A 115,343-nucleotide genomic window follows, 5' to 3' on the forward strand; every position below is an offset into this window, starting at 1 on the left:
GCAGGCGCGCCGTGGCCGGGCGGTCTCGTCGATGATGGCCGGCCTGACCATCGCGTGCGCCATCGGCGTGCCGCTCACCGCGATCGTCGGGCACGCCGCCGGGTGGCGGTGGTCGTTCGTCGGCGTGGGTGTCATCGGGCTCGCGACCCTGCTGGCGCTGCGCGCCTGGACGCCGCCGCTCTCCCCGCACGAGGGCGCCACCGTACGCACCGAGCTGGCGGCACTGCGCAACCGCCGCCTGTGGATCGCGTTCGGCGCGGGCGCGATCGGGTTCGGCGGGATGTTCGCCGTCTACTCCTACGTCAAGCCGCTGCTCACCGACGCGGCCGGCGTCGACGTCGCCGTGGTCCCCGTCGTCCTGGCGCTGTACGGGCTTGGCATGACGGCGGGCACGCTCATCGGCGGCCGGCTCGCCGACCGGTCCGTCTACCGCACCGTCATCGTCGGCATGGTGTCGACCATCGCCGTGCTCGTCGCGATCGGCGTCGTGGGCCACCAACCGGTGGCCGTCGTCGTCGCGCTCGTGCTGCTGGGCGTGACCTCGCAGATCCTGGGTCTGTCCCTGCAGACGCGGCTCATGGACGTCTCGCCCGCGGCGCCGTCACTCGGCGCCGCGCTGTGCCACTCCGCCCTCAACCTGGGCAACGCGACGGGTGCGTTCCTGGGCGGGCTGGTGATCGAGGCAGGCCTGGGCTACCTCGCGCCCGCGTGGGTCGGGGCGGGGCTGACCGCGCTGGGGCTGCTGGCCATGCTCACGGTGGGCCGCGCCGGGCCCGAGCCGGTCGCCCCCGCCGCCGTCCCGGAGCACGTCGACGACGTGCCCGACCGTCCTGGCGACCTCACGGCGGCCGGTAAACTCGGCAGGTGACTTCGCAGGACACCCCCGCCCCCGCCCACGCCGGACCCCCGACGGCCTCGGACGACGTGCCGTTCCGGTACACGGCCGCGCTCGCGCAGGACATCGAGCTGCGCTGGCAGGACGCGTGGCAGGAGCGCGGCACGTTCTACGCCGCCAACCCGACGGGTGCGCTCACGGACGGCGACGGGCGGCACGCGCAGCCGTCGGCCAAGCCCTTCTTCGTGATGGACATGTTCCCGTACCCGTCGGGCGCGGGTCTGCACATCGGTCACCCGCTCGGGTACATCGCCACCGACGTGGTCGCGCGCTTCCGCCGCATGCAGGGCGACAACGTGCTGCACGCGCTCGGGTTCGACGCGTTCGGCCTGCCCGCCGAGCAGTACGCCGTGCAGACGGGGCAGCACCCGCGCACCACCACCGAGGCCAACATCGCGATCATGCAGCGCCAGCTGCGTCGCCTGGGGCTGGCGCACGACCCGCGCCGGTCGTTCGCGACGATCGACCCCGAGTACGTGCGCTGGACGCAGTGGATCTTCCTGCAGATCTTCGACTCCTGGTACGACGAGGACGCGGTGCGGGCCGACGGCGGCCGTGGTGCCGCACGCCCCGTCGCGGAGCTCGAGGCCGCCTACGCCGCGGGCCGCGCGCTGCCGGAGGTCGACGGGATCGCAGCCGGGTCCGCGTGGGCGGACCTGGACGCCGTCCAGCGTCGCCGCGTCGTCGACTCCCAGCGCCTCGCCTACGTCTCCGAGACGCCCGTGAACTGGTGCCCGGGCCTGGGCACGGTGCTGGCCAACGAGGAGGTCACGTCGGAAGGGCGCTCCGAGCGTGGCAACTTCCCGGTCTTCCAGCGCAGCCTGCGCCAGTGGAACATGCGGATCACGGCCTACGCGGACCGGCTGACCGACGACCTGGAGCACATCGACTGGCCCGAGAAGGTCAAGTCGATGCAGCGGCACTGGATCGGCCGCTCGTCAGGCGCCCGCGTGCGCTTCGCGGTGGTGGGCGGCGACGCCGTCGAGGTCTTCACCACCCGTCCGGACACGCTGTTCGGCGCCACGTTCATGGTGGTCGCCCCCGAGCACCCGCTGCTCGACGAGGTGCCCGCGGCCTGGCCCGACGGCACGCGCGACGCCTGGACCGGTGGCCACGCAACCCCGTCCGAGGCGGTCGCCGCGTACCGGGCCGAGGCCGGCGCCAAGACCGCCGTCGAGCGTCAGGCCGACGCGGGCCGCAAGACCGGCGTCTTCACCGGCCACCTGGCCGCCAACCCCGTCAACGGCGACCTGCTGCCCGTGTTCACCGCGGACTACGTCCTCATGGGCTACGGCACGGGCGCCATCATGGCCGTCCCCGGCGGCGACGAGCGCGACTTCGCGTTCGCGCAGGCCTACGAGCTGCCCGTGGTCTACACGGTCGACGCGCCGGACGGCGCGCCCGAGGGTGCCCGCACGGGAGCCGGTCCTGTCATCAACTCGTCGAACGACGCCCTGAGCCTGGACGGGCTGGCCGTGCCGGAGGCGAAGACCGCGATGATCGCGTGGCTGGCCGAGCGTGGCGTGGGCGAGGAGACCATCACCTACCGCCTGCGCGACTGGCTGTTCAGCCGGCAGCGCTACTGGGGCGAGCCGTTCCCGATCGTCTACGACGAGAACGACCTGCCCATCGCGCTGCCCGCGGACGCGCTGCCTGTCAACCTGCCCGACGTGCCGGACTACTCGCCGCGCACGTTCGACCCGCAGGACGCCCACTCGTCGCCCGAGCCGCCGCTGGGCCGCAACGAGGACTGGGTCAACGTCACCCTGGACCTGGGCGAAGGCCCGAAGGTCTACCGGCGCGACACCAACACCATGCCCAACTGGGCCGGGTCGTGCTGGTACTACCTGCGCTACCTCGACCCGACCAGCGACGTCACCCTCGTCGACCCGGCACTCGAGCAGTACTGGATGGGCCCGGGCCACGGCTCGCAGCCCGAGGGCTCGATCGGCGGCGTCGACCTGTACGTGGGCGGCGTCGAGCACGCCGTGCTGCACCTGCTGTACGCGCGCTTCTGGCACAAGGTGCTGTTCGACCTGGGCCACGTGTCCTCCGGCGAGCCCTTCCACAAGCTCTTCAACCAGGGCTACATCCAGGCGTACGCCTACACGGACGCCCGCGGTGTGCACGTGCCGGCGGCCGAGGTGGTCGAGGACGAGTCGTCGGCGACCGGGTTCAGCTGGAACGGCGAGGCCGTCAACCGTGAGTACGGCAAGATGGGCAAGTCGCTGAAGAACATGGTGACCCCCGACGAGATGTACGCGGAGTACGGCGCGGACACCCTGCGCGTGTACGAGATGTCGATGGGCCCGCTGGACCTGTCGCGTCCGTGGGAGACGCGGGCCGTGGTCGGGTCGCAGCGCTTCCTGCAGCGGCTGTGGCGCAACGTCGTCTCCGAGACCGACGGCTCGCTGGTCGTCACGGACGACGCGCCCGACGACGCGACGCTGCGCGTGCTGCACCGCACCATCGCCGACGTGGGTGTCGACATGGCCGCGATGCGCGTCAACACCGCGATCGCCAAGCTCATCGTGCTGAACAACCACCTGACGACGTTGCCGGCGGCGCCGCGCTCGGCCGTCGAGGCGCTGGTCCTGATGACGTCTCCCGTCGCGCCGCACGTCGCCGAGGAGCTGTGGTCGCGGCTGGGCCACGAGCGTTCGCTCGCGCACGAGCCGTTCCCGGTGGCCGACGAGGCGTACCTCGTCGAGGAGACCGTGACCTGCGTGCTCCAGGTGCAGGGCAAGGTGCGCGGCCGCGTCGAGGTCGCGCCCGACGTCAGCGACGATGCGCTGCGTGAGCTCGCGCTCGCCGACGCCGGTGTGCAGCGCGCCCTGGACGGCCGGGACGTGCGGACCGTGATCGTGCGCGCGCCCAAGCTCGTCAACGTGGTGCCGGCCTGAGCCGCGACCGCGGGTCCGCGGCCGCCTCGCCGGCGGTCGCGATCGTCACCGACTCGACGGCGTCCTTCCCTCCCGGCGTCGCCGAGCGCTGGGGGATCGGCGTGGTGCCGCTCGACGTCGTGGTGGACGGCGAGCGGTTCGCCGAGGGCGTCGACCTGTCTCCCGAGGGGCTGCTCGACGCGCTCACGGGCAACGCGGACGTGAGCACGTCCCAGCCGTCGCCCGCCGCGTTCGACGCCGCCTACGCGCGCGCCGCCGCGAGCGGGGCGACCGCCGTCGTCTCCGTGCACCTGTCCGGCCAGATGTCGGGGACGGTGCAGGCCGCGCGGCTCGCCGCGACCACCGCGCCCGTGCCGGTGCACGTGGTGGACTCCGGCACGGTCGGCATGGCGCTCGGCTTCGCGGTTCTCGAGGCCGCGCGCGTCGCGTCCGGCGGTCTCCCGGTGCCCGCGACGCTCGTCGCCCCGGTCCCGCCCGCCCCGCCCGCGGAGGGCAGGCGGTGGTTCCGACGCCGCGTCGAGGCGGCCCCGCTGCCACCGGTCGACGACGTCGTCGCGGCCGCCGACCGTGGCGCGGCCGCGTCGCGCGCGTGGTTCCTCGTCGACTCGCTCGACCACCTGCGCCGCGGTGGCCGGCTCAGTGCGCCGGCCGCGGCGCTCGGGATCGTCCTGGGGCTGCGCCCGCTGCTGACGATCGCGGACGGGTCCGTGGTCGTCGCCGAGAAGGTGCGCACCCGTCGGGCCGCTCGTGACCGCCTGCAGGCCGTGGTGCTGGACGACATCAAGGCACGCCCCGCCGCGCGGGCCGCGGTCCACCACCTGGGCCAGCCCGACCTCGCCCGCACGATGGCCGACCAGCTGGCCGCCTGGGCGGGGGAGCGACTCGTCGAGGTCGTGGTCTGCGAGTCGAGCGCCGTGCTCGCCGCGCACGCCGGACCGGGGCTCCTGGCCGTCGTCGTCACCGACGCCTGACGGAGGCGTCGCCGCAGGCGGGCCGAGCCGACCACAGGCACGTGCCGCGGACGGGCGGTCCACAGTCCCGTGCCCCGGCGCGACGGGCTCCGGGAGGACGCACCTAACGTCGCGGGGTGCCCCGTCGACCTGTCCCGCCGACCAGCGACAGTGCACGGCTCGACGCGCTGCTCGCGCAGCGGACCGGGCCCGCCGCGCCCCCTCGGTCGCAGTCGGCGAGATCCTGGGTTCCTGCGCCGCCCGAGCCGAGCGTCCCGCCCGGTCCCGACGAGCCCCCCGACGACGACTGGCGCGTCCCCGACTGGATCCGGCAGGCCGGCGCCGCGCGTACAGCGCCTCCCGCAGCGCCTCCGGCTGCGTTGCCTGCCGTGCCGCCTGCTGCGTCGCCCGTGGTGTCGACGGCGCGCCCACCCTCCGCTGGACCACCCGCCCCCGAGCCTCCGGTGGTGCCGAGCAGCACGGGCCCTCGGGATGGTCGCGTCGCGACCGCCGACGCCATGGGGACCGTGCGCGACGGCTACGTGGCGGTGCACGGCGACCCGCTGGCGCGGAGCGCGGCGCCGCGGCGTCGTGTGCGATGGAGGGTCTCGTGGCGAGCCGCGGCGGCCGGGGCGCTCGCGTTGGCGCTGGTGGGCGGCGCGGTGGCGGTCCGCGCGGCGTCCGTGCGGGCCGGGGAGGCCGTCACCCTGCCCGTCCCGGCACCCGAGGGCACACCGGCGTCCATGTCCACCGTGGCGCCGGTCGTCGATGCGACCGCGGGCGCGAGCGCCGGACCGGCTGGCGGTGCGACCCCCGTCCCGCGGACCGCCGCCGGGCAACCGCCCGTGGTCGTCCACGTGGTCGGCGCCGTCCGTCACGAAGGGCTCCAGCGGATGCCGCCCGGGAGCCGCGTCGCCGACGCGATCGACGCCGCCGGAGGTGCGACGTCGTCGGCGGACCTCGACGCGGTGAACCTCGCCCGGGTCCTGGTCGACGGCGAGCAGGTGGTGGTCCCACGCAAGGGCGAGAGCGAGCAGGGTGCTGGGTCCGACGAGCAGGGGGCGGCGCCGAGCACCCCAGGGGCACCCCCCGGGACCACCGCCGGCTCGGGTGCTGGAACGGCCGCCGTGGTGGACCTCAACACCGCGGACGCTGCGACCCTGGACGGGTTGCCGGGTGTCGGACCGGTCCTGGCGGGCCGCATCGTCGACTACCGCCGCGAGCACCCGTTCGCGAGCATCGACCAGCTCGAGGACGTCCCGGGGATCGGTCCCGCGACGATGACCAGGCTGCGCGACCTGGTGCGGGTGTGAACCTCCCGGGGGTGCGCGGCGCGGGGGAGAGCGACCTGTCATCGCCGCCCGAGCGAGGACTCGAGGTGCTCGACCTGCGCCTGGCACCGTCTGCGGCCGTCGCCTGGCTCGCAGCGATGCTCGTGGTGCGCGTCCCGGCGCCGTGCGGGCTGGTCGCGGCGCTCGTGTGTGCGTCGACGGCGGGCGTGGTGCTGGGGGTCAGAGCCCGCACGTCGACGATCACGCCCACGGTGGCGCTCGCGCTGCTGGTCGCGGCGATCACCGCCGGCACCGGTGCGGCGCAGGTCGCCTCGCGCGAGTCCGGTCGCTGGGCGGACCGGGTCGGCGCCGAGGTGGCGGTCACGGGCGTCGTCAGCGGTGACCCGACGGCCCTGCCTGCCGCCTGGCCCGGCGCGCCCGCGCGTGCGTCGTGGCTGCTCACGGTGGAGTCGGTGGCGCCGGTCCAGGACACGGCCGCAGCGCAGCGGGCCCACGCTCCGGTGCGGGTCCTGGGACCGGCGGGCGGCGGCGCGTTCCTCGGCGCCCGGGTCGCGCTGGTCGGGGTGCTGCGTGACACCCCGCGAGGAGAACGGGCGGTCGCCCTGCTGATCGCGGACCGCCCGGTGCGCGTCCTGGCCCGCGCCGGACCCTGGTGGCGGGCCGGTGAGCCGATCCGCACGGCCGAGCAGCGCCTGGCGCAGTCGCTGACGGGCGACGCACGCGCGCTGCTCCCCGGCGTGACCGTGGGCGACACGTCGAGCGTGCCGCCGGACCTGACGGACGCCTTGCGGGTCGCCGGGCTCACCCACCTGACCGCGGTGTCCGGCGCCCACTTCTCCCTCGTGGCGATGCTCGCGCTCGCCGGTGCGGGCCTGGCGCGGGTGCCACGCCGCGCCCGGGCACCGGTCGTCCTCGCCGCGATGGTGGCCATGGTGCTCGTCGTGCACCCGTCGCCCAGCGTGCTCCGCGCGGCCGTGATGGGCCTCGTCGGTGTGTGGGCGCTGCTGCTCGACCGGCCCGCGCGGGCTCCTGCCGCGCTGGCAGCGTCGGTCGTCGTGCTGCTGGTGATCGACCCGTGGCTGGCGGGGGAGGTGGGGTTCGCGCTGTCGGTGCTGGCCACGGCCGGGATCGTCGTCGTCGCGCAACCGCTCGCGGTCCGCTGGTCGCGCTGGGGCCGGCGGACGGCCACGGTCCTGGCGGTCCCCGTCGCCGCGCAGCTCCTGTGCGCGCCGGTGATCGTGCTGCTGAACCCGACGCTGTCGCTCTACGCGGTCCCCGCGAACCTCGTCGCGGGGCCCGCCGTCGCACCGGCGACCGTCCTCGGCCTCGGCGCGGGTGTCGTGGAGCCCTGGTGCCACCCGCTCGCTCAGGCGCTGGCCTGGGCTGCGGGTGGGGCGTGCTGGTGGATCGGTGCGGTCGCCCGGTGCGCTGCGGCGCTGCCCGGCGCCAGGACGGCGTGGCTGCCCGGCGTGGTGGGTGCGGCGGTCCTCGCGATCGCCGGGGTCTGCGTCGCTCGCCTGCTGCTGCGGCCGCGTCGATGATCGCGGCACGGCCCACGGGCCCGGGCGGTCGATGGTGTCGGTGGCGTCGGGCAGACTGTGCGGGTGCCTCCCGCTCCTCGCCGCTCATCCGCCCGCTCCGGCCGCAGCGTGGGCACGGAGGGGGTCTCGTGGGAGCAGGCCGAGCTCGAGCCGGTCGTGCTCGTGCGCGGAGCTGAAGGTCTGCTCGCGGACCGGGCGGTCGAGCGCCTCGTCGGGCTCGCGCGTCAGGGCGACCCGGCCGTCGAGGTGACCCGCCTGGACGCGGCCGAGTACACCGCGGGGGAGCTCGGGGTCCTGACCAGCCCGTCGCTGTTCGCCGAGGACAAGGTCGTGGTCGTCGACGGCGTCGAACGCGGCACGGAGGAGCTGATGGCCGACGCGATCGCCTACGTGGCGTCGCCGGCCGACGGCGTCGTCGTGATCCTGCGCCACGCCTCGGGCCAGCGTGGCAAGAAGCTGCTCGACACGCTCAAGGCCGCCAAGGTGCCCACGGTGGCGTGCGACCCCGTGACGTCGGACTCGGACAAGACGTCGTTCGCGAGCGCTGAGCTGCGGCGGGCGGGCCGTCGTGCGGACGCCGCGGCGATCCGCGCGCTGGTCGACGCGGTGGGGAGCGACCTGCGCGAGCTGGCATCCGCCTGCGCGCAGCTCGTCGCCGACACGACCGGCGTGATCGGCCCGGACGTCGTCGAGCGGTACTACGGCGGTCGCATCGAGGCCACCGGCTTCCGGGTGGCCGACGCCGCCGTGGCCGGCCAGGCAGGGCAGGCCGTCGCGCTCCTGCGGCACGCCATGGCGACGGGGGTCGATCCCGTGCCCGTCGTCGCAGCGCTCGCGATGAAGCTGCGCACTCTGGCCAAGGTGGGCGCGGTCCGCAGCCGTGGTCAGGGCGCGCTGCGCGAGCTGGGCCTGGCGCCGTGGCAGGTGGACCGTGCGATGTCCGAGCTGCGGCGCTGGACGCCGGAGGGGCTCGCGACGGCCATCAACGCCGTCGCTCAGGCGGACGCGGAGGTCAAGGGCGAGAGCCGCGACGCGCAGTTCGCGGTGGAGCGTGCCGTGCTGCGGGTGGCGCAGGCCTCGGGCGTCTGACGGGGGCTATCGATCGGTCGGTTGGAGCGTCGTCGCCGGTCCCAGGGCGTCGCCCTGCAGCAGGTCGAAGCCCAGGTCGAGGCAGGTCTCGACGAGACGGGCGTCGCTGACCCGCTCCGCCACCAGCAGCGCGTCGTGCTGCCGGGCCATGTCGATGAGCGCGGACCCGTGCCGCACGAGCTCGCGGCAGTCGATCTTGACGAAGTCGGCGTAGGGGAGCATCGCGACCTGGTGGGCCTCGGCCGCGAAGTCGTCGACCGCCAGCTGATAGCCCTGGGCCCGGAGCGCGTGCAGCCCCGACAGCACGCCCGCGTCGGCCGGCACGCTCTCGACGACCTCGAGCACCAGGTCGTCGCCCGGCTCCGGCAACGGCAGGTCGTGGACGACGAAGGCACGGGTCACGTTGACGAACGCGCGCCCCTCCCGCAGGTACGGGGCGCCGTCGGCCAGTGCGCGCAGGACCGAGGCCGTCGCGCGGTCCTGCCGATCCTCGTGCCAGAGGTCGACCCCGACGGCGCTGCCGTCGTGGGCGCGGTACAGGAGCTCGTGCGCGAACAACTCACCGTCGCGGGTCCAGATCGGCTGGCGCGCGACCGGTGGCGGCGCGGAGAGCCGGTGCCGGCTGGTGGAGGAGCTCACGATGACTGAGAGCGTCGCCCGGCGTGGGCATGACGCCACTTCCCTCAACCAGTCACCGGGCGGGAGCTCGCGCGATCCAGGACGCTCGCCGGCTCCAGCAGGTTGCCCTGGAAGAGACGGAACCCGAGCTCGCGCGCGTGCGCGTTGAGATCGGCCGACTCGACGTACTCGGCGACCAGCGTCGCCCCGTAGGAACGGGCCATCGTGACGACCGGGTGCCCCTCGACGTCGAGGTCGCGCACGTCGATCTTCACGAAGTTGGCGTGCGGCAGCAGCATGCGCTGGTGGGCGGTGCTGACGAAGGAGGGGACGGCGATCCGGAACCCGGCGTCGCGCAGACGACGTACTCCGGTGACGATCTCCCGGTCGACGTCCACCCAGTGCGGCACCTCGATGACCAGCCGGTCCGGGCGTGCCGGGACCGAGAGGTCGCCGACCAGGTACGGGCGCGTGCACCGGACGAAGAGGGGCCGTCCCTGGGCGACGAGATCCAGGTCGGTGCGCCCGAAGGTTGCCGCCAGGACGTGCGCGGTGGCCTCGTCGTGCTGCTTGAGGCTCCAGGAGGACGGGGCCGGCGCCATCTCGTCGCCCGTGCGGTAGGAGAACTGGTACGCCGTCGTCTCGCCCGCCGCGTTGAAGATGCCCTGACGCGCCACGAGCACCGCGTCCGTCGTGGAACGGCGCTCCCACTCACGACGCAGCGCGTCGGGGATGGCGTCCTCGACGGCCGCGGCCAGGCGTCGCAGGCGCCCGTCGGCATCGTCCGGGTTCATACGTTCAATGACACCACACGTCGGGCCCGGTCAGCCACGGGGTGCGGAGGATTTCTCCGCAACCGCTTCGACCTCCCAGGGAATCGCTCTCCGCGCGGGCGGAAACTTCACCCGTGGGCGCGGGGCCGAGAACGGCGAAGGCGCCGCTCCCGACGGGGAGCGGCGCCTTCGAGATCCGCGAAGCGGTGCCGACTCAGAGAGCGGCGACCGACTTGGCGAGCGCCGACTTCTTGTTGGCGGCCTGGTTCGAGTGGATGACACCCTTCGAGACAGCCTTGTCGAGCTTCTTCGAGGCGACGACCAGCGCGGACTGCGCGGCGTCCTTGTCGCCACCGGCGACGGCCTCACGGACGCGACGGACGTGCGTCTTCAGCTCCGACTTGACGGCCTTGTTACGCAGGCGCGCCTTCTCGTTCGTGGTGATGCGCTTGATCTGGGACTTGATGTTTGCCACGTGTGGACTCTCTTGTGCGTTCGCCGAGACGGCGATCTGACAGGTCGTAGAGGGCGCGCGCAGATCCGGGACTGGGGCGTGGGGACACCCTCGGAGAGGATCTGGGCGAGTGCCCGCCGACCTGGGCGGACACGCAAGGGTCAAGCTTACCAGGTGTGACGGGTGGGAGAAATCGCCTTGAGTGCCTGGGCGACGGTGTCGAACAGGGCCCGGTCGACGACGCAGCCTTCGCGACGGATGGCGTGCGGGTCGATCTGCAGGACGCGGTCCAGGCGCACCTCGGACGGTCGTCGGCGCGGGTCCCACGGCCCGGTGCCGATGTCGAGCCAGTCGCCGTGCCGCGTGTGCACGTCGCCGCCCTGCACGTGGTCCTTGCTGGTGAGCATGAGCGCGAGCACGGCGTCGCCCGCGCGGCCGATGACGAGCACGGGCCGGTCCTTGCCCCGGGAGGGGTCCTCCTCGAACGGGACCCAGGTCCACACGATCTCGCCGGGGTCCGCGACGGGTGCCCCGCGCCCGTCCGGGTGGGGCGCGTACTCCATCACGGGCACGCCGCGGTAGTCGGGCAGCCCGCGGCGGGCCGGTGGCGCGGGAACGGGTCGCGACGGCGCCGTCGGCGTCGGGCCCGGCGCGCGACGCCCGAGCCCGATCGCGGCCGCCATCCTGCGCAGCGTGCCGCGCAGTCCTGTGCTCGACCCTGTGCTCGACATGGCGCCGACGGTACCGGTCGGGACGTCGCGCGCGACGAGGTCGTCCGTGTTTCTTCGTCCGCACTCTCGTCACGCGCCGGCAACACGACGGGCTTAGGGTCCGAGCATGGCTGACCTGTTCGACGAGTACCCACCGGGCCAGGCGTGGGACGAGATGCTCGATCCGCGGACCGGGCCGCGCAGCGCGTACCGGCAGGTGCACGCGGCGCTCGCCGAGATGACGGCCGGAGAGGTGCAGGCTCGTGCCGACGCGCTGGCGCGGACCTATCTGACCCAGGGCGTCACCTTCGACTTCGCGGGCGAGGAGCGGCCCTTCCCGCTGGACGTCGTGCCGCGTGTCATCGCGAGCGACGAGTGGGACCAGGTGGCCCCCGGCGTCGCGCAGCGCGTCAAGGCTCTCGAGGCGTTCCTCGCCGACGTGTACGGACAGCAGCGGGCCGTCGCGGACGGCGTCATCCCGCGCTCGGTCATCGTCTCCTCGACGCACTTCCATCGCGCGGCCCGCGGCATCCAGCCGCCCAACGGCGTGCGGGTCCATGTCTCGGGCATCGACCTGGTCCGTGACGCGCTGGACGGCTGGCGCGTGCTCGAGGACAACGTCCGTGTCCCCAGCGGCGTCTCCTACGTGCTGTCCAACCGCCGGGCGATGGCGCAGACGTTCCCCGAGCTGTTCGCGGCGCTGCGCATCCGGCCCGTGGCGGACTACCCGCGCCGGCTGTTCGCGGCACTCGTCGCCGCGGCGCCGCAGGGCGTCGACGACCCGACGGTCGTCGTGCTGACACCAGGCGTCTTCAACTCCGCCTACTTCGAGCACTCGCTGCTCGCCCGGACGATGGGCGTCGAGCTCGTCGAGGGCCGCGACCTGTTCTGCGCGGGCGGTCGCGTGTGGATGCGCACCACGCAGGGCCGGCGTCGTGTCGACGTGATCTACCGCCGGGTCGACGACGACTTCCTGGACCCGGTCGCGTTCCGGTCCGACTCCCTGCTGGGCAGCCCCGGTCTCATGACCTGCGCTCGCAACGGCACCGTCACGATCGCCAACGCGGTGGGCAACGGCGTGGCCGACGACAAGCTCGTCTACACCTATGTGCCGGACATGATCCGCTACTACCTGGGTGAGGAGCCGATCCTCAAGAATGTCGACACCTGGCGCCTGGAGGACCCGGGCGCGCTCGAGGAGGTGCTCGACCGGCTCGACGAGCTCGTCGTGAAGCCCGTCGACGGATCGGGTGGCAAGGGCCTCGTCGTCGGGCCGAAGGCCTCCAAGGCCGAGCTCGACGCGCTGCGCACGCGGCTGCAGGACGACCCGCGCGGGTGGATCGCCCAGCCCGTCGTGCAGCTCTCGACGATCCCGACGCTCATCGACGACCGCCTGCGGCCCCGGCACACGGACCTGCGGCCGTTCGCGGTGAACAACGGCGACGACGTCTACGTGCTGCCTGGCGGCCTGACGCGTGTGGCCCTGCCCGAGGGGCAGCTCGTCGTGAACTCCTCCCAGGGCGGCGGCTCCAAGGACACGTGGGTGCTGGGCGGCAGCCGCAGCTTCCCGGTGCAGAGGCCCACCGAGCGGCCGCAGTCGGTGCCCGTGGACAGCGCGGTCCCGATCGACGCGAACCCCAACGACATGCGTGCCCAGGTCATGCAGCAGCAGCAGCAGACGGGGGTGGCGACGTGCTGAGCCGGATCGCGGAGTCGCTGTTCTGGATCGGCCGCTACGTGGAGCGGGCCGACGACACGGCGCGCCTGCTCGACGTGCACGTGCAGATCCTGCTCGAGGACCCGTGGGCCGAGGAGGACCTGGCCTGCCGGTCGCTGCTGTCGGTCATGGACCGGCCGGCACCGCCGGGGGACGTGGAGATCGGCCGGGCCCAGGTGCTCGACACGCTCGCGTACGACCGGTTCTCGCCGTCGTCGATCGCGGGTTCGCTGGTCTCGGCGCGCGAGAACGCGCGGCGTGCCCGCGAGATCATCTCCACCGAGCTGTGGGAGTGCCTCAACACGACGTGGAACCAGCTCCCGTCCCACATGCGCCCGGCACGGCCGCACGACTACTTCACGTGGGTGCGGGAGCGCGCGGCGATCGTCGCCGGGATCATGGACTCGGCGACGTCCCGCGACGACACCTACACGTTCATGATGCTCGGCCGCTCCATCGAGCGCGCCGACATGACCGCCCGCCTGCTGGCCACGCGCGCTCTCGCGGGCTCTGCCGGCCCGGGCTGGACCACGCTGCTGCGCTCGTGCGGTGCGCACGAGGCATTCCTGCGCACCTACCGCGGCGGGGCGTCCGACGAGCGTGCTGCCGGCTTCCTCCTCCTGGACCGACTCTTCCCGCGGTCCATCGTCTTCGCGCTCAACCAGGCCGAGGCGTCGCTGGCTGCCCTGGAACCTGTCGTCGACCGTGCGACGGTCGACGACGCCCGCCGCCACATCGGCCACGTCCGCACGAGCCTGGAGTATCGGCCGCTCGCCGAGGTGCTCGCCGACCTGCCGCACGAGATGGAGCGCGTGCAGCGCGCCTGCTCGGCGGCGTCCGACGCGATCCGCGGCCGGTACTTCCCGTCCGTGGCCGAGACGAACTGGGTGGGCGAGGCGCTGTGACCCGTTCCGTACCTGTGGAGGAGACCCGATGAGCCGCCTGCGGGTGACCCACACCTCGACGTTCCGCTACTCCGGCCCGGTCCAGGCCTCCTACAACGAGGCGCGCATGACGCCGCTGTCCCAGGCCGGCCAGACGGTCGTCGACTCGCGCCTGAGCATCGAGCCGCACACCTGGACCAACGACTACCGCGACTACTGGGGCACGGCCGTGACGGCCTTCGAGGTCCTCACCCCGCACGACTCGCTGGTCATCACCGCCGAGCACGTCGTCGAGGTCAGCGACCGCGCCCCGGTCCGCACGCCCGCGACCTGGGAGACGCTCGCGTCGCCCGACGTCCGCGACCGCCTCGCGGAGTTCCTCTCGGACACCCCCACGACGGCGGCGCCCGACGACGTCGTCGCGCTGGCCGCCGCCGCGGCGCAGGGCCTCGAGCCGGAGGCCGCCGCCGAGGCCGTGTGCCTCGCCCTGCGCGACCAGGTCGAGTACATCCCCGGCGTCACGAGCGTGCACACGCCCGCCACCGAGGCGTGGCAGGCCCGCGCCGGCGTCTGCCAGGACCTCGCCCACCTCGCGGTCGGCGCGCTGCGCTCCCTCGGCATCCCCGCCCGCTACGTCTCCGGCTACCTGCACCCGGCCCGCGACGGCGAGATCGGCGAGACCGTCAGCGGCGAGTCTCACGCCTGGGTCGAGTGGTGGGTGGGGGACTGGGTCGCGTTCGACCCGACCAACCGCGTCCCCGCCGGCTCCCACCACGTGGTGCTGGCACGCGGCCGCTGCTACGACGACGTCCCCCCGCTGCGCGGCATCTACGCCGGCCGCGGCACCCAGGAGCTCGACGTCCGTGTGGAGATCACGCGCGAGGGGTAGGGCGACGCCGTTCGCATGGCTTCACGCCTCGGACGCAGCCCGTGCCGCCTCCACGACGTCGAGCAGCGTCTGGGTGCCGAATACTCGAACCGTCTCCCCGAGCAGCTCGGGGTGACGTGCGCGCGCGGCTGCGGCGACCCCACCCATCCGTTCGGCCCGGTGGGCCCGAGGGACGTCAGGACCGTGCAGGTTGATGGCTCGCTCGACGTGCAGCCGCAGGCGGCGGGTCGTGTCCACGAGGACCGCGTTCCCGCACCGCTCGAGGAAGAGGTCGGACACGCTCAGGACGAAGCGGTGGTCCTGTGGCGTCGGGCCGCGGAGCGCCTGCTCGCTGAGCTCTCGTTCGGCGGCCGCAAGCCACGTGAGGTCGCCCTCATCGAGCGACGGGGCCGCCAAGCGTGCGGCTGCCCCGCTGAGCTCGCAGTACACGACCGCGGTCTCCTCGAGCCGCTCGAGGTCCAAGGGAGCCGCTCGGTAGCCCCGGTTGGTCTCGATCTGGACCAGTCCCACCTCTCCGAGCCGGCGCAGGCCCTCGCGCACCGGGGTGCGCGAGACGCCCAGCCGCTCGGCGACATCGGCCTCGCGCAGGAGCTCACCCGGCCGGACTTGGCCCAGCACGATGTCGTCGGCGAGCAGCTCGTAGACGCGGTCGCCCAGTCCCACGCTCGCGCCGCGCATCATCCCCGGCGTCGCGACGATCGGCGGTGCCATGCCAGCTCCTTGTCGTGGGGTGCATCCAGCCTAGGGTCACGGCGGGCGCCCATCCGGGACCTCAGGACGTCACCTCGACGGCCGCCCGCGTGCCCCACGCGACGTTGCCGAACGTCGCGGTGGCGTACCAGCGCAGCGCCCGCAGGAACGTGAGCTGCCAGATCGCGAGAAGCGGTGCGCACGCGGCGACCGCGAGGCGGCCCCCGAGGCTCTGGTCGCTGCGCCGGAGCGTGAGGTAGGGCAGGCTGACGACCAGCTGGACCGCGCCGACGATCAGCAGGCACATGAGCAGGGCGGCGGGGTGGAACATCGCACCGGACGCGGCCAGGACGAGCACCGCCGAGGTGGCGACCGCGTACTGCAGCCACTTGAGCAGGTGGTACCAGAAGGCGAACCGTGCCGGTGACAGCTCACGGAAGCGCGTCCCCGAGCGCATGATCGAGCCGCGCATCCATCTCAGCTGCTGGCGGCGGTGTCCGTCGAACGTCGTGGGCATGTGCGTGAAGGCGAAGGCGCTCGACTGGTGGACGGTGCGGCCCTTCTGCTGGGCGTAGAGCGTGAGAAGGCTGTCGTCCGACGAGTGCACCGGGCGGCCGAAGAGCGTCTCGCCCAGGTAGTCGTCGACGTTGTCCCAGAGCACGTCCGGGCGGTAGGTGGCGAGCGCCCCGGAGTTGACCAGGACGGCGCCGAAGCGCGACAGCGCGGCCCGGTCGACCTTCTGCATGGAGTGGAACCACAGCTCCTGCACCCGCGTCAGGAGGTTGGTGTCGTAGTTCGTCAGCAGGATCGTGCCCGCGACCGACTGGACCTGGGGATCCGCGAACGGCTGCATGCTCTCCTCGATGGCACGGGCGTCCAGCTGCGTGTCGCTGTCGACGGTCACGTAGAAGTCGACATCGCGGCACGTCCGGGCGGCAGCTACCTGCGCGCTGCGCTTGCCACCGTTGGCCTGCCGCTCCCAGCGCACCGCCACCCCGGCAGACTCGGCGGCGACGACGAACCAGTCGTGCACGACGGCGTAGTCGCCGGTGGTGGAACCGTCGTCCACCACGCTGACGACCGCGGGCAGGTGAGTCTGGCGCAGGAGCGAGGCGAGGTTCGCCCGCAGGATGTCGTCCGCCTCGTTGTATACCGGGACCAGTACGGCGACGCGAGCCGCGGCAAGGGCCGCGGCGTGCTGGCGTGAGGCCTGGACCGGTCGGTCGAAGGCCGCGCTCGCGAGCTGCCACACCAGCAGCGCGATACCGCAGAGGTACACCCCGAGCACGGGGTGTCCTCCGGACGTGATGGTGAGGAGGCGGTAGGTCGCCCAGGCAACCACGGCCCCCACCCCACCCACGGCGAGCCAGGGGAAGCGACTCGTGACATGGTGGGCGCTCAACGGCGTCTCGTTCTGCTCTGACATGACGAATGCTCCTTGCTCGACGGGGTGGGACGGATGGCCGGTCAGTCGCTGACGGCTCCCCTCTGGCGCCGCCGCACGCGGAGCAGAAGCACTCCGACGAGGACCGCCGCGCCCGCTATCGCGACACCCCATGCCGCACCCGTCGCGCCTGTCGAGGCCAGGACCGCAGCTACCGGGCCGCTCATGAGAACGCCACCGGCGGATCCACCTTCACTCATTCCGATCTCCTCCTTCGGTATACCGACATGGACAACTATCCGCCCACCGTTGCGCTCGAAGTCAGGACGAAAGGCCCAATGTGCATACCGGTATACAACCTAGATTCGAGTTGTAGCCACAGGAGAGGACACAGATCATGAACACGACATCCACCACCGCCCCGGCCCTCGAGCAGTTCGCGCTGCCCGTCCGCTACCCGCAGGCACCTGTCGCGTGGCCGCGGTTCGACGTCGCCGTCGTCGGCCTCGGCTACGTCGGGGTCCCGCTCGCTCAGGAGGCCTGCTCGGCCGGCCTGGCGGTCGCAGGCTTCGACCTGAGCTCTCGCGTCGTCGAGGGTCTGCGTGGCGGCACGTCGCACATCGACGACCTCAGCGACGCGGACGTGCGGGCGATGACCGCGGCGGGATTCACGCCGAGCACGGACGCCTCGCTCCTGTCCCGGGCGGACACGATCGTGATCTGCGTGCCCACGCCGCTGTCGGCATCGGGCGGCCCCGACCTGGGCGCCGTGCGCGGCGCCGTGCGGACCGTCGGCGAGCGGCTGAGTCCCGGATCGCTGGTCGTGCTGGAGTCGACCACGTTCCCCGGCACCACCGAGGAGATCGTGGCCCCCATGCTCGAGGAGTTCTCGGGCTTGCGTGCCGGCCGTGACTTCGCGCTGGCGTTCTCGCCCGAGCGGGTCGACCCCGGCAACGGGCGGTTCGGCATCCGCAACACCCCGAAGGTCGTGGGCGGGCTGACGCCGTCGTGCACCGAGCGAGCCGTCGCCTTCTACTCCCAGGTGGTGGACCACGTCGTCCCCGTGCGCAGCACGCGTGAGGCCGAGACCGCGAAGCTGCTCGAGAACACCTACCGGCAGGTCAACATCGCGCTCGTCAACGAGCTGGCGCAGGCGTTCCACGAGCTCGACATCGACATCTGGGACGTCATCGGCGCCGCATCGACCAAGCCGTTCGGCTTCCAGGCGTTCCGGCCCGGCGTCGGTGTCGGCGGGCACTGCATCCCCATCGACCCGATGTACCTCGACCACCACGTCGTCGAGCGCCTCGGCCGGCCGCTGCGCTTCGTGGAGCTCGCGCAGGAGATCAACACGTCGATGCCCGCCTATGTCGTGCAGCGGGTGCGAGAGACGCTGGCCGCCGGCGGTCGCGACCTGGCGGGGGCGCGGGTCCTGCTGCTCGGCGTCACCTACAAGCCCGACATCGCCGACGACCGCGAGTCACCGGCTGTGCCTCTGGCCGAGCAGCTCGTCGCACTCGGCGCCGATGTCGCGTTCCACGACCCGCTGGTCCGCGAGTGGCCCGTCGTGGGCACGAAGCGGATCGCCGACGGAGCGCTCCTCACGGAGGTCGGTGACGCCGACATCGTCGTGCTCCTCCAGGCGCACCGCAGCTACGACGCCGACCGCCTCGGGGCTGTCGCTCAGTCGTTCCTGGACACGACTGGCCACGCCACCGACCGCGCGCAGCGCTTCTGACACCGTCGGGACGGCGCCGCTACGGCGTCAGACCCGCGCCCAACGCGTCGTCGAGGACATCCCTGGCTCCCGTCACGTGCAGGTCTGACAGGTCGGCACCCGTGCGGCGCCACAGGAGGAGCGCCACGGATCGGGAGGTTCCAGCGACGGTGACGAGCGGCGTGCCTGGGCCGAGCAGCCACGTGGCAGCTCGGTCGGCCGCGTCGATCCGGAGCGCGCGGTGCAGCGGAGCCATCCGGCCGAGACGCTCTTGGCGGGGCTGCATGACCGTGACGACCTCGTCGACGGCATCGGCCCAGATGGCGGGGGCGACGTCGAGGGGGAGGCCGGCCGCCGTGCGCAGGTCCCACAGGTGGATGAGGGTCTCGTGGAGCTGGCGGCGGCGCCAGAACGCGGTGACGTTGCTGTCGTCGAGGGTCCAGGCGGGCGCGTCGGGGGACAGGGCCGCGAGGGTCGAGCGGAGCTCGGCTGCCGCGTCGGCGTAGCGGGCCGTCAGCGACGACGCCGGCGCCAGCGGCTCCACCTCCTCGCGGCGGGCTTGGGCGGCGGCCCAGTGGTGGATCTCCGCGACGTGCTCGACGAGGTCGCGGACTGTCCAGTCGCCGCACGAGGGGACCGGCGTCGCCGGGTCGACGAGGTCGATCGTCGCCAGGAACTGGTCCTGGAGCACGGTGAGCTCGGCCAGGTGGTCGAGCGGCGCGGCTGCGGGAGAGGCGGCGGTGGCGTCGTCGGGGACCGTGGCAGCGTCCGGGGCGCTCGTCATGGGACCATGGTGGGGTCGGCCGAGGACCCCCGACAGGTCCGGGCCGGTCACGAACCGTCGATCGAGCGCCATCGGGCGCACCAGTACCCACCAGCCGGGAGTTGTCCGCGCGTGTCCCCGATCCCCAGTGCCGCCGCATCGTCGCGCATCCACCCTGCCGCGACGTCGCCCGACCTGCTGCGCAACTTCTGTATCATCGCGCACATCGACCACGGCAAGTCGACGCTGGCGGACCGGATGCTGCAGCTCACGGGCGTGGTGGACGCGCGGGCCATGCGGGCGCAGTACCTGGACCGGATGGACATCGAGCGCGAGCGCGGCATCACCATCAAGTCGCAGGCCGTACGCATGCCGTGGGGTGTCGACGACCAGGCGTACGCGCTGAACATGATCGACACACCCGGGCACGTCGACTTCACGTACGAGGTGTCGCGGTCGCTGGCCGCGTGCGAGGGCGCCGTGCTGCTGGTCGACGCCGCGCAGGGCATCGAGGCGCAGACGCTGGCCAACCTGTACCTGGCTCTCGAGAACGACCTGACGATCATCCCGGTCCTCAACAAGATCGACCTGCCGGCGGCGCAGCCGGAGAAGTACGCGGAGGAGCTCGCCAAGCTCATCGGCGGCGAGCCCGAGGACTGCCTCAAGGTGTCCGGCAAGACCGGCGTCGGCGTCGAGGCGCTGCTCGACCGCATCGTCGAGCTGGTCCCGCCGCCCACGGGCGACGCGGACGCGCCCGCCCGTGCCATGATCTTCGACTCCGTCTACGACACCTACCGCGGCGTCGTCACGTACGTCCGCGTGGTCGACGGCAACCTCAACCCGCGCGAGCGGATCTCGATGATGTCGACGAAGGCGACGCACGAGCTGCTCGAGATCGGCGTCATCTCCCCGGAGCCCGTGCCGACCAAGGGCCTGGGCGTCGGCGAGGTCGGCTACCTCATCACCGGCGTGAAGGACGTGCGCCAGTCCAAGGTCGGCGACACCGTCACCAACGCCGGCAAGCCCGCCGCCGAGGCTCTGGGCGGGTACTCCGATCCCAAGCCCATGGTCTTCTCGGGTCTGTACCCGATCGACGGCACCGACTACCCGGTGCTGCGCGACGCCCTGGACAAGCTCAAGCTCAACGACGCCGCGCTCAACTACGAGCCCGAGACGTCGGTCGCCCTGGGCTTCGGGTTCCGCGTCGGCTTCCTGGGCCTGCTGCACCTGGAGATCATCCGCGAGCGGCTCGAGCGCGAGTTCGACCTCGACCTCATCTCGACCGCCCCGAACGTCGTCTACGAGGTCTCGCTCGAGGACAAGAGCGTCGTGACGGTCACCAACCCGAGCGAGTTCCCCAGCGGCAAGATCGGCGAGGTCCGCGAGCCGATCGTGAAGGCGACGATCTTGGCGCCGAGCGAGTTCATCGGCGCGATCATGGAGCTCAGCCAGTCCAAGCGCGGCGAGCTGCAGGGCATGGACTACCTGTCCGAGGACCGCGTCGAGCTGCGCTACGTGCTGCCGATGGCGGAGATCGTCTTCGACTTCTTCGACCAGCTCAAGTCCCGCACGCGCGGCTACGCGAGCCTCGACTACGAGCCCATCGGCGACCAGACCGCCGACCTGGTCAAGGTCGACATCCTGCTGCAGGGCGAGACGGTCGACGCGTTCAGCGCCATCGTGCACAAGGACAAGGCGTACGCCTACGGCGTGATGATGACCGGCAAGCTGCGCGAGCTCATCCCGCGCCAGCAGTTCGAGGTGCCCATCCAGGCCGCCATCGGCGCCCGCGTGATCGCGCGCGAGACCATCCGCGCCATCCGCAAGGACGTCCTGGCCAAGTGCTACGGCGGTGACATCACCCGGAAGCGCAAGCTGCTGGAGAAGCAGAAGGAGGGCAAGAAGCGCATGAAGACCATCGGACGGGTCGACGTGCCGCAGGAAGCCTTCATCGCCGCGCTCTCGTCGGACGCTGCCGGGTCGTCGGGCGGCAAGGACGCCAAGGACGCGAAGAAGAAGTGAGCCCGGCTCTCCCCGACGGGGACGACGCGCCCGACGACGGCGCGTTGCCGGCCTCCGTCGTCGCCGGGGCCGACGAGCGCGCGTTCGGCGTCTACCTGCACGTCCCGTTCTGCACCGTGCGCTGCGGGTACTGCGACTTCAACACCTACACCGCCACCGAGCTGGGCGGCGGCGCGAGCCAGGCGTCCTACGCGGACACGGCCCTGCAGGAGGTCACGCTCGCGCAGCGCGTGCTGGCGGAGTCTGGCCTGCCGCGCCGGGAGGTCTCGACGGTCTTCGTCGGCGGCGGCACGCCCACGGTCCTGGCGGCCGACGACCTGGTCCGCATGCTCGGTGGCATCCGCGACGCGTGGGGCCTGGCCGACGACGCCGAGGTGACCACCGAGGCGAACCCGGACTCAGTGACACCGCAGTCGCTCGCCGCGCTCGCCGCCGGCGGGTTCACGCGCGTCTCGTTCGGCATGCAGTCCGCGGTCCCGCACGTGCTCGCCACCCTGGAGCGCACCCACGACCCGCGCCGCATCCCCGACGTGGTGCGCTGGGCGCGCGACGCGGGCCTCGACGTCTCGGTCGACCTCATCTACGGCACGCCGGGGGAGTCGCTCGACGACTGGCGCGCCTCGCTCGAGTCCGCGCTCGCCACCGGCGTCGACCACGTGTCCGCGTACGCGCTGGTGGTGGAGCAGGGCACCAAGATGGCGGTCCAGGTCCGACGAGGCGAGCTGACGCTGCCCGACGGCGACGACCAGGCCGCCAAGTACGAGCTGGCCGACGAGCTGCTCACCGCCGCGGGCCTGCACTGGTACGAGGTGTCGAACTGGTCGCGCACCCCGCAGACGGTGTGCCGGCACAACCTCGCGTACTGGCGCGGCGACGACTGGTGGGGGATCGGTCCGGGCGCGCACAGCCACGTCGGCGGCGTGCGTTGGTGGAACGTCAAGCATCCCCGCGCCTACGCGTCGCGGCTCGAGGCGGGGCTGAGCCCGGCGGCGGGCCGGGAGGTCGTGGACGCCGAGGCGGCGACGCTCGAGCGCCTCATGCTCCACGTCCGCCTGTCCGGCGGCATGCCCGTCGACGAGGTCCCGGCCGAGAACCGCACGGCGCTCGCCGGTCTGGTCGCCGACGGGCTCGTCGACGGCCGCGCCCTGCTGGTCGACCGCCGCGTCCTGCTCACGCTGCGCGGCCGGCTCCTCGCGGATCTCGTGGTGCGCACCCTGGCCGGCTTCGGCGACTGAGCCGAGTCAGCGCACGAGCTCGAGCGAGAACGGGTAGCGGTAGCTCGCGCCGCGGGAGACCGTGATCGCGGCCAGGATGGACAGCACCAGGCCGATGATCCCGACGGCGAGCATGAGGATCCAGCCGATGATGTCGATCACGGGCAGCGAGTTGATGATCTTGCCGACGACCATCGCGATCAGCAGCGTGAGCTGGAAGTTCAGCGCGACGCGCGCCTCCTCGCGGGCGCCGTGCGGGCGGTCGCGCTCGACGAGGAGGACGACGAGCGAGGCCACCCAGCCGGCGAAGAAGTAGGTGAGGATCCCGCCCAGGTGGGCGACCATCGCCAGGTTGTTGCCGCTGCCGCCCGTGCGGGGCTGGTCGCCGTAGGGCTGGTGCTCGTGCGGCGAGGGGTACTGCTGGGACATCGCGTCCTCCTGATGGGCGTGAAGATGCGCTGCGGGCGGAGGTCGCGTCAGCGGACGAAGCGGATGTTGAACGGGTAGCGGTACCACTCGTACCGGCTGGCGGCGATCGCCGCGATGATGCCGAAGACCAGGCTCGCGATGCTCACCGCGATCAGCACGAAGATGCCGACGACGATGATCAGGGTCACCACGCCGACGACCACGCCGATCAGGAGCGTGAGCTGGAAGTTCAGCGCCTCCTTGGCCTGGTCCTCCAGGTACGGGCCGCGGCCGCGGAAGCAGAGCCAGATGACGAGCGGCGCCAGGAAGCCGAGACCGACGAGCGGGAGCGCGTGCGCCAGCACGGCCCAGGTCCGCTCCTCGTCGGGACGCAGCGGCACCGGGCCGCCCCACGCGGGCTGAGGCGGCACACCTGCGGCCGGCGGGGCGTACTGCTGCCCGGGCTCGGGCTTGCGGAGGAACTCCGGGTCGGGACCCTGTGCGCTCATCGTCTGCATCCTCGGCTCGTCGAGCACGGGCGGATCCCGTGCGTCCTGCCGGCGCCAGGGTACCGGCCACGGTCGTCTCGCGGGACGGTCGACGAGGGCGGATCCTTGACACCACCTGCACGTCTTCGGTTCGCTGGCGACTGGGCGACGACAGCCCGGGGACCTGGAGGATTCGGACATGAGCGAGAACCCTGGCGGGACCCCGCCGCGCGACGACAAGCAGCCCGCAGGCACGTCCGGCGCCCCGGGTGAGCCTTCGACGCCGGACGTGCCCACGGTGCCCGACGAGCCGACGACGCCGGACATCCCGGCGGTGCCCGACGAGTCCAGCGTCCCCGACGCCCCAGAGGCGCCCGACGCACCTCCGTCGCTCGCCAAGGCCGAGTCCGCGGCGCCCGAGCCGCCCGCCCCGACGTACCAGCCGCCGGCGGCCCCGTCGTACGCCCCGCCGCCCGCGGCCGCGTACCCGCCGCCCGCCGCGGCTGCGACCCCGCCACCGGCCGCGGGCGGGTACCCGCCGCCTCCGCCCGGTGGCTACGCGCCACCGCAGGCGGGCGGATACCCGAGCGCTCCGCCTCCCGGAGGTGGCTACCCCGCCCCGCAGCCGTCGCCGCTGGGCGAGGCGTTCTCCTACGGCTGGAACGCGTTCACGCGCAGCGGCGGGGTGTTCATCGCCGCGACGCTGATCTGGTTGATCGCCGGGGGCGTCGTGCTCTTCCTCGTCACGCTGATCTTCGGCGGCTTCGCGAGCCTGTTCGAGAACGACGACAACACGCCGCGGATCGGACTGTCCATCGGCTTCCTGGTCGTCGCGGCCGTGTTCTACCTGATCCTCTTCCTGGTGCAGGCCGCCTTCGTGCGGGCCTCGCTCAAGGTGACGGAGGGTCGACGTCCCGAGCTCGCCGACTTCTTCCGCTTCGAGAACTCGACCAACCTCGTTCTGACGGCGCTGCTGCTCACGGCCGTCAACATCGTGGTGAGCCTGGTCTCGTGGATCCCGCTCCTCGGTCAGCTGGTCGCGTTCGCCGTGAACCTTTTCCTGCTGTTCACGCTCTGGTTCGTCGTGGACAAGCAGCTGAGCCCGGTCGACGCGTTGAGGTCGAGCTTCGAGCTGGTGCGCGCGAACCTCGCGAACACGTTGCTGTTCTACCTGCTGGGCGTCGTCATCCTGATCGCCGGCGCCCTCCTGTGCGGCATCGGCCTGCTGGTCGCCGCGCCGGTCGTGCTGGTCGCGACGTCGTACTTCTACAAGCGGCTGCTGGGTGAGCCCATCGCACCCGTGGCGTGAGGATCAGTCCAGCGTGACGAAGTCGATGAGCTCCTCGACGCGACCGAGCAGGCTCGGTTCGAGGTCGGCGTAGCTGCGCACCGAGCGCAGGATCCGCTGCCACGCTCGGGCCACGTCGGCCTGCTCGTCCGCCGGCCAGCCCAGCTCGCGCAGGATGCCGTGCTTCCACTCGGTGCCGCGCTCGATCGTCGGCCAGGCCCGCAGGCCGACGCGCTCGGGCTTGATCGCCTGCCAGACGTCCACGTACGGGTGGCCCAGAACCAGCACGGAGCCGGCGGGGACGCCGCGGGTGGCCTCGGCCACGATGCGCGTCTCCTTCGAGCCCGGGACCAGGTGGTCGACGAGCACCCCGACGCGGCGCTGCGGCCCGGGCCGGAAGTCGCGCAGGGCGTCGGCCAGGTTGTCGACGCCGTCGAGCAGCTCGACCACGATCCCCTCGACGCGCAGGTCGTCGCCCCAGACCTTCTCGACGAGCTCGGCGTCGTGCTTGCCCTCGACCCAGATGCGACTGGCGCGGGCCACCCGCGCGGGTGCGTTCGCGACGGCACGGGAGCCCGACGCGGTCCGCGTGGGGGCTGCGGGCGCGGACGCGCGCACCGGCGGCGTCAGGACCACGGGTTCCCCGTCGACCCAGAACCCGGGTCCGAGCGCGAACGTCCGCGTGCGGCCCGCCCGGTCCTCGAGCACGACGACGTGCTGGCCGCCCGACTTCTCCACGCGGACCACGGCCCCGACCCAGCCCGTGCTGACGTCCTCCACGACGAGCCCGCGCTCGGCGGGCTGCGGGCGGGACGTGCGCGGGGCGCGGTGGTGGGTGGTGGGCGTACCGCCCAGGACGTCGGAGCCGTAGCGGTCGTGGGTCACCCCGGCACCTTAGGTGGGGGAACGGTGTCGGCCCGGGTACGTGTCGGCGTGGCGGCGTAGGCTTGGCACTCGAACCCCGAGAGTGCTACCCAGAGCGCTGCGGGCACGACGACGACGGAGGGAGGCCGGATGAGCGAGGACCGCAGGCTCGACGTGCTGCGCGCCATCGTCGAGGACTACGTCGCCACGCGCGAGCCCGTCGGCTCCCGGGCACTCGTCGAGCGTCACACCCTCGGCGTCTCGCCGGCCACCATCCGCAACGACATGGCCGCGCTCGAGGACGCCGGGTACATCGCCCAGCCGCACACCTCGGCGGGGCGCGTCCCGACGGACAAGGGCTACCGCGTCTTCGTCGACCGCCTTTCCACCGTCAAGCCGCTGTCCGCGCCCGAGCGGCGTGCGATCGGCTCGTTCCTCGAGGACGCGGTGGACCTGGACGACGTCGTCGACCGCTCCGTGCGGCTCATCGCCCAGCTCACGCAGCAGGTCGCCGTCGTGCAGTACCCGTCGCTGCGGCGCTCCGCCCTGCGGCACATCGAGCTCGTCCCCGTGGGCCCGCGGCACCTGCTCGTCGTGCTCATCACGGACACGGGCCGCGTGGAGCAGCGGACGCTGGACGCGGGCCTGGACCTGGACGAGCTCCTCGTCGCGCGCCTGCGCGCACAGCTCAACGTGTGCGTCGCGGGACGACGACTGCCGGAGCTGACCACCGCGCTGCGGGACCTGGGCGCGGCTTTCGAGCCGGAGCACGCGCCGCTCGTCGCGAGCGTCGTCGCCATCATCGAGGAGACGCTGGCGCAGGAGAGCGAGGAGCGCGTGGTCCTGGCGGGCACGGCGAACCTCGCGCGCGGCGGCGCCGACTTCAACAACACGCTCGGGCCCGTGCTGGAGGCGCTCGAGGAGCAGGTGGTGCTGCTGCGCCTGCTCTCGGAGATGGCCGAGGACGAGGCCGCCGTGTCGGTCCGGATCGGCTCCGAGACCCAGCACGTCGGCCTGCTCGAGACGAGCTTCGTGACCACCGCGTACGGCGACGAGCACGGCGCCATCGCGCGTGTCGGCTCGATCGGCCCCACACGCATGAACTACCCGGGCACCATGGCCGCCGTGCGCGCCGTCGCGCGGTACCTGACCCGGATCCTCGCGGGTTCCTGAGCCCAGACGACCATCGGAAGAGAGCGCACCTTTCTGTGACGGACTACTACGAGATCCTCGGCGTGCCGCGCGACGCGAGCCCCGAGCAGATCAAGAAGGCCTACCGCAAGCTCGCCCGGGCCAACCACCCGGACGTCGCGGGTGACGACCCGGCCGCCGAGGAGCGGTTCAAGGACGTCTCGCGCGCCTACGACGTGCTCGGCAACGCCGACAAGCGCCGCTCGTACGACATGGGCGGCGACCCGGCGTCGGCCGGCGGCGGCGCGGGCGGCGGCTTCGGGTTCCAGGACATCTTCGAGACGTTCTTCGGCGCGGCCGGCGCCCAGGCGCAGCGCGGCCCGGTGCCGCGCGCACGCCGCGGCCAGGACGCCCTCGTCCGCCTGGACCTCGACCTGGCCGACGTCACGTTCGGCGTGCACCGCGAGGTCCCGGTGGACACCGCGGTCGTCTGCCCGACGTGCTCCGGCACGTGCTGCCGACCGGGCACCTCGCCGCGCACCTGCGACGTGTGCCACGGCCGCGGCACCGTCCAGCGGGTCGCGCGCTCGTTCCTGGGCCAGGTCATGACGACCCAGCCGTGCGCCGCGTGCCACGGATTCGGCACCGTCATCCCCGAGCCGTGCACCGAGTGCTCCGGCGAGGGCCGCGTGCGCTCGCGCCGCACTCTGTCCGTCGACGTCCCCGCCGGCGTCGACACCGGCACGCGCATCAAGCTCACGGGCCAGGGTGAGGTCGGTCCTGCCGGCGGCCCCGCGGGCGACGTCTACCTCGAGGTGCGCGAGCGCAAGCACGACACCTTCGTGCGCCGCGGTGACGACCTGCACGCGACGCTCGAGGTCCCGATGACCGCCGCCGCGCTCGGCACCGTCCTCACGCTCGACACCCTGGACGGCGAGCAGGAGGTCGACCTGCGCCCCGGCACGCAGCCGTCGCAGGTCGTCACGCTCAAGGGGCTCGGTGTGGGGCACCTGCACGTGGGCGGCCGCGGCGACCTGCACGTGCACGTCGAGGTCAGCGTGCCGACGTCCATCGACGAGCAGCAGGCCGACCTGCTGCGCCAGCTCGCCGCACTGCGCGGCGAGGAGCGACCCGAGGCGCGGCTGGCGGCGAGCCACTCCGGCGTGTTCGGCAAGCTCCGCGACAAGCTCTCGGGGCGTTGAGCGCGCCCGTCTTCCTGGGCGATCCGGCCCGGGTCGGTGCCGCGACGGTCGGCGCCACGGTGCTGCTCGACGGTGCGGAAGGCCGGCACGCGGGCGTCGTGCAGCGCAAGGCGATCGGTGAGCGGGTCGACGTCGTGGACGGCGCCGGCACGCGGCTCGTCGGCCGGATCGTGGCGGTCGCCGGCGCGGAGGTCCACGTCGAGGTCGACGAGCGGGTGGTCGAGCCCGCGCCCGACGTGACGCTCGTGCTGGTCCAGGCGCTGGCCAAGGGCGACCGCGACGAGCACGCGATCGAGGCGGCCACCGAGGTGGGCGTCGACCGTGTGCTGCCGTGGCAGGCCGAGCGGTCCGTCGTCGTCTGGCGGGGCGAGCGGGCCGCCAAGAGCCGGGCGAAGTGGCAGGCCACGGTCCTCGCGGCGGCCAAGCAGTCGCGGCGCGCGTGGGTGCCGGAGGTCGACGTCGCACTCGACACCAAGGCGCTCGCGGCCCGCGTCGCGGCCACCGTCGACGCCGGGGGAGCGGTGCTCGTCCTGCACGAGGAGTCGTCCCGGCCCATCGCGGAGGTCGCGCTGCCGACGAGCGGTGAGCTGCTCGTCGTCGTCGGCCCCGAGGGGGGCATCGGGGAGGCCGAGCTGGCCCGCCTCACCGACGCCGGCGCGCTCGTCGCGCGGCTCGGCCCGCACGTGCTGCGCACGTCCACCGCGGGACCGGTCGCCCTCGCGCTGCTCGCCCAGCGCCTCGGACGCTGGGGCTGACTAGACTCGTGGCGACAGGATCCGTCCCTCGAAGGAGCGCAGCGGCGTACGCCGAGCACATGGCTGAGTCCACCCCCGCACCCCGGCACGACGCCCCCGCACGCGTCGTGCACCGCATCTCGGTCCCCGCGGATGTGTCGATGGTCGAGCTCCTGGGTCTGCGCGACGAGGTCCTGCGCTCGATCGAGGAGGGCTTCACCGGCGTCGACGTGCACGTCCGCGGCAACGAGGTCACGCTGTCCGGTCCCGCCGGCGACGTGGCACTGGTCGCCCGGCTCGTGGACGAGCTCGTGGAGATGACCGCCGCCGGCACCCCGCTGACCCCCGACGTCGTGAGCCGCACGGTCGCGATGCTCACGGCCAGCGCCCACGCCCGGCCCGCCGACGTCCTTTCGTTCAACATCGTCTCCAGCCGGGGTCGCACCATCCGGCCCAAGACCGAGGGGCAGAAGGACTACGTCGACGCGATCGACCGCAACACGGTGACGTTCGGCATCGGGCCCGCGGGCACGGGCAAGACGTACCTCGCGATGGCGAAGGCCGTGCAGGCGCTGCAGGAGCGACGCGTGCACCGCATCGTGCTGACGCGGCCCGCGGTGGAGGCGGGCGAGCGGCTCGGCTTCCTGCCCGGGTCGCTGTCCGACAAGATCGACCCGTACCTGCGGCCGCTGTACGACGCGCTGCACGACATGGTCGACCCCGACCAGATCCCGCGGCTCATGGAGGCGGGCACCATCGAGGTGGCGCCGCTCGCGTACATGCGCGGGCGCACCCTCAACGACGCGTTCATCATCCTCGACGAGGCGCAGAACACGACCGTCGAGCAGATGAAGATGTTCCTGACCCGCCTGGGGTTCGGCTCGACCGTCGTCGTGACGGGTGACGTCACGCAGGTGGACCTGCCCTCGGGGCAGCCGTCGGGCCTGCGGGTCGTGGAGCAGATCCTGGGCGACGTCGACGACGTCGCGTTCTGCCGGCTGTCGTCGTCGGACGTGGTGCGCCACCAGCTGGTGGGCAAGATCATCGACGCGTACGCGCGCTGGGACAGGAGCTGACGGCCACATGAGCATCGAGGTCAACAACGAGTCCGGGTGGGCGGTCGACGAGGCGGAGTTCGCCGCCCTAGCGCGCTACGTGCTCGACGAGATGCACCTGCACCCGCAGACGGACCTGTCGATCATGCTGGTGGGCACGGACGTCATGACGGACCTGCACGTCAAGTGGATGGACGAGCCCGGCCCCACCGACGTGCTGTCGTTCCCGATGGACGAGCTGCGTCCCGGCCGCGAGGGCGACACGACGCCGGCCGGCCTGCTGGGCGACGTCGTGCTGTGCCCCGAGGTCGCCGCGCAGCAGGCCGTGACCGCGGGCCACTCCGCGGCCGAGGAGATGCTGCTGCTCACCACCCACGGGATCCTGCACCTGCTGGGCTACGACCACGTCGAGCCCGAGGAGGAGAAGGAGATGTTCGCGCTCCAGCGCCGGCTGCTCCTGACCTTCCTCGCGAGCCGCTGACCGAGCCCGCATGACTGACGTCCCCGTCGCGCTGCTGGTCGCCGTCGCGGTCCTCGGCGTCCTCGCGGCGGCGCTGCTGTCCGCCGGGGAGATCGCCGTCGGGCGGGTATCCCGGGCCGCGGTGACCGAGCTCGTGGCCGAGCGGCACCCCGCCTCGAACCGCGTGCAGCGCCTCGTGGAGCACCCGGCCCAGGTGGCGGCCGCCGCAGCGTTCGTGCGGCTCGTCGCGGAGATGGTCGCGACCGTCTGCATCACGCTCGTGGTCGCGTCGGGCACCCTGCCCTGGTGGGCCGTGCTGCTGATCGCCGTGGCCATCTGCGCCGTGGTCGCCTACCTGCTGGTCCGCGTCAGCCCGCGCACCATCGGCCGCCGCAACCCGCTGCGGACGGTGACGCTGCTGTCCGGACCGCTCACCGCGGTGACGGCTCTGACCGCCGTCGTCTCGCGTGGCCTTCCGTCCGCGCGCGGTACGAACGGCGACGACGAGGACGAGCTGCGCGACATGGTGCAGCGCGTCAGCGAGTCCGAGGCGATGGAGGCCGACGACCGTGAGCTCTTCCGCTCCGTGCTGGGGCTCGGCGACACGCTCACGCGCGAGGTCATGGTCCCGCGCACCGACATGGTGACAGCCCACGCCGACACCCCGGTCCACAAGGTGCTCTCCTTGCTGCTGCGCTCCGGGTTCTCCCGCGTGCCGATCACCGGCGACTCCGTCGACGACCTGCGCGGCGTGCTCTACCTCAAGGACGTCGTCCGGCGCCTGCCGGTGGCGCCCGGTGCGCGCGAGTCCGACGACGTCCTCGACGCGCCTGCAGGCTCGCTCGTGCGCCCGGCGATCTTCGTGCCGGAGTCCAAGCCGGTCGACGACCTGCTGCGCGAGCTGCAGGCGGGCGCCTCGCACATCGCGATGGTGGTCGACGAGTACGGCGGCATCGCTGGCCTCGTCACGATCGAGGATGCGCTCGAGGAGATCGTCGGCGAGCTCACCGACGAGCACGACCCGAGCGCGCTCGCGGTCGAGGACCTGGGCGACGGCGTCTACCGTGTGCCGGCCCGGCTGGGCCGCGACGAGCTCGGCGAGCTGTTCGGCCTGGACGTCGACGACGACGACGTCGACAGTGCCGGCGGTCTGTTGGCCAAGGCACTCGGTAAAGTACCCCTGCCGGGTTCCGCCGGCGAGATCCACGGCCTGCACCTGGTCGCGGAGCGTGTGGAGGGACGACGACGCCGCCTGGCGACCGTCCTCGTGCGCATGGTCGAGCCCGACGACCCCGACGCCGAGCCCGACCACGAGCCGGACCGGGCGCACGCACGCAGCCACCCCGACGAGCACCACGGAGCACGCACATGACCTTCCACTCGGGCTTCGCCTGCTTCGTCGGCCGCCCCAACGCGGGCAAGTCGACGCTCACCAACGCGCTCGTCGGGCAGAAGGTCGCCATCACGTCGGGCCGCCCGCAGACCACGCGGCACACCGTGCGCGGGATCGTCCACCGCGACGACGCCCAGCTGGTCCTGGTCGACACCCCCGGGCTGCACCGGCCGCGCACGCTGCTGGGCGAGCGCCTGAACGCGCTGGTCAAGGACACGCTGACCGAGGTCGACGTCGTGGGCTTCTGCCTGCCGGCCGACCAGAAGGTGGGCCCGGGAGACCGGTTCATCGCCGAGCAGCTCGACCAGCTCGCGCGCGACGGGCGCGGGACACCCGTCGTCGCGGTCGTCACCAAGTCCGACCTGGTGCCCAAGGGGCGGCTGGCCGAGCACCTGCTCGCCGTGCAGCGACTGGGGGAGTGGGCCGACATCGTGCCCGTCTCCGCCGTGGGCGGCTACCAGGTGGACACGCTCGCCGACGTCCTCATCTCCCACCTGCCCGAGGGGCCCGCGCTCTACCCGGACGGGGAGCTCACCGACGAGCCCGAGATCGTGATGGTCGCCGAGCTCGTGCGCGAGGCCGCGCTGGAGGGCGTGCACGACGAGCTGCCCCACTCGCTGGCCGTCGTCGTCGACGAGATCGTGCCGCGTGACCAGACCGGCGACGGACCGCCCATGCTCGACGTGCGCGTCCACCTGTTCGTCGAACGTGACAGCCAGAAGGCCATCATCATCGGCAAGGGCGGGGCGCGGCTGCGTGATGTCGGCAGCCAGGCACGGCGCGGCATCGAGGCGCTGCTGGGTTCGCGGGTATACCTGGACCTGCACGTCAAGGTGGCGAAGGACTGGCAACGTGACCCCAAGCAGCTCGGCAGGCTCGGATTCTGAGGTGCTGATCGCGGACACCGAGGACGACTCCCGGGTCGTGGCTCGTCGCCGGGGCGTGCGCGCTTTCGTCGACCGGCGGCTGACGGGCCCGTACCGGCTCGTGGCGAGCACCGCGCTGGGCGTCGTCGTGCTGGCGATCCTCGGAGCCGTGATGGGACCCCAGTGGGACCCGATCCCGCTGGCCGACCCGCTGGACGTCCAGTCGACGTCCACGGCCATCACGAACGCTCCCGCCCTGCAGACCTATCCCGTCACCACGAACATGACGACGGTGCAGCTGGACGGCGTGACCGTGCAGGCCAAGGTCAGCGCACCCGTGGGTGCTCCCGGGCTGCGGCCGGGCGTGGTGTTCCTGCACGGCGCGGGCACCGGCAAGGGTGCGACGGCCTTCAGCGAGCAGACCGCCGCGATGGCGGCCGCCGGCATCGTCACGATGGTGCCCGACAAGCGGCTCGACACGTACACGACGCGGCACCGTGACTACGTGGCGATGGCCGCCGACTACGCCCGCTCGGTCGAGGTGCTGCGCCACTGGACCGGGGTCGATCCTGCGAAGGTTGGCATCTACGCCGAGAGCGAGGGTGCCTGGATCGCCCCGGTGATGGCCGCCGACGACCCCTCGCTCGCGTTCGTCATCCTGACGTCCGACCCCGTGGTCCCCCCGCGCGAGCAGGCGGCCTTCGCGGCGGACAACTACCTGCGCAACACGAACGTCCCGCACGGGGTCTTCCGGGCCATCCCGCGCGCCGTCGGCATGGCGCTGCCCGGTGGCGGGTTCGAGTATGCGGACTTCGACGTCACGCCCTACCAGCGGCGCATGACCCAACCCGTGCTGGTCAACTACGGCACGGGCGACGCGTCGATGCCGATCGTGCAGGGCGCTGAGCAGATCCTGCGCGACACGGCGATCGCGGGCAACGGCGACGTGACGGTCCGCTACTACGCGGGTGCCAACCACGGTCTGAAGGTCGACGACGTCATGGCGCCCGACTTCCTGACGAACCTCAGCGGCTGGGTGCTGGGCCTGCCGCAGACCGCAGGGGCTCAACCGACCGTCGCGGGCGACCAGCCGACCCAGGAGTTCGTGGCCGCGCCCGTGCCCGAGCCACGCTGGCTGCGCGACGGCGACGTGGTGGTCGGCACGGTGCTCGCGGCATTCGGGCTGCTCCTCCTGGCGCCCGTCCTGGTGGCCGGCGCGCGCGTCGTCGATTCGTGGCGCAGCCGCCGCGGACGCATCGGGCGGGCGGTGCACCGCCTTCCCGCCGGGGTGCCGCTGCGCATGCTCCTCGCGGGGCTCGCCGCCACGCTGACCGTGCTCGCGCTCGTCTGGTACATCGTCTCGATCGCGCGGCTCGCGCTCGACTACGAGCACAACGACTGGGTGGTCAAGGGCGGCTGGGTCGCGGTGCGCCTGTTCGGCATCGCGGCGGTGGCGGCGCTCGTCGTCCTGCTGCAGCGCGAGCGGCGGGAGGTCGAGCGCACCGGGTGGGGCGCCGTCGGCGTGCTGCGCACCGTGGCGCTCTGGTCGGTCGTCGTGGGGTCTGCCGTGCTGCTCGTCGTGCTCGCATACTGGGGTGTGTTCCAGCTCGGCATCTGACGGCGCAGTCCGATCTCCGCACGGCACTCGCGACGCGCGCTGACCGATCTGCGGCCAGATGTGCCTTTGCGGGCTCGCGTGAGGCACGATGTGCGCCGACGCATCGTCCGGGCCCGGACGAGAGATACGAGGGAGTGGCATGCGCACGTCGTGGGGATCGGCCACCGACCGCGGGCTCGTGCGCGAGGTCAACGAGGACGCGCTGCTCGCGTACCCGCCCGTGTTCCTCGTCGCCGACGGGATGGGTGGCCATGACGCGGGCGACCTCGCCAGCCGGATCGCGGTCGAGGAGTTCGCCCAGCTCGCGGGCCAGCCGTCGGCGACGGCCGACGACGTGCACGCGTGCTTCTCGCGCACTGCGAGCCGGATCCGCGGCGAGTTCACGGGAGGTCGCCAGGGCGGCACGACGGTGGCCGGCGTGGCCGTCACCGAGCACGAGGGCGGCGCCTACTGGCTCGTCTTCAACGTCGGCGACTCGCGCGTGTACCGCTGGGCCGACGACGATCTCGACCAGGTCTCCGTCGACCACTCGGTGGTCCAGGAGCTGGTCGACATGGGGCGCATCGACGTCGCCGACGTCGCCTCCCATCCCGAGCGGCACGTCCTGACCCGCGCCCTGGGCACGAGCGGCGAGCCCGAGCCCGACTACTGGCTGCTTCCCGCCGGCCCGCACGACCGCCTGCTCATCTGCACGGACGGTCTGACGCGCGAGCTCGGCCCCACCGAGCTCGCCGCCGTCCTCGCCGCGGTCCCGGACGCCCAGGAGGCGGCCGCGACCCTCGTCGGCCGGGCCCTCGAGCACGGCGCACGCGACAACGTGAGCGCGGTCGTCGTCGACGTCGCCACGTCGGCCGGAGCCATGGACGACGTCCACATCACCGTCCCGCGCATGGGCGCGGAGCTCGGGGTCCACCAGTGGGACGAGATGCTGCACGGGGCAACGGTCCCGCGCATCAGCAGCGCCCCCACCGCATCCGTCCAGCAGGAGGTCCAGCGATGAGCGTGCCCGCATACGTCCCCGGAACGTGGACGGCCGTGGCGTGCCCCGGGTTCGTCGCCCTGCTCGACCCGAGCGTGCCGGCCGCGACCGTCCGCGCCGTCTGGGAGCGCGGTGCCGAGGGGGTGCTGGGCGCGCTCGCCGTCCTGGCGCGCGAGGGGTTCGAGGGCCTGCCGTCGTTCGCGCTCGTCGCGGTGCGGGGCCAGCGCGTGCACATCGTCCAGCGCGGCACCGTGGAGGTCGTCGTCTCGTCGGCCGTCGGTGCGCGCACCCTGACGGCCGACGGCGTCACGACGTGGACCGAGCAGGTGCTCGAGCCCGCGACCGCCGTGTCGCTGCGGGTCGTCGACGACGCCGACGCCGACGCCACGGCCTGGCCGCTCGGCGACGGCGCGGCCGCCGCCACGTCCGTCGAGGTCACGCTCGTCGACGTGGCTCAGATCGACGAGACCGACGCCCCTGACGAGACCGACGCCGCCGAGGCTTCCGTGCCGACCAGCGCGCTGCCCGCCGTCGCGGCCGTGCCGACGGTCGTGGCCGACGAGACAGCGCCCGCTGACGACACGGTTCCTGCCGACGGGACCGTCCCTGCCGACGACACCGAGCCCGTAGACGAGCCCGCAGACGAGCCCGCCGACGCGCCCGGCGACGAGTCCGCGGACGAGACCGTGGAGACCACGCAGGCGTACTCGCCGGAGGACCGGCCCGACGCTGACCTCCAGACGGACGCCGACGACGACGAGCCGGTGCCCGCACTCGTGCCGCTCGAGTCGACGTCGCCGTCCGGTGGTGCCGTCGCGCAACGGACACCCGCGCCGCGCACCGAGCCCGTGCCGATGATCTCGCCGCTCGCCGCGGTGCCCGACTCGGTCCCGACGCCCGTCGTCGCGCCGTCGCCCGTCTCCGCGCCGACACCGGTCACGCCGTCGGCACCGGCGGTCACGACGACGACCACGGGCACGTCGCCGACCTCGCTGCCGGCTCTGGTCGCGGTGGGCGCGGCGTCGGCCGACGACCACGACGGACTGACGATCCTGTCCACCGACCTCGCGGCCATCCGCGAGCGGCTGCCCTCCTGGGCGGCGGACTGGACGGGTGCCGAGGCTGTCCCCGGACCGTTCGGCGCCCCCGCATCGTCGCAGGTCCCCCAGTTGGTGCTGTCCACCGGGCTCGTGGTCCCGCTGGACCGGGCGGTGCTGCTGGGGCGTGCCCCGCAGGTGACGCGGGTCGCGAACAGCGAGCTGCCGCACCTGGTGACGGTCCCGAGCCCGCAGCAGGACATCTCCCGCACGCACGCGGAGGTCCGGTACGAGAACGGCAAGGTGACGGTCACCGATCTCGCGTCGACGAACGGCGTGCACCTGACGCGCAAGGGGGAGGGCGCACGCCGTCTGCACCCCGGCGAGGCGACCGTGGTGGAGCCGGGGCACGTCGTCGACCTGGGTGACGGCGTCACCTTCACGGTGGAGCACGGGTCGTGACCGCACGCCGGGAGCCATCGGCACCGCCGACGCTTCCCGGCTACCGGTACGTGCGGTTGCTGGGGCTGGGCGGGTTCGCGGACGTGTTCCTGTACCGCCAGGACCTGCCCGTCCGCGACGTCGCGGTCAAGGTGCTGCTCGCGGGCAGCCTCGACGACGACGTGCGCGAGCGGTTCCACGCCGAGGCCAACCTCATGGCCCAGCTGTCGCACCACCCGTCCATCGTCACGATCCACCAGGCGGCGATCGCCGCCGACGGTCGGCCGTACCTGGTCATGGAGTACTGCTCCCGGCCCGGCCTGGCCCAGCGGTACCGGACCGAGCACATCTCCGTGCACGAGGCGCTGCGCATCGGCATCCGGCTCGCGTCGGCGGTCGAGGCCGCGCACCGGGTGGGCATCCTGCACCGCGACATCAAGCCGGCGAACGTCCTGACGACCGACTTCGGCTGGCCGGCCCTGACGGACTTCGGCATCGCCGCCACGGTGGGGCAGGGTGGCGGGGCGACGGTCGGCATGTCGATCCCGTGGTCGCCGCCCGAGCTGCTGGCCGAGCACCCGACGGGCGACGAGCGCTCCGACGTCTACTCGCTCGCCGCGACCATCTACTCGTTGCTGGCCGGCCGGACGCCCTTCGAGGTGCCGGGTGGCACGAACAGCGCGCAGGACCTGGTCACACGCATCGAGCGCACGCCGCTTCCGGCGATCGGCCGCCGCGACGTGCCGCCCGCGCTGTTCGCGGTGCTCGAGCGAGCGATGGCCAAGCACCCCTCGCGCCGGTACGCGAGCGCGCAGGCCGTGGCTCGCGCGCTGCAGCAGGTGGAGGCGGACCTCAACCTGCCGGTGACGCCGCTGGACCTGCCCGACCTGCCGGCGCACGAACCCGAGCCGGGGCGCGAGCCCGCTCAGAGCGACGACGCGACGCGGCTGCGCCCCGTCGTGTCGGTGGCGCCCACGGCCCCCGCCGCGCCGACGTGGGCCGCGGTCCCGACCTCGACGATCGCGCCGCCGCCATCCGCGGACGCGGCGGAGGCCGAGCGGGACGTCGTCGTGCTGGGGCAGACCGAGGACGAGGACGAACCCGCGGGCGGACGGGGCCGCGTGGTGACCGCGATCGTGTCCGGCCTCGTGGTCGTGGCCGCCGTCGTCGCGATCGCCGCCGTGACGCTCGGCGACGGTTCCGACCCCGCGCCCACCAGCACCCCCGAGTACACCCCGCCCGACGGTGCGGTGGTGCAGGCGCAGGTGCCGTCGCCGACGAACCTCGCGGGCGAGCGCCGGGCCGACGGCTCGGTCGTGTTCACGTGGACGAACCCCCAGCCGCTCGACGGGGACAGCTACGCGTGGGGGCTGCTGCAGGCGACGGGCGAGCCCGAGCTCGCGATCGTCGACCAGCCGACCGTCGTCGTCCCGGACCCCGGCAAGGACGAGGTCTGCATCGAGGTCTCGCTGGTCCGCGCCGGCGGCCGCGCGTCCGAGCAGCCCACGCAGGGGTGCGCGTCGTGAGGTGGCCTCGGGTGCGCCAGCGGGCGACGACGGCGGCCGCGGTCGTGACGGTCCCCGTGCTCGTCGCCGTGCTGGCGTTCATCAACCAGGGCTTCCCGCTGGCCAAGCTCGACCTCAACGACGGTGCCGTCTGGGTCACGGCGACGAGCCAGCTCAAGCTGGGCCGGTACAACGTGCCCGTCCAGGAGCTCAACGCTGGTCTGGTCGCGCAGGGAAGCTCGTTCGACGTGCTGCAGGACGCCCAGGACGTGGTCCTCAAGCAGCCCGACGGGTTCGCCGTCGTGGATCCCACCGGGGTCACCGCCGGCCCCACCGTCCCCGCGCCGGGCGCCGACGTGTCGATGGCGGCCGGCATCGTGTCCGTCGTCGGCGCGCAGGGTGGTCTGTACGTACGCCCCATCGGCAGCGTCGAGGGGCTGCGCGTGGGCACGGACGCACCTGACGCCGACCTGTCGGCCGACGGTCTGGCCGTCGTCGCGCAGGACGGCACGGTGCTGGCCGTCGACGACGACGGGAGCGTGACGAAGGTGGCGCCCGGTGCGGGCCCGACGGACAGCGGCTCGCTCGGGTCGGGCCCCGCCGACGCGCTCACAGCGGTCGGTGACGTGCCCGTGGTCCTGCGGGGGAACACCGTGACGACCCCGCACGGTGACGTCCGGATCGACGACACGGGCCTCGTGCTCCAGCAGCCCGGCCCGTCGTCGTCCCGCGTGCTCGTCTCCAGCACGTCCGCGCTGTACGAGGTCCCGCTCGACGGCGGTGACGTGGTCAAGCACCCCACCACCGGCAACGGCAAGCCCGCCGCGCCGGTCCAGGTGGGCTCGTGCGCGCACGCCGCGTGGGCGACGGCCACGGGCTCGTACCTGCAGCTGTGCGACGGCAAGAAGGCGCAGGTCGAGAACCTGCAGGACACGTCCGCGCAGGACGAGCTGACGTTCCGCGTGAACCGGTCGATGGTGCTGCTCAACGACACGCTGCGCGGCCGGCTGTGGAGCCCGCTCGAGGACACCAACCTGCGCACGCCCAACTGGGACGACATCAAGTCGCCCGACGATCCGCAGAAGAACGAGGACGACACCGACAGCACCGACACCGTCCAGGACCTGGTGACCGAGTGCTCCGCGAAGTCGTCGGCGCCCACCGCGGTCGACGACGAGTTCGGCGTGCGCCCTGGGCGCGCCACGATCCTGCCCGTGATCGACAACGACTCGTCGGGGGACTGCGGCGTGCTCGTGATCTCCGAGGTGGATCCGCTGCCCAAGGACTTCGGCACGGTGAGCCTCGTCTACGACGGGCGAGCGCTGCAGGTCGACGTCGCGGACACCGCGACGGGCTCGGCGTCGTTCACGTACACGATCAGCGACGGCCGGGGGAGCAGCGCACCGTCGACCGCGACCGTGCACCTCACCGCACACGACAGCTCCCGCAACGACGAACCCGTGCAGCTGCGCACCGGGTCGATGAAGGTGGAGCAGGGGGGAAGCTCGACCTACCAGGCCCTCGCCGACTTCCGTGACCCCGACGGCGACGACCTCGTCCTGGTCGGCGCGGCCGCGGACGCTGGGGCCGGGACGGTCACCTTCAAGCAGGACGGTTCCGTGACCTTCTCCGCCGACGGACCCAAGCTGGGGCGCGTCAAGGTGACGCTCCAGGTCTCCGACGGCACGTCGACGATCGAGGGACGGCTGGACGTGGACATCCGGTCCGCCGGGTCCGTGCCGCCGCAGATCGACCCGGTCTTCGCGGTCGCCTACGTCGGTCAGACCATCACCGTCAAGCCGCTCGACGCCGTGAAGTCCGGCTCGGACGAGCCCGTGCGGCTGTCGACCGTGGGGGACGTGCCGGGCGCCGTCATCACCCCCGACCTGGTGGCGGGGACGTTCACCTTCCAGGCCACCCGTGCGGCCACGTATTACGTGTCGTTCGGCGTCACGGCCTCGCCGCAGAGCGCGTCGGGCCTGGCCCGGATCGACGTGCGCGAGTTCCCCACGAAGGCGGTGCCGCCCGTCGCCGTCCGGGACCAGGCGTTCCTCCCGGCCGGCGGCGAGGTCACGATCGACCCGCTCGCCAACGACTCGGATCCCGCGGGCGGCGTCCTGGTGCTCCAGGGCGTCACCGTGCCGGACGACAACATCCACGTGGCCGTGCTCGACCATCACCTGGCGCAGATCCACGCCGACACCACGCTGACGTCCGCTCAGGTGCTGACGTACACGGTCTCCAACGGCACCGCGACGGCGGTCGGCCAGATCGTGGTCCAACCCGTCCCCCCCAAGGCGGAGCAGCCGCCGGTCGTCGCCGCCGTCGAGGTGAACGTCCGCACCGGCGGCGTCGTGACGATCCCTGTGCTCGACACCGCCTACGACCCCGACGGTGACCAGCTCACGTTGAAGCCCGACCTCGCCGAGACGGTGAAGGCCGGCCAGGGCCTCATGTTCGTCTCCGGCGACGTGCTGCGCTACCAGGCGCCGTCGAGCGCGACGACGGCCCATGCCGTGTTCACGGTGTCCGACGGCACGTACGAGGCTTCGGCGGCGGTGACCGTGCACGTGCACGCGTCGTCGGCGGAGACCAAGAAGCCGCCGCGACCCAAGGACCTGACCGCGCGCGTGTTCGCGGGCTCGACGGTGCGCATCCCCATCACCCTGATCGGGATCGACGACGACGGCGACGGCGTGACGTTGCTCGGTCCCGCCACGGCCCCCAAGCTCGGCAGCATCAAGAACGTCGGCGCCGACTACATCGAGTACACCGCGCCGAACGGTGCCGCGGGGACCGACGAGTTCACCTACGCCGTCGAGGACTGGGTCGGCCAGCGCGCGACTGCGACGATCCGGGTGGGGATCAGCCCACCACCGCAGGGAGCCGCCACGGTCGTGGCCCGCGACGACGCGGTCGAGATCCGGCCAGGCCAGTCGGTCGAGGTGCGCGTCCTGGCCAACGACGTGGACTCGTCCGGAGGCGAGCTGACCCTGTCGCCGGACCTGGACGTCCAGAAGGGCATCACGGCCACGACGGCCGAGCGCCGGATCGCCGTCGTCGCTCCGAAGAAGAACGGCACCTGGCAGATCGGCTACACGGTCACCAACGTCCGCGGCGGCCGGGACACCGGCAACCTCGTCGTGACGGTCAACGACAAGGCACCGGTGCTGCCGCCGCTCGCGCGCGACGTGGTGGTGCCGCCCAAGGACACCTTGGGGTTGACCGAGGTCTCGGTGAAGGTGCTCGAGGTGGCCCAGAACCCCAGCGGACCGGTGTCCGACCTGGTGGTGTCCGTCCCGTCGTCGGTGGCTGACGTGGCCCGTGTCGACGCGGCGGGGAACGTCATCGTCACGCTGGTCAAGGACGCCCAGACCGTGCCGTTCCTCATCACCAACAAGACGTCGCCCGCCGCGCGCTCGTACGCCTTCATCACGGTCCCCGCGCTCGGTTTCTTCCCGCCGACGCTGCGCCCGAACGCTCCCGAGCTGCGGGTCGCGTCGGGGATGCCGTTGACGATCTCGCTCGACGAGTACGTCAAGGTCGCCCCCGGGCGAACGGCGTCGATCAGCGACACGCTGGGGGTGACGGCGTCGAACGCCAACGGCGACGACCTGGTGACCGGCCCGGCCGAGGTGACGTACACGTCCGCGAAGAGCTTCGCCGGGACCGCGTCGATCACGATCCCGGTGACGGACGGCGTGCGCACGGCGTACATCACGCTCGAGATCGAGGTCTACGCGCCCGAGGACCACCCGCCGACGTTCCAGCCGTTGACGCTCGACGTCGCACCGGGCGAACCTGCCCAACCCGTCTCGCTGCCGGCCATCACCCTGACGCCGGAAGGTGCGGTCGCCTCCCCGCGGCAGTACTCGTACACCATCACCTCGGCGGTCCCGGCGGGCTTCTCCGCGACGATCGACAAGAACAACAACCTGCTCGTCACGGCCGACAAGACCGCCCCGAAGGGCAAGACCGGGACGCTGGACCTGCAGATCGGCTACGGCAAGGCGGGCAAGCTGCAGACGTCGCTCGCCCTGCGGGTCATCGCCAGCACGCGCGCCAAGGCGCAGGTGCTCGACCAGAGGGTGGAGGACGGGGCCGAGGGCAAGCAGGTGACCCTGAACGTGCTCGAGGGAGCGAGGAACCCGTTCCCGGAGTCCCCGCTGTCCGTGGTCGACGCCGTCGTGGAGACGCCCGACGCCGGCACGGTCGGCTGGACCGCGTCGACCGTCAGCGTCCGCCCGGCTGTGGGTTTCATCGGCACGATGACGACGCGATTCAGGGTCCGCGACGTCACGGGCGACCCCGACCGCTACGTCGAGGGGCGCATCACGGTCGTCGTCCGCGGCAAGCCCGCGACCCCGACCGCCCCCCGGATTGGCGAGGTCCGCGACCGGACCGTGGCGCTGAGCTGGACCGCGCCCGACAGCCGCGGCACACCCATCACGGGCTACCGCGTGACGGCGTCGCCCGGCGGGAAGACGACGTCGTGCCCCGCGACCTCCTGCACGATCAGCGACCTGACGAACGACGTCGAGTACACGTTCAAGGTGGAGGCGCAGAACGCGGTGGGCTGGTCCGACCCGAGCCCGGCGTCCCTGCCGGCCCGACCGGACGCCGTCCCGGACGCGCCCGCTGCGCCGACCGTCGACTTCGGCGACGGCCGCCTCGACGTCTCGTGGACGGCGCCGAACAGCACGGGGTCGCCCATCACGTCCTACACCGTCGAGCTCACGGGCGGCGGGCGCGTGGTCACGGCCACCGAGCCGACCACGCGGCACACGTTCACCGGCCTCACGAACGGTGTGCAGTACACCGTCCGCCTGCGCGCCAACAACGACGCGAAGGACCCGAGCGGCTGGAGCCCGTCGACGTCCCAGACGCCGGCGGGTGTCCCGGACGCGCCCGACGACGTCGCGGCCGCGCCCACCGACACCAAGGCCGGCAGCGTCCTGGACATCACGTGGTCGCAGCCCAAGCTCAACGGCGATCCGATCAAGAAGTACGAGATCACGATCGACGGCCCCAACGGCCTGACGGCGACCATCGACGCGACGTCCAAGCCACACTTCACGTTCACGAACGCGAAGACGAAGGTCGCCTACACGGTGTCGGTGCGGGCCTCCAACAAGGCCGGCTGGGGCGCCAAGGGCTCGACGAAGGCCTCGACCTTCGGGCTCCCGAGCGCGCCCACGGGTGTGACCGCCGCCGCGCCGTCGGGCAAGGGCACCGTCGAGCTGAGCTGGAACGCGGCCGACGACAACGGCTCGAAGATCACCAGCTACGTCGTCGCGCTCCCCGACGGGACCGAGAAGGTGGTCGGCGGGTCGACGCTGGCGACGACGTTCGACGGTCTCAAGGGGGGTGACGCCGTGACCTACAAGGTGCGCGCCGTCAACGAGGCCGGGTCGAGCGGGTGGAGCGACACCGCGTCCGCGACGCCGACGACCCCGCCGGGGACGCCGACGAGCCTCACGCTCGACGTCCAGACGTCCGGCAGCTTCGGCAGGCCGTCGTCCGTGAACCTGTCGTGGGACAAGGTCGCCAGCGGTGGTGCCGACGTGACCTACCACTGGGTGCTGAGGTCGTCGCGCGGCGACTCCGCCAACGGCGATACGAGCGACCGTACGGCGAGCACGGGCATCGACGGCTGGAACATCCCGTTCGGGCAGGACACCACGCTGACGCTGACGGTGACGGCCCGCACGAGCATCGGGTCGAGCGACGACGCGAGCAAGCCCGTCACCGTGACATGGGGCAGGGCTCCAGGATCGGTCGAGAACCTCGATCTCGCCCCCAACGGGGACGCGGGCTCGTTCAAGGCGACCTGGTCCCAGCCGACGTCGACGGGTGGTGGCGACATCACGTACGAGGTGTGCTGGTCCGTCGCGGGCCGCCAGGTGGGTCGGTGCACGACGACCGAGGACGTCACGGCCACAAGCGGGAGCCTGAACGCGGGTTATTCGACCGAGGTCAAGGTCACCGTCACGCCGTCCAACAAGCGAGGCTCGGGCGACCCGCGTGAGAAGGCGTACACGACGGACCCAGACCCGAACCCGACACCCCCGGCAGACTCAGGCGGGGGCACGCCGTGACCGATACGACCCAGACAGCACCGAGGAGAGACACACAGATGACGCCCGAGCAGAGCGCCTGGTTCGCCGAGACGTTCGACGCCCTCGTCGACAACGTGGGGCTGGCCCTGCTGGGCAAGGAGCAGACCATCCGCCTGGCCCTGACGGCCATGGTCGCGGAGGGGCACATCCTGCTCGAGGACGCGCCCGGCACGGGCAAGACGAGCCTGGCCAAGGCGCTGTCGGCGACGGTGCAGGGGACGCACCACCGCATCCAGTTCACGCCGGACCTGCTGCCCTCGGACGTCACGGGCGTCACGATCTACGACCAGGGCACGCAGCGGTTCGAGTTCCACCCAGGCCCCGTGTTCGCGTCGGTCGTCCTGGCCGACGAGATCAACCGCGCCTCGCCGAAGACGCAGGCGGCGCTGCTCGAGGTCATGGAGGAGGGCAACGTCACGGTCGACGGCGTGACGCACCCGGTGGGTCGCCCGTTCATGGTCATCGCCACGCAGAACCCGATCGAGCAGGCCGGCACCTACCGGCTTCCCGAGGCACAGCTCGACCGGTTCCTGCTCAAGACGTCGTTGGGCTACCCCGACCGGGCGTCGTCGATCGAGATCCTCGCCGGTGCGCGGGACCGTACGGCGTCGCTGACCGCGCGGATCACCACCCAGGCCGTCGGGACGATGGCGGACCTGGCCCAGACCGTGCACATCGAGGAAGCGGTCCTCGACTACATCGCGCGCCTCATCGAGGGCACGCGCGAGGACGGCCGCGCCGCGCTGGGTGCGAGCGTGCGCGGCGGGCTGGCGCTCGTGCGCTGCGCCAAGGTGTGGGCGGCGTCCTGCGGCCGTGAGTTCGTCATCCCCGACGACATCAAGGAGCTGGCCCAGCCCGTGCTGGCGCACCGCATCATCCTCGACTCGGAGGCCGAGTTCGCCGGCGTGACGCAGGCCGAGGTCGTCGCGCGCGTCCTGGAGACGGTGGCCCCGCCGACGGTGCGGGCGGCCTGACCGTGCGCGTCTCACCTCTCGGCTGGGGGGTCGCGGTCGTCGCGGCCGCCGGTCTCGTGGTGGGCCGCTGGCTCGGCTGGCTGGAGCTCGCGGCCGTCGGGGTCGGCCTCGCGGCCGTCCTCGTCGTCGCGCTGCTCATGACCCTGGGGCGTGCGCGCTACCGGGTGGACCTGGACATGGCGGACCGCCGCGTGCAGATCGGCGAGCGGGCGGTCGGGCGCATCGAGGTGACCAACCGGGCGCGTCGGCGGTCCCTGCCGTCCCGCATCGAGCTGCCGGTCGGATCCAACGTGGCCGAGCTGGGCGTCCCGAGCCTGGCGCCCGGAGGGACGCACGACGAGCTGTTCGCGATCCCCACCGACCGCCGCGCGGTCGTCGTCGTCGGGCCGGTGCGGTCGGTGCGCGGCGACCCGCTGGGCCTGGTCCGCCGGTCCGTGCTGTGGACCACGCCCGAGGACCTGTTCGTCCACCCGCGCGTGGTTCCGCTCGCCGGTGCGAGCGCCGGGCTGCTGCGTGACCTGGAGGGCCAGTCGACGCGCGAGATCACCGACGCGGACCTGTCGTTCCACGCGTTGCGTGACTACGTCGCGGGCGACGACCGGCGCTACATCCACTGGCGCACGACGGCCCGCCGCGGCCAGCTCATGGTCAAGCAGTTCGAGGACACGCGCCGCACCCAGACCGTCCTGGCGCTCGCCACCGACCCGGCCGACTACGCGCACGAGGACGAGTTCGAGCTGGCCGTGTCCACGGCCGCGTCCATCGGCGTCCAGGTGATCCGCGAGGAGCGCGGCCTGGCGGTGCTCGCCGGTCCGGGGAGCCTGCGCGTGAGCACGCCGCCGCGCCTGCTCGACGACTGCTCCGGCGTCGGGACGTCCGCGACCGGGGCGGGCGCCACGCTGCTGGGCCGCCGCGTCACACGCGAGGCGCCCGACGCGACAGTCGCGATCCTGCTCACGGGCTCCGTCCCCGACGACTCCGACCTGCGCCTGGGTGCGCGGTACGTCCCGCACGGCACCCGGACGCTCGTGGTGCGCTGCACGCGCGGCGAGGAGCTGGGCGTGCGGACCCAGGGAGCGCTCACGCTCGCGACGATCGGCGACCTGGCCGACCTGCCCCGGCTGCTGCGGCGGGCGCTGGCATGAGGAAGCGCACCGTCCGCACCCCGGTCCAGACGCTCATCGATGTCGTGGTGCTCGTCGGCGCACTCGCCGTCGCGCTCGTGCCGCTCGTCGCGGTCTACGGCGGGCGCACGGCGGTCCCGGCCATCGCCGGTGGGCTCGTCCTCGGCGCCGGCCTCGCGGTGCTCGGCGCGGCGCGCCGGTGGTCGGCGATCACCGTGGTCGCGGGGGTCGTGGTCGTGTACTTCCTCGCCGGGGGAGCGTTGGCCGCGCCGACGACGACGGTCGCGCGCGTCGTCCCCACCGCCGAGACCTTGCAGGTCCTGGCACGCGGGCTCGGCACCTCGTGGCAGGAGATGCTCACGCTGCAGCCGCCGGTCGGCTCGATCGGCGGCGTCCTGATCCCGGCGTTCGTCCTGGCGCTGGTCGGCTCCGCCGCCGCCGTCGGCATCGCGCTGCGGGTGCGCAGCGGAGCGGGTGCCGCGTGTGCCGCGCTCGTGCCGGTGCTCGTCGCCGTCGCGGTCGTCGTGCTGGGGGTGCGCCACCCGAGCCTGCCGCCGATCGCGACCGGCGTGGTCCTGCTCGTCGTGCTGCTGCCGTGGGCGGCCTGGCGCGCGGGCACGCTGCGCGCGCGGAGGTTCGTGTCGCTCGCGCTGATCGCGGCCGTCGGGGTCGGCGCGTCGGTCCTGGCGGCGCCGGCGGTCGTCGGGCAGACCCCGCGCCTGGTGGTGCGCGACGAGATCGTGCCGCCGTTCGACCCGCGCGCCTACCCGAGCCCGCTGTCCGCCTTCCGCGAGTTCGTCAAGCAGCGCAAGGACACGACGCTGTTCACCGTCGCGGGACTGCCCGCCGGCGCCCGCATCCGGCTCGCGACGATGGACCGCTACGACGGCGTCGTGTGGAACGTCGCGGGCGACGGCACCGCCGACAGCTCGGGCGAGTTCCGCCGGGTGGGCTCGACGATCCCCGCGACCGACCGCGGGACGCGGGCGAAGGTCTCGATCGACGTCGAGGGACTGACGGGCGTGTGGCTGCCGACGGTCGGCGAGCCGACCAGCATCGACGTCCACGACTCCGACGCGGCCGACGGGCTGCGCTTCAACGAGGCGACCGAGGCGGCGGTGCTCACCGGCGGCGTGCGCAAGGGGCTGGACTACACGATGGACGTCGTCGTCCCGCGTGAACCCACCGATGCCCAGATCGGTGGCTCGCTCGCCTCGGACGTGACGCTGCCCGACGACTCGGGCGTCCCCGAGGAGGTGGGCGCCACGGCCGGCGACGTCGCGCGTGACGCCGGGACGCCGGTGCAGGTGGCTCGCTCCCTCACGCAGTTCTTGAACGAGAAGGGCTACTTCAGCAACGGGCTGACGGACGCGGGCCAGGCGAGGTCGCTGTCCGGTCACGGCGCCGACCGCATGTCGTCCTTGCTCGGCGGCGACCAGATGATCGGCGACGGCGAGCAGTACGCGTCCGCGATGGCGCTGATGGCACGCGACGTGGGCCTGCCGGCGCGCGTCGTGCTGGGCTTCGAGCCGTCGGCCACCCAGGAGGACGGCAAGCCGTTGGCCGTGACCGGCGACGACATCTCGGCGTGGGTGGAGATCGCGTTCGACGGCCACGGATGGGTGCCGTTCGAGCCCACGCCGCCCCGCGAGCAGACACCGCAGGAGAGCGAGGAGCCGACGCCGTCGGACCCGCAGCCGCAGGTCGTGCAACCACCGCCTGCGGCCCCGGACGCCGTCAAGCCGCCCGACGACGACACCGAGCAGCCGGCCCCGAAGGCTCCGCCCAGCGCGGACGACAGCGTGCCGCTGTGGCGCACCGTGGCGCTGATCGGTGGGGCTGTCGCGGTCCCGCTGTTCCTGCTGGCGTTGCCGTTCCTCGTGATCGGCGTGCTCAAGGCGCGTCGCCGGCGGCGTCGTCGGCGCACGCGGGACACGTCGCAGCGCATGGCCGGCGGATGGGACGAGGTCCTCGACGCGGCCGTCGACCTGCGTCAGCCCGTGCTCGCGCACGCGACCCGTACGGAGTCGGCGCGGGCGCTGGGGGACGCGTTCACGGCGACGTCCGCCAAGACCGCCGTCGGAGCCACGGTGACCCAGCTCGCCCGCCAGGCGGACCGTGCGACGTTCGCGGCCAAGCCACCGACGGCAGCAGAGGCGAAGGCGTACTGGGCCGACGTCGACAGCGCCGTCAAGGCGATGCACGGCGGGGTGACGCGGCGGCGACGCCTGCGTGCCCTCCTGTCGCTCAGCTCGTTGCGCGGGCGCCACCGCCCGCGCCCGCAGGCACCGTCGTCGGCGCGCCGCGGCACCCGAACCCGGAGAAGCTCATGAGTCCCGCTCCCGCCCCGCTCGCCGCCGCGCCCGCGCGCGTCTCGTCGCTCGGTCGACGCTTCCTGGGTTGGCTCGTCGACGGGGTGGTTGCGGCCCTCGCCGCGACACCGCTCGCTCTGGCTGCCGTCGCGCGCGGCGGAGGTGACGGTGCGCCGTCCGCCCTCGCCGCCTGCGGCCTGGTGCTCGTCGTGGTCGTCGCGGTCGGCCAGTGGGTGGCGCACGGGCTGCTCGGCTGGACGGTCGGGCGCCTCGTGCTCGGGATGAGGACGGTCGACGTCGACACGCTGCGACCCATCGGGATGCTGCGTGTGCTGCTGCGAGGGCTCGTGGTCGCCGCCGGAACCCTGGTGCTCGGCATCGGGCAGCTCGTCGTGCTCGCCTCGCCGGCCTTCGACCGCACCGGTCGCAACCGCGGATGGCACGACCGTGCCGCCCGCGACGAGGTCGTCGACCTCGTCGGCACCGACGCAGATGCGCCCGTGTCGTGGTCCGGGGACGCGCCCGGCGACGTCCGGCTCGAGCGCCACGGTTCACGCGGGAGCGCCGCCGAACCCTCGCCGTGGGCGCCGGCACCTCCACCTGTCCAGGTCCCGGACTGGGTCTCGGCCCACGACGCGTCCGGGGCGCCCGCCGTCACGGGCAGCACGCCGCTGGTGCTGGCGCCGCTCGCGCCGCGCGAGCACGGTCCTGACGTCGACACGCGGGTGATCCCGACGGTCGGCACGGTCCGGGCGCGAGCGTCGGCCACGACACCGGCCGGCGGCCCGGCAGCGGTTGCCGTCGCTCTCCCGGCGGCGGCCGTCGCCGGGACAGCGACGGTCCTGGAGGTCGGTGCCCTCGACGCGAGGCAGGTCGCGATCCCCGAGCTCGACCCCGAGGTCGAGATGACGCGCCGCGTGGCGCCGCGACAGGACGTCGCCCCGGAGCCGGTCGTCGCGGTCGCGACGCCGCCCGACACCGCCGAGGTCGCGCTGAGCGACGGGCGGCGCGTCGTGATCGACGGGGTGGCGCTCGTCGGCCGGAACCCCGCGGCGGCCGTGGACGTCCAGCTGGTCCGCGTCGTCGACCCCACGCGGTCCGTGTCCAAGACGCACCTGCAGGTCGCGGTCACGCCGCACGGTGTGTGGGTCGCCGACCGCGGGTCCACCAACGGGACCGTCGTGACGCTGCCCGACGGCGCCCAGGTGGTGTGCCCGGTCGACCAGCCGGTCCGGCTGCGGGCCGGGGCCAGCGTGGCGTTTGGCGACTCCTCGTTCGTCCTGGTGAGAGGGCCGCGCGCGCGCGACTGAGGGGCAGGCCCGCTCCCCGGTCGCCGCCCGGTCGTCGTGCGGCCGGGACGGACGTACGGTGCGGGGATGGGGCCGCAGCGTCGGGGCCAGGAGCTGCTGCTCGTCCAGGTCGACGAGGACGAGCGACGGCCACCCGCGCGCCTCGCCGACGGCACCCACGCGCTCGTCTCCTGGAGCGCGCGGCACCGTGCGTCCGCGGCCGGGCTTGCGCTGGCGGCGGTGCTGGTGCTCGCCTGGCTCGTGGTCCTGGTGCCGCGGGCGGTGTCCGAGCGGGAGCGGCGCGACGTCCTGGGCGCCGGCGCTTTCACCGACGCCGTCCGCTCGCTGCGGCAGGCACCGCGCGAGGTGTGGCGGGTGCCGGCGCGCGCGGGGTTCACGCCGGTCCTCGCCGGCGACGCGGTCGTCGTGTCGTCGGACGGTCGCATCCTCGACGCGGTCGACGTGGTCACGGGGGACGTGCGTTGGACGCGTGCCGTCGCGCCGGAGGGCGCGACCGTCCGGGACTGCGTGGCGACCGGCGACCGGCTGGCCTGCCTCGTCGGAGCGCCGGGACGCCGAACCGCCACGGCGACGCACGTCGTCGCGCTCGCGCCCACCACGGGTGAGGTGCTGCTCGACACCGACGTGCCGGGCGCGTGGGTCGCGATGGGTGCCGACCGCGGCGACGTGCTGCTGGCCGGATGGCCGCTCGACGAGGTCGCGATCGCCGTCGTGCGGCTCGACGGTGCCACGGGCGCGGAGCGGTGGCGAGCCTCGTCGGACTCGGGTGTGGGGCTGCGCGAGGCCCGCAACCTCGACCTGGTGGTCGCCGGTCAGGTGGTGCTCGCGACCGCGGTGCCGGCGCGCCTCGTCCTCGATGCGCGCGACGGACGCTCGCTCGACGGGGAGCGCAGCTCGTCGGCCGCACCGACTCGGCAGGACGACGCCGTGCGCCTGCGCCCCGACGGCACCGTCGTGGGGATCCGTTATCACCTCCACGACCGGATCGTCGGTGCACGCTCGGTCCTGCGCGACGGCACCGGCCGTCGCCTCGCCCTCGTCGACGGCGAGGCCGTGAGCCCGGCCGTCGTCGACGACGCGGGCATCCACCGGGTGCTCACGGTCGAGCGTGGTAACGGCGTCCTCATGCTCCGTGCGTACGACCGCCCGTGGGGGACGGACGCGACGTGGACGACCGTCGAACCGGACGCCCAGGTCGTCGCGGACGCGGGCGGTCGCGTCGTCCTGGTGCGCACGACGTCGCTCGTCGGGCTGGACGCCGCGACGGGGACGCGTGTGTGGCAGCGCCCCGTGGAGGCGGTCGCGGGCGACGGGCCGGCGGCCGTGTTCTGCGACGGGCGCCGCATCGCGCTCATGGTCCGCGAGGCGGACGGGTCGCCGGCGCTGGCCGCGTTCTCCCTCGCCGACGGGGACCTGTCGTGGCAGGTCGGGCTGCCCGCCGGCACCGTGCGCGTGGTGCGTGCCGGTAGCCAGCTGTACGCGCTGACCGCGGACAGCCTGGTCGCGCTGCGGTAGGTCGAGCCGTCTCGCCCTGTGTTCCGGTTTGCACCCGAGGGCCGGTCGGGGAGTAGTGTGACGCGCATGCTCGGGTACAACCTCCTTCTTCGCTGCCGCGGCGAGGCCTTCTAGGCCGGATCCTCGCCGCGGTGTTCCGTGTGCCGGCTGGCCACCCGCAGACACGCAGCGAAGGACAGAAGTGATGAGCTACCTCGAGACGAGCGCGCAGCAGCCGTCGCCCATGCCGATCCACAAGTACCGGCCGTTCCACGAGCAGATCCGCGTCGAGCTGCCGGACCGGCGCTGGCCCGACAACCGGATCGAGAAGGCCCCGCGGTGGTGCGCCGTGGACCTGCGCGACGGCAACCAGGCCCTGATCGAGCCGATGAACCCCGCCCGCAAGCTCGAGATGTTCGAGCTGCTGGTGCAGATGGGCTTCAAGGAGATCGAGGTCGGCTTCCCCGCGGCGTCCCAGACGGACTTCGACTTCGTCCGGATGCTGATCGAGGAGAACCGCATCCCGGACGACGTCGTCATCCAGGTGCTGACCCAGGCGCGCGAGCACCTGATCGAGCGGACGTACGAGGCGATCGCCGGCGCCAAGCAGGCCATCGTCCACCTGTACAACTCGACGTCCACGCTGCAGCGCGAGGTCGTGTTCCGGTCCGACGAGGACGGCATCGTCGACATCGCCGTCTCGGGCGCCCGTTTCTGCAAGAAGTACGAGGAGCTGATCCCGGACACCGAGGTGTTCTACGAGTACAGCCCCGAGTCGTACACGGGCACCGAGCTGGAGTTCGCGCTGCGGATCTGCAACGCGGTGCTCGACGAGCTGGAGCCGACGCCGGACCGCAAGGTCATCATCAACCTGCCGGCGACGGTCGAGATGGCGACGCCCAACGTCTACGCCGACTCGATCGAGTGGATGAGCCGCAACCTGCGCTACCGCGAGTCCGTGGTGCTGTCGCTGCACCCGCACAACGACCGCGGCACCGCGGTGGCCGCCGCCGAGCTGGGTTACCAGGCCGGTGCCGACCGCATCGAGGGCTGCCTGTTCGGCAACGGCGAGCGCACCGGCAACGTCTGCCTGGTGACGCTGGGCATGAACCTGTTCAGTCAGGGGATCGACCCGCAGATCGACTTCTCGGACATGGACCACATCCGCCGCACCGTCGAGCGCTGCAACCAGCTGCCGGTGGGCGAGCGGCACCCGTACGGCGGCGACCTGGTCTTCACCGCGTTCTCCGGGTCGCACCAGGACGCGATCAAGAAGGGGCTGGACGCGCTGTCTGCGTCGGCGGAGCGGGTCGGCAAGACGGTGGACGACGTCGTCTGGGCCGTTCCCTACCTGCCCATCGACCCCAAGGACGTCGGGCGCTCGTACGAGGCGATCATCCGCGTCAACTCGCAGTCCGGCAAGGGCGGCATCAGCTACCTGATGAAGTCGGAGAAGGACCTGGACCTGCCGCGCCGGCTGCAGATCGAGTTCTCGCAGGTGGTCCAGAAGCACACCGACGAGCACGGCACCGAGGTCACGGCCGACGAGCTGTGGCGCATCTTCGTCGACGAGTACCTGCCGGTCGAGGCTGCCGCCGTGGCGACGCCCGCGCAGGACTTCGGTGGCCTGGAGCCGTGGGGCCGGTTCGCGCTGCGCGGGACGCGCACGACGAGCGTGCAGGACGGCGCCGACTCGCTGTCGGTCGACCTCGCCGACGGCGGTGACGTCCGCACGGTCGAGGGCTCCGGCAACGGGCCCGTCGCGGCCTTCGTGACCGCGCTGAAGTCCGTCGGCGTCGACGTCGCCGTCCTCGACTACGCCGAGCACGCGCTCTCGTCGGGCGGCGACGCTACGGCCGCCGCGTACGTCGAGTGCGCGATCGGCGACGAGATCCTGTGGGGTGTCGGCATCGACCCGTCCATCACCACGGCGTCGCTCAAGGCCATCACCTCGGCCGTCAACCGCCACCTGCGCTGACGGCGGACGCACTTCCCGATCGCGGCATCACCTGCCTGCCGCGTCGGGCGCGCGCTGGTGGTCGTCGGTGATCCCGACGACCCTGCGCGCAGACTCGCGCCGCCGACACCCTGACCGCTCCGCCGTCACCACCCCTCGACGGTCCGGCGATCACCGGCGTCGGCGGCGCGGGCACCTCACTCGAGGTAGCCCGTGACCGGGTCGACGTGCGCGAGGAACTCGCGGACGGAGTCGACCTGCTCGACCTCGCTCAGCTCGTGCCCGTCGCTGGGCGCGACGAAGAAGCCGTAGTCCGGGTTCGGTCTGTTCACCCAGTCGAAGCTCGTGCCGCTGCCGCCCCGCCACCCCGGTCCGTGGACGACGAAGGTCTCGCCGTCGACGACGATCGTGCGCCCGGCGGCGTCGCCGTCCGGCTCCGGCTCGCGATCGTCGTGCAGGTCGGGTGCTGCCGTGCCTTGGTCCTGGTTCGTGATCCGCTCCTGACGTGGTGCCCGGTGTGCTCGTCGGGCGCTGTGGCATCCCTATCCTCACCTACGGTGTGCGGGTGAGCATCGACAGGTTCCAGGTGATTCCCGCCGCGTACGTCGTGCTCCGCCGCGACCACGAGGTCCTCCTCCAGCTCCGCCGCGGCACCGGCTACATGGACGGGCACTGGGCGTGCGCGGCGGCCGGCCACGTCGAGGCGGGGGAGTCGGTCCACGCCGCCGCCGCACGAGAGGCGCGCGAAGAGCTCGGGATCGCGATCGACCTCGCGGACCTCGTCGGGCTCACCGGCATGCACCGCACCAACGGCACCGGCGAGGCGATCGACGAGCGCGTGGACTGGTTCTTCGAGTGCCGCCGATGGTCGGGGACTCCCGCGCTGCAGGAGGCCGACAAGGCTGCCGACCTGCGCTGGTTCCCGCTCGGCGGGCTCCCCGATCCCGTCGTGCCGCACGAGCTGGTGGTGCTGTCCGCCCTCGCCGCGGGGCACGTGCCGGCCGTGACGGCATACGGCTTCGGCGACGCGTCGGCTGACGCCTGACAACCCGACATCCGACACCGACACCCGCCGCTCGTCACCTTCGCATGGCGCCATCGTCCTCACACCCGGTGCCGAACGGCCGGCGGCCGGGCCGCGGGCACCGGACGCGCGAGTGTTCGCTCAGGGCGGACAAATCGGGCGCTGGCTTCGGTGTAGATCGAACAGGTGTTCGATATCATGGGTCCATGACGACAACCGCCACGCACGCCGAGCAGCCGATGCCGCCCGCGGTGTCCGCGGCGGACGTCCTCGAGTGGACGCGCCGGCTCGTCGACGGAGCTGTGCCCCGAGCAGACCATGCGCTCGTCGACGTGCTGGGAGCGCTGGAAAAGCTCAAAGCCGCGGCGTGTGCCGCCCAGGCGCAGGCTGCGGTGGATCTCGACGTGATCGAACGGGACCGTCAGGCCGTCGCCGGCGTCCCGACGCAGCGGCGTGGGCTCGGGGTGGGGAGCCAGGTCGGACTGGCTCGACGCGAGTCCCCGCATCGCGGCCGTGTGCTCCTCGGCGCGGCGAAGGTCTGGGCGACGGAGATGCCGCACACGTTCCGGGCGCTGCGCCACGGTCGGCTGTCGGAGTACCAGGCGATCCAGCTGGTACAGGAGACCGCGTGCCTCGAGCGCGAGGACCGCGCCGAGATCGACGCGCTGCTGTGTGCGGACCCGGCTTCGCTGGACGGGCTCGGCACGCGGCGACTCGTGGCGCTCGTGCGACAGCATGCGGCGCGACTCGACCCGTCCGCGGTCGTGAAGCGTGCGCGGAAGGCCGAGTCCGAACGATGCGTGACGCTGCGGCCGGCGCCCGATTCCATGACGTACCTGACCGCGCTGCTGCCGGTCGCGCAAGGGGTCGCAGCGTATGCCGCCCTCTGTCGGGCAGCGGATCTGGCTGCGGCCGTGGGGGATCGGCGCGGCGACAACGCGACGGTCTCCTCGGCGCCGCCACGCAGCCGCGGGCAGGTCATGGCTGACACGCTGGTCGAGCGGTTGACCGGCCAGGTGCGCGCCGACGAGGTCCCGGTGACCATCAACCTCGTCATGAGCGACTCGGCGCTCCTCGGCGCTGGGCACGAGGCCGGCCACCTGTCCGGGGGTGGAGTGATCCCGGCGCAGGTCGCACGCGAGCTCGCCGCGGCCGGGATCGCGACGGATGCCGCCTGGCTGCGGCGCCTGTACGCGGATCCGACCGGTGACCTGGTCGCGATGACGTCCAGGTCCCGCTTCCATCCGGACGGTCTTGCCGACTTCTTGCGCATCCGTGACCAGGGCATCTGTCGGACCCCGTACTGCGGCGCGCCCATCCGCCACATCGACCACATCGCGAGCGCCGGGTCCGGGGGCGAGACGTCGGCGTCCAACGGCGAGGGGCTCTGCGTGCAGTGCAACCTGGTCAAGGAGGCGCCGGGCTGGAGGCGCGAGCGGGTCGACGTCGCACGGACGTCGGGTCCGCCAGCGGCTCGACACGTGGTGGTGACGACCACGCCGACAGGTCACCGGTACGTCAGCGAACCGCCCGCCATGCCGGTTCCTGCGCGGCACCCGGTGTCGTGGGCCTCGGGCCAGGAGCCGTCGCGCGTAGCGGTGGGCTTCTGTTCAGTGGTCGACATCTCCTTCCGTGCCCTGGTGGCGGAGCACGAGCTGCGCGTGGCGTGAGGGGAGAGCGGCGGGAGCTCAACCTCGGTGGGGTTCCCGCTGTCGAGTGCGCGCTGCGCAGTGCGCGCTGATCAGGCAGTGGGGCTGATCAGTAGGGGCGATCCGTGCGGTCGGTGCGGCGGTCCGGCGTGTGCGCTCGGTGTGTCAGTGTTCCGGGGGAGAATGAGCCGGTGAGCCTCTACCGCGACGAGGCGATCGTGCTCCGCACCCACAAGCTGGGAGAGGCGGACCGCATCGTCACCCTCCTGACCCGCACGCACGGCAAGGTGCGTGCGGTGGGCAAGGGCGTCCGCCGGACGACGTCGCGGTTCGGGTCGCGGCTCGAGCCGTTCATGCACGTGGACCTGCAGCTCTCGACGGGCCGCAATCTCGACATCGTCACGCAGGCCGAGACGCTGGGCGCGTACGGGCGGTCGGTGTGCGAGGACTACACCCTCTACACGGCGGGCACGGTCATGCTCGAGACGGCGGACCGGCTGGTCGAGGCCGAGCACGAGCCCGCGGTGCAGCAGTACTGGCTGCTCGTCGGTGCGGTCCGGGCGCTGTCCACCCGTGAGCACGCCCCGGGCCTGGTGCTGGACTCGTACCTGTTGCGCGCGCTGGCGATCGCCGGGTGGGCACCGTCGTTCGAGGACTGCGCCCGCTGCGGTGAGCCGGGCCCGCACCACGCGTTCGCGATCGCGATGGGTGGTGCGGTGTGCCAGCGGTGCCGGCCGCCCGGTGCCGCGTCACCCGCTCCGGAGACGTTCGCGCTGCTGGCCGCGCTGCTGGCGGGGGACTGGTCCGTCGCGGACGCGAGCGCCGAGCGGCACCGGGGCGAGGCGAACGGCGTGGTCGCGGCGTACGGCCAGTTCCACTTGGAGCGCCAGCTGCGCTCGCTGCCCATGGTCGAACGAGTCTGACGTCGTGCCGGGCACAATGAGTCCGTGCCTGCACCCGTCCCCCCCTACCCGCACCCTTCCGGCGCCGTCGCGCCCCAGATCCCCAAGGAGTTCGTCCCGCGCCACGTCGCCGTGGTGATGGATGGCAACGGCCGCTGGGCGAACGCGCGCGGGTTGCCGCGCGTCGAGGGACACAAGGCGGGAGAGGCGTCCCTGCTGGACGTCGTGGCCGGCGCGATCGAGGTGGGCGTCGAGTACGTCTCGGCGTACGCGTTCTCGACGGAGAACTGGTCGAGGTCGCCCGACGAGGTCCGCTTCCTGATGGGCTTCAACCGTGACGTCCTGCGCCGCCGCCGTGACCTCATGGACTCGTGGGGCGTGCGGGTGCGGTGGGCGGGTCGTCGGCCGCGCCTGTGGCGGTCGGTGATCAACGAGCTGGAGACCGCGGAGCGGCAGACGCGCGGCAACTCGACGTGCACGCTGACCATGTGCGTGAACTACGGCGGTCGCGCCGAGGTCGCGGATGCGGCGCAGGCGCTGGCCAAGGACGTCGCTGCGGGCAAGGTGAACCCGGACAAGATCAACGAGAAGGTGTTCGCCCGCTACCTCGACGAGCCCGACCTGCCGGACGTCGACCTGTTCCTGCGCTCGTCGGGCGAGCAGCGCACGTCCAACTTCATGATCTGGCAGGCCGCGTACGCCGAGCTCGTCTTCCTCGACGAACCCTGGCCGGACGTCGACCGCCGGCACCTGTGGCGCGCGGTCGAAGAGTACGCGCGCCGTGATCGGCGCTATGGCGGGGCGGTCGACAAGCCGAGCTGACTCAGCGAGGCGCAGCCCGGACGACGTCTCTGCACGTCACATCGAGGAGCGCGATGCTCCGGGCGCGTCGGGGTTTCCAGCCTCGGTAGCGTTCGAGTCAGCCATTGAGACGTGTCGTCCCACGTGGTCGGCCGGCCGGCCGGCCGGGTCGACGTGCGCCCCTGGCGCGGCAGCGGCGCTGCGGCTCAGCAGCCTCCGGCGGATGAACCACGCCACGACCAGGACGATCAGCGCGACGACGATCGTGAACACGATCGGCGAAGCGGCGAGCAGCTTGATACCGCCCCAGACGAAGCTCACGCCGACAGTCGCCCACACCACGGCCCACACGACGGCGCCGGGGATCGTCGCGAGCGTGAACTTGGTGTACTTCATCTGGATGAGGCCGGCCGACGCGAAGATGGCCGTCTGCAGCCCGAACATCAGGAACGCGACGGTGACGGCCATCGGGCCCCAGCCGCGGACCAGGTCGAGCCCGCGCTGGGCGGCGCGGGTATTGGTCCACGCCTCGAGGTGCGTGATCATCGAGCGCCACCACGCGAACCCGCGGTCGGTCTCGTGCACGGTGTGGGCGCCGCGCACGACACCGCGGCCCGCCCAGTACGTGGCGTGCGAGCGTGCTAGGGCGAACAGGAACAGCACGATGAGGGCAGCGACGAGCGAGAGGCCACCGAGCCCGAACGCGTCGAGGGGATCATCGTTCACGCCGCGATCCTAGGGCCGGTAGCCTGGGCGGGCTCCTATCGCGGCATCCGGTCGCGAACCTTCGCCCGTTGCACCCAACAGCGGGCCCACCCATTTCTGGAGAGTGTTCGATCGTGGCTGCACCGTCCCGCCTGGATTCCGTCGTCTCCCTCGCCAAGCGGCGCGGCTTCGTCTTCCCCAGCGGCGAGATCTACGGCGGTACCCGGTCGGCGTGGGACTACGGGCCGCTGGGTGTCGAGCTGAAGGAGAACATCAAGCGCCAGTGGTGGCGCGCGATGGTGACGAGCCGCGAGGACATCGTCGGGCTCGACTCGTCGGTCATCCTGCCTCGCCAGGTCTGGGTCGCCTCCGGCCACGTCGGTGTGTTCACCGACCCGCTGACCGAGTGCCTGAGCTGCCACAAGCGGTTCCGCGAGGACCACATGCTCGAGGAGTTCGAGGAGAAGAAGGGGCGCGCCCCGGAAAACGGCCTCGCGGACATCGCGTGCCCCAACTGCGGCACCCGCGGCCAGTGGACCGAGCCCCGCGACTTCAACATGATGCTCAAGACGTACCTCGGCCCCGTCGAGGACGAGTCCGGCCTGCACTACCTGCGGCCCGAGACCGCGCAGGGCATCTTCGTGAACTTCGCCAACGTCCTCACCGCCGCGCGCCGCAAGCCGCCGTTCGGCATCGGCCAGATCGGCAAGTCGTTCCGCAACGAGATCACGCCCGGCAACTTCATCTTCCGGACGCGCGAGTTCGAGCAGATGGAGATGGAGTTCTTCGTCGAGCCGGGTACGGACGAGACCTGGCACCAGTACTGGATCGACACCCGCACCGACTGGTACACGGACCTGGGCATCGCGCGCGACAACCTGCGCCACTACGAGCACCCGTCCGAGAAGCTGTCGCACTACTCCAAGCGGACCGTCGACATCGAGTATCGGTTCGGTTTCCAGGGCAGCGAGTGGGGCGAGCTCGAGGGCATCGCCAACCGCACGGACTTCGACCTCAAGACGCACACCGAGCACTCGGGCCAGGACCTGTCGTACTTCGACCAGGCCAAGAACGAGCGCTACGTGCCGTACGTCATCGAGCCGGCCGCCGGCCTGACACGTTCGCTGATGGCATTCCTGGTGGAGTCCTACACCGAGGACGAGGCCCCGAACACCAAGGGCGGCGTCGACACCCGCGTGGTGCTCAAGCTCGACCCGCGCCTGGCCCCGGTCAAGGCCGCGGTCCTGCCGCTGTCCCGCAACGAGGCCCTGTCGCCCAAGGCCCGCGACCTCGCGGCCGAGCTGCGCAAGAGCTGGAACATCGAGTTCGACGACGCCGGCGCCATCGGCCGCCGCTACCGCCGCCAGGACGAGATCGGCACGCCGTTCTGCATCACGGTCGACTTCGACACGCTCGACGACCAGGCCGTGACCATCCGGCACCGCGACGACATGAGCCAGCAGCGTGTCGCGCTGGACCAGGTCACCGGTTACCTCGCGCAGCGGCTGATCGGCTGCTGAGTCACGAACCGCTGACGCACGTCACGCCGGGCGCGCCCCCTGAGCGCCCGGCGTGACGTCTGTTCCCGTACTGCTCAGCTACCCGGCATCGGCAGCGCGTCGAGGCCACGCTGGGCTTCGTCCACGCGGAGTTGTGCGGCGTCCTTCTCTGCCGCCGTACGTGCTTTCTTCAAGGCGTCCTGCGCCGTCTGGAGGGCATCGCCTGCCTTCGACAACGCGTCCATCCGTGCGTCCGCCTCGCGCTGACCCTCCGGCGTATAGGTCTTGAGCTGGGAGACGAGGCCTGGCACGTCATCGACCGTGAGGCACTGCATCGATGCGGGGCACGGGGGTTCGACGATGGTGCCGTCGTCCCCGACGAAGACGAGACCAGCCCTGCCGGTGAGCGTGCCCGTCGTCGTGAACACGGTTGCGAGCCGGCCGTTGCCGGTGTCGAACAGCGGAACCTCTTGGAACTGCCGACCTTCAGGTGTGTCGACGAACGAGAGTGCCGCCGGGTTCGGCACGTTTGCAGGCACCAGCGCTGCGTCGAGGCGATGCTTCGAGTCGACGACGCTTGCCGCCCACACCGCGTCGTTCGCGGTGGTGCCGTCGCGCCAGGACCACAAAGGTGCGTCGGCGCCGGAAGAGATCGGCACCCCGTCTTCGGCGTAGGTCACGAGCAGCCGCGCCGCACCGTCCGATGCTGCCGGCCTGCTGTACATCAGGACCGATGTCCCGCCGGGACCCACCAGCCCGAGGTCGCGGACGTCGGTGATGCCGGCGACCTTCGCCCGGGCGGCGGCCGACGCAGGCTCGAGAGGTCCAGGGACGCTGACCGCCTTGACGCCTTGCGCGAGCGTCTCCAGATCGCTGACGGAGTCCGTGTGAGGGAGTTGGTTCGTGCTCGTCGGGCCGGACGTCCGCCATGCCGGGGACGCCGTTCCGGTCCCGCCGAGCGGGAGGTTCACGACGACGGCGGCGACTGCGCCGACGGCGGCGACGGACGCGACGACCTGGCCGGCGGTTCGCCGCGTGGCGTGCCGGTGCGCGGCGCCGAGCACCGCGTCGGGGTCGAGGGTCATGGTCGGACGCGCGGCGGCCGCGCGGGCAGCCAGGGCGGGATCGGGGCGCAGGTCGGGTGCGACGGTCATCGGGACTCCTCGGAGACGGCGGCTTCGTTGAGGGACTCGCGCAGGCGCTGCAGGCCGCGCGACGCGGTGGACTTGACGGTGCCGACGCTGACGCCGAGCTCGGCGGCGACCTCGGCCTCGGGCAGGCCGACGAGGTGGCGCAGCACGACGATGCGGCGCTGGCGCGGGCTGAGCAGGGCGAGCGCGCGGACCAGCTGGTCGCGATCGTCGGTGGGGGCGTGCGCGTCGTCGCCGCCCCGTTCGGGCAGCTCGGAGGTCAGGACCTCCCGACGACGCCGTCGCCAGGTGTCGACCCGCAGGTTGACCAGCGTGCGGCGCGTGTACGCGAGCCGGTCGGTGGAGACGCGGTCCCACGACGAGTAGGTCCGCACGAGCGCCTGCTGGACCAGCTCCTCGGCCCGGTGCGCGTCACCGGTGAGCAGCCACGCGGTGTGCAGCAGGTGGTCCTGGTGGGCGGCCATGAACGCGGTGAACTGCTCGTCGCGCTGCGCCCTGGAGGTCCGGTCGGAGCGGCCGACGACGACGTCGATCGTCTCGTCGGGCCCGCGGGCTGGTCCGTGCACGGCGTCGTGCACGAGGAAGTTCGGCATCGTGGTCACACCGTAGAAGACGCACGACCGCCACAGAAGGTTGAGTCATGACATCCGTCATGTCGGACCGATGACGGGCGACGGGGGAGCGCCGTTCGTCGTGCCGTCAGGATCGAGACATGACCACAGACCTGCTGGACCCGTCGCCGACGGGGACCCTCGCGCTCGACCTGCGCGGACTGCGCAAGTCCTTCGGCACCGTGCGTGCCGTCGCCGGCCTCGACCTGGCCGTCCGTCCCGGCGAGGTCGTCGCCTTCCTCGGTCCCAACGGGGCCGGCAAGACGACGACGATCGACATGCTGCTGGGCCTGGCCGACCCCGACGAGGGGACGGTGAGCGTGCTCGGGCTGGAGCCCGGCGCCGCGATCGCCGCGGGCCGCGTCTCGGCCGTGATGCAGAGCGGCGGCCTGCTCAAGGATCTGACGGTCCGCGAGACCGTCGAGCTCACGGCGTCGTTCTTCGCGGGGGCTCGCCCTGCGTCCGAGGTCCTGCAGCGCGCCGGGATCGCGGACATCGCGGACCGTCGCGTCGGCAAGTGCTCGGGCGGCCAGCAGCAGCGGCTGCGCTTCGCGCTGGCCCTGCTGCCCGACCCGGACCTGATCGTCCTGGACGAGCCGACCACGGGCATGGACGTCGAGGGTCGACGGGACTTCTGGAACGCCCTGCGGGCCGACGCCGCGCGCGGGCGCACGATCCTGTTCGCGACCCACTACCTGGAGGAGGCGGACGCGTACGCGGACCGCATCGTCATGGTGAGCCACGGCAGGATCGTCGCCGACGGGTCCGCCGCCCAGGTCAAGAACCTGACGAGCGGTCGCGTCGTGTCGGCGTCCTTCGACGAGCCGATCGACGAGGCCGCACTGCGGGCGCTGCCCGGCGTGCTGGACGTCGAGGTCCGCCGCGAACGTCTCATCGTGCGCACCACCGACTCCGACGCGGTGGCACGCCACCTGCTGACGGCCACGGACGCGACCGACCTCGAGATCGCCGCCCGCGGGCTCGAGGACGCGTTCATCGCCCTCACCACCGACCGTTCCGACACAGCGACGGCCACCACGACCACCACGACCACCGAGAAGAGCCGAGCATGAGCGCCGTCGCCGTCCCGATCACCGCGGCCCGGCCGCGGCGCGGGCTGAACCTCACCTACCTCAAGGTCGAGCTGCGCCGCCTGCTGCGCAACCGCCGCACCGTCATCTTCACGCTGGTCATGCCGCCGGTGTTCTTCCTGCTGTTCGGCACGGTCGACAGCTACAAGACCGACTCGGTGGGCCACGCCAACGTCACCGCCTGGATCATGATCTCCATGGCCCTGTACGGCGCCATCCTGGCGACGACGAGCGGCGGCGCGAGCGTCTCCATCGAACGGGCCCAGGGCTGGACGCGCCAGCTGCGCCTGACCCCGCTGAGCCCCGTGACGTACGTCGCGACCAAGGTCATCAGTGCCATGGTGCTCGGTCTCGGGGCGGTCGTCGTCACGGCCGCCGTCGGCATCCCGGCGGGTGCGGACGGCGACATGGCGCGCATCACCGAGTCGCTCGTGCTGGCGTGGGTGGGCTCGTCGGTCTTCGCGGCCTTCGGTCTGTTCATGGGCTATCTGCTGCCCGCCGAGAACGTCATGCAGATCCTGGGTCCGGTGCTGGCGCTCCTGTCGTTCGCGGGCGGCCTGTTCATGCCGCTCGGCGACGGCGTCTTCGCCACGATCGCGAAGTTCGTTCCCACCTACGGGCTGGCCCAGATCGTCCGGGCGCCCGTCACGGACGACGGGGTGAGCATGTGGGCGTTCGTCAACGTGATCGCCTGGGGCGCGGTGTTCGTGGCCGGCGCCGCGTGGCGGTTCCGCCGGGACACGGCACGCGTGTGACCAGTACGAAGACGGGACGACCCGGTGCCGAGCGAGGTGCCGGGTCGTCGGCGTGCGCGGACGCTAGCGTGGCACCCGTGAGCCGGAACCTGACGTGGCGCGAGCGCCTCGAGCAGAACTGGCCCCAGGGCGACACGGCCTACTACGCGGTGGGACCCGGCGACGGCGAGCCGCCCACGGGGCGCGTGCGACGGGTCATGCGCGTCGTCGGCCCGCTCATGGGGGTGGTCTGGGCGGTGTTCCTGCTGCAGCCGTGGCAGGCCGCGTGGGACAGCGTGCCGGGCTGGGAGCGGATCGTGTCCCTGGCGGCCGTGCTGGCGCTCGGCCTGTCGTTCGCCTGGGTCGTGTTCACCCGGGCGGGTCCCCACGGGGAGCGGATGTCGAACCGCCACGCCGCGCTCTTCCTCGTCGGGCAGACGGCCTTGGTGGCCGTGTCGTGCCTGGGCGCGAAGCAGGACGGCCTGGTCGGCCTCGTCTTCGTGTGCGTGACGGGTGTCTTCCTGCTCCGCGACCCGCGCTCGCTCGGGCTCGCGCTGTGGGCGTGCCTCCTGATCCTCGTCGTCCCGCGGCTCGTCCCCGGGTGGGAGACGATCGACGACCTGCTGATCTCCGTGATCCTGGCGACGGTGGCGGTGTTCGGGTTCACCCAGCTCGTCATGCGCAACCGACAGCTCCAGCTCGCGCGCGACGAGGTCGCGGTGCTGGCCGTCGAGCGGGAGCGCGAACGCATCGCGCGCGACATCCACGACGTCCTGGGCCACTCCCTGACCGTCATCTCGGTCAAGGCCGAGCTCGCGGCCAAGCTGCACGACGTCGACCCCGACCGCTCGCGCCAGGAGATGCTCGAGGTCCAGAACCTGGCGCGCACCGCGCTCGCGGACGTGCGGGGGATGGTCACCGCGACCCGCGCCGTGACGCTCGCGGGCGAGCTGGCCGGGGCCCGGCAGGCCTTCGACTCGGCGGCCATCGCCGCGCAGGTCCCGGGCACGATCGACGAGGTGCCCGAGGAGCTGCGCGTGCTGTTCGCCTGGGCCATCCGCGAGGCGACGACGAACGTGCTGCGGCACGCGGCCGCGACGTCCGTCCAGATCACGATGGGCCCGGACGCGCTGACGGTCGACGACGACGGCACCGGCCCGGCCGACGACGAGCGCGGCAACGGCCTGCACGGCCTCGTCGAGCGAGCCCGCGCAGCCGGCGCGCGCGTCGAGGTGTCCACGAGCCCCCTCGGCGGGTATCGCCTGCTCGTCACCACCCGGGACGACGCCCGGGACAGCAAGGAGCGCACCGCATGACGACCATCCGCCTGCTGCTCGCCGACGACCAGGCTCTCGTCCGCGGCGCACTCGCCGCGCTGCTGGACCTGGAGTCTGACCTGCAGGTCGTCGCACAGGTGGGGCGCGGCGACGAGGTGCTGGCCGCCGCCCGTGACAACGCCGTCGACGTCGCCCTGCTCGACGTCGAGATGCCTGGGCTGGACGGGATCACCGTCGCGGCAGAGCTCCACCGCGCAATGCCGTCGTGCCGCTCGCTGATCGTCACGACCTTCGGCCGACCGGGCTACCTGCGCCGCGCTCTGGACGCGGGGGCCAGCGGGTTCGTCGTCAAGGACACTCCCGCGGAGCAGCTCGCCGACGCGGTGCGTCGCGTGCACCGGGGCCTGCGGGTCGTGGACCCCGACCTGGCCGTGGAGTCGCTGGCCACGGGCACGAGCCCGTTGACCGACCGGGAGCGGGACGTGCTGGCCGCGGCCGCCACGGGCGGGACCGTCGCCGACATCGCCCGCGACACGTTCCTGTCCGAGGGGACGGTGCGCAACTACCTGTCCGCCGCGATGGGCAAGACCGGTGGGCGGACCCGGGCCGAGGCGGCCCGGATCGCGCAGGAGAACGGCTGGTTGCTCTAGAGCCTGCGGCCGCCGCCCACGTTGCGGTTGCCACGCCCGACGACGACCAGCACGACCCCGATGACGGCGACGATGAGCCCCACGTAGATGAAGAAGGGCCCGAGCCCGGCCAGGCCGAGGACCAGCAGGACGAGACCGGCGATGATGAGGACGAGCCAGAGGGCCACGGGGACTTCCTTTCGTAGACGTTCCGGCGCAACCTTGGCAGGCATCGCACGACCCCGCACGGCGAGAGCGGGTGAGGGGCCGTCGCCAAGGGTGGGAGAATGGGCGCCATGATCGCCCCTCCGCTGAAGATCGGGCCCCTGACGATCGACACGCCGGTGGTGCTGGCGCCGATGGCGGGGGTCACCAACGCCGCGTTCCGACGCCTGTGCCGCGAGTCGGGCGCGGGGCTGTACGTCGCCGAGATGGTGACGAGCCGCGCGCTCGTCGAGCGCGGCGAGGAGTCGATGCGGATCATCTCGCACGAGCCCGGCGAGAAGCCGCGTTCCGTGCAGGTGTACGGCGTCGATCCGGCCACCGTCGCCGCGGCCGTCCGCCTCATCGCGAGCGAGGACCGCGCCGACCACGTCGACCTCAACTTCGGCTGCCCTGTCCCCAAGGTGACGCGCCGTGGCGGGGGAGCGGTGCTGCCGTGGAAGCGGGACCTGTTCCGCGCGATCGTCACGTCGGCCGTCGACGCCGCCGCGCCCTACGGGGTGCCGGTCACGGTCAAGATGCGCAAGGGGATCGACGAGGACCACCTGACCTACCTCGAGGCCGGGCTCATCGCGCAGGAGGTGGGTGTCGCGGCCGTCGCGCTGCACGCCCGCACCGCCGCCGACTACTACTCCGGCACCGCCGACTGGGAGTCGATCGCGCGCCTCAAGGAGACTGTCACCGACATCCCCGTGCTCGGCAACGGCGACATCTGGTCCGCCGAGGACGCGCTGGCCATGGTCGAGCAGACCGGGTGCGACGGCGTCGTCGTCGGGCGCGGCTGCCAGGGTCGGCCGTGGCTCTTCGCCGACCTCGCGGCGGCGTTCGCCGGGTCCGACGAGCGCATCCGGCCCGGCCTGGCGTACGTCGCGACCGTCGTGCGCCGGCACGCCGAGCTGATGGTCGAGCACTTCGGGGACGAGTCGAAGGCCCTGCGCGAGATGCGCAAGCACATGGCGTGGTACTTCAAGGGCTACGTCGTGGGCGGGGAGACGCGCGCGGCGCTCGGCCTGGTCTCGACGATGGCCGAGCTCGACGACCGCCTCGCCGCCCTCGATCTGACCCAGGGCTACCCGGGCGAGGCCGCCGAGGGCCAGCGCGGCCGCGCCGGCTCGCCCAAGCGTCCGATCCTGCCGTACGGCTGGCTCGACTCGCGTGAGCTGTCCGACGAGTTCGCCCGCGAGCTGCACGAGGCCGAGCTCAGCGTCTCGGGCGGCTGACCAGCGGCGTCAGCCGGACGGGTGACGTCCAGCCTGCCCGTTGCGTACGTGGTCGTTGCGCCTCCACGATGGGGTCGCGTCGCCAGGCTGCCGGCGCTTCACGGGAGGGTCGCTGTGAGGTCTCGCCGCACGACGTGGCAGGGATTCGGCCTGGCGCTTCTCATCGCCGTACCGGTGGGCGTGGCACTGTTCAGCTGGACGCCCGTCGGCGACCACGAGTTCCTCGGCGCGGTCGTGATGGCGGTGGTGTGCTCGGGCGCGAGCTGGATCGCCCGCCGCATTCTGGAGGGGCCGTCGGAGCTGCGCGGGAGCGAACTGCCGTTCGTCGGCGCGAATCCGAGCGGTCTGTCGATCGTTCTGCTCGACCCGGGCGATCGCATCATCCAGGTCGTGAAGGTGCTCAGGGACCGTGGCGTGTGCTTCCGCAGCGCGCGCGACGCGACACGCACCGAGGAGCCGCTCGTCCTCGCCCTGGCTCTGGCGCCCGACGAGCTGGACCGATGGAGCGTCGACCTCGCCGCCGCGGGCGCGCGCATCGAGGTGCGCGGCAACGGTCGGGTGGGGTCGGCGACGTCGCAGGGCTGACGCAGTTTCGGTCGGTCAGACCCGGCAGACTCGCACAGAGCGCGCCAGTGCTGCGACCGCCGCTCGCGTCGCGTGCGGTGCGCCGAGCTCACTCGCCGTGACCGCCATCGCCCCGGCGGCCGAGGCCCACGCGAGGCGCTCGGCCGTGCCTAGGCCCTGGCTGGCGAGCAGCCCGGCGAGGAACGCGTCGCCGGCGCCGTTGGTGTCGACGACGTCGGTCACCGGCGCCGCGCCGACCTCCCACCAGCCGTCGGTCCAGCGCGATCGCGCCGCGAGCCCCGTCGCTGCAGACCACGAGCGTGGATCCGGCGTCCACTCGGGCCCGCAGGTACGCGCGCGGGTCGGCCAGACGGTCAGCGCTGACCAGCAGCACGTCCGCCGCCTCCGCGAACGGGCGGGCGTAGGCGCCGATGCCGTCGTCGTCGTGCACGTCGCACCACACCGGGACTCCGCGCTCGCGCGCTGCCGCCAGCAGAGGCACGGACGAGTCGGCCAGGTCGAGGACGGCGACGTCAGCGGCGTCGAGCGCCGCGAGCACGTCGGCCGGCGGACCAGGTGGTCCCGACGGCAGCTCGAGGTAGATCGAGACGCGCGAACCGTCGTCGGCCATGAGGTTGACGTGGCGCTCGGTGCGGCCTGCATGCGTCGGTTGGGCAACGAGCCGTAGGAGGTCGTGGCGCAGCGCCTCGCGCACCTTGGCAGCCTCCTCGTCGTCGCCCAGGACGGTCGACAACGTGACGTCGACACCCAGCGCGGCCAGCGTGACCGCCTTGCCGGCGGAGGTGCCGCCGAGCCCGTCGTGATGGCGAGACGCCATCAGCATCTGCGAGCGCGGCTCGGGCAGCGCGGCCACGTGGACGAGCGTGTTCCACGCGGCCGCACCGTTGACCAGGACCTGCATCGCTCGTGTGCCCGTGCTCAGGCGGTCTGGACCTGCAGCCACACGGTCGCGTCGCCGGGGACCTCGTGGCCCGTGACCTCGACCGACGACGCCAGCACGGTGGCGCCGACCGGGAGCGGGACGGGCGTCGCGCCCAGGTTGGCGACGACGAGCACGTCGCGGTTGGTGAACGCGATGACGTCGTCGCCGTAGCCGTCGGCCCACTCCAGGCCGCCGGTGCCCAGCTCGTGCGAGCGGCGCAGCCCGAGCGTGGAGCGATAGATCTCGTACGTCGAGCCCGCGACACCACGCTGGGCGTCGAGCGCGTAGGCGGCCCACGACGACGGCTGCGGGAGCCAGGTCAGGCCCGTCGGGGAGAACCCGAGGCCGGGCTCGTCGGACGACCACGGCAGCGGGACGCGGCAGCCGTCGCGGCCGCGCTCGACGCCGCCCGTGCGGAAGAAGGCGGGGTCCTGGCGCAGCTCGTCGGGCAGGGCCGTGTGATCGGGCAGGCCCAGCTCCTCGCCCTGGTAGAGGTAGGCGGAGCCGGGCAGGCCGAGCATCAGGAGCGTGGCGCCCCGGGCGCGGCGCAGGCCGAGCGCCTCGTCGGGCTGCTCGTCACCGACGCCGATGCCGTTGGGGCGTGAGCCCGCGTCGGCCAGTCCGAGCCGGGAGGCGTGGCGGACCACGTCGTGGTTGGACAGCACCCAGGTGGTCGGCGCACCGACGGAGTCGGCCGTCGCGTAGGACGCCTCGATGACCGAGCGCAGCGCGGGCGCGTCCCAGCGCGTGGCCAGGAACGCGAAGTTGAAGGCCTGCTGCATCTCGTCGGGCCGCACGTAGCGGGCCAGGCGGGACAGCGGCTCGACCCAGGCCTCCGCGACCAGGGCGCGGTCACCCGCGTAGTCGGCCAGCACGCGGTGCCAGGCGCGGTAGATCTCGTGGACGCCGTCCTGGTCGAACATGGGGCCGTGGTTGCCGGACCCGTTCGCGACGTCCTCGTCGTCGGTGCCCTCGATCATGGAGACGTGCCCGTCCCAGTCGGGCAGCCCGGGCTCCTTGACCATGCCGTGCGCCACGTCCACGCGGAAGCCGTCGACACCGCGGTCCAGCCAGAACCGCAGCACGTCCTCGAACTCCGCCCGGACCTCCGGGTGCTCCCAGTTGAGGTCCGGCTGGCGCGAGTCGAACAGGTGCAGGTACCACTGGCCGTCGGCCAGGCGCGTCCATGCCGGGCCGCCGAAGATCGACTCCCAGTTGTTGGGGGGCAGCTCGCCGCTCTCGCCGCGCCCCTCGCGGAACAGGTAGCGGTCGCGCTCGGCCGAACCGATGCCGGCCTCGAGCGCGGCCTGGAACCAGACGTGCTCGTCGGACGTGTGGTTGGGCACCAGGTCGACGATCACGCGCAGGCCCAGGTCGTGCGCGCGCGTCAGCATCGCGTCGAAGTCGTCGAGCGTCCCGAACAGCGGGTCCACCTGGCGGTAGTCGGCCACGTCGTAGCCCGCGTCGGCCTGCGGGGAGAGGTAGAACGGCGAGAGCCAGACCGCGTCGACCCCGAGCTCGACGAGGTGGGGGAGGCGGGCCGTGATGCCGGCCAGGTCGCCGATGCCGTCGCCCGACGCGTCCGCGAACGAGCGCGGGTACACCTGGTAGATGACGGCGTGCCGCCACCACTCGGCGTCCGGCGCGGACGGGGCGTGGACGGCGGGGCGGATGTCGAGCGAGGTCACAGAAGGCCTTTCAGGTGGAACGCGGGACGGGCGAGGGTGCGGGTCAGTGTGCTGCGGGCTCCGCGACCGCGCTGAGCGCGGCCTCGAGGCCGGGGACGGCGCCGGTGGAACCGCGCACGACGAGCTCGGGGTGGAACTTCAGCTCGATGCGTGAGGCCGGCGTGCCGTTGATCTCCGCGACCAGGGCGGAGACCGCGGCGTGGCCCATCGCCAGCACGGGCTGGCGCACGGTGGTCAGCGGCGGGTCGGTGAAGGCGATCAGCTTGGAGTCGTCGAACCCGACCACCGAGACGTCGCCGGGGACGGACAGCCCCTGCGCGCGGGCGCCGCGGATGGCGCCCAGGGCCATGAGGTCCGAGCCGCAGATGATGGCGGTGTGGCCCGAGGCGATCAGCTCGAGCGCTGCGGCCTGGCCACCCTCGACCGTGAACAGCGTCGAGTAGACGTGGGGCGACGGGTCGGTGATCCCGAGGTGCCGCTCGAGGTTGGCGGCGAACTCGCTGCGCTTGCGGGCGGCGGGGATGAACCGCTCGGGCCCGATGGCGAGGCCGATCCGGCGGTGACCGAGCGAGATCAGGTGCCGGAACGACTGGTCCAGCGCGGCGGCGTCGTCGGTCGACACGCTGGGCGCGTCGACCCCCTCGGCGAAGCCGTTGACCAGCACGAACGGCATGCCGAGCGCGCGCAGGCGGTGGTAGCGGTCCTTGGACGCCGACGTGTCGGCGTGCAACCCGGACACGAAGACGATCCCGGCGACGCCGTGCTCCAGGAGCATCTCGACGTACTGGTCCTCGGTGGTGCCGCCGGGCGACTGCGTGCACAGCAGGGGAGTGAATCCGCGCTCGGTCAGCATCGACTCGATGACCTGCGCGAACGCGGGGAACACCGGGTTGGACAGCTCCGGGACGACCAGGCCGACGAGGCCTGCCGAGCGCGTGCGCAGCTTCTCGGGGCGCTCGTAGCCGAGCACGTCGAGCGCCGCGAGCACGGCCTGGCGGGCCTGGGTGGAGACGCCGTGCTTGCCGTTGAGCACGCGGGAGACCGTGGCGGTGCTGACGCCGGCCTGTTCGGCCAGGTCCGTCAGTCGGGTGCGCACGGGGGGCAGCGTGGGTGACACGGGACCTCCTCGTCCTGGGTCTTTCGGGTTGAGCGACGATGCAGCGGTCGCCGCTGCAACCGTTGCCTGAAAGTTACCGTAACGACTTGCAAGCCCTGTTGCAACGAGGCTACGTTCCCTCCATCAGGCCAGCGACGGTGGGTAACCGGACGCCGGCACACCCACTGAAACCAGGAGATCGAAGATGCGACGGAGCATCCCTGTCGTTGCCGCGGCCCTCGGCCTCGCGCTGACGATGAGCGCCTGCTCGAGCGACAGCTCGAGCGGCAGCGACGCGACCACGGCGCCGACGACCGCCGACACGGCGAGCGCCAGTGCCACGACGCCGACCGACGGCGGCACCCTGACGATCTGGGTCGACGAGACGCGGAAGAAGGCCGTGCAGGACGCGGCCTCCGCGTTCGAGAAGGAGACCGGCGCCAAGGTCACCCTCGTCCAGAAGAACTTCGAGGACATCAAGGCGGACTTCATCGCCCAGGTCCCCACCGGCAAGGGCCCCGACATCACCGTCGGCGCGCACGACTGGCTGGGCGAGCTCACCAAGAACGGCGTCGTCGCCCCGATCGAGCTGGGCGACAAGACGTCGGAGTTCGAGCCCGTCTCGATCCAGGCCTTCACGCAGGACGGCCAGGTCTACGGCCTGCCCTACGCGATCGAGAACGTCGCCCTCATCCGCAACACGAAGCTCGCCAAGGAAGCCCCCAAGACGTGGGCCGACGCGATCAAGGCGGGCAAGGCGGCCAAGACCAAGTTCCCGTTCCTCATCCAGACGAGCGACCAGGGCGACCCGTACACGTACTACCCGCTGCAGACGTCCTTCGGCGCCCCGGTGTTCGAGCAGAACGCCGACGGCTCGTACAACCCGAAGCTCGCGATGGGCGGCGACGAGGGCATTGCCTTCGCCAAGTGGCTGGCCAAGGAGGGTGAGAAGGGCACCAAGAACCTCGACACCGCGATCACCTACGACAACGCGACGGCCGCGTTCGCCAAGGGCGAGTCGCCGTTCATCGTCGGCGGTCCGTGGATGCTCGACACCTTCAAGGGCATGGACCTGTCCATCGACCCCGTGCCCTCCGCGGGTGGCAAGCCGGCGCAGCCGTTCGTCGGCGTCCAGGGCTTCTACATCAGCGCGCAGAGCCAGAACGCGCTGCTGGCGAACGACTTCCTGACCAACTACATGTCGACCGACGAGGCGCAGACCGCCCTCTACGAGGCCGGCAACCGTCCGCCCGCGCTGATCAGCGCGGCGGAGAAGGCCTCGTCCGACCCGATCACGGCCGGCTTCGCCGCGGTCGGCAAGGACGCGGTCCCCATGCCGTCCATCCCGCAGATGGGTTCGGTGTGGCAGTTCTGGGGCGTGACGGAGGCCCAGATCATCTCGGGCAAGGTCGACGCGACCAAGGGCTGGAACAAGATGATCGACGACATCAACAAGGCCATCGGCTCCTGACGTCCTGATCACGACCCGCGGGGCGTGGCGCCGACGAGCGCCACGCCCCGCGGGAGCAGACTGACCTGAGCAGAACCTGACCGGAGGCGACGATGCCGACAGTGAAGTCCCCGCACGCCGACCAGGGTGCACCGCCGAGAACACCCGACCTCGAACCCGTGGGACGTGCCGACCACTCGCACGCGCGCACCATGCGCCCGGGCTTCCTGGCCAAGCTGGTCCTCATGGCGGTCGTCGACGCGATCGGCGTCTACTGCCTGCTGGCGGCCTGGAACGCGGATGCGTGGGGCATCTTCGCCGCGATGCTCGTCCTGCTCGTCGCCGCCAACTGGGTCTACTTCACGCGTCGCGCACTGGCGCTGAAGTACATCCTGCCCGGGTTGGCTTTCCTGCTCGTCTTCCAGATCTTCGTCGTCGTCTACACCGGCTTCGTCGCGTTCACGAACTACGGCGACGGCCACAACGGCACCAAGCAGCAGGCCGTCGACGCGCTGCTCGTGCAGGACGAGAAGCGGGTCGAGGGGTCACCCTCCTACCCGCTGACCGTCGTGTCCCAGGACGGCACGCTCGGCTTCGCCGTGATCGACCCCGACGGCAAGACGCTCGTCGGGACCGCCGAGGACCCGCTCACGCCCGACGACGCCACGGTCGAGTCCGACCGCATCACGGCCGTGGACGGCTGGACCGTCCTCAGCCGCCAGGACATCCTGGCCCAGCAGAAGGCCATCACCGCCCTGCGCGTGCCCATCTCCGACGAGGCCGCCGACGGTTCCATCCGCACGCAGGACGCGCGGGTCGGGTACGTCTTCAAGTCCACCCTGACGTACGACGCCGCGGCCGGGACGATGACGGACACCGAGTCCGGCGCCGTCTACGCCCCCAACGACCACGGTGAGTTCGAGGCCCCCGACGGGACCACGCTCCCGATCGGATGGCGCGTCACCGTCGGCTTCGAGAACTTCACCACCGCGTTCTCCGACTCGCGCTACGCCAAGCCGTTCTTCTCGATCCTGGTCTGGACGTTTGCGTTCGCGATCCTGTCCGTGCTGACGACGTTCCTGCTCGGGCTGTTCCTGGCGATGGTCTTCAACGACACCCGCATGCGGGGCCGCAAGGTCTACCGGATGCTGATGATCCTGCCGTACGCCATTCCCGGGTTCGTCGCGGCGCTGCTGTGGTCGGGCATGTTCAACCGCCGGTTCGGGCTGATCAACAACCTGTTCTTCGGTGGCGCCGAGATCCCGTGGCTGACGGACCCGTGGCTCGCCAAGTTCTCGGTGCTCTTCGTGAACCTGTGGCTCGGCTTCCCCTACATGTTCCTGATCTGCACGGGCGCGCTGCAGTCGCTCCCGAGCGACGTCCTTGAGGCCGCCAAGATCGACGGCGCGAGCAAGCTGCGGACGTGGCGCTCGGTGATCATGCCGTTGCTGCTCGTCTCGACGGCGCCGCTGCTGATCTCGTCCTTCGCGTTCAACTTCAACAACTTCACGCTCATCTACATGCTGACGGGCGGTGGGCCGCAGTTCGAGGACGCGTCGGTGCCGCTCGGCCATACCGACATCCTGATCTCGATGGTGTACTCCATCTCCGGGATCGACGGCAGTGCGCCCAAGAACTACGGCCTGGCCAGCGCGTTGTCCATCGTCATCTTCGTCATCGTCGGCGGCATCTCCGCTCTCGCCTTCCGGCAGACCCGCAAGCTCGAGGAGATCAACTGATGTCCACCTCGACCGCAGTCCCCGCGAAGGCGTCGACCGCCCAGGTGCGCCGCAACAAGATGGCGTTCGGCAAGTGGTTCTCCGAGCTCGGCTGGCGGCACGTCGTCGGCGTCGTCGCCGTCGTCTTCGCGGCGTTCCCGCTGGTGTACCTGCTGTCCGCGTCCCTGCACGAGAAGGGGTCGCTCACCGACCTGTTCGGCCCGGTGAGCACCGCCAACTACTCCGCGCTGTCGGAGACGATGTTCTGGACGTGGATGGGCAACAGCGTGATCATCGCCGTCGCCACGTCGGTCGGCACGGTGCTCATGGGTGCGGCCGCCGCCTACGCGTTCTCGCGCTACCGCTTCTCGGGGCGCCGGCTCGGGCTCACGTCGCTGCTGATCATCCAGATGTTCCCCCAGATGCTCGCGTTCGTCGCGATCTTCCTGCTGCTCATCAGCCTGGGTGACGTGGTGCCGGCCCTGGGGCTGAACAGCAAGCTCGCGCTGATCTGCGTGTACCTGGGCGGGGCGCTCGGCGTGAACACGTTCCTCATGTACGGGTTCTTCAACACGATCCCACGCGAGCTCGACGAGGCGGCCAAGATCGACGGCGCCACGCACGCCCAGATCTACTGGACGATCATCCTGCGTCTGGTCGCGCCGATCCTCGCGGTCGTCGGCCTGCTGTCGTTCATCTCGACGTTCGGGGAGTTCATCATCGCCCGCTCCGTGCTGCAGTCGGAGGGCAACTGGACGCTTGCCGTCGGGCTCTACGGCTGGGTGTCGTCGCTGCTCGAGGCCAACTGGGGCCTGTTCGCCGCCGGCGCCGTGATCGCCACGCTGCCGGTCCTGGCCCTGTTCCTGTACCTGCAGAAGTACATCGTCGGCGGCCTCACCGCGGGGTCCGTGAAGGGATGAGCGCGGTGTCCTACCAGCTCGGCCCGCACCACGACGGCTCCGAGCTGTACGTCCCGCGCGCCACGCCGCGTCTCGGCGACGTCGTGCCGGTGCGGGTGCGCGTCCCCGCCGACTACCCCGAGACGGCCGTCTGGCTGCGGGCCGTACGCGACGGCGAGCCGCGGCTGTCCGCGGCCCGGTTGGAGAGCGCCGACGAGCACGAACGCTGGTACGTCGCGGACCTGCTGATCCACAACCCGGTGGTCAGCTACCGGTTCCTGCTCGACGTGCCCGGCGGCTACCGCTGGCTCACCGGGCGCGGGGTGGTGGACCGCGACGTCCCCGACGCCGCCGACTTCCGGCTCACCGTGCACGAGCCGGCGCCGGCCTGGATGGACGACGCGGTGGTCTACCAGGTGTTCCCGGACCGGTTCGCCCGCTCGGACGAGGACCACGGCCCGCTGCCCGAGTGGGCACTGCCGGCGGACTGGTCCGACGAACCCATCGCCGCAGGGCCCGGTGTCGCGCAGCAGTTCTACGGCGGCGACCTGCCCGGCGTCGAGCAGCACCTCGACCACCTGGAGCGCCTCGGTGTCGACACGCTCTACCTGACGCCCATCTTCCCGGCACGCTCCAACCACCGCTACGACGCCAGCACGTTCGACGAGGTCGACCCGCTGCTCGGCGGCGACGAGGCGCTGGCGTCGCTGTCGTCGGCCGTGCACGCGCGCGGGCTGCGGATCATGGGCGACTTCACCACCAACCACACGGGCGACGGGCACGAGTGGTTCCGTCGGGCGCAGGCCGACCCGACCAGCGTGGAGCACGACTTCTACTACTGGACGCCCGGTGAGCCGGGGTACGTCGGCTGGCTCGAGCACTCGTCGCTGCCCAAGCTCAACTACAACGCCCCCGCGCTCGCGGGCCGGATGGTCGCGGGCCCGGACTCGGTGATCGGCCGCTGGCTGGCGCAGCCGTTCGGCATCGACGGCTGGCGCATCGACGTCGCCAACATGACCGGGCGCTACGCGGCCGACGACTTCACGCACGAGATCGCGCGCACCATCCGGGCCACGATGCGCGACCTCAACCCCGAAGCAGTGCTCGTCTCCGAGCACTTCCACGACGCGGCGTCCGACCTGGCCCAGGGCGGCTGGCACGTCAACATGAACTACTCGGCGTTCACGCGCCCCGCGTGGACGTGGCTCGCGGAGCCCGGTACCGCAGCGTCGTTCATGGGTCTGCCGGTCCCGGTGCCGCACCTGCCGGGCCCGGCGATGGTCGCGACGATGCGCGAGTTCGACGCGACCGTGCCGTGGGCCGTGACGCGCCACCAGTGGAACATGCTCGGCTCGCACGACACGGCGCGTCTGCGGACCGTCGTCGGGACACCGGCGATGCAGGAGGTCTCGGCGGGCCTGCTGCTCACCTACCCGGGCACGCCCGTGCTGTTCGCGGGTGACGAGGGCGGGCTGACCGGCGTCAACGGCGAGCACGCGCGCGTGCCGATGCCGTGGGACGACATCGAGGACGGCGGTCCGCGCTGGGACGCGGCGACGTTCGAGGTCTACCGCGCGTTGATCGCCCTGCGTCGCTCGTCGCGCGCGCTGCGCGACGGGGGCCTGCGCTGGGTGGTCGTCGAGGACGACGGCGTGGCCTACCTGCGGGAGACGGCCGACGAACGCGTGCTGGTGGTCCTGGCGCGGGCGTCCTGGTCGGGCGCGGTGCTCCCGCGTCACCTCGCTGACCACGAGCCGGAGGTCCTGTACGGCGCCCGCGCGCTGAGGGTCGACGACGACGGGATCGCCCTGCCCGGTGACGGGCCGGGCGTGGGTGTCTGGCGGCTGGCCTGACGCCATGATCCCGGGCGCGACGGAATGGGGACCTCGGGCCACGGGTACGCCTCGGCGTCGTCGGCCCGGGCCGTGCGCCTGCCCGAACGAGCGCGCTCGTTAGGCTGTGCGCGTGACCGCGCTCAAGGAGACCCTCGACCTCGACGGCTACGTCGACGCCGACCGCGAGCGGTGGGTCACCGAGGGGACCAAGAACCGGCAGCGGACCGCGTTCGAGCGCGACCGCGCCCGGCTCGTGCACTCCTCCGCGCTGCGACGGCTGGGCGCCAAGACGCAGGTGCTCGGACCCTCGTCGGACGACTTCGTGCGCACGCGCCTCACGCACACGCTCGAGGTCGCGCAGGTCGGCCGCGAGATCGGCAAGGCGCTCGGGTGCGACCCGGACATCGTCGACACCGCCTGCCTGGCGCACGACCTGGGCCACCCGCCCTTCGGCCACAACGGCGAGCGCGCCCTCGCGCAGATCGCACGCGGGATCGGCGGGTTCGAGGGCAACGCGCAGACGCTGCGGCTCCTCACGCGACTTGAGCCCAAGGTCGTGGCGCCCGACGGCCGCGCCGTGGGGCTCAACCTCACGCGCGCCTCCCTGGACGCGTCGGTGAAGTACCCATGGCGGCACCTGCAGGGGCCGGTGAGCGCGGCCAGCGGCCGGCCGACGCACAAGTTCGGTGTCTACGAGGACGACCTGCCCGTCTTCGAGTGGCTGCGCCAGGACGCGCCGGACGGGCGCAAGTGCCTGGAGGCGCAGGTCATGGACCTGGCCGACGACATCTCCTACTCGGTGCACGACGTCGAGGACGCCGTCGTCGGCGGTCGCCTGGACCTCGACGTGCTGACGCGGCCCGACGAGCGGGAGCGGGTCGTCGACGCCGTGAGCACCTGGTACGGCGACGCGGTGTCCGCGGACGGGCTGCGCGAGGCGATGGACCGGCTGGTCCGCGCCCGACTGTGGGGGCCGGGCTTCGACGGGTCGCGCGCCGCCCTCGCGATGCTCAAGGACGCCACCAGCCAGCTCATCGGCCGCTTCGCGAAGGCCTCGCAGAAGGCCACCCGCGAGCAGTACGGGCCGGGCCCGCTGACGCGGTACGGCGCGGAGCTCGTGGTCCCGCACTCCACGCTTGCCGAGATCCTCGTGCTCAAGGGGTTGGCCGTCGCGTACGTCATGGCGCCCCGCGAGCTCGAGCCGCTCTACCAGCGCCAGCGCGAGATGCTCACCGACCTGGTCCAGGTGCTGTCCGAGCGGGCACCGCAGCTGCTCGAACCACCGTTCGCGGCGGACTGGGCGGACGCGCCCGACGACGCCGCCCGGCTGCGCGTCGTCGTCGACCAGGTCGCCTCCCTGACCGACGTCTCCGCCGTGGCTCTGCACACGCGCCTGCTGCACCCGCCGCGGCACTGAGTCCACCGTTCGGCCGCACGGAGCGACCCGTGATCCGCCATAGACTGCGCCCGTGGCAGGACGCATCCGGCGGGAGGACGTGGAAGCGGTCCGCGAGCGTGCCTCCATCGAGGAGATCGTCGGCGCGCACGTCACCCTCAAGCCTGCGGGCGTCGGGTCGCTCAAGGGCCTGTGCCCGTTCCACGACGAGCGGTCACCGTCGTTCCACGTCCGGCCGCAGGTGGGGCGCTACCACTGCTTCGGGTGCGGCGAGGGCGGCGACGTCATCTCGTTCGTGCAGCAGGTGGACGGACTCGGCTTCACCGAGGCCGTCGAGTACCTGGCCGGGCGCGTCGGGATCCAGCTGCGCTACGAGGAGGGCGGTGCGCCGCGGCCCGGCGACGAGCCGGGCAAGCGCCGTCGGCTGATCGAGGCGCACGCGGTCGCCGAGCAGTTCTACCGCGAGCAGCTCACGTCGCCCGGCGCCGCGGCCGGGCGCACGTTCCTGGCCGAGCGCGGGTTCGACCGCGCTGCCGCGGAGCAGTTCGGCGTCGGCTTCGCCCCCCAGGGCTGGGACTCGCTGCTACGACACCTGCGCGGACGCGGCTTCACCGAGGCCGAGCTGACCGCGTCGGGCCTGGTCAGCCAGGGGCAGCGCGGCGTCTACGACCGGTTCCGCGGGCGGCTCGTGTGGCCGATCCGCGAGGTCACGGGCGAGACCGTCGGCTTCGGTGCACGACGGCTGTTCGACGAGGACCAGGGGCCCAAGTACCTGAACACGCCCGAGACCCCGCTGTACCGCAAGTCGCACGTGCTGTACGGCCTGGACCTGGCCAAGCGGGAGATGCAGCGCGAGAAGCGCGTCGTGGTCGTCGAGGGGTACACCGACGTCATGGCGATGCACCTGTCGGGCGTCGGCTCCGCCGTGGCCACCTGCGGGACGGCATTCGGCTCCGACCACGCGCGGATCGTGCGGCGGCTGGTGGGGGACAGCGGTGGCAGCGGGGGAGTCCAGCTCGCGTCGGGCACGTCCGTGGGCGGCGAGATCATCTTCACGTTCGACGGCGACGCCGCCGGGCAGAAGGCCGCGCTGCGGGCGTTCGGTGAGGACCAGAGCTTCTCCGCGCAGACCTTCGTCGCGGTCGAGCCCAGCGGCAAGGACCCGTGCGAGCTCCGCCAGGCGCAGGGACCGGACGCCGTGCGGGCGCTCGTAGCCGCTCGCCAGCCGTTGTTCGAGTTCGTCATCAGGTCGACCCTCGCGTCGTACGACCTCGCGACCGCCGAAGGGCGCATCGGCGCGCTGCGGGCCGCGGCGCCCGTCGTCGCCGGCATCCGGGACACGGCCCTGCGGCCGGAGTACACGCGCCTGCTCGCCGGCTGGCTGGGCGTCGAGGACCTCGACACGGTGCGTCGGGCGGTCACGTCCGCGGCGCGCACCCCCGGGCGGTCCGACGAGCGCAGGCCTGCTCGCCCGGACGATCGTGCGGGCCGCCCGGGGGCTCCGCCGCAGCCTCGCCTGACGATGCCGGACCGGCGTGACCCGGTCGCGCAGACCGAGCGCACCGCGCTCGAGGTCGTCCTGCAGCTCCCCCAGCTCGTCCCGGCGGAGTTCGACGACCTCGCGGGCGACGCGTTCTCGGCGCCCGCCTACCGGGCCGTGCACGAGGCGGTCCGGGCGGCCGGTGGCCTGGCCGTCGCACGACCGCTCGCCGACGGCGGGGACGCGACGGCATGGGTCGGTACCGTGATCGAGGAGGCCGCGTCGCCGGTGCAGGCCCTGGTCACCGAGCTCGCGGTCGCGCCCATCCCCGAGGACCGGGCCTCGGCCCTGCCCGAGTACGTCCGCGGCGTCGTGATCCGGCTCGTCGAGCTCGGCTTCACGCGGCACATCGCCGAGCTGCGCGGACGGCTGCAGCGCATGGACGCGACCGCCGACCCGGGCGCGTACAACGCGGCCTTCGCGGAGCTGGTCGCCGTCGAGGGTCGTCGTCGGCTGCTGCGCGAGAGCGCCTGATCGGACGTCGGCCTCGCGACTGTGCCCCTGGCCGACGTATCAGAGCTGCGCTGGCGTCATCCTTCCGGGGGACAGGGCCCCGGTGCGGGGCCGCCCTGAGCCCCGGGGGCCCACCATGAAGGTGCGATCGGACCAGAACCAGAACCACTCGTCGTCGCTCGCGCGTTCCCGACGTGAGACGTCACCGTCCGTCGGGAAGACGTCGGCGTCCGTCGAGAAGACCCCGGCGGTGAGTGCGGCGCCCCCGAAGGCGTCGACCGCGAGAGCGTCCGCGGCAGACCGCGCCGGTCGGCCGACCCGTGCCCGGCCGTTGCGGAGCACCGCCACGCCCGGTGTGTCGACGAAGGTCGCCGCCGCCACCGCCGCGCGCCCCGCGCCGCCGCCGACCTCGTCCGCCGCCACCGCTCCCGAGCCACAGGCGTCGGCACGCTGGTGGAAGCGGTCGGAGCGCGTCGGACCGTGGCAGGTGGAGGTCCGCCACCGGGTGGAGGACCTCGCGTCACAGGTCGCGGCGCTGCCTCCGGCCGCACGCGGCTCTGTGGACCAGCAGCTCGAGCTGGCGCGACGCGCGTCCACGCGTCCCTTCCCCCGCTGGCAGTGGTGGAACGGCACCAGCATCGAGACCGCCTGGAACGCCACGCACCTCGCCCAGTCGATGCTTCCCCTGGTCGTGGACTCCGCCGCACTTCCCGGCCAGCTCGTGGACGCACGGCGCCGATCGATGATGCGCCTCGCGGTGGCGGACCCGTTGCGCACCGCGGTCGAGGAGCCGGCGCTCACCGACCGGACCGAGGCAGGCCGGGCTACCCGCCGCGACCGCCACACGATCAACGCCGCCCTGCGTGCGTCGCTCGAGCTGGCCGACGACGAGCACCGCAACCTGCGCGACTGGCGCAACCGGCTGCTGCGCGTCGCCGCGCTCGCACTGCTCGCCGTCGTGATGACCGTGATCGTCGCGGCTCTGCGGCCCGCCTACCTGCCGCTGTGCGCGACGCTGCAGGACGGTGGGCTGCTGTGCCCGGGCGGGGCGGCGCGCGCCACCGGCCACGACGCGACGGTCGTCGCGTTCCTCGGCGCGCTGGGCGGGGCCCTCGCGGCGATCCTCGCGATGCGGCGGGCGAGCCCGGGGTCGTCGCCCTACCGGATCACGCCCGCTCTGAGCCTGGTCCGTGTCCCGCTCGGAGGGCTCACCGCCGTCGTGGGGATCATGCTCGTCCAGAGCGGGGAGATCCCCGGGCTCGTGCTGACCCGACCTGCCCAGGTGGCTGTGTTCGCGCTGCTGTTCGGGTTCTCGCAGGAGCTCGTCACGCGGCTGCTCGAGAGCAGGGCACGGATCGTGCAGGACGCGACCAAGGGCCGTTCGTCGGCCGCGGACCGCCGCGACGTCGCGCCGCCCACGTCATGACCGCGCCCGTCGGTCCCTCAGCGCAGGCAGCCGGCGCCGTCGTCGTCGGCGGCGTCCTTGACCGACGCGGTCACGGTCATCGACCGCAGGGACAGCGACCCGCCGTAGTGAGAGAGGAACGCGGTGTCCGTCGCGTCGCGGCCGGTCGCGATGCGCAGCAGCGTGCCTACCGGCGCGAGCCGCGTCGCGTCGACCACCTGCCAGCGGTCGTCGACGAACGCCTCGGCCACCGCGTGGAAGTCCATCGGCTTGAGGCCGGGGGCGTACACCGACACCAGGCGGGCCGGGACGTCGCACGCACGCATGAGAGCCACGGTCAGGTGCGCGAAGTCGCGGCACACGCCGCGGCGCTTGAGCAGCGTGTCGGTCGCGCCGTCCGTCGGCAGGCTCGATCCGGGGGAGTAGGTGACGTGCCCGTGCACCCAGTCGGCGACGGCGTCGAGCAGCGGGCGGCCGGTCAGGTCGCCGAACTGGTCGCGCGCGAAGGCAAGCAGGCGGTCGGAGTCGGCGTACCGGCTGGGCCGGCGCAGCTCGATGAGGTCCAGGTCCTCCAGCGGCGGGGCGTCGGCCGCGCCGAGCACGGTGGCCTGGTAGTCGACGACGACGCGACCCGCGGGAGCGAGCACGCGGTGCATCCGGCCCCCGTTGCCGGTCTTGACCTCGAGGACGTCCAGGAGGCCGTCCTCGTGGCGGACGGTGAGCACCTCGGTGCGGTCGTAGGAGCCGTCGGCGACGGCCACCGCGAGGTGCATCTCGAGCGGGGTGCGCACGTCGAGACTGAGGTGAGAGGTGACTGTGCGCAACACGGCCGCGAGGTTCCTTCCCCGGCCGTCGGCGGCCGGACCATCAAGAGGGGCAGCGCAAGTGTGAGGCTCGGAAGGCACTTCGTCCAGCGGGCGGTGACGCAGCAGGTCAGGGGTCTGACGATCGAGGTCGCGGCGGCCATCGGGTGGGGAAACTCACCAAGAAATCGCGCCCAACACGTGACCCATCGGTGCAACAATCGAGCAATGCCTCGTACGTGTCCGATGCCGCGCCTTGCTCGATCGCGCGCCGGACGAGGTCCCGCCACGGTGCCGCTCTCGTGACGGCGGCACCGCCCGCAACGGAGCTCGACGAGGTCCGCGCCGGTTCACGGCTGCGTCATGCGCTCCTGGCCCGCGAGGCCGCGATCATCGTCGCGGTCTACGTCGTCTACTCGGTGATCCGCAACCACGCACCCAACAAGGTCGCTGTGGCCAACGCCCACGCACGCGACGTGCTGAGCATCGAGAAGAATCTCGGCATCGACATCGAGCACGCGATCAACCACTTCTTCGTGCAGCACACGGCCATCGTGACCGTCGCCAACTACATGTACGCGACGCTCTTCCTGCCGTCCGCGATCTTCGTCCTGCTGTGGATGTGGTTCCGGGCTCCACGGCTCTACGTGGTCCAACGCACGGTCCTGCTGGTCATGACGATGATGGCGCTCGTGTCGTACTGGGTCTTCCCGGCGGCACCGCCACGTCTGTTGCCGGGCGGCGGCTACGTCGACACCGTCGTCGCCTTCGGCACCTGGGGCAAGACGGCGGCCGACGCCGCCGCGAACACCGGGCACACGGTGTCCAACGCGTACGCAGCCATGCCGTCGATGCACTTCGGCTGGGCTCTCTGGTGCGGGCTCGCGTTCTTCCAGGCGACGACCGTGCGGTGGCAGCGCGTCCTCGCCATCGCCTTCCCGACCGCCACGCTGCTGGTCATCATCGCGACCGGCAACCACTTCGTGCTCGACGCGGTGGCCGGCGCGGTCACCTACGCCATCGCCTACGCCGCCGTGCGTGTCGTCCGTCGCCTGTCGGTGGCCCAGGAGGCCGGGGAGGAGCGCGACGTCCCCGTCGCGGCCTGACCAGCCACAGCGACGAGCCCCGACAACGGCTCGGACGACGAACGAGGGCCCTGACCGTGACGGTCAGGGCCCTCTTCTGCTCCCCCGACTGGACTCGAACCAGTAACCCTTCGATTAACAGTCGAATGCTCTGCCAATTGAGCTACGGGGGACCGCAGCGGGGAAAACTCTAGCAGCCTCCGGGGGGTGCCCCGGACGTGTTCCCGGTGACGTCCATCGCAGCGTGAATAGCGCGTGCCTGCTCAGCGGGGCAGGCCGGCGGCGTCGCGGACGGCGTCCTCCGCCGCGTCTACCAGGGCGGCGACCTGCGGGTCCGCCAGGTCCACGCTGTCGTCGGCGATCACCTGGCTGAACAGCTCGCCGTCCTCGTCGCGCCGCAGGGCCACGCGGGCGCGGTGACCGCCGGGCAGCGGCACGCTCGTCGTGTGGATCACGGACTGCTGGACCCGCTCGCGGAACGTCTGCGCGAACGCGACCGACGCGCGGTCCTCGGTGAACGTCAGGGCCGTCGACGCGCCCCACACCCATCGGACCGTCAGGGTGCGCGTGGGCGCGTCCAGCGTCCCGTGGTCGACGTCGGCCCACGGGGTCCGAGTCACGGTCGCCGCGTCGAGGACGTGGAGGGCGAGGCGGGACGCGACGGCGAGGGTGCCGTCGGCGAGCTGGACCGAGGCGAGGACGCGGTCGCGCGGACGCAGGTCGAGGCGCGCGCGTTCCGGGGCCGACAACCGGCGGCGACGAGGAGAGACGGGCACGGAACCACGGTACCGGGCAGGTCTGGCCGCCCCGACCTGGGCGCGCGTCCGGCGGGCGTCGCGTCCTCCGGTCGCGCGACCCGCCGCGCGCTGCAACGATCAGCGCCAGCATCCGGGCGGCAGGCGCGCCGGCAACCGACGAGAGGTGGAGCGATGACGTCAGGCACCGCAACGAGCAGCGCGACGGGGACGGCCCAGCACGGCTGGGAGCTGACGGCCAGGGTCGGGTACGTCGTCAACGCCGTGCTGCACGTCCTGATCGGCGTCCTGGCGATCCGGATCGCGTTCGGCAGCGGCGGGAAGAACGCCGACCAGTCGGGCGCGCTGGGGACCATCGCCGAGACGCCGTTCGGCGGGGTCGTGCTCTGGGTGTCGGTGGTCGCCTTCGCGGCCCTGGGGCTGTGGCAGCTCGCGGTCGCGTTCCGCAAGCAGCCCTCGAGCCAGGGGTCGTCGACGGGGGACCGCCTGACGGCTGGGCTCCGGGCGGTCATCTACCTCTTCCTGGCGTTCACCGCGCTCACGTTCGCCACGGGCGGCGGCAAGTCGAGCTCGAAGTCGACGTCCGACGCCACCGGAAAGCTCATGGAGCAGCCCTTCGGCCGCACGCTCGTCGGGATCGTCGGAGCGGCCGTGATCATCGGCGGCGTCGTCTACGCGCTCAAGGGCCTGCGCAAGAAGTTCCTCGAGGACCTCCACGCGCTGCCCTCGGGGAGCGCCGGCACGGCCGTGACGTGGTGCGGGGTGCTCGGCTACACGCTCAAGGGCCTCGCCCTGGCGATCGTCGGCGTCCTGTTCGTCGTCGCCGCCGTGAAGCACGACCCCGACAAGGCGACGGGCCTGGACGGCGCACTGCACACCTTGCGCGACCAGCCCGCCGGTGTCTGGCTGCTGACCGCCGTGGGAGTCGGATTCATCGCCTACGGCGTGTACTCGTTCGTGCGCTCGAGGTACGGCAAGCTCTGACCGGTCGGGCGCGTGCCGATCGGTGGCGTCGCGCCAGGTGTGAGGCAGGATCGGCCCGTGCCGCACGACGCCGAGCCGGTCCGCCCCGGGCGAAAGCTCGCCTGCGGCCTTCGGGTGGTGGACGGTGCGCAAGCGGGTCTCGGCCGTGAGTGGACCTTCGAGGTCGCACGCGTGACGCCAGGTCGCCTGACGGTCGCCCGGCAGCGGCTCTTCCGGCCGCCCACCTACCTCACCGTCCAGATCCTCGCCGTGTACACCCCGACGCGCGTCTTCGGCTGGACGCCGTGGGCGCAGAGCGTCAACCCGGGCGCACCGGTCGTCCAGGTCAGGACGGCGACCGCGGTGCTCGACTGGGTCATCGAGCACCCCGAGGACTTCAGGTGGGCGACGGAGCTGGTGCAGCCCGAAGGCGCCGTGCCCGTCCGGCTCGAGATGCCGGAGCTGTGATCTGCCCGGGCGTCGTGATGGGTGGGGCAGGTGGGGCTTGAACCCACGACCGACGGATTATGAGTCCGCTGCTCTGACCGGCTGAGCTACTGCCCCGAGAGCCGCCAGGGTACGCCACGAACCCGCTGACCAGGGCGGCGCTGCCACGCAAAGGTGCTCCGCGCAACCGGTGCGTCGGGTCTGTCCGGTACCTGCCGAATCGATTTCACCCGTTTGCGCGCGAACCGGACGTCGCGGCTTGTTGCACAAGTGTCCAGTTTCGGGCATAGTTCTGGCTTGTCAGCGAAAAACGGCAAACCCGCCGCAAGGTGGGGACGCAAAGCCACGGGGCCTACAGGGTCAGCCGAGCTACCGAACGACAGGAGTTCCATCATGGCGATGTCCACCGAGTCCCCCCTCTCCCAGGGCGCCCTTCTCACCCCCGGTGAGGTTGCGGTCCTCTTCCGCGTCGACCCCAAGACGGTCACGCGCTGGGCCCAGGCCGGCAAGCTCTCGGCCGTCCGTACCCTCGGCGGCCACCGCCGCTTCCACGAGGCTGAGGTGCGCCAGCTCCTCACGGGCGTCCCGCAGCAGCGTTCGGGCGAGTGATCCTCTAGCTCCATCCTCGAAGGGCCGGTGACGTCGACGTCACCGGCCCTTCGTGCGTCCTGCGGTGCCTGTGCCCGGTCGCGGCGTGAAAGACTTGCCCCATGGCGATGCGAGAGATCCGGACGGTGGGCGACCCCGTCCTGCGTACCCCCTGCGACCCCGTGACGGCGATCGACGACCGCGTGCGGTCCCTCGTCGACGACCTGCTCGAGACGGTCGACCACGACGGGCGCGCCGGACTCGCCGCCAACCAGATCGGCGTCAGCCTGCGGGCGTTCTCGTGGAACATCGACGACGAGATCGGCTACGTGCTCAACCCGGTCATCGTCGACCTGTCGGAGGACGAGTACCAGGACGGCGACGAGGGCTGCCTCTCGGTCCCCGGCCTCTGGTACCCCACGACGCGCGCCTGGTACGCCCGGGTGGTCGGGACGGACCTGGACGGCAAGGAGGTCGTCGTCGAGGGCACCGAGCTCATGGCGCGGTGCCTGCAGCACGAGGTCGACCACCTGGACGGGATGCTCTACCTGGACCGCCTGGAGCGGTCGGTCCGCAAGAAGGCGATGCGGGCGATCCGCGAGCAGCTCTGAGAGCCTGCTGGCGTCCCGCCACATACTGCGGCACACTGTGACCAGCACGCCGCGAGACTGTGCGCCCGCCTAGGAGATGGGCAGAGGTCGTTGGGGAAGACGAACCTCGAACCGCTCCAGGAGGACGACATGGCAGGTGGGATCACCCGCGGTGTACTTTTCGTGCACTCAGCGCCCCGTGCGCTGTGCCCCCACATCGAGTGGGCGGCAGGCAACGTGCTGTCCGGACGTACCGCGTTCGACTGGACCGAGCAGCCCGCCGGTCCCGGCTTCTTCCGGGCCGAGCACTCGTGGCAGGGCGAGCCCGGGACCGGTGCGCGCCTGGCGTCCGCGCTGCGCGGCTGGGCCCACCTGCGCTACGAGGTGACGGAGGAGGCCAGCCGCGGCGTCGACGGCTCGCGCTGGAGCCACACCCCGGAGCTGGGCATCTTCCACGCCGCGACCGACGTGCACGGCAACGTCGTCGTCCCGGAGGACCGCATCCGCGCCGCCCTGCAGCACGCCGCGGATCCCGAGCGGCTGCGCAGCGAGCTGGACCTCGCCCTCGGGCAGGCCTGGGACGACGAGCTCGAGCCGTTCCGCTACGCCGGCGCGGGTGCGCCCGTGCGCTGGCTGCATCGCGTCGGCTGACGCGCGCGGGCCGCACGAATGACGAGAGCCTCGCCCGGAGGGGGCGAGGCTCTCGTGCTGTCCAGGCGGGTCAGGCCGACGTGACCACCAGGGCCACGTTGTGGCCGCCGAAGCCGAACGAGTTGTTGATCGCGGCGATCTCGCCCGTCGGCAGCTCGCGCGGCTTGTCGCGGACCAGGTCCAGGACCAGCTCGGGGTCGGGGTTCTCGACGTTGATCGTCGGGGGAGCCTGCCGGTCGTGGAGGGCGAGGACGGTGAAGATCGTCTCGAGCGCGCCGGCGCCGCCCAGCAGGTGGCCCGTCATCGACTTGGTGGCCGACAGGGCCACATGGTCCGCGTCGTCGCCCAGGACACCGCGGATGGAGCGGGCCTCGATGAGGTCGCCGACCACGGTCGAGGTGGCGTGCGCGTTGACGTGCACGACCTCCCGGGCAGCGATCCCGGACTCCTCGAGCGCCGCGTTCATGGCGCGCACCTGGCCGTCGCCGGACGGCTCGGGAGAGGTGATGTGGTAGCCGTCCGCGGACAGACCGACACCCGCGATGCGGGCGTAGACGCGCGCGCCGCGCGCCGCGGCGTGCGCGGCGGACTCCAGCACCACGACGCCGGCACCCTCGCCGATGACGAATCCGTCGCGGTCCACGTCGTACGGACGCGAGGCGCCGGTCGGGTCGTCGTTGCGCAGAGACAGCGTGCGCGACGCGGCGAACGCGGCGATGGGCATCGGGTGGATGGTCGCCTCGGTGCCGCCGGCGATGACGACGTCCGCGCGACCGCTGCGGATCATCTCGACGCCGTAGCCGATGGCCTCTGCGCCGGACGCGCAGGCGGAGACCAGGGCGTGCGCGCCGGCCTTGGCGCCGAACTCGAGCGACACGTAGGCGCTGGGGGAGTTGGGCATCAGCATGGGGACCGTCATGGGCAGGATGCGGCGGGCACCCTTCTCCCGCAGCGTGTCCCAGCCGTCGAGCGTGGTCCAGATGCCGCCGATGCCGGAGGAGACGACGGCGCCCAGGCGCAGCCCGTCCACCTCCGGGGTGCCGGCGTCGGCCCACGCCTCGCGCGCCGCGATGACCGCGTACTGGGCGGAGGGGTCCATGCGCTTGAGCTCGGGACGCGGCAGCACGTCCTCCGGCTTGACCTTGATGGTGGCCGCGAACTCGACGGGCAGGCCGTACTGCGCGGCCCAGTCGTGCTCGAAGGGGCGGGCACCGGACTCGCCGGCGAGTGCGGCGGCCCAGGTGGTGGGCGCGTCGCCGCCGAGCGGCGTGGTGGCGCCCAGTCCTGTGACGACGACGTCGATCGGGTGGCTCATCGGTGCTCCTGGTCGGCGGGGTTGTGGTGCGCGGTGTGCCCCCGGACGGGTCCGGGGGCACACCCTGTGGGCGGCGGCGTCAGGCCTGCGCGCCCGCGATGAACGAGACGGCGTCGCCGACGGTGGCGAGGTTCTTGACCTCGTCGTCGGGGATGCGCACGTCGAACTTCTCCTCGGCGAGGGTGACGATCGTCATCATCGACAGCGAGTCGATGTCCAGGTCGTCCGTGAACGACTTCTCGGGCAGGACGGAGTCCGTGGGCAGGCCGGTCTCCTCGCTGACGATCTCGGCCAGACCGGCCAGGATCTCCTGCTCGCTGTACGCCATGGGGTTTCTCCTCAGTTGGGTGGTGCGGTAACGGGGTCGGACGAACGGTACAGCGGCTGCTACGGCAGGACGACGACCTGGGCGGCGTAGACCAGCCCCGCGCCGAAGCCGATCTGCAGCGCGAGCGCACCGCTGGAGACCTGGCCCTCGCGCAGCAGGCGCTCGGTGGCCAGGGGGATCGAGGCCGCGGACGTGTTGCCGGTGTCCACGATGTCGCGGGCGACCACGACCGTGTCGGGCAGCTTGAGCGTCTTGACCATCTGGTCGATGATCCGGTTGTTGGCCTGGTGCGGGATGAACGCGTCGAGCTGGTCGGCGGTGATGCCGGCGGCGTCGAGCGCCTTCTGCGCGACGGGTGCCATCTGCCACACGGCCCACTTGAAGACCGACTGGCCCTCCTGGCGCAGCGTGGGCCAGCCCGCGCCCTCGTCGCGCGTCGCGAGCCACGAGTGAGTCTGGCGGATGGCCTGCGCCTGGCTGCCGTCCGAGCCCCAGACCGTCGGGCCGATGCCCGGCGTGTCGGAGGGACCGACGACGACCGCGCCGGCACCGTCGCCGAGCAGGAAGGAGATGGTGCGGTCCGCCGGGTCGACGAACTCGCTCATCTTCTCCGCGCCGATCACCAGCACGTTGCGGGCGTTGCCCGACCGGACGAGCGCGTCGGCCTGGCCGATGCCGTAGCAATAGCCGGCGCAGGCGGCGGAGATGTCGAAGGCGGCCGCGGGCGTGGCACCGATGCGGTCCGCGATGATCGCGGCGGCGGCGGGCGTCTGGTGGAAGTACGTGACGGTCGAGACGATGACGGCGTCGATGTCGGCACCGGTCAGCCCGGCGTTCTCGAGCGCCTGACGCGCCGCGCCCTCGGCCAGGTCAAGCACGTCCGTGCCTGCGCCGGCGCGGGTACGCGTCGCGATGCCGGTGCGCTGGCGGATCCACTCGTCGGACGAGTCGATGGGGCCCACGAGGTCGTCGTTCGGGACGACGTTCTCTCCCCGGACCGCACCGAGCCCGAGGATCCGGGTGTGGGCGGGGCCGGTGGCCTGGGTCAGGGTGGGACGCGTCACGACGACTGCTCCTGGGTGCTGGCGGCGGTGGACGACCCGGCGTGCCGGCGCACGAGATCGCGTGCGGCGTCCAGGTCGGCGGGGGTCTTGACGGCGACCGTCTCGACCCCGGGCAGCGTACGCCGGGCCAGGCCGGTGAGCACACCGCCGGGCGCCAGCTCCAGCAGCGCCGTGACGCCCAGGTCCTGCATCGTCGCCTGGCACAGGTCCCAGCGCACCGGGTTGGCCACCTGCGCGACGACCAGCTCGAGCGCGCGCTCGCCGCTGTCCACCGCCGAGCCGTCGCGGTTGGTGAGCAGCGTCACGCCGGGGGCGCCGGGTGTCACGGTCGCGGCAGCGCTGCGCAGCTCGTCGACGGCGGGAGCCATGTGCTCGGTGTGGAACGCGCCGGCGACCTGCAGGGCGATCACACGGGCACGGGCGGGAGGAGCGGCCGCGAAGGCGGCGAGAGCCTCGAGCGTGCCGGCGGCCACGACCTGCCCGCCGCCGTTGACGTTGGCGGGCACCAGGCCGTGCGCGTCGAGCGCTGCGAGCACCTCGTCCGGGTCGCCACCGAGCACGGCGCTCATGCCCGTGGGCGTGGCGGCCGCCGCGCGGGCCATGGCGGCACCGCGGACGGTGACCAGCGCGAGCGCCTCGTCGTCCGTCAGCACGCCGGCGACCGCAGCGGCCGCGAGCTCGCCGACGGAGTGCCCCGCGGCGACGTCGACCTGGGCGGCGACGGAGGCACCCAGGGGCGCGTCGGCCGCGACGTCGAGAACGGCGCGCAGGCTCGCGAGCGCGGAGGCGACCAGCAGCGGCTGCGCCACCGCGGTGTCGCGGATCGTGTCCGCGTCCGACGTCGTGCCGTGCGCGGCGAGGTCGAGCCCGGTCACCTCACCGGACCGGCGGATCGACGCGGCGAAGCCGGGGAGCTCCAACCACGGGGCGAGCATGCCGGGGGACTGGGCCCCCTGGCCGGGGCAGGCGACGACGAGCACGCGTCAACTCTGCCGGTCGGAGCCCGCGCAGCCGGGTCACGGCTCGCACGAACCTTGCGGGAGGCTCTTGTTCGACTCCTACAAAGTCGGCGCAGCGGGCGGATCGAGCCGACCGAGCGCGAGGGCGGTTTGCAGGACGTACGACTCGCGCGCGTCGAGCGGGTCCCAGCCCGTCACGTCGGCCACCCGCTTGAGGCGGTAGCGGACGGTGTTCGGGTGCACGTAGAGCGAGCGCGCGGCCGCCTCGAGCGACCGGCCGGTGCCCAGGTACGCCGACAACGTCTCCAGCAACGAGCCCTGGCTGGCGGCCAGCGGCGCGTACGCCTGCGCGACGAGCGTGCGGCGAGCGGTCACGTCGCCGACGAGCACGCGCTCGGGCAGCAGGTCGTCGGCCAGCACCGGGCGCGGGGCCTGCTGCCAGGCGGCTGCGGCGGCGAGCCCTGCCAGTGCGGCCCGTGCGGACCGGGCGCTGTCGGTCAGGTCCTGGACGACGGGCCCCAGCACGACCGGTCCCGGCCCGAAGCGCGGGAGCAGGGACGTCGCCGCCGCGCGCAGGTCGCCCTCGCCGCCCAGGAACACGACGAGCCGGTCGCCCTGGATGCCGACGAGCGCGTCGTCGGCGGCGCGTCGGGTCGCCCGACGCAGGTCGGTGCCCCGCACGTCGTCGAGCGTCGAGGCGGTCGTCCCGACCATGACCAGCGTGGACCCGCGACCGCTCCACCCCAGCGCGGAGACGCGCGAGCGCAACGAGTCGTCGACGTCACCGCGCACCAGCGCGTCCACGACGAGCGCCTCGAGGCGGGCGTCCCAGGCGCCGCGCACCTCGGCGGCGCGCGCGTAGACCTCGGCGGCGGAGAACGCGACCTCGCGCGAGTAGCGCAGCACGGCCTCGCGCAGCTCGCGCTCCTCGCCGGGGGCGGCCAGCCGGTCGCTGTGCGTCTCGACCACGTCGACGACCACGCGGACCAGCTGGAGCGTGTGCTGCAGCGAGATCGAGCGCGTCAGCTCCGGCGGGGCGGCCGCGAAGATGTCACCGACGCCGTGCGCGGGACGTGTCGGGTCCGCGAACCAGGTGACGAACGCCGTGATGCCCGCCTGCGCGACCAGTCCGACCCAGGAGCGGTCCTCGGCCGGCAGCGCGCGGTACCACTGCAGGTCCTCGTCCAGGCGGCGCATGGCCGCGGCGGCCAGGAGCCCCGCGCCGTCGCGCACGCGGCGCTGCGTCTCGGCACCCACCTGCGGAGAGGTCACACCGGGCGGGCGTGCGCCGGAGGCGGCGTCGCGCCGGGACCGGGTCGATGAGGAGGTGGGGGTGGGCACGGTGCGAGCATAGGTCGCGCATTGTGGGAAGTCGACAAACGGTGCCGGGAGCATCGGCGTGCGGGCGGCCCCGATGCCGGCGTCCGCCCGGTGCGCAGCGGGCCCAGCGGCTAGGGTCGCTGCATGGCTCTTCTGCCCCGACTCCGACAGCTCATGCGGCGGCCGACGTCCGCGTCCACCGTGGGCGCCCGTCGACCGACGAGCGCCGCGCGCCGAGGTGACACGCTCCACGAGGACGCGTTGCGCTCCATGCTCAGTGACGACCCCAACAACGAGAGGGCCTTCGCGGCCCTGGCGGAGATCGTCCGCCGCCGTGCCTCGGGCACGGGATCCGACGACGACCCGTTGTCGGCCGACCCGGTCGACGACGCCCGCGACGACGACGAGCGCCAGCGCGCCGCCGACCTGGCCGTCTGGGCCCTCGGCGAGGAGCTCGCGGGCAACCCGCGGGCCTGGTACCCGCTCATCGAGGTCGCCCGCCTCTCCGTGCGTGACGACCACGAGGGGACGCTGCGCCGCCTGCGCACCGCAGCCGAGCGCGACCCGTCCGGCCGCGCGCTCGTCGAGTCGCTCGCGCTGCTCCGCGAGGCCGGCGAGCCGGTCGAGGCCCTCGGCCTGGGCGTCGGGCACTGGCATCCGAAGGACCAGGACCCGGAGGTGGCGCGTCAGCTCGTGCTCGCGTCCATTGAGGCCGGCCGCCCGCTCGAGGCCAAGCAGCACATCGCGTCGCTCGACTTCTACCGCGACCAGTCCGCGGTCGCCGGGCTCCGGGAGGAGCTGATCCGCGAGGTGGCCCAGGCGGAGCAGACGATCCCCGGCACCTGATCCGGTACGACGACGAGGGGCGCCCCGCTGCAGCGGGGCGCCCCTCGTCGTGTCGTCGGACTAGCTCTCGCCGCCCGCGTTGCCGCTGGTGCCGGCGGTCACGTCGTGCAGGCGGTAGCGCTCGATGGCCTGCGCGGGGGCGTCCGCGGCGACGGCGCCCTCACGGGCGAGCTGCTGCAGGACGCGGACCACCGTGGACGGGCCGTCGATCTTGAAGTGACGACGGGCCGCGGCGCGGGTGTCGGAGAAGCCGAAGCCGTCCGCACCGAGCGTCGCGTACCGGCCGGGGATCCACTGGCGGACCTGGTCGGCCACGAGGTGGTCGTAGTCCGTCGTCGCGACGAACGGCCCCTCCGCGCCGGCGAGCTTCTGCGTGAGGTAGGCCTCGCGCGGCTCCTCGCCGGGGTGCAGGAACGCCTGCTGGTCGGCGGCCAGGCCGTCGCGGCGCAGCTCGTTCCAGCTGGTCACCGACCACACCGCGGCGCGCACGCCCCAGTCGTCGGCCAGCAGCTGCTGGGCCTCGAGGGCCCACGGCACCGCGACGCCCGACGCGAGGATCTGGGCGCGCGGCCCGTCGCCCTCGGCCGGCGAGACCAGGTGGATGCCGCGCAGGATGCCCTCGACGTCCACGCCCTCGGGCTCGGCCGGCTGGACGATCGGCTCGTTGTAGACCGTCAGGTAGTAGATGACGTCACGGTCGCGGCCACCGTTGTCCTCGGCGTACATCCGCTCGATGCCGTCGCGCACGATGTGGCGCAGCTCGTAGCCGTACGCCGCGTCGTAGTGCACGACGTGCGACATGGTGCCCGCGAGCAGCGGGGAGTGACCGTCGGCGTGCTGCAGGCCCTCACCGGTCAGCGTGGTGCGGCCGGCGGTCGCGCCGACCAGGAACCCGCGCGCCATCTGGTCACCGGCGGCCCAGAACTGGTCGCCGGTGCGCTGGAACCCGAACATCGAGTAGTAGAAGTAGAACGGCACCAGCGGCTCGCCGTGCGTCGCGTAGGCCGTGCCGACCGCCTGGAAGGCGGACGCCGAACCGGCCTCGTTGATGCCGGTGTGCATGATCTGGCCGGACTCGGACTCCTTGTAGCTGAGCATGAGGTCGCGGTCCACGGCCAGGTAGTTCTGGCCCACCGTGTTGAAGATCTTGGCGCTCGGGAAGATCGAGTCCAGGCCGAACGTGCGCGCCTCGTCGGGGATGATCGGCACCAGGCGGTGACCGAACTCCTTGTCCTTGACGAGGTCCTTGAACAGGCGCACGAGCGCCATGGTCGTGGCGACCTCCTGGTGGCCCGAGCCCTTGGCCAGCCCCTCGTACACCTTGTCGCCCGGAAGCGTCAGCGCGGTGTGCGTGGTGCGGCGCTCGGGCACGAACCCGCCCAGCTGGCGACGCCGCTCCAGCATGTACTGGATGGCCTCGTCGTCCGGACCCGGGTGGTAGTACGGCGGGACGTACGGGTTGGCGTCGATCTGCTCGTCCGTGATCGGGATGTGCAGCGAGTCGCGCAGCGTCTTGAGGTCGTCGGCCTTGAGCTTCTTCATCTGGTGCGTGGCGTTGCGCCCGGCGAAGCCGGAGCCCAGGCCGTAGCCCTTGATGGTGTGCGCCAGGATGACGGTCGGCTGGCCCGTGTGCTCGCGGGCGGCCTTGTAGGCGGCGTAGATCTTGCGGTAGTCGTGACCACCACGCTTGAGCGCCCAGATCTCGTCGTCGCTCAGGTTCTCGACGAGCTGCTTGGTGCGCGGGTCGCGCCCGAAGAAGTGCTCGCGGATGAACGCGCCGTCCTCGGCCCGGTAGGTCTGGAAGTCACCGTCGGGCGTGGTGTTCATCAGGTTGACCAGCGCACGGTCCTTGTCCGCGTTGAGCAGGACGTCCCACTCGCGGCCCCAGATGACCTTGATGACGTTCCAGCCGGCGCCGCGGAACTGCGCCTCGAGCTCCTGGATGATCTTGCCGTTGCCACGCACCGGCCCGTCGAGCCGCTGCAGGTTGCAGTTCACGACGAACGTCAGGTTGTCGAGGTTCTGCTGCGCCGCGAGCTGGAGCATGCCGCGCGACTCGGGCTCGTCCATCTCGCCGTCGCCCAGGAACGCCCACACGTCCTGCTGGCTCGTGTCCTTGATGCCGCGGTTGTGCAGGTAGCGGTTGGTCCAGGCCTGGTAGATCGCACCCGACGGGCCCAGGCCCATCGACACGGTCGGGAACTCCCACAGGTCAGGCGCCAGGCGCGGGTGCGGGTAGGACGGCAGGCCGCCGCCCGGGTGCGACAGCTCCTGGCGGAACCCGTCGAGCTGGTGCTCGGACAGGCGGCCCTCGAGGAACGCGCGGGCGTAGACGCCGGGGGAGGCGTGGCCCTGGAAGTAGACCTGGTCACCGCCGCCCGGGTGGTCCTTGCCGCGGAAGAAGTGGTTGAGGCCCACCTCGGTCAGGGTCGCGACGGACGCGTAGGAGGAGATGTGCCCGCCGACCCCGATGCCCGGGCGCTGCGCGCGCGTGACCATCACGGCCGCGTTCCAGCGGTTCCACGAGCGGTAGCGCCGCTCCATGGCCTCGTCGCCGGGGAAGTAGGGCTCGTCGTGCACCGCGATGGTGTTCACGTACGGCGTGTTCATCGACACGGGGATCGCGACGTTCTTCTGCCGGGCGTGCCGCAGCATGCTCAGCAGGACGTAGCGGGCGCGCGGACCACCCTTGTCGTCGATGAGCCCGTCGAGGGACTCCAACCACTCCCCGGTCTCGTCCGGGTCGATGTCCGGTACCTGGCTGAGCAGGCCGCCGATGAGCGGTCCTGTCTCCTCGATCGAAGCCACCAGTGCTCCTCGCCTCTCGTCCGCACGCGAGCCTGGTCGGCATCGGCGCACATCGTCGGCCCGTCCCGTGCGCGCGGCGTCTGGCCGCGTCGGATCGGGATGGGGTAGTCGACCCATTCTCGGACCCTGCGGGCCAGAAAGTCACTTTGGGTACCGCATACAGGACCGTGACGTGCATGACACCCGCTCGTGGTGCGCCCGGTGCGCCCTCTTGCCAGGGCCCGTCGTCATGCGGTGGGCTACGGTTGCGAGCACAGGACGGCGGCCATCGGGGTCGCCATGACGAAGGGATCGGTCGGGACGTGGCAGACAGTGCGGACGGCGTCGCCGCGGCGGCAACCCGTCTGGGGGTCAGCGCCGGACAGGTGATCCAGGAGCTCGGGTACGACGACGACGTCGACGACGACCTGCGCGCGGCGATCGAGCAGGTCACGACCACCGACCTGGTCGACGAGGACTACGACGACGTCACCGACGGTGCCGTGATCTGGTTCCGCGAGGACGACGGCGACCTGACCGACTTCCTGGTCGACGCCCTGACCGTCCTCGACGACAACGGACCCATCTGGGTGTTCACGCCCAAGTCCGGTCGCGACGGGCACGTCTCCCACAGCGACATCGAGGAGGCCGCGACCACGTCCGGCCTGCACGCGATGAGCACGTTCTCGATCGCGCCCGACTGGTCGGCGACCCGCCTGGCCACCCGCGGACGCGGCAAGTGAGCCTCGCGGTCGGCGACGCGGCCCCCGACTTCAGCCTGAACGACACGCACGGCACGCCGGTCACGCTGGCCGGGCTGCGCGGCGGTCCCGTCGTCGTGGTCTTCGTGCCCTTCGCGTTCTCCGGCACCTGCACCGGCGAGCTGTGCGAGCTGCGCGACAACATCGCCGACTTCGAGCAGGCAGGCGTCCACGTCCTGGTCATCTCCTGCGACCCGATGCACGCGCTGCGCGCCTGGGCGGAGAAGGAGGGGTACGGCTTCGACCTGCTCTCCGACTTCTGGCCGCACGGTGAGGTCGCCCGTGCGTACGGCGTGTTCGACGAGGAGCGCGGGTTCGCCGTGCGCGGGTCGTTCCTGGTCGACGGCGAGGGCGTGCTGCGCTGGAGCGTCGTCAACGGACCGGGACAGGCCCGCCCGCTCGAGGCGTACCGCGAGGCGCTCGCCTCGCTCTGACGGACCGGTAGGCTGTGCGCCCGTCGCGCAGCGCGTGGCGAGGGGCCTGTAGCTCAGCTGGTCAGAGCACCGCGTTTACACCGCGGGGGTCGCCGGTTCGAACCCGGCCGGGCCCACGTGCACGCCGTCGTCAGCCGTCTCACCGTCTATCCGGTCAAGTCCTTCGCGGGCCACGTGGTCGAGGCGTTCGACGTCGGGGTGGACGGGCCCGTCGGCGACCGACGGTGGATGGTGGTCGACGAGCGCGGCGACACGCTCACGGCCCGCAAGTTCCCGCAGATGCTGGGTGCGCACGCCGAGCCTGTGGGCGGCGGTCTGCGACTCGTCTCGCCGGCGCTCGGCGCGCTCGACGTCGCTGAGCCGGTCGACGGCCCCGTCGTCGCCGTCACCGCGTCCCGGCTCGATACCGCCACGGACGCGGGCGACGACGCCGCGGCGTGGTGCTCGGAGCTCGTCGGCCGGCGCGCCCGCCTCGTGTGGCTGGACGACACCGCACGACGCGGGATGTCCGAGAAGCACGGCGGAACCTCCGCGGACCCGATCAGCCTGGTCGACACCGCGCCCCTGCACGTGTTCAGCACCGCGTCCCTGCGGGAGGTGTCGGCGTGGGCTGAGCAGCTTCTCGACGTGCGCCGCTTCCGGCCGAACGTCGTGGTGGACGGCGAACTCGAGCCGTTCGCCGAAGACGGGTGGGACCGCTTCTCCCTGGGGCCTGTCGACGTGCGCTTCGCCGAGCACACCGGGCGGTGCGTCATGACGACCGTCGACCCCGACACCTACGCCAAGGGCAAGGAACCCCTGCGTGCGCTGGCGCGTCACCGCCGCTGGGACGGGGAGGTGCGGTTCGGCATCCAGGCCGTGCCGCTGAGCGCCGGCCGCGTGTCGGTCGGCGACCCGGTCACGGGCTGACCAGGGCGCCGTGTCGTCGCGGACGGCGGTAACGTCGCCGTCGTGAGCACTGCTTCGGTCGCCGATGTCGTCCGTGTCCTCGAGCACCGCTACCCGCCCGCGACGGCGGAGGACTGGGACGCGGTCGGCCTGGTGGCCGGCGATCCCGCGGCGCCCGTCAGCCGCGTCCTGTTCGCGGTCGATCCGGTCGCGGCTGTGCTCGACGAGGCCGTCGAGTGGGGGGCGGACCTGGTCGTCACGCACCATCCGCTCCTGCTGCGTGGCATCCACTCGGTCGCGGCGACGACCTTCAAGGGGGCGCTCCTGCACAGGCTCATCCGGTCCGGCGTCGCGCTGTACGCCGCGCACACCAACGCGGACGCGGCGGTCGGCGGCGTCGCCGATGCGCTCGCGGCGGCCGTCGGGCTCGTCGATACCGTCCCCCTGGTGGCAGGGGACGACGAGGCGACCGGCATCGGCCGCGTCGGGACGCTGGCCTCGCCGACGACGTTGCGGGCGTTCGCCCAGCGCGTCGCCGACGCGGTGCCGGCCACCGCGCAGGGAGTCCGGTTCGCCGGCGACCCCGACGGCCGGGTGGGACGTGTCGCCGTCGTCGGCGGGTCGGGGGACTCGCTGTTCGACGCCGTCCGTGCCGCCGGCGTCGACGCGTACGTGACGGCGGACCTGCGCCACCACCCCGCCTCCGAGCTGCGGGAGCGGGCCGAGTTCGAGGCAGGTCTCGGGGGCGATGCCGCCGCCACGCCCTACCTCGTCGACCTGGCGCACTTCGCCTCGGAGTGGCCGTGGCTCGCGTACGCCGCCCGCGACCTCGAGGCGGACCTCGCCGCGCGGGGCACTACGGTAGAGACCCGCGTCAGCACCCTGCGCACCGACCCCTGGACCGGGCGGCTCACCGCCCAGCCGGAAGGACCCTCGTGACCACTGCCCCCGCAGCCGACCAGCGACGTCTCCTCGACGTCCAGGCCCTCGACACCCGCCTCGACCAGCTCGCGCACAAGCGTCGCACGCTGCCGGAGCTGGCTCGTCTGGCCGAGCTCGACGGCCAGCTCGAGGACCTGCACACCTCGCTCGTCACGTCGCGGACGGCGGTCAGCGACCTTCGTCGCGAGGTCACCAAGGCCGAGACCGACGTCGAGCAGGTCCGCAACCGCGCGGCGCGCGACCAGCAGCGGCTCGACTCCGGCCAGGGCAGCGCCAAGGACCTGCAGGCGATCCAGCACGAGCTGGAGTCGCTGGCCCGTCGTCAGGGCGACCTCGAGGAGGTCGAGCTCGAGGTCATGGAGCGCCTGGAGGCGCACGAGACCGCGCTCGCCGAGGTCACGTCGGCGCACGACGCCCTGCGAGCGCAGCGCACCGAGGTCGAGAACGCGCGGGACGAGGCCTTCGCGGAGGTCGACCGGGAGATCGCTCGGCTCGGCGGTGAGCGTGCCAAGGCCGCCGACGGACTCGACTCCGGTCTCGTCACGCTCTACGAGCGTCTGCGCGGCCAGCTCGGCGGGTCTGGTGCCGCGGCACTGCGAGGGCGGCGCTGCGAGGGGTGCCGGCTCGAGCTCAACCCGCTGGACCTGGACGCGATCAAGAAGCAGTCCGACGACCAGGTGGTGCGCTGCGAGGAGTGCGGCCGGATCCTGGTGCGCCTGCCCGAGGCCTGACCGCTGGCGCCGGGCGCGCTGGGCGGCCAGGGTGGAGGCGTGAGCGACCACCAGCCCGTCCCCGCGTCCGACCCCGGTTCGGGGCGGGCACCCAAGCCGTTGGGCTCGGGCGTCCGGTTCGACGACGAGCAGCCCGTGACCGTCGTCCTGGTCCGGCACGGGCAGACGACGATGACCGTCGCGCGCGGCTACTCGGGCTCGGGTGAGCCCGGTCCGCCGCTCGACGAGCACGGGCGCGACCAGGCGCGAGCGGCCGCGGTGCTCGTCGACCGCGTGGGCCGGGACCTGTGGGGCGACATCCACTACCCGAGCCAGATCATCGCGTCGCCGATGGTGCGGACGCAGGAGACGGCCGGGATCGTGGCCGAGCGGCTGGGGCTGCCGGTGCAGGTGGACGCCACGTTCCAGGAGGCCGACTTCGGCGAGTGGCAGGGGCTGACTGCGGAGCAGATCGAGGAGCGCTGGCCGGGGCAGCTCGCGCCGTGGCACACGCGCGGCGACCTGGTGCCGCCCGGGGGCGAGTCGATCGCGCAGGTCGGCGACCGGGTGCGGCGGGGCCTGGACGGGCTGATCGAGGCGGGGACCGACCGGACGGTCGTCGTGGTCAGCCATGCCGTGGCCATCCGGGCAGTCCTGGGCGTCGCGATGGGCGCACAGCCGTCGTCGTGGAGCCAGCTCCGCGTCGCGCCCGCCTCCCTCAGCATCGTGCGGCTGTTCCCGGACAAGCGGCATGAGATCGCGGTCGTCGGCGTGCCCAGCGAGGGCTGGGGCGCCGTCTGACGCGTCAGAGGGCCAGCGCCGCCACGGCCGCGACGACCGTCAGCGGGGCGAGCACCAGACCCTGCACCACGATGCTGCGCGCGTTGACGGGCAGCATGACCGACCGGCATCGCTGCCACCACAGGATCGTGGCGAGCGACCCCCACGGCGTGATCAGCGGCCCGACGCCCGTGCCGATCAGCAGCGCGCCGACGCGCAGCGGGTCCGGGCCGGCGGCGGGCTCCATCGCGAGGTAGGCGGGCAGGTTGTTCACGGCGTTCGACGTCCCGGCACCGACCCCCGCGAGCCGGAGCAGGTCGGCGAAGCCGTTCCCGGAGCCGGCGACGTCGGCCAGGACGTCGCCGAGCCCGTGCGCGTGGGCCGTGGCGACCGCCGCGAACAGGCCGGCGACCACGAGCAGCGTGCGCCAGGGCACCAGATCGGCGGCGGGGACGGGGAACGCGCGTCGGCGCAGCCAGGTCGCGGCGGTCAGCACGACGGCGGCGACGACGGCCGCCGGTGCCGGCGGGGCGCCGACGACGAAGGCCACGGCCATCGCGGCGACCGTCACCCCGGTCAGGACCAGCAGACCGCGGTCCTTCGGCAGCCGCACCGGCGGCGGCTCGTAGGTGCCGGCGACGGCCGCGCGGTCGCGCACGGCGAGCACGACGACGGTGACGACGATCGACGCCAGCGCGGGTGCCCACATCAGGGCCAGGTAGTTCACGTGCTGCGCGCGCAGGGTGTGATCGGCCAGCAGGTTGGTGAGGTTGGAGACCGGCAGGACGAGCGACGCGGTGTTGGCCAGGGCCAGGACCAGCAGCGCCCACGGCAGGGGATGACTCTTGGTCTGCCGGGCGAGCGCGATGACGACCGGGGTGAGCAGCACGGCCGTCGTGTCCAACGACAGGACCGCCGTGCTGAGCGTGGCGAGCGCGACGACGAGCAACCACAGCACCGGTCGTCGGCCGCGAGCCGCGCGTGCGGCGAACCGCGCACCCGCGTCGAACAGGCCCGCGCCCGCACACATCTCAGCCGTCACGGTCAGCGCCGCGACGAACACCAGCACCGGTACGGTCCGGGTGGCCAGCTCACGGGCGTCGTCGGCCGGCAGCAGCCCCGTGACCACCACGACCGCCGTGACGACGACGGCGAGCGCCCACCACGGCACGCGCACTCGTCGGGCGACGGCCACGGCAGTCCCTACGCGACCACGAGCGTCAGGACGCGTGCACCGCGTGCGCGGGCGGGCGTCAGCTCGACGTCGAGCAGCTCGCCGCCGACCAGCTCCCGTGCGACCCGCGCCAGGTGCTCGGCGTCCTTCGGGGCGTGGCCCCGGCGCGTCAGCAGGTGGCGCGTCAGGACACCGCGGGCGTGCTTGGCGTTGTGCGAGACGACCGATCGCGTCCCGTCGAGCTCGCGCTCCACGCGCACGGTGACCCAGTCCGCCGTCCGCGGGGGAGTCCACGCGGCGAGGTAGGCGGCCGAGCGGCAGTCGACGACGAGGGCGCCAACGGCCGGCGGGTCGAGCACCTCGCTCAGCGGCGCGCGCCACGCGGGTGCGAGCGGGCCGATGCCGGGCAGGTCGGTGCCCATCGACAGCCGGTATGCAGGGACGACGTCCTCGGGCGTGACGACGCCCCACAGCGCGGACACGATGCGGACGGACTCGGCGGCGCGGGCGCGTCCGGTCGGTGTGAGGTGGTCGAGCCCCGCCGCCGCGTAGAGCACGCCGCTGTAGACCTTCTTCGCCGGTGCCGCGGGCTGGGCCAGGACGCTGGCGTTGCGGGCCACCTCGTCGGCCAGCGACGCCCCGACGCCGAGCACGTCGAGCGCGTCGTCCCGCGCACTGACCTCCGCCAGCGCCTCGGCGACCTTGCGTCGCACGGGCGACAGCGGGGGAGACGACAGGGCGTCCAGATCGACGGGCATGCCGCGACGCGCGGCGGTCTTGCCCTCGGAGGGCGGCAGCATGACGAGCACGACCGAACTGTAGGCCGCCGACCGTCCCACCACGATGCGGGACGGCTGTGGTGTCCGTCCCCTCGGGCGCTAGTGGTCCGACGTTCGCCCACGCTGGGTGACCAGCTCGCGAGCCTCCGGCTGGATGTGCTCCTCGTCGAGGTACCCGCGCTCGCGTGCGACGGCCACGGCCGACTCGCGGTCTGTCACGCCCAGCTTGCGGTAGATCGACTGCACCTGCGTCTTGACGGTGTTGCGACTGACGTAGAGGGATGCGCCGATCTGGGACAGGGTGATCGGCAGGGCCAGGTGGGCGAGGATCACGCGCTCTCGCCGCGAGAGGTAGATGGAAGAGGTCATGCCCCTTGTTCGGAGCGGTCCGGTGTCCGGATGGGAAGCGGGGTGAAGAAGTACGGCTAGGCTTGCTCGCGCGGATGAGTCAGTCAGGCGGCCGCGTCGGACCTTCGGGTCCGCCGAGGAACGTCCGGGCTCCGTAGGGCAGGGTGGTGGGTAACGCCCACCCGGGGTGACCCGCGGGACAGTGCCACAGAGAACAGACCGCCGTCGTGGTTCGCCACGGCGGTAAGGGTGAAACGGTGGTGTAAGAGACCACCAGCGTGCCGGGTGACCGGTGCGGCTAGGTAAACCCCACCCGGAGCAAGGCCAGACAGGGAGCGTTCGAGGGCTGCCCGCCCGAGCTCCCGGGTAGGCCGCTGGAGGCGTGCGGCAACGTACGTCGTAGATGGATGGCCGTCACCCGTGCGGGGGCAACCGCGCACGGGGACAGAACCCGGCGTACCGACTGACTCATCCGCCCCGCAGGGCTACTCGTCGTCCTGGGTGCGGAGCTCGTCGGCGACCTGGTGCTCGACGAGCACAGGGACGAAGTCGCGCACCGCGGCCTCGTCGAACTGGTCGCGGTGGGTCTCGACCGCCTCGGCCACCTTGTCGCGCTCGACGCCCGGGAACTTGTCGGCGATGCGGTCGACCACCTCGTCGATGGCCTTGTCCTCGTCTTCGATCGGCATGCGACGAGCGTTGCCGACGTCAGCGACGTCGGCAACCGGAGAGATCAGGCCTCGTCCGCGGCCACCTGAGCGGGCGTGCGCTTGAGGAGGCAGAACTCGTTGCCCTCGGGGTCGGCCAGCACGTGCCAGGCGACGTCGCCCTGCCCGACGTCCACACGCGTGGCGCCCAGGTCGAGCAGCCGTGCCAGCTCGGTGTCCTGGTCGGTGTCGTTGGCCGGCCGGAAGTCGACGTGCAGGCGGTTCTTGACCGTCTTGACCTCGGGGACCTTGAGGAAGATCCACTCGTCCGAGCGATCGGCCGGGACGATGCTCACCTCGTCGTCCTCAGGAGTCGGGTCGTACGCCAGGTCCCACTCGAGGACCCGGGCCCACCACTGCGCCAGCGCGTACGGATCGGCGCAGTCGACGGCGAGCTGGGAGATGACGAGAGACATGGTGGCGGCCTTCCGGTCGGGCGACGGTTGCTCGCCCATCGTGGCACCACCCGCCGACACGCTCCCGGTGCTCAGTCGTGTCGCCGCTCGCCCTCGCGGCACGAACTCGACATGCTGGACCGGACGACGACGGTCGACCGTGACCAGGAGGTCCGCAGATGCGCGACGACGAGACCGATCGCCCCGCCGAGGCCGAGGACCCACCTGCAGCGCAAGACGCGGAATCGGTGCAGGACCCGCCCGAGGCGCCTGCGGCTGACGACCTGCCTGCGTCCGAGACCGACGAGCTCTCCTCGCCCGAGCCGGAGCAGCCACCCGCCCCTCGGCCGTTGCTCGACGCGCGCGGGCTCGGGCTGCGCCTGCGGTCGGGGTGGGTGTTCCGGCACATGGACGTGCGCGCGACGGCAGGGGAGTCCGTCGAGCTCGTCGGCAGCGGTGGCACGGGACGCTCGATGCTGCTGCTGGCGCTCGTCGGCCGCGCGCGGCACACCGACGGTGACCTCGACGTGCTCGGGACGGGCCTGCGGCCGGGATGGCACGGCGCCGCGCAGGCGCGGGCCGTGCGCCGCAGGACGGCCGTCGCGCGGATCGGTCCGGCGGTGGAGCTCGACGATCAGCTCACGGTCGCGCAGTCGGTGTCCGACCGCCGGCGGTGGGACGGCGCGGCGGCGACGTACGACGAGGCTGTCGCGCTCGTCGGCCTCGAGCTCCACGGCTCGACGCTCGTCGAGCTCCTGTCGGCCGTCGACCGCACGCTCCTGGCCGTCGCGCTGGCCCTCATGGCGCCGCACGAGGTCCTCGTCCTCGACGACGCGGACGTCGGCCTGTCGAGCGAGGAGCACCTGCGCGTCGGCGAGGCGCTCGCGGACGTCGCCTCCACCGGGGTCGCCGTGCTCTCGTCGGCCGCTCGCCCCAGCGGGGCGGCACGTGCTGTCGTCGTCCCCGTGCACGCCCACCAGCCCGTCCATGCGGCACAGGAGGCCCGATGAACGTCCTCGCGCTGGCCATCGAGGAGCTGCGCCGCTACCGCCGCCCGCTGGAGCGGATCGCCCTCGCGTTCCTGGTGCTGGTGCCCAGCCTGTACGGCGGGCTGTACCTGTGGTCCAACTGGGACCCCTATGCCAAGGTCGACACGATCAAGGTGGCGGTGGTGAACGAGGACTCGCCGGTCACCACGGACGACGGCGAGAAGATCGACGCCGGCGCGCAGATGGTCGCCGAGCTGGAGAAGGAGCCCGTCGTCGACTGGACGACGACCGACGCCGCGGACGCGGCCGACGGCCTGGCCAACGGCCGCTACCTCATGACGCTCACCATCCCGCAGGACTTCTCCGCGAGCCTCGCGTCGGTGGCGGAGGGGAACCCGACGTCCGCGAAGGTGATCCTGGCGCGCGACGGCGCCAACGGGTTCATCGTCTCGGTCGCGTCCCGCGGCGCAGCGCTCGAGCTGCAGGAACGGATCAACCAGGCTGCCACGGAGGCCTACCTCCGGGTCGCGTTCGGGCAGCTCGACGAGCTGCGCGACGGCATCCACGACGCGGCCGACGGCGCGCAGCAGCTTGCCGACGGGGCGAAGGAGGCGCACGACGGCGCCACGTCGCTGGAGTCCGGCCTGGGCGACGCCGTCGACGCGTCGGGCAAGCTCGCGACCGGCGCCGACAAGGTGGCGGACGGCAACGAGAAGATCGCCGGAGTCGTCGACCCCGTCGTCGACGACATCGTCCCGGCCCTGCCCACGATCGCGGATGCGACCGACGACCTGACGGGCGCCGTCGCCGACCTGACCGACGCCGTCTCCAGCGGCTCCACCGGGATCGACGCGACCACGCAGGCCGTCGTCGCGCAGCTCGATGCCCTCGCCAAGGCCGACCCGGACCTCGCCGCCGACCCCGGATTCCAACGAGCCCAGGACGCCGCGCAGCAGGCCGCCGATCGCGCGGACGACATCGACACCGCGGCGTCCGAGGTGGCGAAGGCCGCGGGAGACGTCGACACCAAGGTCACGTCGATCAACAAGGGCGTGCCGGCGCTCCAGGCCAAGCTCACGGGCGCGCGCGACGACATCGACGACCTGGCGACGGGCGCACGGCAGGTCTCCGACGGTCTCGCGGACCTGACGCCCGCCCTGAAGAAGGCCCAGGACGGGGCCGGGGACCTGGCCGACGGCACCGCCTCGTTGCAGAAGGGCGCCACGACGCTGGCCGACAAGCTGGGCAAGGCCGCCGACCGCGTCCCGCAGGTCGACGATCCCGCCGCGACCGCGTCGTCTCTGTCGTCGCCGTCGCTCATCGACGAGCGCGGCGTCAACCAGGCCGCCACCTACGGCGCCGGCCTGGCGCCGTTCTTCTTCGGCATCGCGTTGTGCGTGTTCGGTGTCGTCGCGTTCACGGTCCTGCGCCCGGTGAACCCGCGTGGCCTGACATCACGCGCCGGGTCGTTCGGCGTCGAGCTGGCCGGATTCCTGCCGGTCGCGACCATCGGCGTCGTCGGCGGCTGGGTGCTGACGGGCATCATCGCCGTCGCGCTCGGGCTCGACCCGGCGTCGTGGCCGCGGCTGCTGGGTCTGGTGACCGTGGGCTCGCTCGCGTTCACAGCGGTCGCGCACGCCTTGCGCACGGCGTTCGGGGTGGTCGGCTCGTCGGTCGCGCTGGTGCTGCTGATGCTCCAGCTCACCAGCTGCGCGGGAATCTATCCCGTGCAGACGCTGCCCGCGTTCTTCCAGGCCATCCACCCGCTGCTGCCGATGACCTACGTGGTCGACGGCTTGCGCATCGCGATGACCGGAGGGCCGGCCGACCGGTTCTGGGTCGACCTGGGTGTCGTGGCCGGCTTCCTGCTCCTGTTCGTCGTCCTCGGGACGCTCGCCGTGCGATGGCGGCGTCGCTGGCACGTCGGCGACCTCAAGCCCGTGCTGGGGGAGTGAGCGTCGTCCCGTGCGGCTACGCTCGGCGCGACCCCCTCACCAGCAAGGAGAGCTCGTGCCCACCATCTTCGTGACCGGATCGACCGACGGTATCGGCCTGGAGACCGCACGGCAGCTGCTCGAGGGTGGGCACCGCGTGGTGGGCCATGCACGCGACCGGCGTCGGGCCGACGACCTGCGAGCGGCGTTGCCGCAGATCGCCGACGTGGTGGTCGGCGACCTCGCGTCGCTCGACGAGACGCGAGCCCTGGCTGCCGCGGCAGCCGCCTGCGGGCCCTTCGACGCCGTCATCCACAACGCGGGGATCGGTGGCGGCGTCCCGGAGCGGACCGTCACGCGGGACGGGATCGAGCGCATCTGGCACGTCAACGTCGTCGCGCCCTACCTGCTCACGGCGCTCATGCCGCGGCCCGGACGCCTCGTGTACCTGACGTCGGGCCTCGAAGCCGACGGCCGGCTGGACCTCGACGACCTGCAGTGGGCGTCACGCGACTGGCACGGCATGCAGGCGTACTCCGACTCGAAGCTCGCGGACGTCGTGCTCGCCTTCGCCATCGCCCGGCTGTGGCCCGGCGTGCTGACCACCACCGTCGACCCGGGCTGGATCAAGACGAAGCTGGGCGGTCCCGACGCGTGGGACGAGGTGGGCGACGGCGCGGCGACGCAGGCATGGCTCGCCGTGTCGGACGACGACGGCGCACGCGTCTCGGGCGTGTACCTCAAGCGCTTCGAGCAGCTGGAGGCCAACCCGGCCGCTTCCGACGAGACCGTCCAGGAGGCGCTGCTCGCGCGTCTCGCCGACCTGACGGGGGTCGAGCTCCCGCGCTGAGACCCCTGTCAGTCGTCGTCGTCCTCCTGGGCGGCCAGCGCTGCCGCGCCGACGATGCCGGCCGCGTTGCGCAGCTCGGCGGGGACGATCTTGGTGCGGATGTCCAGCAGCGGCAGGAAGTCCTTGTGGTGCTTGCTGACGCCGCCGCCCACCACGATGAGGTCGGGCCAGAACAGGTTCTCCACCACCGTGAAGTAGCGCTGCAGGCGCTGCGCCCACTGCTCCCAGTCCAGGCCCTCGCGGTCGCGGACCGACTCGGCGGCGCGCGACTCGGCGTCGTGCCCGTCGATCTCCAGGTGGCCCAGCTCGGTGTTGGGGACCAGCTGCCCGTCGACGATCAGGGCGGACCCGATGCCGGTGCCGAGCGTGACCACCAGGACGACGCCGTCGACGTCCTTGGCGGCGCCGTAGGCGACCTCGGCGAAGCCGGCGGCGTCCGCGTCGTTGACCGCGACGACCGTGCGGTCGGTCGCGTCGCTGAACAGCTTCTGCGCGTCGGTACCGATCCACGACTTGTCGACGTTCGCTGCGGACTGCGCGACGCCGTGCAGCATCACGGCCGGGAACGTGACGCCGATCGGGACCTTCTTGTCCAGGTCGAACGAGTCGACGATCTCGGCGACGGTCTTCGCGACCGCGGCGGGCGTGGCGGGCTGGGGCGTCGGGATGCGCAGGCGGTCGGCGGCGAACTCGCCCTTGTGCAGGTCGACCGGGGCGCCCTTGATGCCGCTGCCGCCGATGTCGATGCCGAACGCGACGTCGTGGTGCGAGTGCTTGTGGTGGCTCATGGCAGTGTCAGGATCTCCGCTCCGTCTTCGGTGACCAGCAAGGTGTGCTCGAACTGCGCGCTGCGACGACCGTCGGCGGTGAGCACCGTCCAGTCGTCGTCCCACATGATCCAATCAGGTGTGCCGAGGTTCAGCATGGGCTCGATGGTGAACACCATGCCCGGCTCGATGATCGTGTCGTACATGGGCGCCGCGTCGTAGTGCGGGACGACGAGCCCCGTGTGGAATGCGGGGCCGACGCCGTGACCCGTGTAGTCGCGTACCACCCCGTAGCCGAACCGGTCCGCGTACTTCTCGATGACCCGCCCGATGACGTTGAGCTCGCGGCCCGGCTTCACGGCCTTGATCGCGCGGTTGAGCGCCTCGGCCGTCCGCTCGACGAGCAGCCGCGACTCCTCGTCGACGTCGCCCGCCAGGAACGTCGCGTTGTTGTCCCCGTGCACGCCCCCGATGTAGGCCGTGACGTCGATGTTGACGATGTCGCCGTCCTCGATCACGGTCGAGTCCGGGATGCCGTGGCAGATCACCTCGTTGACGGACGTGCACAGCGCCTTCGGGAAGCCGCGATAGCCGAGCGTCGACGGGAAGGCGCCGTGGTCGACCAGGAACTCGTGGCCGATCCGGTCCAGCTCGTCCGTCGTGATACCCGGCTCGACCGCGCGGCCGACCTCGGCCAGCGCCTGCGCCCCGATGCGCGCCGCGACGCGGATCCGCTCGATCATCTCCTCGGAGAAGACGTCCGGCCCCTCCCACGGGGCAGGGCCCGGCTTGCCGACGTACTCGGGCCGCGCGATGGTGGCGGGGACGGCTCGACGAGGGCTGACGCGCCCCGGGACCAGGGCGCTGCGGCTGTGCACGGGCGACATGACTGGCAGTCTACGAGCAGGTCCGGGGCGCGGCCCCGGCAGGTGAGAGGAGCACGACGATGGCCGGCGACTTCTGGTTCAACACCGAGACCCACGAGGTCGAGGAGGGGCGGCAGAGCGACTGGAGCAAGCTCATGGGTCCCTACGGCAGCCGCGACGAGGCGGCGAAGGCGATCGAGAAGGCGAAGGCGCGCAACAAGGCCTGGGACGCCGACGAGGACTGAACGCTCCCGGCGCGACGGCGTGTGACGATGGGGCGCCGCCGGGCACCACCCCAGCCCGGCGGGACCGTCACCTCGGAGGACCCCACCGTGACCGCGCCGCTGTCCGACCCGTCGCACCTGCCCGTCCCGCCGGGCGTCAAGCACACCTGGTTCGAGGACGCCGCGGGCATCCTCGTCGGGACGTTCGTCGTCTCGCTCGGACTGTTCCTGCTGAAGTCCGTGCACGCCGTCACCGGCGGTACCGCGGGCCTCTCGCTGCTGGTCGGGTACGTCGTCGACGTGCCGTTCGGGGCGCTGTTCGCGCTGATCAACCTGCCGTTCTTCCTGCTGGCCATCAGCAAGAAGGGGTGGGACTTCACGATCCGGACGGGCATCTGCATCGCGATCGTGTCGGTGCTCAGCGCCGTGCACCCGCGGATGTTCGGTGACCTCGACCTCCCCGTCGCCTACGGCGTGCTGGCGGGCAACGTGCTGGCAGGCGTCGGGCTGCTGATCCTGTTCCGGCACCGGTCGAGCGTCGGTGGGTTCAACATCGTCGCGCTCGTCGCGCAGGACCGGCTCGGCTGGCGGGCCGGCTACGTGCAGATGGCGCTCGACACCGTCGTCGTGCTCGCGTCGCTCACCGTGGTCGACGTCGGGACCGTGCTGGTGTCCGCTGCCGGCGCCGCCTTGCTCAACCTCATCCTGGCCATGAACCACCGGCCGGGCCGGTACGCGGGCTACTGACGGGCAGCCCTACCGGGCGGCGACGGTCACGACGACCGGGCGGTGGTCGCTGCCGCCCGTCGCGGGGAGAACGTCGAACCGGAGCGGTCGCCACGCCCGACCGTCGACCAGGACGTGGTCGATCGGGGTGGCGAGCCACGTGGGCGCTGCCGCGGGCCACGTCCCGCTCGCGGCCCGTCCCAGCGCGCGGGCCACATCGACGCACGGGTCGAGGTGCGCGAGGGCCGGGTGGTCGATCGTCGCGTTGAAGTCGCCCGCGACGATCGCACCGGGGTTGTCCGCGCACGTCGCCGCCGCGGCACGCGTCTCCGTGCGCCACAGCGGCATCGACGACGGCTCCGACGGCGAGACCGGGTGCACGGCTACGAGCGTCGGGCCCGTACGCGAGGTAGTCGTGAGACCGCCGTGTCGCAGTGGAAGCGGGACCGCGGCGGGGTAGGTGCCGACGTCGGGGGAGACGAGCAGCGCGACCCCGTCGACCCACGGGTCCGTGCTCGCGGCTGTGTGCACCTGCATCGGAACGCCGGCGGCGTCCAGCAAGCGTGCGGTCTCGGTCGCGGTCGTCGCGGACGTCTCGGGCAGCACGACGACCTGCGCGTGCTGCTCCTGGACGAGCCGGGCGAGCGTGTCGGCCGGCACTCGGCCGAGCGTGTTGAAGCTCAGCACCGTGACGGTCCGTTCCGCGGAGCTCGCGGCGACGGTCGGCTCGTGCCCGCGGACCAGCAGCACAATGGTCTGGACGCCCGCGGCGACGAGCAGAACCCCGACCAGCGGGACCACCGCGAGCCGGTCCCTGCGCAGCAGCAGGGCACCGCCGAGCGCGACCAGCACCGCTGCCGCCGCCGATCCGATCGCGATCAGCGCGCGGAACGACACGAGCTGCGCGACGCCGACGAGGCCGGCGCCCCACGGCACCGCGAGCACCGCCGAGGCCAGCGCGGCCACGCCGGCCAGCACCCAGCCGGCGCGCCGGATCACGCGTCGAACTGGTGCGCGGCGTCCGGGAACGTGCGCGCGCGGACCTCGTCGACGTACGCGGTCGCGGCGTTGCGCAGCGCGGTGCCCACCTCGCCGAACCGCTTGGCGAACTTGGGCGACCAGTCGCCCATGCCCGCCATGTCGACCCACACCAGCACCTGGCCGTCGCACTCCGCGCCGGCGCCGATGCCGATGGTCGGGATGGCGATGACCTCGGTGATCTGCGCGGCGACCGGCGCTGGCACCATCTCGAGCACCACGGCCACGGCGCCGGCCTCGGCGAGAGCAACCGCGTCCTCGCTCAGCGCCTCGGCTGCCTCGTCGCCGCGGCCCTGCACGCGCGGACCACCCAGCAGGTTCTCCGACTGCGGCGTGTAACCGAGATGCCCGACCACGGGGATGCCGGCGTCGGTCAGGGCCCGGACCTGCGCGGCGACGCGTCGGCCGCCCTCGAACTTCACCGCCGAGACGCCGGTCTCCTTCATGACGCGCACCGCTGTGGCCAACGCCTGCTCGGGGCCCGCTTCGTACGACCCGAACGGGAGGTCCGCCACGACGAACGCGCGCTGTGCGCCGCGGGCCACGGAGCGGGCGGCCAGGACGATGTCGTCGACCGTGACGGGCAGCGTCGTGTCGTGCCCGTGCATGGTGTTGCCGATCGAGTCGCCGACCAGCAGCATGTCGACGCCGGCCTCGTCGAAGATCCGCGCCGTCACGGCGTCGTAGGCGGTCAGCATGGTCAGCCGCTCGCCGCGCTCCTTCGCCTGGCGCAGGTGGTGCACGCGCACGCGCTGGGGGGTCATGGTCGCTCCTTCGTCGGGATCGGTTCGCGGGATCGGGGCTCGTGGGATCAGGGCTCGCGCCACTGGGTCGTGATGGGCAGCCGGCGGTCGCGGCCGAAGGCCAGCGCCGTCACCTTGGTGCCGATCGGGTACTGGCGGCGCTTCCACTCGGCCCGGTCGACCAGGGCCAGCACCTTGTCGACGACGGCCTCGTCGAAGCCCTGCGCCAGCAGCTCGGCCCGGCCCTGCGCGTTCTCGACGTACGCGTCGAGGACCTCGTCGAGCAGCTCGTACGGCGGCAGCGAGTCCTGGTCCACCTGGCCCGGGCGCAGCTCGGCGGACGGCGGCTTGGTGATCGACGACTCGGGGATGGGCGGGAGCTCGTCGGGCCCGAACACGCCGTCGATCGCGGCGTTGTTGCGCCACCGCGCCAGCGCCCACACGCGCGACTTGTCGATGTCCTTGATGGGCGCGAACCCGCCGACCGCGTCGCCGTAGATCGTCGAGTACCCCGTGGCCAGCTCGGTCTTGTTGCCGGGCGCCAGCACCAGGTGGCCCTCGGCGTTGGACAGCGCCATGAGGATCACGCCACGCACGCGGGCCTGCAGGTTCTCCGCCGCCAGGCCGTCGAGCCCGAGCTGGCTCTCGAACGCGTCGACCATGGGTGCGATGGGCTGGACGCGATAGTCCGCGCCGATGCGCTGCGCGAGGTCGGCCGCGTCGTCCTTGCTGTGCTCGCTCGAGTAGACGGACGGCATGGACACGCCGACGACGTTCTCGCCGCCGATCGCGTCCGCGGCGATGGCCGCCACGAGCGCCGAGTCGATGCCACCGGACATCCCGAACGTCACCGAGCGGAAGCCGTTCTTGCGGACGTAGCCGCGCAGGCCGGCGACGAGAGCGCGGTAGACCTCCTCGTCGGCGTCCAGAGGCTGCGCGATCTCGCCCGTGGCGGGCTCGTCGTCGTCCTCCGCGAGATCCCAGACCAACAGGTGCTCGACGAACTGCGGGGCCCGCGTCAGCAGCGTGCCGTCGCGTCCGATGACGAAGCTCCCACCGTCGAACACGAGGTCGTCCTGCGCGCCGACGAGGTTGACGTAGGCGACCGGCGCGTTCACCTCGCGTGCTCGTCGGGCGGCCAGGTCGACGCGCTGGTGGCCCTTGCCCTCCTCGTACGGGGAGGCGTTCAGGACCACGAGCGCCGAGACCTCGTTCTCGTCCATCTGGGAGACCGGGCCCCCGTCCTGCCAGATGTCCTCGCAGATCACGACGCCGACACGACGCCCCCGCACGTCGATGACGCACGCCTCGTCGCCGGCCGCGAAGATGCGGAACTCGTCGAACACGCCGTAGTTGGGCAGGTGGTGCTTGTCGTAGCGGGTCTGCACCGCACCGTGCTGCAGCAGGACCGCCTGGTTGGTGGGGCGCTGCGGGCCGGCCGGGGCGCCGGGCGCGTCCACCGGCGTGACGGCCCGTTCGCCGACCGTGCCCACCAGGACGGCGAGCTCGCCGAGCCCGGCCGCCGCCAGATCGGTCGCGGTCTGCTGCAACGACGCCTCGGCGCCGCGGCGGAACGACGCGCGCAGCGCGAGGTCCTCGATGGGGTACCCGGTGAGCGTCATCTCCGGGAAGACGACCAGGTCGGCGCCCGCATCGGCCGCCTTGCGCGACCACTCGACGACCGCCGCCGCGTTCCCCGTCACGTCACCGACCCGGGTGTCGATCTGAGCGAGGGCAATCCGAGGCCGAACCATCCCCCGAGCCTATCCACGCACCGCCCGCGACGAGCCCCGCCCCGACGTGACGCCCCCCACGCCGTCTCGAGGTTCGGCTCGCGCACCAGCCGTCGCCGCCGACGAGGAGGCGGCGAGCGGCGACCGTGCGCGCCTCCGCCTCCCGTGGTGGTTGCAGCGGTGGTTGCATCGCGCGTGCCCATGGCGGGCACGTCTGCTGCAACCATCGCTGCAACGACTTCGTGGTTGGGAGCGACGTGGCCCCCACCGCTCAGCCTGGTGCGCGCCTTCTCGCGTCCACCGGCGGTCGCCTCGATGCGCGCATCGATCCGTGGAGCGACTCGATGCGGGCAAGGACTCCGGCGGCGTTCGAGGTGATCTCACGCGGAGCGACCGCGAGTCGCAGGATGCCGGCCTCCGCCAGGCGGCTGTCGTCGCGGACGGTGCGTGTCCAGTCCTGCGGCGAAGCGTGGTGCTGGGCGGAGTGGACCTGGACCGCCAGGCCGACGTCGTCGAACCACAGGTCCGGCGTGGGCAGCCGGGAGCCATCGCCGGCGCGCAGCTCAGGGTTCGGCCACGGTTCGGGTAGGTGGCGGCTCGTGAGACACAGGGCGAGCAGGTCGTGCTCGGGGGCCGACCACGCACCGGTGGCGGCAGCTTCGATGGCTGTCCTGAGCGCGGCGGAATCACGGCGCGGGCCGGCGTGGAGCTCGTGCCGCAGCTCGTCGATCTTCACCTTGCGTCTCTGGACGGCTTCGATCACGAGCGCCTCCGCGTCGCGGGGGACGCGCATGCGGCGACAGGCATCGGCCACCGCACGTGGCGCTGGTGCGATCCTGACCAGCCCGGACCCAGTCGTGAACCGGGCGGGTCGGGACGTGCGCCGGATGCGCACGAACCCGACCGTCCGAGACGCGAGGTGCGAGGGCACCAGCACATCGATCATGGGGTCTGCCGCGTTCGTGAGCCCGTGCCACCGGGCTGCCGCGGGCCCGGTCACGACGGCGTCCGGGCCGGCGAGGAGCGCAGCGGCAACCAGCTTCCGCTGCTCGTCGAGCGGACCACGGCCGAGCTGCACCACCCCCGGGAGGGGGAGCAGCCACTGCGAGACGAGCCGCCGGCGCACCATCTTCGAGCTGATCCCGGCATCCTCGAGCTGTGCGCGGGTCACGAGGCCCGACTGCACGGCTCCCAGTGCCTCGATGGACGGCGGCAGCGTGAGGATCGACATCGCCAGAGCGTGCCCGTGGAGGTGTGGGATCCGGTGCGTCACCGAGGTCTCCTGTGG

104 protein-coding genes, 3 tRNA genes, 1 other RNA gene and 1 riboswitch (1 of these 109 only partly in view) are annotated in these 115,343 nt (G+C 72.5%); of the genes, 69 read left to right on the forward strand and 39 right to left on the reverse strand.

Annotated features, from left to right (window positions below; genetic code table 11):
* The 6 genes from IC607_RS05475 to holA all read left to right on the forward strand — a co-directional run.
* Positions 1 to 868, forward strand: partial view of an MFS transporter gene (locus tag IC607_RS05475; RefSeq protein ID WP_191786001.1) — the 3' portion only. It extends 386 nt beyond the left edge of the window; the window shows 868 of its 1,254 coding nt (coding positions 387-1,254); its start codon lies beyond the left edge, outside the window; it ends in the stop codon at positions 866 to 868.
* Entirely contained in the window at positions 865 to 3,798 is a 2,934-nt protein-coding gene (leuS, locus tag IC607_RS05480; RefSeq protein ID WP_191786002.1) for a leucine--tRNA ligase, read from the forward strand. Before IC607_RS05475 ends, leuS begins: the two co-directional genes overlap by 4 nt.
* Positions 3,799 to 3,839: 41 nt before the next feature.
* Complete coding sequence (locus tag IC607_RS05485; protein ID WP_191787020.1) at positions 3,840 to 4,769, forward strand: DegV family protein; 930 nt, start codon at positions 3,840 to 3,842, stop codon at positions 4,767 to 4,769.
* 446 nt (positions 4,770 to 5,215) lie between these two features.
* Positions 5,216 to 6,061: a ComEA family DNA-binding protein gene (locus IC607_RS05490; RefSeq protein ID WP_370526030.1), complete on the forward strand. Its 846-nt coding sequence runs from the start codon at positions 5,216 to 5,218 to the stop codon at positions 6,059 to 6,061.
* Complete coding sequence (locus IC607_RS05495; protein WP_191786003.1) at positions 6,058 to 7,581, forward strand: ComEC/Rec2 family competence protein; 1,524 nt, start codon at positions 6,058 to 6,060, stop codon at positions 7,579 to 7,581. The genes IC607_RS05490 and IC607_RS05495 overlap by 4 nt, the downstream gene beginning before the upstream one ends.
* A gap of 63 nt (positions 7,582 to 7,644) precedes the next feature.
* Complete coding sequence (gene holA, locus IC607_RS05500; RefSeq protein ID WP_370526031.1) at positions 7,645 to 8,670, forward strand: DNA polymerase III subunit delta; 1,026 nt, start codon at positions 7,645 to 7,647, stop codon at positions 8,668 to 8,670.
* 6 nt (positions 8,671 to 8,676) lie between these two features.
* Here holA and IC607_RS17790 read toward each other — a convergent pair whose 3' ends face one another.
* From IC607_RS17790 to IC607_RS05520, 4 genes are all read right to left on the reverse strand, one after another.
* A complete protein-coding gene (locus IC607_RS17790) occupies positions 8,677 to 9,309 on the reverse strand; it encodes an EAL domain-containing protein (RefSeq protein ID WP_191786004.1) in 633 nt (210 codons plus the stop codon).
* Between the two features lie 44 nt (positions 9,310 to 9,353).
* Positions 9,354 to 10,082: an EAL domain-containing protein gene (locus IC607_RS05510; RefSeq protein ID WP_191786005.1), complete on the reverse strand. Its 729-nt coding sequence runs from the start codon at positions 10,080 to 10,082 to the stop codon at positions 9,354 to 9,356.
* Positions 10,083 to 10,275: 193 nt separating this feature from the next.
* Positions 10,276 to 10,536 (reverse strand): 30S ribosomal protein S20, encoded by a 261-nt coding sequence (rpsT, locus tag IC607_RS05515; protein WP_191786006.1) that lies wholly within the window; start codon positions 10,534 to 10,536, stop codon positions 10,276 to 10,278.
* Between the two features lie 146 nt (positions 10,537 to 10,682).
* Positions 10,683 to 11,246, reverse strand: coding sequence for a type II toxin-antitoxin system PemK/MazF family toxin (locus tag IC607_RS05520; protein ID WP_191786007.1), 564 nt, complete (start codon positions 11,244 to 11,246; stop codon positions 10,683 to 10,685).
* A gap of 106 nt (positions 11,247 to 11,352) precedes the next feature.
* Here IC607_RS05520 and IC607_RS05525 point away from each other — a divergent pair, with 106 nt between their 5' ends.
* The 3 genes from IC607_RS05525 to IC607_RS05535 are packed head-to-tail and all read left to right on the forward strand — an operon-like array spanning position 11,353 to position 14,715.
* Complete coding sequence (locus tag IC607_RS05525; protein ID WP_191786008.1) at positions 11,353 to 12,924, forward strand: circularly permuted type 2 ATP-grasp protein; 1,572 nt, start codon at positions 11,353 to 11,355, stop codon at positions 12,922 to 12,924.
* Positions 12,918 to 13,847 carry an alpha-E domain-containing protein gene (locus IC607_RS05530; RefSeq protein ID WP_191786009.1) on the forward strand — a complete coding sequence of 310 codons (930 nt, stop codon included), beginning with the start codon at positions 12,918 to 12,920 and terminating at the stop codon, positions 13,845 to 13,847. Before IC607_RS05525 ends, IC607_RS05530 begins: the two co-directional genes overlap by 7 nt.
* Before the next feature lie 28 nt (positions 13,848 to 13,875).
* On the forward strand, positions 13,876 to 14,715 hold the full coding sequence (locus tag IC607_RS05535) for a transglutaminase family protein (protein ID WP_191786010.1): 840 nt from the start codon (positions 13,876 to 13,878) through the stop codon (positions 14,713 to 14,715).
* A gap of 21 nt (positions 14,716 to 14,736) precedes the next feature.
* Here the strand turns inward: IC607_RS05535 and IC607_RS05540 are convergent, their stop codons facing one another.
* Complete coding sequence (locus tag IC607_RS05540) at positions 14,737 to 15,426, reverse strand: GntR family transcriptional regulator (protein WP_225224559.1); 690 nt, start codon at positions 15,424 to 15,426, stop codon at positions 14,737 to 14,739.
* A gap of 61 nt (positions 15,427 to 15,487) precedes the next feature.
* A complete protein-coding gene (locus IC607_RS05545; protein WP_191786011.1) occupies positions 15,488 to 16,831 on the reverse strand; it encodes a glycosyltransferase family 2 protein in 1,344 nt (447 codons plus the stop codon).
* Between the two features lie 355 nt (positions 16,832 to 17,186).
* On the opposite strand from IC607_RS05545, the gene IC607_RS05550 reads away from it, so the two are divergent.
* Positions 17,187 to 18,527 carry a nucleotide sugar dehydrogenase gene (locus IC607_RS05550; protein ID WP_191786012.1) on the forward strand — a complete coding sequence of 447 codons (1,341 nt, stop codon included), beginning with the start codon at positions 17,187 to 17,189 and terminating at the stop codon, positions 18,525 to 18,527.
* Between the two features lie 19 nt (positions 18,528 to 18,546).
* On the opposite strand, the gene IC607_RS05555 is transcribed toward IC607_RS05550, so the two are convergent.
* On the reverse strand, positions 18,547 to 19,290 hold the full coding sequence (locus IC607_RS05555) for a maleylpyruvate isomerase family mycothiol-dependent enzyme (protein ID WP_191786013.1): 744 nt from the start codon (positions 19,288 to 19,290) through the stop codon (positions 18,547 to 18,549).
* Positions 19,291 to 19,401: 111 nt separating this feature from the next.
* On the opposite strand from IC607_RS05555, the gene lepA reads away from it, so the two are divergent.
* Positions 19,402 to 21,291: a translation elongation factor 4 gene (gene lepA / locus IC607_RS05560; protein ID WP_370526032.1), complete on the forward strand. Its 1,890-nt coding sequence runs from the start codon at positions 19,402 to 19,404 to the stop codon at positions 21,289 to 21,291.
* On the forward strand, positions 21,288 to 22,526 hold the full coding sequence (hemW, locus tag IC607_RS05565) for a radical SAM family heme chaperone HemW (protein ID WP_191786014.1): 1,239 nt from the start codon (positions 21,288 to 21,290) through the stop codon (positions 22,524 to 22,526). The genes lepA and hemW overlap by 4 nt, the downstream gene beginning before the upstream one ends.
* Before the next feature lie 6 nt (positions 22,527 to 22,532).
* Here hemW and IC607_RS05570 read toward each other — a convergent pair whose 3' ends face one another.
* Together IC607_RS05570 and IC607_RS05575 are read right to left on the reverse strand one after the other, a co-directional pair.
* Entirely contained in the window at positions 22,533 to 22,934 is a 402-nt protein-coding gene (locus IC607_RS05570) for a DUF4870 domain-containing protein (protein ID WP_191786015.1), read from the reverse strand.
* Positions 22,935 to 22,981: 47 nt separating this feature from the next.
* Positions 22,982 to 23,422 carry a DUF4870 domain-containing protein gene (locus IC607_RS05575; protein WP_191786016.1) on the reverse strand — a complete coding sequence of 147 codons (441 nt, stop codon included), beginning with the start codon at positions 23,420 to 23,422 and terminating at the stop codon, positions 22,982 to 22,984.
* 178 nt (positions 23,423 to 23,600) lie between these two features.
* On the opposite strand from IC607_RS05575, the gene IC607_RS05580 reads away from it, so the two are divergent.
* Positions 23,601 to 24,710: a hypothetical protein gene (locus IC607_RS05580; protein WP_191786017.1), complete on the forward strand. Its 1,110-nt coding sequence runs from the start codon at positions 23,601 to 23,603 to the stop codon at positions 24,708 to 24,710.
* Positions 24,711 to 24,713: 3 nt separating this feature from the next.
* Here IC607_RS05580 and IC607_RS05585 read toward each other — a convergent pair whose 3' ends face one another.
* Positions 24,714 to 25,574, reverse strand: coding sequence for a DUF3097 domain-containing protein (locus tag IC607_RS05585; protein ID WP_191786018.1), 861 nt, complete (start codon positions 25,572 to 25,574; stop codon positions 24,714 to 24,716).
* A gap of 129 nt (positions 25,575 to 25,703) precedes the next feature.
* Between IC607_RS05585 and hrcA the strand changes: the two genes are divergently transcribed.
* The 18 genes from hrcA (at position 25,704) to leuA (ending at position 53,285) form a co-directional block, all read left to right on the forward strand.
* Positions 25,704 to 26,726, forward strand: coding sequence for a heat-inducible transcriptional repressor HrcA (gene hrcA / locus IC607_RS05590; protein ID WP_191786019.1), 1,023 nt, complete (start codon positions 25,704 to 25,706; stop codon positions 26,724 to 26,726).
* Between the two features lie 35 nt (positions 26,727 to 26,761).
* The gene (gene dnaJ / locus IC607_RS05595) at positions 26,762 to 27,886 is read left to right on the forward strand and encodes a molecular chaperone DnaJ (protein ID WP_191786020.1); all 1,125 of its coding nucleotides are present in this window, start codon (positions 26,762 to 26,764) and stop codon (positions 27,884 to 27,886) included.
* Entirely contained in the window at positions 27,883 to 28,641 is a 759-nt protein-coding gene (locus tag IC607_RS05600; protein WP_191786021.1) for a 16S rRNA (uracil(1498)-N(3))-methyltransferase, read from the forward strand. Before dnaJ ends, IC607_RS05600 begins: the two co-directional genes overlap by 4 nt.
* Before the next feature lie 59 nt (positions 28,642 to 28,700).
* Positions 28,701 to 29,696, forward strand: coding sequence for a PhoH family protein (locus tag IC607_RS05605; RefSeq protein WP_191786022.1), 996 nt, complete (start codon positions 28,701 to 28,703; stop codon positions 29,694 to 29,696).
* Between the two features lie 7 nt (positions 29,697 to 29,703).
* Positions 29,704 to 30,156: an rRNA maturation RNase YbeY gene (gene ybeY, locus IC607_RS05610; RefSeq protein WP_191786023.1), complete on the forward strand. Its 453-nt coding sequence runs from the start codon at positions 29,704 to 29,706 to the stop codon at positions 30,154 to 30,156.
* A 10-nt stretch (positions 30,157 to 30,166) separates the two neighbouring features.
* A complete protein-coding gene (locus IC607_RS05615) occupies positions 30,167 to 31,507 on the forward strand; it encodes a hemolysin family protein (RefSeq protein WP_191786024.1) in 1,341 nt (446 codons plus the stop codon).
* Positions 31,504 to 32,415 (forward strand): GTPase Era, encoded by a 912-nt coding sequence (gene era / locus IC607_RS05620; protein ID WP_191786025.1) that lies wholly within the window; start codon positions 31,504 to 31,506, stop codon positions 32,413 to 32,415. Before IC607_RS05615 ends, era begins: the two co-directional genes overlap by 4 nt.
* Before the next feature lies 1 nt (position 32,416).
* Positions 32,417 to 34,012, forward strand: a complete 1,596-nt coding sequence (locus tag IC607_RS05625; RefSeq protein ID WP_370526033.1) for an alpha/beta hydrolase family protein — start codon at positions 32,417 to 32,419, stop codon at positions 34,010 to 34,012.
* Between the two features lie 139 nt (positions 34,013 to 34,151).
* Positions 34,152 to 35,012 carry a PP2C family serine/threonine-protein phosphatase gene (locus IC607_RS05630; RefSeq protein WP_191786026.1) on the forward strand — a complete coding sequence of 287 codons (861 nt, stop codon included), beginning with the start codon at positions 34,152 to 34,154 and terminating at the stop codon, positions 35,010 to 35,012.
* Positions 35,009 to 36,490 carry an FHA domain-containing protein gene (locus IC607_RS17795; protein WP_191786027.1) on the forward strand — a complete coding sequence of 494 codons (1,482 nt, stop codon included), beginning with the start codon at positions 35,009 to 35,011 and terminating at the stop codon, positions 36,488 to 36,490. Before IC607_RS05630 ends, IC607_RS17795 begins: the two co-directional genes overlap by 4 nt.
* The gene (locus IC607_RS05640) at positions 36,487 to 37,995 is read left to right on the forward strand and encodes a serine/threonine-protein kinase (protein WP_191786028.1); all 1,509 of its coding nucleotides are present in this window, start codon (positions 36,487 to 36,489) and stop codon (positions 37,993 to 37,995) included. Before IC607_RS17795 ends, IC607_RS05640 begins: the two co-directional genes overlap by 4 nt.
* Positions 37,996 to 38,006: 11 nt before the next feature.
* A complete protein-coding gene (locus tag IC607_RS05645; protein WP_191786029.1) occupies positions 38,007 to 44,072 on the forward strand; it encodes a fibronectin type III domain-containing protein in 6,066 nt (2,021 codons plus the stop codon).
* A gap of 38 nt (positions 44,073 to 44,110) precedes the next feature.
* Positions 44,111 to 45,067, forward strand: coding sequence for a MoxR family ATPase (locus IC607_RS05650; protein WP_191786030.1), 957 nt, complete (start codon positions 44,111 to 44,113; stop codon positions 45,065 to 45,067).
* Positions 45,068 to 45,069: 2 nt separating this feature from the next.
* The gene (locus IC607_RS05655; protein WP_191786031.1) at positions 45,070 to 46,212 is read left to right on the forward strand and encodes a DUF58 domain-containing protein; all 1,143 of its coding nucleotides are present in this window, start codon (positions 45,070 to 45,072) and stop codon (positions 46,210 to 46,212) included.
* Positions 46,209 to 48,524, forward strand: a complete 2,316-nt coding sequence (locus tag IC607_RS05660) for a transglutaminase family protein (protein WP_191786032.1) — start codon at positions 46,209 to 46,211, stop codon at positions 48,522 to 48,524. The genes IC607_RS05655 and IC607_RS05660 overlap by 4 nt, the downstream gene beginning before the upstream one ends.
* Positions 48,521 to 49,813: an RDD family protein gene (locus tag IC607_RS05665; RefSeq protein WP_191786033.1), complete on the forward strand. Its 1,293-nt coding sequence runs from the start codon at positions 48,521 to 48,523 to the stop codon at positions 49,811 to 49,813. The genes IC607_RS05660 and IC607_RS05665 overlap by 4 nt, the downstream gene beginning before the upstream one ends.
* Positions 49,814 to 49,879: 66 nt before the next feature.
* The gene (locus tag IC607_RS05670; protein WP_191786034.1) at positions 49,880 to 51,328 is read left to right on the forward strand and encodes a PQQ-binding-like beta-propeller repeat protein; all 1,449 of its coding nucleotides are present in this window, start codon (positions 49,880 to 49,882) and stop codon (positions 51,326 to 51,328) included.
* A 184-nt stretch (positions 51,329 to 51,512) separates the two neighbouring features.
* Positions 51,513 to 53,285 (forward strand): 2-isopropylmalate synthase, encoded by a 1,773-nt coding sequence (gene leuA, locus IC607_RS05675; RefSeq protein ID WP_191786035.1) that lies wholly within the window; start codon positions 51,513 to 51,515, stop codon positions 53,283 to 53,285.
* A gap of 176 nt (positions 53,286 to 53,461) precedes the next feature.
* On the opposite strand, the gene IC607_RS17620 is transcribed toward leuA, so the two are convergent.
* On the reverse strand, positions 53,462 to 53,596 hold the full coding sequence (locus tag IC607_RS17620) for a hypothetical protein (RefSeq protein ID WP_255502269.1): 135 nt from the start codon (positions 53,594 to 53,596) through the stop codon (positions 53,462 to 53,464).
* A 233-nt stretch (positions 53,597 to 53,829) separates the two neighbouring features.
* On the opposite strand from IC607_RS17620, the gene IC607_RS05680 reads away from it, so the two are divergent.
* The 4 genes from IC607_RS05680 to IC607_RS05695 all read left to right on the forward strand — a co-directional run bounded on the left by IC607_RS05680 (position 53,830) and on the right by IC607_RS05695 (position 57,661).
* On the forward strand, positions 53,830 to 54,309 hold the full coding sequence (locus IC607_RS05680) for an NUDIX domain-containing protein (protein ID WP_370526035.1): 480 nt from the start codon (positions 53,830 to 53,832) through the stop codon (positions 54,307 to 54,309).
* Positions 54,310 to 54,494: 185 nt separating this feature from the next.
* A complete protein-coding gene (locus IC607_RS05685; protein WP_191786036.1) occupies positions 54,495 to 55,958 on the forward strand; it encodes an HNH endonuclease in 1,464 nt (487 codons plus the stop codon).
* A gap of 170 nt (positions 55,959 to 56,128) precedes the next feature.
* Entirely contained in the window at positions 56,129 to 56,860 is a 732-nt protein-coding gene (recO, locus tag IC607_RS05690) for a DNA repair protein RecO (protein WP_191786037.1), read from the forward strand.
* 24 nt (positions 56,861 to 56,884) lie between these two features.
* On the forward strand, positions 56,885 to 57,661 hold the full coding sequence (locus IC607_RS05695) for an isoprenyl transferase (protein WP_191786038.1): 777 nt from the start codon (positions 56,885 to 56,887) through the stop codon (positions 57,659 to 57,661).
* Positions 57,662 to 57,697: 36 nt separating this feature from the next.
* Here IC607_RS05695 and IC607_RS05700 read toward each other — a convergent pair whose 3' ends face one another.
* On the reverse strand, positions 57,698 to 58,366 hold the full coding sequence (locus IC607_RS05700) for a hypothetical protein (protein ID WP_191786039.1): 669 nt from the start codon (positions 58,364 to 58,366) through the stop codon (positions 57,698 to 57,700).
* A 113-nt stretch (positions 58,367 to 58,479) separates the two neighbouring features.
* Here IC607_RS05700 and IC607_RS05705 point away from each other — a divergent pair, with 113 nt between their 5' ends.
* A complete protein-coding gene (locus tag IC607_RS05705) occupies positions 58,480 to 59,865 on the forward strand; it encodes a glycine--tRNA ligase (RefSeq protein ID WP_191786040.1) in 1,386 nt (461 codons plus the stop codon).
* Between the two features lie 74 nt (positions 59,866 to 59,939).
* Here the strand turns inward: IC607_RS05705 and IC607_RS05710 are convergent, their stop codons facing one another.
* The gene (locus IC607_RS05710) at positions 59,940 to 60,998 is read right to left on the reverse strand and encodes a hypothetical protein (protein ID WP_191786041.1); all 1,059 of its coding nucleotides are present in this window, start codon (positions 60,996 to 60,998) and stop codon (positions 59,940 to 59,942) included.
* Positions 60,995 to 61,588, reverse strand: coding sequence for a SigE family RNA polymerase sigma factor (locus tag IC607_RS05715; RefSeq protein WP_191786042.1), 594 nt, complete (start codon positions 61,586 to 61,588; stop codon positions 60,995 to 60,997). Before IC607_RS05715 ends, IC607_RS05710 begins: the two co-directional genes overlap by 4 nt.
* A 119-nt stretch (positions 61,589 to 61,707) precedes the next feature.
* Between IC607_RS05715 and IC607_RS05720 the strand changes: the two genes are divergently transcribed.
* The 4 genes from IC607_RS05720 to IC607_RS05735 all read left to right on the forward strand — a co-directional run bounded on the left by IC607_RS05720 (position 61,708) and on the right by IC607_RS05735 (position 65,358).
* Positions 61,708 to 62,679 carry an ABC transporter ATP-binding protein gene (locus IC607_RS05720; RefSeq protein ID WP_191786043.1) on the forward strand — a complete coding sequence of 324 codons (972 nt, stop codon included), beginning with the start codon at positions 61,708 to 61,710 and terminating at the stop codon, positions 62,677 to 62,679.
* Positions 62,676 to 63,452, forward strand: coding sequence for an ABC transporter permease (locus tag IC607_RS05725; RefSeq protein ID WP_191786044.1), 777 nt, complete (start codon positions 62,676 to 62,678; stop codon positions 63,450 to 63,452). The genes IC607_RS05720 and IC607_RS05725 overlap by 4 nt, the downstream gene beginning before the upstream one ends.
* Positions 63,453 to 63,529: 77 nt before the next feature.
* The gene (locus tag IC607_RS17800; protein WP_191786045.1) at positions 63,530 to 64,747 is read left to right on the forward strand and encodes a sensor histidine kinase; all 1,218 of its coding nucleotides are present in this window, start codon (positions 63,530 to 63,532) and stop codon (positions 64,745 to 64,747) included.
* Complete coding sequence (locus IC607_RS05735) at positions 64,744 to 65,358, forward strand: response regulator transcription factor (RefSeq protein ID WP_191786046.1); 615 nt, start codon at positions 64,744 to 64,746, stop codon at positions 65,356 to 65,358. The genes IC607_RS17800 and IC607_RS05735 overlap by 4 nt, the downstream gene beginning before the upstream one ends.
* On the opposite strand, the gene IC607_RS05740 is transcribed toward IC607_RS05735, so the two are convergent.
* Entirely contained in the window at positions 65,355 to 65,525 is a 171-nt protein-coding gene (locus tag IC607_RS05740; protein WP_191786047.1) for a hypothetical protein, read from the reverse strand. The two genes, IC607_RS05735 and IC607_RS05740, sit on opposite strands and share 4 nt — an antisense overlap.
* A gap of 108 nt (positions 65,526 to 65,633) precedes the next feature.
* Here IC607_RS05740 and dusB point away from each other — a divergent pair, with 108 nt between their 5' ends.
* Entirely contained in the window at positions 65,634 to 66,779 is a 1,146-nt protein-coding gene (gene dusB, locus IC607_RS05745; protein ID WP_370526036.1) for a tRNA dihydrouridine synthase DusB, read from the forward strand.
* Between the two features lie 174 nt (positions 66,780 to 66,953).
* Positions 66,954 to 67,364 (forward strand): hypothetical protein, encoded by a 411-nt coding sequence (locus IC607_RS05750; protein WP_191786049.1) that lies wholly within the window; start codon positions 66,954 to 66,956, stop codon positions 67,362 to 67,364.
* 15 nt (positions 67,365 to 67,379) lie between these two features.
* On the opposite strand, the gene IC607_RS05755 is transcribed toward IC607_RS05750, so the two are convergent.
* The 3 genes from IC607_RS05755 to IC607_RS05765 all read right to left on the reverse strand — a co-directional run bounded on the left by IC607_RS05755 (position 67,380) and on the right by IC607_RS05765 (position 71,070).
* On the reverse strand, positions 67,380 to 68,006 hold the full coding sequence (locus IC607_RS05755; RefSeq protein WP_225224560.1) for a PfkB family carbohydrate kinase: 627 nt from the start codon (positions 68,004 to 68,006) through the stop codon (positions 67,380 to 67,382).
* A gap of 276 nt (positions 68,007 to 68,282) precedes the next feature.
* The gene (locus tag IC607_RS05760; protein WP_191786050.1) at positions 68,283 to 69,974 is read right to left on the reverse strand and encodes a glycoside hydrolase family 13 protein; all 1,692 of its coding nucleotides are present in this window, start codon (positions 69,972 to 69,974) and stop codon (positions 68,283 to 68,285) included.
* Between the two features lie 43 nt (positions 69,975 to 70,017).
* Complete coding sequence (locus tag IC607_RS05765; protein WP_370526037.1) at positions 70,018 to 71,070, reverse strand: LacI family DNA-binding transcriptional regulator; 1,053 nt, start codon at positions 71,068 to 71,070, stop codon at positions 70,018 to 70,020.
* Positions 71,071 to 71,275: 205 nt separating this feature from the next.
* On the opposite strand from IC607_RS05765, the gene IC607_RS05770 reads away from it, so the two are divergent.
* The 7 genes from IC607_RS05770 (at position 71,276) to IC607_RS05800 (ending at position 81,787) form a co-directional block, all read left to right on the forward strand.
* Positions 71,276 to 72,541 (forward strand): maltose ABC transporter substrate-binding protein, encoded by a 1,266-nt coding sequence (locus IC607_RS05770; protein ID WP_191786052.1) that lies wholly within the window; start codon positions 71,276 to 71,278, stop codon positions 72,539 to 72,541.
* Positions 72,542 to 72,633: 92 nt separating this feature from the next.
* Positions 72,634 to 74,259: an ABC transporter permease subunit gene (locus IC607_RS05775; protein WP_191786053.1), complete on the forward strand. Its 1,626-nt coding sequence runs from the start codon at positions 72,634 to 72,636 to the stop codon at positions 74,257 to 74,259.
* Positions 74,259 to 75,158 (forward strand): sugar ABC transporter permease, encoded by a 900-nt coding sequence (locus tag IC607_RS05780; protein ID WP_191786054.1) that lies wholly within the window; start codon positions 74,259 to 74,261, stop codon positions 75,156 to 75,158. Before IC607_RS05775 ends, IC607_RS05780 begins: the two co-directional genes overlap by 1 nt.
* Entirely contained in the window at positions 75,155 to 76,990 is a 1,836-nt protein-coding gene (locus IC607_RS05785) for a glycoside hydrolase family 13 protein (protein WP_191786055.1), read from the forward strand. Before IC607_RS05780 ends, IC607_RS05785 begins: the two co-directional genes overlap by 4 nt.
* Positions 76,991 to 77,102: 112 nt before the next feature.
* Positions 77,103 to 78,389 carry a deoxyguanosinetriphosphate triphosphohydrolase gene (locus IC607_RS05790; protein ID WP_191786056.1) on the forward strand — a complete coding sequence of 429 codons (1,287 nt, stop codon included), beginning with the start codon at positions 77,103 to 77,105 and terminating at the stop codon, positions 78,387 to 78,389.
* Between the two features lie 52 nt (positions 78,390 to 78,441).
* On the forward strand, positions 78,442 to 80,382 hold the full coding sequence (gene dnaG / locus IC607_RS05795) for a DNA primase (RefSeq protein ID WP_191786057.1): 1,941 nt from the start codon (positions 78,442 to 78,444) through the stop codon (positions 80,380 to 80,382).
* Between the two features lie 115 nt (positions 80,383 to 80,497).
* Complete coding sequence (locus tag IC607_RS05800; RefSeq protein ID WP_191786058.1) at positions 80,498 to 81,787, forward strand: hypothetical protein; 1,290 nt, start codon at positions 80,498 to 80,500, stop codon at positions 81,785 to 81,787.
* Between the two features lie 17 nt (positions 81,788 to 81,804).
* Here the strand turns inward: IC607_RS05800 and IC607_RS05805 are convergent, their stop codons facing one another.
* Entirely contained in the window at positions 81,805 to 82,593 is a 789-nt protein-coding gene (locus tag IC607_RS05805; protein ID WP_191786059.1) for a transglutaminase family protein, read from the reverse strand.
* A gap of 278 nt (positions 82,594 to 82,871) precedes the next feature.
* On the opposite strand from IC607_RS05805, the gene IC607_RS05810 reads away from it, so the two are divergent.
* Entirely contained in the window at positions 82,872 to 83,675 is an 804-nt protein-coding gene (locus IC607_RS05810) for a phosphatase PAP2 family protein (RefSeq protein WP_191786060.1), read from the forward strand.
* Between the two features lie 79 nt (positions 83,676 to 83,754).
* Here IC607_RS05810 and IC607_RS05815 read toward each other — a convergent pair.
* Together IC607_RS05815 and IC607_RS05820 are read right to left on the reverse strand one after the other, a co-directional pair.
* Positions 83,755 to 83,827 (reverse strand) — tRNA-Asn (locus IC607_RS05815).
* A gap of 90 nt (positions 83,828 to 83,917) precedes the next feature.
* Positions 83,918 to 84,430 (reverse strand): hypothetical protein, encoded by a 513-nt coding sequence (locus IC607_RS05820; protein WP_191786061.1) that lies wholly within the window; start codon positions 84,428 to 84,430, stop codon positions 83,918 to 83,920.
* A 153-nt stretch (positions 84,431 to 84,583) separates the two neighbouring features.
* Here IC607_RS05820 and IC607_RS05825 point away from each other — a divergent pair, with 153 nt between their 5' ends.
* Together IC607_RS05825 and IC607_RS05830 are read left to right on the forward strand one after the other, a co-directional pair.
* The gene (locus IC607_RS05825) at positions 84,584 to 85,393 is read left to right on the forward strand and encodes a DUF1206 domain-containing protein (protein ID WP_191786062.1); all 810 of its coding nucleotides are present in this window, start codon (positions 84,584 to 84,586) and stop codon (positions 85,391 to 85,393) included.
* 171 nt (positions 85,394 to 85,564) lie between these two features.
* Positions 85,565 to 85,840: a hypothetical protein gene (locus IC607_RS05830; RefSeq protein ID WP_191786063.1), complete on the forward strand. Its 276-nt coding sequence runs from the start codon at positions 85,565 to 85,567 to the stop codon at positions 85,838 to 85,840.
* A gap of 22 nt (positions 85,841 to 85,862) precedes the next feature.
* Here the strand turns inward: IC607_RS05830 and IC607_RS05835 are convergent.
* Positions 85,863 to 85,936, reverse strand: a tRNA-Ile gene (locus IC607_RS05835).
* A 185-nt stretch (positions 85,937 to 86,121) separates the two neighbouring features.
* Positions 86,122 to 86,196, forward strand: a riboswitch (cyclic di-GMP riboswitch).
* A gap of 16 nt (positions 86,197 to 86,212) precedes the next feature.
* Between IC607_RS05835 and IC607_RS05840 the strand changes: the two genes are divergently transcribed.
* The 3 genes from IC607_RS05840 (at position 86,213) to IC607_RS05850 (ending at position 87,648) form a co-directional block, all read left to right on the forward strand.
* Positions 86,213 to 86,428, forward strand: a complete 216-nt coding sequence (locus tag IC607_RS05840) for a BldC family transcriptional regulator (RefSeq protein WP_304516308.1) — start codon at positions 86,213 to 86,215, stop codon at positions 86,426 to 86,428.
* A 101-nt stretch (positions 86,429 to 86,529) separates the two neighbouring features.
* Positions 86,530 to 87,018, forward strand: coding sequence for a peptide deformylase (gene def, locus IC607_RS05845; RefSeq protein WP_191786064.1), 489 nt, complete (start codon positions 86,530 to 86,532; stop codon positions 87,016 to 87,018).
* A 129-nt stretch (positions 87,019 to 87,147) separates the two neighbouring features.
* Positions 87,148 to 87,648, forward strand: a complete 501-nt coding sequence (locus IC607_RS05850; protein WP_191786065.1) for a DUF3145 domain-containing protein — start codon at positions 87,148 to 87,150, stop codon at positions 87,646 to 87,648.
* 70 nt (positions 87,649 to 87,718) lie between these two features.
* Here the strand turns inward: IC607_RS05850 and fabF are convergent, their stop codons facing one another.
* The 5 genes from fabF to IC607_RS05875 all read right to left on the reverse strand — a co-directional run bounded on the left by fabF (position 87,719) and on the right by IC607_RS05875 (position 92,709).
* Complete coding sequence (gene fabF / locus IC607_RS05855; protein WP_191786066.1) at positions 87,719 to 88,963, reverse strand: beta-ketoacyl-ACP synthase II; 1,245 nt, start codon at positions 88,961 to 88,963, stop codon at positions 87,719 to 87,721.
* Between the two features lie 79 nt (positions 88,964 to 89,042).
* Complete coding sequence (locus IC607_RS05860) at positions 89,043 to 89,291, reverse strand: acyl carrier protein (protein ID WP_191786067.1); 249 nt, start codon at positions 89,289 to 89,291, stop codon at positions 89,043 to 89,045.
* Positions 89,292 to 89,350: 59 nt separating this feature from the next.
* Positions 89,351 to 90,355, reverse strand: coding sequence for a beta-ketoacyl-ACP synthase III (locus tag IC607_RS05865; RefSeq protein ID WP_191786068.1), 1,005 nt, complete (start codon positions 90,353 to 90,355; stop codon positions 89,351 to 89,353).
* Positions 90,352 to 91,335 carry an ACP S-malonyltransferase gene (locus tag IC607_RS05870; RefSeq protein WP_191786069.1) on the reverse strand — a complete coding sequence of 328 codons (984 nt, stop codon included), beginning with the start codon at positions 91,333 to 91,335 and terminating at the stop codon, positions 90,352 to 90,354. The genes IC607_RS05865 and IC607_RS05870 overlap by 4 nt, the downstream gene beginning before the upstream one ends.
* Before the next feature lie 78 nt (positions 91,336 to 91,413).
* Entirely contained in the window at positions 91,414 to 92,709 is a 1,296-nt protein-coding gene (locus IC607_RS05875; protein WP_191786070.1) for a CdaR family transcriptional regulator, read from the reverse strand.
* A gap of 69 nt (positions 92,710 to 92,778) precedes the next feature.
* On the opposite strand from IC607_RS05875, the gene IC607_RS05880 reads away from it, so the two are divergent.
* Positions 92,779 to 93,480: a hypothetical protein gene (locus tag IC607_RS05880; protein ID WP_225224561.1), complete on the forward strand. Its 702-nt coding sequence runs from the start codon at positions 92,779 to 92,781 to the stop codon at positions 93,478 to 93,480.
* Between the two features lie 60 nt (positions 93,481 to 93,540).
* Here IC607_RS05880 and aceE read toward each other — a convergent pair whose 3' ends face one another.
* The gene (gene aceE / locus IC607_RS05885; protein ID WP_191786071.1) at positions 93,541 to 96,288 is read right to left on the reverse strand and encodes a pyruvate dehydrogenase (acetyl-transferring), homodimeric type; all 2,748 of its coding nucleotides are present in this window, start codon (positions 96,286 to 96,288) and stop codon (positions 93,541 to 93,543) included.
* Between the two features lie 302 nt (positions 96,289 to 96,590).
* On the opposite strand from aceE, the gene IC607_RS05890 reads away from it, so the two are divergent.
* The 7 genes from IC607_RS05890 to IC607_RS05920 all read left to right on the forward strand — a co-directional run bounded on the left by IC607_RS05890 (position 96,591) and on the right by IC607_RS05920 (position 100,803).
* Positions 96,591 to 97,010: a DUF3052 domain-containing protein gene (locus IC607_RS05890; RefSeq protein WP_191786072.1), complete on the forward strand. Its 420-nt coding sequence runs from the start codon at positions 96,591 to 96,593 to the stop codon at positions 97,008 to 97,010.
* Entirely contained in the window at positions 97,007 to 97,462 is a 456-nt protein-coding gene (locus IC607_RS05895; RefSeq protein WP_191786073.1) for a peroxiredoxin, read from the forward strand. Before IC607_RS05890 ends, IC607_RS05895 begins: the two co-directional genes overlap by 4 nt.
* 42 nt (positions 97,463 to 97,504) lie before the next feature.
* A tRNA-Val gene (locus IC607_RS05900) sits at positions 97,505 to 97,578 on the forward strand.
* Position 97,579: 1 nt separating this feature from the next.
* Positions 97,580 to 98,371 carry an MOSC N-terminal beta barrel domain-containing protein gene (locus tag IC607_RS17805; protein WP_191786074.1) on the forward strand — a complete coding sequence of 264 codons (792 nt, stop codon included), beginning with the start codon at positions 97,580 to 97,582 and terminating at the stop codon, positions 98,369 to 98,371.
* Positions 98,372 to 98,413: 42 nt separating this feature from the next.
* Positions 98,414 to 99,289 carry a Nif3-like dinuclear metal center hexameric protein gene (locus tag IC607_RS05910; RefSeq protein WP_191786075.1) on the forward strand — a complete coding sequence of 292 codons (876 nt, stop codon included), beginning with the start codon at positions 98,414 to 98,416 and terminating at the stop codon, positions 99,287 to 99,289.
* Positions 99,286 to 100,023 carry a C4-type zinc ribbon domain-containing protein gene (locus IC607_RS05915; protein ID WP_191786076.1) on the forward strand — a complete coding sequence of 246 codons (738 nt, stop codon included), beginning with the start codon at positions 99,286 to 99,288 and terminating at the stop codon, positions 100,021 to 100,023. The genes IC607_RS05910 and IC607_RS05915 overlap by 4 nt, the downstream gene beginning before the upstream one ends.
* Positions 100,024 to 100,062: 39 nt before the next feature.
* Positions 100,063 to 100,803, forward strand: coding sequence for a histidine phosphatase family protein (locus tag IC607_RS05920; protein ID WP_191786077.1), 741 nt, complete (start codon positions 100,063 to 100,065; stop codon positions 100,801 to 100,803).
* A 4-nt stretch (positions 100,804 to 100,807) separates the two neighbouring features.
* Here IC607_RS05920 and IC607_RS05925 read toward each other — a convergent pair whose 3' ends face one another.
* From IC607_RS05925 to IC607_RS05935, 3 genes are all read right to left on the reverse strand, one after another.
* Positions 100,808 to 101,977 carry an SLC13 family permease gene (locus IC607_RS05925; RefSeq protein WP_191786078.1) on the reverse strand — a complete coding sequence of 390 codons (1,170 nt, stop codon included), beginning with the start codon at positions 101,975 to 101,977 and terminating at the stop codon, positions 100,808 to 100,810.
* A gap of 8 nt (positions 101,978 to 101,985) precedes the next feature.
* A complete protein-coding gene (locus IC607_RS05930) occupies positions 101,986 to 102,765 on the reverse strand; it encodes a peroxide stress protein YaaA (RefSeq protein ID WP_191786079.1) in 780 nt (259 codons plus the stop codon).
* A 69-nt stretch (positions 102,766 to 102,834) separates the two neighbouring features.
* Positions 102,835 to 103,104, reverse strand: coding sequence for a response regulator transcription factor (locus tag IC607_RS05935; RefSeq protein ID WP_191786080.1), 270 nt, complete (start codon positions 103,102 to 103,104; stop codon positions 102,835 to 102,837).
* 75 nt (positions 103,105 to 103,179) lie between these two features.
* Here IC607_RS05935 and rnpB point away from each other — a divergent pair.
* An RNA gene (gene rnpB / locus IC607_RS05940) (RNase P RNA component class A) lies at positions 103,180 to 103,558 on the forward strand.
* Between the two features lie 10 nt (positions 103,559 to 103,568).
* Here rnpB and IC607_RS05945 read toward each other — a convergent pair.
* Positions 103,569 to 103,772 (reverse strand): three-helix bundle dimerization domain-containing protein, encoded by a 204-nt coding sequence (locus IC607_RS05945; RefSeq protein WP_191786081.1) that lies wholly within the window; start codon positions 103,770 to 103,772, stop codon positions 103,569 to 103,571.
* 44 nt (positions 103,773 to 103,816) lie between these two features.
* Positions 103,817 to 104,206 (reverse strand): VOC family protein, encoded by a 390-nt coding sequence (locus IC607_RS05950; protein ID WP_191786082.1) that lies wholly within the window; start codon positions 104,204 to 104,206, stop codon positions 103,817 to 103,819.
* 158 nt (positions 104,207 to 104,364) lie between these two features.
* Here IC607_RS05950 and IC607_RS05955 point away from each other — a divergent pair, with 158 nt between their 5' ends.
* The 3 genes from IC607_RS05955 to IC607_RS05965 are packed head-to-tail and all read left to right on the forward strand — an operon-like array spanning position 104,365 to position 107,958.
* Positions 104,365 to 105,195, forward strand: coding sequence for an ATP-binding cassette domain-containing protein (locus IC607_RS05955; RefSeq protein WP_191786083.1), 831 nt, complete (start codon positions 104,365 to 104,367; stop codon positions 105,193 to 105,195).
* Positions 105,192 to 107,129: a YhgE/Pip family protein gene (locus IC607_RS05960; RefSeq protein ID WP_191786084.1), complete on the forward strand. Its 1,938-nt coding sequence runs from the start codon at positions 105,192 to 105,194 to the stop codon at positions 107,127 to 107,129. Before IC607_RS05955 ends, IC607_RS05960 begins: the two co-directional genes overlap by 4 nt.
* A 55-nt stretch (positions 107,130 to 107,184) precedes the next feature.
* Positions 107,185 to 107,958, forward strand: coding sequence for an SDR family NAD(P)-dependent oxidoreductase (locus tag IC607_RS05965; protein ID WP_191786085.1), 774 nt, complete (start codon positions 107,185 to 107,187; stop codon positions 107,956 to 107,958).
* Between the two features lie 8 nt (positions 107,959 to 107,966).
* Here the strand turns inward: IC607_RS05965 and ppgK are convergent, their stop codons facing one another.
* Together ppgK and map are read right to left on the reverse strand one after the other, a co-directional pair.
* Positions 107,967 to 108,746 (reverse strand): polyphosphate--glucose phosphotransferase, encoded by a 780-nt coding sequence (gene ppgK, locus IC607_RS05970; RefSeq protein ID WP_191786086.1) that lies wholly within the window; start codon positions 108,744 to 108,746, stop codon positions 107,967 to 107,969.
* Positions 108,743 to 109,612: a type I methionyl aminopeptidase gene (map, locus tag IC607_RS05975; protein ID WP_191786087.1), complete on the reverse strand. Its 870-nt coding sequence runs from the start codon at positions 109,610 to 109,612 to the stop codon at positions 108,743 to 108,745. The genes ppgK and map overlap by 4 nt, the downstream gene beginning before the upstream one ends.
* 59 nt (positions 109,613 to 109,671) lie before the next feature.
* Between map and IC607_RS05980 the strand changes: the two genes are divergently transcribed.
* Both IC607_RS05980 and IC607_RS05985 read left to right on the forward strand, forming a co-directional pair.
* Entirely contained in the window at positions 109,672 to 109,836 is a 165-nt protein-coding gene (locus IC607_RS05980; RefSeq protein WP_191786088.1) for an SPOR domain-containing protein, read from the forward strand.
* A 27-nt stretch (positions 109,837 to 109,863) separates the two neighbouring features.
* Entirely contained in the window at positions 109,864 to 110,562 is a 699-nt protein-coding gene (locus IC607_RS05985; protein WP_191786089.1) for a YitT family protein, read from the forward strand.
* A 9-nt stretch (positions 110,563 to 110,571) separates the two neighbouring features.
* Here the strand turns inward: IC607_RS05985 and IC607_RS05990 are convergent, their stop codons facing one another.
* The 4 genes from IC607_RS05990 to IC607_RS06005 form a co-directional block, all read right to left on the reverse strand.
* Positions 110,572 to 111,540: an endonuclease/exonuclease/phosphatase family protein gene (locus IC607_RS05990; RefSeq protein ID WP_191786090.1), complete on the reverse strand. Its 969-nt coding sequence runs from the start codon at positions 111,538 to 111,540 to the stop codon at positions 110,572 to 110,574.
* A complete protein-coding gene (panB, locus tag IC607_RS05995) occupies positions 111,537 to 112,343 on the reverse strand; it encodes a 3-methyl-2-oxobutanoate hydroxymethyltransferase (protein WP_191786091.1) in 807 nt (268 codons plus the stop codon). Before panB ends, IC607_RS05990 begins: the two co-directional genes overlap by 4 nt.
* A gap of 47 nt (positions 112,344 to 112,390) precedes the next feature.
* Positions 112,391 to 114,076 carry an NAD+ synthase gene (locus tag IC607_RS06000; protein ID WP_191786092.1) on the reverse strand — a complete coding sequence of 562 codons (1,686 nt, stop codon included), beginning with the start codon at positions 114,074 to 114,076 and terminating at the stop codon, positions 112,391 to 112,393.
* Between the two features lie 250 nt (positions 114,077 to 114,326).
* Positions 114,327 to 115,286 (reverse strand): hypothetical protein, encoded by a 960-nt coding sequence (locus tag IC607_RS06005; protein ID WP_191786093.1) that lies wholly within the window; start codon positions 115,284 to 115,286, stop codon positions 114,327 to 114,329.
* Positions 115,287 to 115,343: the final 57 nt, after the last annotated feature.

Origin of the sequence: Cellulomonas sp. JH27-2, assembly GCF_014837175.1 — a bacterium.
GTDB lineage: Bacteria > Actinomycetota > Actinomycetes > Actinomycetales > Cellulomonadaceae > Cellulomonas.

Coding starts and splice junctions, on each gene's coding strand:
- IC607_RS05955 (WP_191786083.1), top strand. CDS start 104,365: ATGCGCGACGACGAGACCGATCGCCCCGCCGAGGCCGAGGACCCACCT.
- IC607_RS05720 (WP_191786043.1), top strand. CDS start 61,708: ATGACCACAGACCTGCTGGACCCGTCGCCGACGGGGACCCTCGCGCTC.
- IC607_RS05850 (WP_191786065.1), top strand. CDS start 87,148: ATGGCAGGTGGGATCACCCGCGGTGTACTTTTCGTGCACTCAGCGCCC.
- def (WP_191786064.1), top strand. CDS start 86,530: ATGGCGATGCGAGAGATCCGGACGGTGGGCGACCCCGTCCTGCGTACC.
- IC607_RS05520 (WP_191786007.1), bottom strand. CDS start 11,246: ATGTCGAGCACAGGGTCGAGCACAGGACTGCGCGGCACGCTGCGCAGG.
- era (WP_191786025.1), top strand. CDS start 31,504: ATGACCTTCCACTCGGGCTTCGCCTGCTTCGTCGGCCGCCCCAACGCG.
- IC607_RS05555 (WP_191786013.1), bottom strand. CDS start 19,290: ATGACGAGCGCCCCGGACGCTGCCACGGTCCCCGACGACGCCACCGCC.
- ppgK (WP_191786086.1), bottom strand. CDS start 108,746: ATGAGCCACCACAAGCACTCGCACCACGACGTCGCGTTCGGCATCGAC.
- IC607_RS05715 (WP_191786042.1), bottom strand. CDS start 61,588: ATGCCGAACTTCCTCGTGCACGACGCCGTGCACGGACCAGCCCGCGGG.
- IC607_RS05605 (WP_191786022.1), top strand. CDS start 28,701: ATGGCTGAGTCCACCCCCGCACCCCGGCACGACGCCCCCGCACGCGTC.
- ybeY (WP_191786023.1), top strand. CDS start 29,704: ATGAGCATCGAGGTCAACAACGAGTCCGGGTGGGCGGTCGACGAGGCG.
- IC607_RS06005 (WP_191786093.1), bottom strand. CDS start 115,286: ATGTCGATCCTCACGCTGCCGCCGTCCATCGAGGCACTGGGAGCCGTG.
- IC607_RS05660 (WP_191786032.1), top strand. CDS start 46,209: ATGAGGAAGCGCACCGTCCGCACCCCGGTCCAGACGCTCATCGATGTC.
- IC607_RS05670 (WP_191786034.1), top strand. CDS start 49,880: ATGGGGCCGCAGCGTCGGGGCCAGGAGCTGCTGCTCGTCCAGGTCGAC.
- IC607_RS05785 (WP_191786055.1), top strand. CDS start 75,155: ATGAGCGCGGTGTCCTACCAGCTCGGCCCGCACCACGACGGCTCCGAG.
- IC607_RS05755 (WP_225224560.1), bottom strand. CDS start 68,006: ATGCAGGCCGCACCGAGCGCCACGTCAACCTCATGGCCGACGACGGTT.
- IC607_RS05985 (WP_191786089.1), top strand. CDS start 109,864: ATGGGGCGCCGCCGGGCACCACCCCAGCCCGGCGGGACCGTCACCTCG.
- IC607_RS05710 (WP_191786041.1), bottom strand. CDS start 60,998: ATGACCGTCGCACCCGACCTGCGCCCCGATCCCGCCCTGGCTGCCCGC.
- IC607_RS05575 (WP_191786016.1), bottom strand. CDS start 23,422: ATGAGCGCACAGGGTCCCGACCCGGAGTTCCTCCGCAAGCCCGAGCCC.
- IC607_RS05545 (WP_191786011.1), bottom strand. CDS start 16,831: ATGTCAGAGCAGAACGAGACGCCGTTGAGCGCCCACCATGTCACGAGT.
- IC607_RS05725 (WP_191786044.1), top strand. CDS start 62,676: ATGAGCGCCGTCGCCGTCCCGATCACCGCGGCCCGGCCGCGGCGCGGG.
- panB (WP_191786091.1), bottom strand. CDS start 112,343: ATGACCCCCCAGCGCGTGCGCGTGCACCACCTGCGCCAGGCGAAGGAG.
- IC607_RS05650 (WP_191786030.1), top strand. CDS start 44,111: ATGACGCCCGAGCAGAGCGCCTGGTTCGCCGAGACGTTCGACGCCCTC.
- IC607_RS05780 (WP_191786054.1), top strand. CDS start 74,259: ATGTCCACCTCGACCGCAGTCCCCGCGAAGGCGTCGACCGCCCAGGTG.
- IC607_RS05770 (WP_191786052.1), top strand. CDS start 71,276: ATGCGACGGAGCATCCCTGTCGTTGCCGCGGCCCTCGGCCTCGCGCTG.
- IC607_RS05775 (WP_191786053.1), top strand. CDS start 72,634: ATGCCGACAGTGAAGTCCCCGCACGCCGACCAGGGTGCACCGCCGAGA.
- IC607_RS05525 (WP_191786008.1), top strand. CDS start 11,353: ATGGCTGACCTGTTCGACGAGTACCCACCGGGCCAGGCGTGGGACGAG.
- IC607_RS05980 (WP_191786088.1), top strand. CDS start 109,672: ATGGCCGGCGACTTCTGGTTCAACACCGAGACCCACGAGGTCGAGGAG.
- IC607_RS17795 (WP_191786027.1), top strand. CDS start 35,009: ATGAGCGTGCCCGCATACGTCCCCGGAACGTGGACGGCCGTGGCGTGC.
- IC607_RS05735 (WP_191786046.1), top strand. CDS start 64,744: ATGACGACCATCCGCCTGCTGCTCGCCGACGACCAGGCTCTCGTCCGC.
- IC607_RS05840 (WP_304516308.1), top strand. CDS start 86,213: ATGGCGATGTCCACCGAGTCCCCCCTCTCCCAGGGCGCCCTTCTCACC.
- IC607_RS05665 (WP_191786033.1), top strand. CDS start 48,521: ATGAGTCCCGCTCCCGCCCCGCTCGCCGCCGCGCCCGCGCGCGTCTCG.
- IC607_RS05960 (WP_191786084.1), top strand. CDS start 105,192: ATGAACGTCCTCGCGCTGGCCATCGAGGAGCTGCGCCGCTACCGCCGC.
- IC607_RS06000 (WP_191786092.1), bottom strand. CDS start 114,076: ATGGTTCGGCCTCGGATTGCCCTCGCTCAGATCGACACCCGGGTCGGT.
- IC607_RS05685 (WP_191786036.1), top strand. CDS start 54,495: ATGACGACAACCGCCACGCACGCCGAGCAGCCGATGCCGCCCGCGGTG.
- leuA (WP_191786035.1), top strand. CDS start 51,513: ATGAGCTACCTCGAGACGAGCGCGCAGCAGCCGTCGCCCATGCCGATC.
- IC607_RS05935 (WP_191786080.1), bottom strand. CDS start 103,104: ATGACCTCTTCCATCTACCTCTCGCGGCGAGAGCGCGTGATCCTCGCC.
- IC607_RS05550 (WP_191786012.1), top strand. CDS start 17,187: ATGAACACGACATCCACCACCGCCCCGGCCCTCGAGCAGTTCGCGCTG.
- IC607_RS05825 (WP_191786062.1), top strand. CDS start 84,584: ATGACGTCAGGCACCGCAACGAGCAGCGCGACGGGGACGGCCCAGCAC.
- IC607_RS05615 (WP_191786024.1), top strand. CDS start 30,167: ATGACTGACGTCCCCGTCGCGCTGCTGGTCGCCGTCGCGGTCCTCGGC.
- IC607_RS05535 (WP_191786010.1), top strand. CDS start 13,876: ATGAGCCGCCTGCGGGTGACCCACACCTCGACGTTCCGCTACTCCGGC.
- map (WP_191786087.1), bottom strand. CDS start 109,612: ATGTCGCCCGTGCACAGCCGCAGCGCCCTGGTCCCGGGGCGCGTCAGC.
- IC607_RS05875 (WP_191786070.1), bottom strand. CDS start 92,709: ATGCTCCCGGCACCGTTTGTCGACTTCCCACAATGCGCGACCTATGCT.
- IC607_RS05630 (WP_191786026.1), top strand. CDS start 34,152: ATGCGCACGTCGTGGGGATCGGCCACCGACCGCGGGCTCGTGCGCGAG.
- IC607_RS05510 (WP_191786005.1), bottom strand. CDS start 10,082: ATGAACCCGGACGATGCCGACGGGCGCCTGCGACGCCTGGCCGCGGCC.
- hrcA (WP_191786019.1), top strand. CDS start 25,704: ATGAGCGAGGACCGCAGGCTCGACGTGCTGCGCGCCATCGTCGAGGAC.
- IC607_RS05580 (WP_191786017.1), top strand. CDS start 23,601: ATGAGCGAGAACCCTGGCGGGACCCCGCCGCGCGACGACAAGCAGCCC.
- IC607_RS05540 (WP_225224559.1), bottom strand. CDS start 15,426: ATGGCACCGCCGATCGTCGCGACGCCGGGGATGATGCGCGGCGCGAGC.
- IC607_RS05945 (WP_191786081.1), bottom strand. CDS start 103,772: ATGCCGATCGAAGACGAGGACAAGGCCATCGACGAGGTGGTCGACCGC.
- IC607_RS05570 (WP_191786015.1), bottom strand. CDS start 22,934: ATGTCCCAGCAGTACCCCTCGCCGCACGAGCACCAGCCCTACGGCGAC.
- fabF (WP_191786066.1), bottom strand. CDS start 88,963: ATGAGCCACCCGATCGACGTCGTCGTCACAGGACTGGGCGCCACCACG.
- IC607_RS05880 (WP_225224561.1), top strand. CDS start 92,779: ATGGCTCTTCTGCCCCGACTCCGACAGCTCATGCGGCGGCCGACGTCC.
- dusB (WP_370526036.1), top strand. CDS start 65,634: ATGATCGCCCCTCCGCTGAAGATCGGGCCCCTGACGATCGACACGCCG.
- IC607_RS05950 (WP_191786082.1), bottom strand. CDS start 104,206: ATGTCTCTCGTCATCTCCCAGCTCGCCGTCGACTGCGCCGATCCGTAC.
- IC607_RS05800 (WP_191786058.1), top strand. CDS start 80,498: ATGAAGGTGCGATCGGACCAGAACCAGAACCACTCGTCGTCGCTCGCG.
- IC607_RS05860 (WP_191786067.1), bottom strand. CDS start 89,291: ATGGCGTACAGCGAGCAGGAGATCCTGGCCGGTCTGGCCGAGATCGTC.